At 66.4% G+C, this 86,791-nt stretch carries 65 protein-coding genes and 1 pseudogene; 41 read left to right on the top strand and 25 right to left on the bottom strand.

Annotation, left to right across the window (positions count from 1 at the left end; all coding sequences use genetic code 11):
* The 3 genes from C7401_RS39075 to C7401_RS39065 all read left to right on the top strand — a co-directional run.
* The coding region (locus tag C7401_RS39075) for a 4-hydroxy-2-oxovalerate aldolase family protein (RefSeq protein ID WP_507763444.1) at nt 1-201 on the top strand (201 nt) is incomplete at its 5' end.
* A gap of 95 nt (nt 202-296) precedes the next feature.
* Complete coding sequence (mhpT, locus tag C7401_RS39070) at nt 297-1,544, top strand: 3-(3-hydroxy-phenyl)propionate transporter MhpT (protein WP_112177394.1); 1,248 nt, start codon at nt 297-299, stop codon at nt 1,542-1,544.
* 62 nt (nt 1,545-1,606) lie between these two features.
* Entirely contained in the window at nt 1,607-2,476 is an 870-nt protein-coding gene (locus C7401_RS39065; protein ID WP_112177405.1) for an alpha/beta fold hydrolase, read from the top strand.
* Between the two features lie 86 nt (nt 2,477-2,562).
* Here the strand turns inward: C7401_RS39065 and C7401_RS39060 are convergent, their stop codons facing one another.
* Entirely contained in the window at nt 2,563-3,027 is a 465-nt protein-coding gene (locus C7401_RS39060) for a hypothetical protein (RefSeq protein WP_112177393.1), read from the bottom strand.
* A gap of 441 nt (nt 3,028-3,468) precedes the next feature.
* On the opposite strand from C7401_RS39060, the gene C7401_RS39055 reads away from it, so the two are divergent.
* The 3 genes from C7401_RS39055 to C7401_RS39045 all read left to right on the top strand — a co-directional run bounded on the left by C7401_RS39055 (nt 3,469) and on the right by C7401_RS39045 (nt 7,599).
* A complete protein-coding gene (locus C7401_RS39055; protein WP_112177392.1) occupies nt 3,469-4,827 on the top strand; it encodes an MFS transporter in 1,359 nt (452 codons plus the stop codon).
* Between the two features lie 378 nt (nt 4,828-5,205).
* Entirely contained in the window at nt 5,206-6,054 is an 849-nt protein-coding gene (locus C7401_RS39050) for a glycosyltransferase family protein (RefSeq protein ID WP_112177391.1), read from the top strand.
* Nucleotides 6,055-6,057: 3 nt separating this feature from the next.
* Nucleotides 6,058-7,599: a tetratricopeptide repeat-containing glycosyltransferase family protein gene (locus C7401_RS39045; protein WP_112177390.1), complete on the top strand. Its 1,542-nt coding sequence runs from the start codon at nt 6,058-6,060 to the stop codon at nt 7,597-7,599.
* Nucleotides 7,600-7,642: 43 nt separating this feature from the next.
* On the opposite strand, the gene C7401_RS39040 is transcribed toward C7401_RS39045, so the two are convergent.
* Nucleotides 7,643-8,566, bottom strand: a complete 924-nt coding sequence (locus C7401_RS39040; RefSeq protein WP_112177389.1) for a LysR substrate-binding domain-containing protein — start codon at nt 8,564-8,566, stop codon at nt 7,643-7,645.
* Nucleotides 8,567-8,680: 114 nt separating this feature from the next.
* Here C7401_RS39040 and ydiJ point away from each other — a divergent pair, with 114 nt between their 5' ends.
* Nucleotides 8,681-11,719 carry a D-2-hydroxyglutarate dehydrogenase YdiJ gene (gene ydiJ, locus C7401_RS39035; RefSeq protein ID WP_112177388.1) on the top strand — a complete coding sequence of 1,013 codons (3,039 nt, stop codon included), beginning with the start codon at nt 8,681-8,683 and terminating at the stop codon, nt 11,717-11,719.
* A gap of 19 nt (nt 11,720-11,738) precedes the next feature.
* Here the strand turns inward: ydiJ and C7401_RS39030 are convergent, their stop codons facing one another.
* A complete protein-coding gene (locus C7401_RS39030) occupies nt 11,739-12,665 on the bottom strand; it encodes a LysR family transcriptional regulator (RefSeq protein WP_112177387.1) in 927 nt (308 codons plus the stop codon).
* A gap of 110 nt (nt 12,666-12,775) precedes the next feature.
* On the opposite strand from C7401_RS39030, the gene C7401_RS39025 reads away from it, so the two are divergent.
* Both C7401_RS39025 and C7401_RS39020 read left to right on the top strand, forming a co-directional pair.
* Complete coding sequence (locus C7401_RS39025) at nt 12,776-14,554, top strand: FAD-dependent oxidoreductase (protein WP_112177386.1); 1,779 nt, start codon at nt 12,776-12,778, stop codon at nt 14,552-14,554.
* 329 nt (nt 14,555-14,883) lie between these two features.
* Nucleotides 14,884-16,017 carry a porin gene (locus tag C7401_RS39020; RefSeq protein WP_112177385.1) on the top strand — a complete coding sequence of 378 codons (1,134 nt, stop codon included), beginning with the start codon at nt 14,884-14,886 and terminating at the stop codon, nt 16,015-16,017.
* Nucleotides 16,018-16,021: 4 nt separating this feature from the next.
* Here C7401_RS39020 and C7401_RS39015 read toward each other — a convergent pair whose 3' ends face one another.
* Nucleotides 16,022-17,422, bottom strand: a complete 1,401-nt coding sequence (locus C7401_RS39015) for a GntP family permease (protein WP_112177384.1) — start codon at nt 17,420-17,422, stop codon at nt 16,022-16,024.
* Between the two features lie 208 nt (nt 17,423-17,630).
* Between C7401_RS39015 and C7401_RS39010 the strand changes: the two genes are divergently transcribed.
* Both C7401_RS39010 and C7401_RS39005 read left to right on the top strand, forming a co-directional pair.
* Nucleotides 17,631-18,218: a BON domain-containing protein gene (locus C7401_RS39010; protein WP_112177383.1), complete on the top strand. Its 588-nt coding sequence runs from the start codon at nt 17,631-17,633 to the stop codon at nt 18,216-18,218.
* Between the two features lie 98 nt (nt 18,219-18,316).
* Nucleotides 18,317-18,598 (top strand): hypothetical protein, encoded by a 282-nt coding sequence (locus tag C7401_RS39005; protein WP_181565809.1) that lies wholly within the window; start codon nt 18,317-18,319, stop codon nt 18,596-18,598.
* Nucleotides 18,599-18,629: 31 nt separating this feature from the next.
* Here C7401_RS39005 and C7401_RS39000 read toward each other — a convergent pair whose 3' ends face one another.
* Nucleotides 18,630-19,877: a helix-turn-helix transcriptional regulator gene (locus C7401_RS39000; RefSeq protein ID WP_112177382.1), complete on the bottom strand. Its 1,248-nt coding sequence runs from the start codon at nt 19,875-19,877 to the stop codon at nt 18,630-18,632.
* A 387-nt stretch (nt 19,878-20,264) separates the two neighbouring features.
* Here C7401_RS39000 and C7401_RS38995 point away from each other — a divergent pair, with 387 nt between their 5' ends.
* The 4 genes from C7401_RS38995 to C7401_RS38980 all read left to right on the top strand — a co-directional run bounded on the left by C7401_RS38995 (nt 20,265) and on the right by C7401_RS38980 (nt 25,667).
* Nucleotides 20,265-20,492 (top strand): hypothetical protein, encoded by a 228-nt coding sequence (locus C7401_RS38995; protein ID WP_112177381.1) that lies wholly within the window; start codon nt 20,265-20,267, stop codon nt 20,490-20,492.
* A 105-nt stretch (nt 20,493-20,597) separates the two neighbouring features.
* Nucleotides 20,598-20,891 carry an H-NS histone family protein gene (locus C7401_RS38990; protein ID WP_112177380.1) on the top strand — a complete coding sequence of 98 codons (294 nt, stop codon included), beginning with the start codon at nt 20,598-20,600 and terminating at the stop codon, nt 20,889-20,891.
* A gap of 560 nt (nt 20,892-21,451) precedes the next feature.
* Nucleotides 21,452-23,053, top strand: a complete 1,602-nt coding sequence (locus C7401_RS38985; protein ID WP_112177379.1) for a peptide chain release factor 3 — start codon at nt 21,452-21,454, stop codon at nt 23,051-23,053.
* Between the two features lie 250 nt (nt 23,054-23,303).
* Nucleotides 23,304-25,667 carry a bifunctional acetate--CoA ligase family protein/GNAT family N-acetyltransferase gene (locus tag C7401_RS38980; RefSeq protein ID WP_112177378.1) on the top strand — a complete coding sequence of 788 codons (2,364 nt, stop codon included), beginning with the start codon at nt 23,304-23,306 and terminating at the stop codon, nt 25,665-25,667.
* A 9-nt stretch (nt 25,668-25,676) separates the two neighbouring features.
* Here C7401_RS38980 and C7401_RS38975 read toward each other — a convergent pair whose 3' ends face one another.
* Nucleotides 25,677-26,222, bottom strand: coding sequence for a hypothetical protein (locus tag C7401_RS38975; RefSeq protein WP_112177377.1), 546 nt, complete (start codon nt 26,220-26,222; stop codon nt 25,677-25,679).
* Nucleotides 26,223-26,468: 246 nt separating this feature from the next.
* Between C7401_RS38975 and C7401_RS38970 the strand changes: the two genes are divergently transcribed.
* Entirely contained in the window at nt 26,469-28,451 is a 1,983-nt protein-coding gene (locus tag C7401_RS38970) for an O-linked N-acetylglucosamine transferase, SPINDLY family protein (RefSeq protein WP_181565808.1), read from the top strand.
* A gap of 43 nt (nt 28,452-28,494) precedes the next feature.
* Here the strand turns inward: C7401_RS38970 and C7401_RS38965 are convergent, their stop codons facing one another.
* Entirely contained in the window at nt 28,495-29,301 is an 807-nt protein-coding gene (locus C7401_RS38965) for an IclR family transcriptional regulator (RefSeq protein WP_112177403.1), read from the bottom strand.
* Between the two features lie 279 nt (nt 29,302-29,580).
* Here C7401_RS38965 and C7401_RS38960 point away from each other — a divergent pair, with 279 nt between their 5' ends.
* The 9 genes from C7401_RS38960 (at nt 29,581) to C7401_RS38920 (ending at nt 38,799) form a co-directional block, all read left to right on the top strand.
* The gene (locus C7401_RS38960) at nt 29,581-30,663 is read left to right on the top strand and encodes a sugar ABC transporter substrate-binding protein (RefSeq protein WP_112177402.1); all 1,083 of its coding nucleotides are present in this window, start codon (nt 29,581-29,583) and stop codon (nt 30,661-30,663) included.
* Between the two features lie 20 nt (nt 30,664-30,683).
* Nucleotides 30,684-32,294, top strand: a complete 1,611-nt coding sequence (locus C7401_RS38955; protein ID WP_112177401.1) for a sugar ABC transporter ATP-binding protein — start codon at nt 30,684-30,686, stop codon at nt 32,292-32,294.
* Nucleotides 32,284-33,324 carry an ABC transporter permease gene (locus tag C7401_RS38950; protein WP_112177375.1) on the top strand — a complete coding sequence of 347 codons (1,041 nt, stop codon included), beginning with the start codon at nt 32,284-32,286 and terminating at the stop codon, nt 33,322-33,324. Before C7401_RS38955 ends, C7401_RS38950 begins: the two co-directional genes overlap by 11 nt.
* 19 nt (nt 33,325-33,343) lie before the next feature.
* Entirely contained in the window at nt 33,344-33,676 is a 333-nt protein-coding gene (locus tag C7401_RS38945) for a UxaA family hydrolase (protein WP_112177374.1), read from the top strand.
* A gap of 32 nt (nt 33,677-33,708) precedes the next feature.
* On the top strand, nt 33,709-35,025 hold the full coding sequence (locus C7401_RS38940; protein WP_112177373.1) for a UxaA family hydrolase: 1,317 nt from the start codon (nt 33,709-33,711) through the stop codon (nt 35,023-35,025).
* Between the two features lie 44 nt (nt 35,026-35,069).
* Nucleotides 35,070-36,107, top strand: coding sequence for an aldo/keto reductase (locus C7401_RS38935; RefSeq protein WP_112177372.1), 1,038 nt, complete (start codon nt 35,070-35,072; stop codon nt 36,105-36,107).
* Nucleotides 36,108-36,110: 3 nt separating this feature from the next.
* Nucleotides 36,111-36,968, top strand: coding sequence for an amidohydrolase family protein (locus C7401_RS38930; protein WP_112177371.1), 858 nt, complete (start codon nt 36,111-36,113; stop codon nt 36,966-36,968).
* Nucleotides 36,969-37,125: 157 nt separating this feature from the next.
* On the top strand, nt 37,126-37,869 hold the full coding sequence (locus C7401_RS38925) for an SDR family oxidoreductase (protein WP_112177370.1): 744 nt from the start codon (nt 37,126-37,128) through the stop codon (nt 37,867-37,869).
* Between the two features lie 81 nt (nt 37,870-37,950).
* Entirely contained in the window at nt 37,951-38,799 is an 849-nt protein-coding gene (locus C7401_RS38920) for an ureidoglycolate lyase (RefSeq protein ID WP_112177369.1), read from the top strand.
* A gap of 104 nt (nt 38,800-38,903) precedes the next feature.
* Here C7401_RS38920 and C7401_RS38915 read toward each other — a convergent pair whose 3' ends face one another.
* From C7401_RS38915 to C7401_RS38905, 3 genes are all read right to left on the bottom strand, one after another.
* The gene (locus C7401_RS38915; protein ID WP_181565807.1) at nt 38,904-41,012 is read right to left on the bottom strand and encodes a two-partner secretion domain-containing protein; all 2,109 of its coding nucleotides are present in this window, start codon (nt 41,010-41,012) and stop codon (nt 38,904-38,906) included.
* A gap of 48 nt (nt 41,013-41,060) precedes the next feature.
* Nucleotides 41,061-42,830, bottom strand: a complete 1,770-nt coding sequence (locus C7401_RS38910; RefSeq protein WP_112177367.1) for a ShlB/FhaC/HecB family hemolysin secretion/activation protein — start codon at nt 42,828-42,830, stop codon at nt 41,061-41,063.
* A 151-nt stretch (nt 42,831-42,981) separates the two neighbouring features.
* Nucleotides 42,982-43,425, bottom strand: a complete 444-nt coding sequence (locus C7401_RS38905; protein WP_112177366.1) for a PaaI family thioesterase — start codon at nt 43,423-43,425, stop codon at nt 42,982-42,984.
* 290 nt (nt 43,426-43,715) lie between these two features.
* Between C7401_RS38905 and C7401_RS38900 the strand changes: the two genes are divergently transcribed.
* Nucleotides 43,716-45,278: a methyl-accepting chemotaxis protein gene (locus tag C7401_RS38900; RefSeq protein WP_112177365.1), complete on the top strand. Its 1,563-nt coding sequence runs from the start codon at nt 43,716-43,718 to the stop codon at nt 45,276-45,278.
* Nucleotides 45,279-45,292: 14 nt separating this feature from the next.
* Here C7401_RS38900 and C7401_RS38895 read toward each other — a convergent pair whose 3' ends face one another.
* Nucleotides 45,293-46,405 (bottom strand): AGE family epimerase/isomerase, encoded by a 1,113-nt coding sequence (locus C7401_RS38895; RefSeq protein WP_112177364.1) that lies wholly within the window; start codon nt 46,403-46,405, stop codon nt 45,293-45,295.
* A 323-nt stretch (nt 46,406-46,728) separates the two neighbouring features.
* Here C7401_RS38895 and C7401_RS38890 point away from each other — a divergent pair, with 323 nt between their 5' ends.
* The 6 genes from C7401_RS38890 (at nt 46,729) to C7401_RS38870 (ending at nt 53,134) form a co-directional block, all read left to right on the top strand.
* Nucleotides 46,729-47,634: a hypothetical protein gene (locus C7401_RS38890; protein WP_146758071.1), complete on the top strand. Its 906-nt coding sequence runs from the start codon at nt 46,729-46,731 to the stop codon at nt 47,632-47,634.
* 221 nt (nt 47,635-47,855) lie between these two features.
* A complete protein-coding gene (locus tag C7401_RS45235) occupies nt 47,856-48,011 on the top strand; it encodes a hypothetical protein (protein WP_165842111.1) in 156 nt (51 codons plus the stop codon).
* Between the two features lie 290 nt (nt 48,012-48,301).
* Entirely contained in the window at nt 48,302-48,916 is a 615-nt protein-coding gene (locus C7401_RS38885) for a flavin reductase family protein (protein WP_112177400.1), read from the top strand.
* A gap of 112 nt (nt 48,917-49,028) precedes the next feature.
* Nucleotides 49,029-49,325 carry a hypothetical protein gene (locus C7401_RS38880; protein ID WP_112177362.1) on the top strand — a complete coding sequence of 99 codons (297 nt, stop codon included), beginning with the start codon at nt 49,029-49,031 and terminating at the stop codon, nt 49,323-49,325.
* 163 nt (nt 49,326-49,488) lie between these two features.
* Complete coding sequence (locus C7401_RS38875) at nt 49,489-52,032, top strand: penicillin-binding protein 1A (RefSeq protein WP_258397398.1); 2,544 nt, start codon at nt 49,489-49,491, stop codon at nt 52,030-52,032.
* 217 nt (nt 52,033-52,249) lie between these two features.
* Nucleotides 52,250-53,134 carry a peptidylprolyl isomerase gene (locus C7401_RS38870; RefSeq protein ID WP_181565805.1) on the top strand — a complete coding sequence of 295 codons (885 nt, stop codon included), beginning with the start codon at nt 52,250-52,252 and terminating at the stop codon, nt 53,132-53,134.
* 16 nt (nt 53,135-53,150) lie between these two features.
* Here the strand turns inward: C7401_RS38870 and C7401_RS38865 are convergent, their stop codons facing one another.
* Together C7401_RS38865 and C7401_RS38860 are read right to left on the bottom strand one after the other, a co-directional pair.
* Entirely contained in the window at nt 53,151-55,157 is a 2,007-nt protein-coding gene (locus C7401_RS38865) for a methyl-accepting chemotaxis protein (RefSeq protein WP_112177360.1), read from the bottom strand.
* A gap of 271 nt (nt 55,158-55,428) precedes the next feature.
* Nucleotides 55,429-57,900, bottom strand: coding sequence for a heavy metal translocating P-type ATPase (locus tag C7401_RS38860; RefSeq protein ID WP_112177359.1), 2,472 nt, complete (start codon nt 57,898-57,900; stop codon nt 55,429-55,431).
* A 300-nt stretch (nt 57,901-58,200) separates the two neighbouring features.
* Between C7401_RS38860 and C7401_RS38855 the strand changes: the two genes are divergently transcribed.
* Nucleotides 58,201-59,646: a DUF1254 domain-containing protein gene (locus C7401_RS38855; RefSeq protein ID WP_112177358.1), complete on the top strand. Its 1,446-nt coding sequence runs from the start codon at nt 58,201-58,203 to the stop codon at nt 59,644-59,646.
* Between the two features lie 258 nt (nt 59,647-59,904).
* The gene (locus C7401_RS38850; RefSeq protein ID WP_112177357.1) at nt 59,905-63,693 is read left to right on the top strand and encodes a DUF748 domain-containing protein; all 3,789 of its coding nucleotides are present in this window, start codon (nt 59,905-59,907) and stop codon (nt 63,691-63,693) included.
* Between the two features lie 42 nt (nt 63,694-63,735).
* Here C7401_RS38850 and pdxR read toward each other — a convergent pair whose 3' ends face one another.
* A complete protein-coding gene (pdxR, locus tag C7401_RS38845; RefSeq protein WP_444980879.1) occupies nt 63,736-65,202 on the bottom strand; it encodes a MocR-like pyridoxine biosynthesis transcription factor PdxR in 1,467 nt (488 codons plus the stop codon).
* A gap of 295 nt (nt 65,203-65,497) precedes the next feature.
* On the opposite strand from pdxR, the gene C7401_RS38840 reads away from it, so the two are divergent.
* The 4 genes from C7401_RS38840 (at nt 65,498) to C7401_RS38825 (ending at nt 69,978) form a co-directional block, all read left to right on the top strand.
* A complete protein-coding gene (locus tag C7401_RS38840) occupies nt 65,498-66,592 on the top strand; it encodes an ABC transporter ATP-binding protein (RefSeq protein ID WP_112177355.1) in 1,095 nt (364 codons plus the stop codon).
* Nucleotides 66,593-66,717: 125 nt separating this feature from the next.
* Entirely contained in the window at nt 66,718-67,761 is a 1,044-nt protein-coding gene (locus C7401_RS38835; protein WP_224045504.1) for an ABC transporter substrate-binding protein, read from the top strand.
* An 86-nt stretch (nt 67,762-67,847) separates the two neighbouring features.
* On the top strand, nt 67,848-69,125 hold the full coding sequence (locus C7401_RS38830; protein ID WP_112177397.1) for an ABC transporter permease: 1,278 nt from the start codon (nt 67,848-67,850) through the stop codon (nt 69,123-69,125).
* A gap of 13 nt (nt 69,126-69,138) precedes the next feature.
* Nucleotides 69,139-69,978: an ABC transporter permease gene (locus tag C7401_RS38825; RefSeq protein WP_112177354.1), complete on the top strand. Its 840-nt coding sequence runs from the start codon at nt 69,139-69,141 to the stop codon at nt 69,976-69,978.
* A gap of 46 nt (nt 69,979-70,024) precedes the next feature.
* On the opposite strand, the gene C7401_RS38820 is transcribed toward C7401_RS38825, so the two are convergent.
* From C7401_RS38820 to C7401_RS38795, 6 genes are all read right to left on the bottom strand, one after another.
* Nucleotides 70,025-71,500: an amidase gene (locus tag C7401_RS38820; protein ID WP_112177353.1), complete on the bottom strand. Its 1,476-nt coding sequence runs from the start codon at nt 71,498-71,500 to the stop codon at nt 70,025-70,027.
* A 125-nt stretch (nt 71,501-71,625) separates the two neighbouring features.
* Entirely contained in the window at nt 71,626-73,125 is a 1,500-nt protein-coding gene (locus C7401_RS38815) for an efflux transporter outer membrane subunit (protein ID WP_112177352.1), read from the bottom strand.
* A gap of 16 nt (nt 73,126-73,141) precedes the next feature.
* The gene (locus tag C7401_RS38810) at nt 73,142-74,260 is read right to left on the bottom strand and encodes an ABC transporter permease (protein WP_181565810.1); all 1,119 of its coding nucleotides are present in this window, start codon (nt 74,258-74,260) and stop codon (nt 73,142-73,144) included.
* Nucleotides 74,261-74,280: 20 nt separating this feature from the next.
* Entirely contained in the window at nt 74,281-75,246 is a 966-nt protein-coding gene (locus C7401_RS38805; protein ID WP_112177351.1) for an ABC transporter ATP-binding protein, read from the bottom strand.
* Complete coding sequence (locus tag C7401_RS38800; protein WP_112177350.1) at nt 75,243-76,205, bottom strand: HlyD family secretion protein; 963 nt, start codon at nt 76,203-76,205, stop codon at nt 75,243-75,245. The genes C7401_RS38805 and C7401_RS38800 overlap by 4 nt, the downstream gene beginning before the upstream one ends.
* On the bottom strand, nt 76,202-76,843 hold the full coding sequence (locus C7401_RS38795; protein ID WP_112177349.1) for a TetR/AcrR family transcriptional regulator: 642 nt from the start codon (nt 76,841-76,843) through the stop codon (nt 76,202-76,204). Before C7401_RS38795 ends, C7401_RS38800 begins: the two co-directional genes overlap by 4 nt.
* A 287-nt stretch (nt 76,844-77,130) precedes the next feature.
* On the opposite strand from C7401_RS38795, the gene C7401_RS38790 reads away from it, so the two are divergent.
* Nucleotides 77,131-77,733 (top strand): response regulator transcription factor, encoded by a 603-nt coding sequence (locus tag C7401_RS38790; protein WP_112177348.1) that lies wholly within the window; start codon nt 77,131-77,133, stop codon nt 77,731-77,733.
* A gap of 123 nt (nt 77,734-77,856) precedes the next feature.
* Here C7401_RS38790 and acnA read toward each other — a convergent pair whose 3' ends face one another.
* The 5 genes from acnA to C7401_RS38765 form a co-directional block, all read right to left on the bottom strand.
* A complete protein-coding gene (gene acnA / locus C7401_RS38785; protein WP_112177347.1) occupies nt 77,857-80,574 on the bottom strand; it encodes an aconitate hydratase AcnA in 2,718 nt (905 codons plus the stop codon).
* Between the two features lie 79 nt (nt 80,575-80,653).
* Nucleotides 80,654-82,102: a bifunctional 2-methylcitrate dehydratase/aconitate hydratase gene (locus tag C7401_RS38780; protein WP_112177346.1), complete on the bottom strand. Its 1,449-nt coding sequence runs from the start codon at nt 82,100-82,102 to the stop codon at nt 80,654-80,656.
* 19 nt (nt 82,103-82,121) lie between these two features.
* A complete protein-coding gene (locus C7401_RS38775; protein WP_112177345.1) occupies nt 82,122-82,643 on the bottom strand; it encodes a hypothetical protein in 522 nt (173 codons plus the stop codon).
* A 289-nt stretch (nt 82,644-82,932) separates the two neighbouring features.
* Complete coding sequence (locus C7401_RS38770; protein ID WP_112177344.1) at nt 82,933-83,961, bottom strand: HpcH/HpaI aldolase/citrate lyase family protein; 1,029 nt, start codon at nt 83,959-83,961, stop codon at nt 82,933-82,935.
* A gap of 188 nt (nt 83,962-84,149) precedes the next feature.
* Nucleotides 84,150-85,136 carry a malate dehydrogenase gene (locus tag C7401_RS38765; protein ID WP_112177343.1) on the bottom strand — a complete coding sequence of 329 codons (987 nt, stop codon included), beginning with the start codon at nt 85,134-85,136 and terminating at the stop codon, nt 84,150-84,152.
* A 616-nt stretch (nt 85,137-85,752) separates the two neighbouring features.
* Between C7401_RS38765 and C7401_RS38760 the strand changes: the two genes are divergently transcribed.
* Together C7401_RS38760 and C7401_RS45830 are read left to right on the top strand one after the other, a co-directional pair.
* Nucleotides 85,753-86,559, top strand: coding sequence for a GntR family transcriptional regulator (locus C7401_RS38760; RefSeq protein ID WP_372460585.1), 807 nt, complete (start codon nt 85,753-85,755; stop codon nt 86,557-86,559).
* A 148-nt stretch (nt 86,560-86,707) separates the two neighbouring features.
* Nucleotides 86,708-86,791 (top strand): annotated as a pseudogene (locus C7401_RS45830) (succinate dehydrogenase, cytochrome b556 subunit); the annotation flags it as partial.

Genomic DNA, 86,791 nt, shown 5'->3' with positions numbered 1-86,791 from the left:
CGCGAAACGCTGGCGCTCGGTTATGCGGGCGTGTATTCGAGCTTCCTGCGTCACTCGGAAGTGGCCGCGAAGAAGTATGACCTGAAGACGGTGGATATTCTCGTCGAACTGGGCAAGCGCCGGATGGTGGGCGGCCAGGAAGACATGATCGTCGATGTGGCGCTCGATCTGAAAAAGCGCCAGGAAGCATTGCAGTCCTGATCAAGCGCGCCGCGCATCGCCTTCGGGTGGTGCGCGGCGTTGCCACTTATAGCCGCCGGAAAGAGCGGCTCGCATACATACCTATGGAGACTTTTATGACGTCGCGAAACAGTAGTGCTGGAGGCAGTGCAACGAGCGGCAAGGCAACGATCGCCCTGTGTCTGGCGATTGCGCTGCTCGAAGGGTTGGACCTGCAATCGGCGGGTGTGGCCGGTCCGCGCATGGCGAAGGAGTTTCACCTCGCCGTGCAGCAAATGGGCTGGGCGTTCAGCGCGGGCGCCATCGGCCTGTTGCCGGGCGCGGCACTGGGCGGGCGGCTTGCCGACCGCTTTGGACGCAAGCGCGTGCTCATGTGGTCGGTTGCGCTGTTCGGGCTTTTCTCGCTCGCCACGACGATGGTGTGGAACTTCGAAAGCCTGCTGGTCGCGCGTCTGCTCACGGGCCTCGGTCTCGGTGCCGCCATGCCGAACCTGATCGCGCTGTGCTCGGAGGCCGCGGGTGCGCAGCAGCGCAGCACGGCGGTGGGCGCGATGTACTGCGGCATGCCGTTCGGCGCGGCCGTCGCGGCCGTGATCGGCATGCTCGGCACGGGCGACGCCAGCTGGCGTCATGTGTTTTATGTGGGCGGTCTCGGGCCGATCGTGATGGTGCCGCTGCTCGGCCTGTTCCTGCGCGAGTCGCAGCAGTTCGTGGCGGCGCGGGCATCGAAGGTCGCGAAGGCCGGCACGCCGGGCGTGGCCGAAGCGCTTTGGCATCATGGCCGCGCACGCACGACCTTTGCGCTGTGGATCAGCTATCTCGGCACGCTGGTCGTGCTGTACTTCCTGATGAACTGGCTGCCTTCGATGGTGCTCGCGCGCGGTCTCTCGCGCGTGCAGTCCAACTTCGTGCTGATGATGTTCAACATCGGCGGCGGTGTGGGCGCTATCGCGATTGCCGCGATCATGGATCGCTTCGGCCGTCGCGGCACGGTGATCGGCATGTATGTGGGCATCGTGGCGGCGCTCGCCGTGCTCGCGAGCGCGAGCGGCGCGAACTCCACGGCGGTGGGCGGCCTGCTGTGCGGCTTCTTCATTGTGGGCGGCCAGTCGGTGCTCTACGCACTCGCGGGCCATGCGTACCCCACGGAAGTGCGCGGCACGGGGGTGGGCGCGGCGGTGGCCGTGGGGCGTCTCGGCTCGATTCTCGGGCCGCTCGTGGCGGGTCAGCTTTTCGCGCTCGGCCAGAGCCCCTCGATGCTGGTAGGCGCGAGCATTCCGCTCGTTGTGATCGCGGCGCTCGCCGCGCTCAGCGTAGTGGGCGCGTTCAGGCAGCGCGGCTCGCTCGGCGCGCAGGGCGCATGATATTGACGGGGAGAAGGCGCAGGCCTTCTCCGGCATTTAATTCGTTTTAAGGGATGGTCATCATGACTGGTACGGCACAGGCAATCACGGAAGCTTCGACGAGCAAGTTCGCGCGCGTGAAGGACGGCGAAGTCGAGTTCCAGATTCACTACAACGACGCGGGCGCAGGCGCCGAAACCGTCGTGATGCTGCACGGCTCGGGTCCGGGCGCGAGCGGTTGGGCCAACTTCAACCGCAACGTCGAGCCGCTCGTCGCGGCCGGTTACCGCGTGATCCTGATGGACTGCCCCGGCTGGAGCAAGAGCGATCCGGTCGTCTGCACGAGCTCGCGCTCCGACCTGAACGGCCGGGTGCTCAAGGGCTTGCTCGACGCAATCGGCATCGAGCGCGTGCATATTCTCGGCAACTCGATGGGCGGCCACAGCGCCGTGGCGTTCGCGCTCGCGAACCCGCAACGCGTGGGCAAGCTCGTGCTGATGGGCGGCGGCACCGGCGGCCCGAGCAGCTTCATGCCGATGCCCACCGAAGGCATCAAGCTGCTGCAAGGTCTCTATCGCGATCCGACGATTGAAAACCTCAAGCGCATGATGAACGTGTTCGTGTACGACGCGAGCGCTCTCACTGACGAGCTGATGCAAACGCGCCTTGAAAACATGCTCGCGCGCCGCGACCACCTGGAAAACTTCGTGAAGAGCCTCGCGGCGTTCCCGAAGCAGTTCAGCGACTACGGTCCGCGCCTTGGCGAGATCGCCGCGCCCACGCTCGTGATCTGGGGCCGCGACGACCGCTTCGTGCCGATGGATACCGGCCTGCGCCTGCTGGCAGGCATGCAGAACGCGCAACTGCACGTGTTCAACCGTTGCGGCCACTGGGCGCAATGGGAGCATGCGGAAGCGTTCAACCGCATGGTCATCGATTTCCTGACGCACTAACGCACTAACGCACGGGCGAAGACCAGGCGGCAGCGCGCCGCTTCATGCCACGCACGTCGATGCGGCGCACCGTGAGGTGCGCCGCATTATTTTTTGGCGAGCGAATCGAGGCGCGCGAGCCGTGCCGCGAAGGCGGCTTCGTCACGCGCCTTGAGCCTTTCCAGGTCGGCCAGCACCCGTTCGAATCGCGAGTCTTCGGTTTCGTGCTTGATGGCTTCGATCTTCTCTTTCATCTCCAGAAAGCACTTGATCGCCTTGACCGATTTGTCCGCGCCGGTTTGATCGATCAGGTAGGCGAGCGCTTCCGAAATGCGGCCCAGTTGTCGCCCGTAACTCTCTTCGCTGACGATAGCGCGCTCCGCCGCCGGATTGCTCGAATTGCTCTCGTTGATCACGAGCCCCGTGAACGACCACGGCAGGATCGATTGGTCGAGCGACTGGGGCGCGGCGTCGATCGAGAGCGCTGAACGTAGCGCGGGCATCCAGTAGTTCCACGGTTGCCAGAAATTGGCGGAAAGCGTGGAAGCGGTGGAAGGGGCAGAAGCGGTCATGACGATCTCCTCGGCTGAGCGGCCCGGTCGGCGGGTCGCTGCTTAACGTAAGCAATCTTAAGCAATCGAATGGTGCGTGCGGCATTGGCGATTGCGTCATTGTAGGTTGAGTGCGTGCGAACAAAAAAATAAGGTGTTCGAAATAATTGACGGACGAAGTTCGCAAACCGGTTTCGTGTGACAAATCGGTGACGTGGCAGACCTTGCGCGGCTAACCGCGTGCCCGTGGGGTGCACCCCTAAGGGAAACCCGTATTAACGTAAAGCGAATAGATTCGCTATTGACAAATTATCCGGGGCCAACCTATGATCGGCCCACTGCCTGGAAACTCGCCTTGGCGCGAGCGTTTCAGGCGAACCGCGCAAGGCGCGCAAGACGCCGCGTATCAACGGTCTGCCCGGATCTGCCCGGTGCGCCGGAGTCATGTTTGGAGACAGGCTGATGCCTCAATCGATCGCCCCGGACCGCGGGTCCGAAGCCGCGCGCCCGTACGCCGCGCCCGCCCACACGCTTTCCCCGTCGGATGCCCAGGACGACGCACTCTACAGCAAGGTGTCGGCGCACGTGATTCCGTTCCTGTTCATCTGCTACGTCGTGTCGTTTCTCGACCGCATCAACATCGGTTTCGCGCAGTTGCAGATGAAGCACGATCTCGGCTTCAGCGACGCGATGTACGGCCTCGGCGCCGCCGTGTTCTACGTGGGCTACGTGCTCTGCGAAGTGCCCAGCAACATGCTGCTCGCCCGCTTTGGCGCGCGCCGCACGTTCACGCGCATCATGCTGCTGTGGGGCATTGCTTCCACCTGCATGATGTTCGTCTCGAGCCCCACGCAGTTCTATGCGCTGCGCTTCCTGCTGGGCGTGTTCGAGGCGGGCTTCTTTCCGGGCATCGTGCTCTATCTCACGTACTGGTATCCGGCGCGCCGCCGCGCCGCCGTATTCTCGATCTTCTTCGCGGGCGTGGCGGTGGCGGGCGTATTGGGCGGCCTCATCTCGGGCTGGATCATGCGCGATCTGGCCGGCGTGATGGGGCTGGCCGGCTGGCGCTGGATGTTCGCGATCGAAGGCGTGCCCGCCGTGGTGCTCGGGCTGATGGCGGCCTTCTGGCTCGTGGATGGCCCCGAGAAGGCGAAGTGGCTCAACGACGCGGAAAAGGCCCACCTCATCGCGCAGCGCGACGGCGAGCAGTCGCACGCCCATTCCACGCGTTCGTTCGGCGCGGCGCTGCGCAATCCGCGTGTGTATCTGTTCGCGTTCATCTACTTCTCGCTGACTTGCGCGTCGCTCACGCTGAACTTCTGGATGCCGCTCATGATTCGCGACTTCGGCGTGCATGACGTGTTGTGGATCAGCCTTTACACGGTGATTCCGAATGCGGTGGGCGCGGTGGGCCTCATGTGGATCGCACGCCGCTCGGACCGGCGCGCCGAACGGCGCTGGCACTTCGCGGCCTGCACGATGGGCGGCGGCATTGCATTGGCGCTGCTCACACTGCACCTGGCGAGCTTCGCCGCGATGATGGCGATACTTTCCGTGGCGGCGGTGCTGATCTTCGCCGCGCTGCCGATCTTCTGGGCGGTGCCTTCTGCGTATCTGTCGGGCAAGGCCGCCGCCGCGGGTATCGCGCTCATCAGCAGCATCGGCATTACGAGCGGCATTGTCAGTCCGTGGGTGATCGGCCTCATCAAGACGCATACGGGCAGCATGGACAACGCGCTGTATCTGCTGGCCGCGTTGCTGGTGGCGAGCGGAGCGGCGCTGGTGCTGGGCGTGCCCGCGCCGAAGAAGGCCGCACACTGAGGCCACGCGCCCCGCGAGGCAATGAAAGGCGGAGCGGGGCGCCTGGTGTTTCAATGGACCGGATTGGCGAATGCTGACGGCCCGTCACTTTCGTCATTCGTTTCATCGACCCGATGAGTCGCCGCTCACATAGCTGGCGTCTGCGGTTCGCGACACCAGCGAATCGACACTTCACACTACTCGCCGCGCACGATCCGCGTGCCATGGCGCAGCCCCTGACTTGCTCGGTTTCACCTGCGCGAAGTATTACCTGATCGAGAATTTTTGAGACGCTGGTCTAATTGCGGCAAACGTTGGCTTTGCCGCATAGGACGCGTCATCTGGCGACCGCAAGCTGGCACGAAAAGATCAAGCACTCACAGGGAGCGGGTCCAGATCATGGCAGTGCAGCTAAGAATCCCATTCTTTTCCATCGGCGATCAAGTCTCAGTAACGGCCATTCCCGAGGCTTATTACGCACAAAAAGGCGAGCGCCTGTTTTATTCCGATGAGCGCATGTGGGTGTTCAAACACAATCCTTACATTGATTTCAGGTCTGCGGCGCAGGGCGATACGGAAGTCATGGTGACACCCGATGCGCGTGATGAAAAGCAGGCACGGCGCTACGAGAAGCAATACAACAGCGACACTTTCGGCTCACAAACCGAGTACATATTGCACCAGCTCGGACTCAAAGGCGGGGCATGCCGGCATCCTCGGCTGTACATCCACGAAGAGGTCAATATCGTCCCCCACAAGGTGGTTGTTCATACCACTGGTTCTGACCGCGCCCTGACTGGCGAAGCGCCTATCCGCTATCAGTTTGGCGAGGACGAAGTAAGGGTCATGAGTGACGACGTCATTGCCGCAATCCGCAGAAATTACAGGAACTGGCTAGTCGTGCAAATCGGCGCAAAGAGCGACAAACCGCTTGAAGGGCGAAATGTGATTGATTTGCGCGGCAAGCTGGATTTATGGGAATCGGCTGCGGAAATCGCCACGGCGTCGAGATTCATCGGCGTGAATTCCGGACCCATGCATATTGCCAATTGCTACCCGCGAGTGGCGAAACGCATCGTGCTCATGGAATTCAGTCGTAGCTATCTCGCGCATGAAGGCGACTGGCCATTTCCCTGGCGCGCCGGTTGTACGCGTAACTTTTTGACCGCCTGGCTGGATCCGGAGAACACGTATTTCAACCGGTTTGATGTGGACTGCGGCTCCTCGTTTTCGTATTTGAAAGTGTAAAGCATGAAAGTCGTGTCATCGTCGATCCAGCACGCGCAGTCACTCGCAGACAACGCCAATCGCGCCTACAACGCGGGTCAATATGAAACCGCATTGACGTTCGCCGAGAAGGCCATTGTTGCGAATCCGCGCAACAGCGACGCGTTGCATCTGCGCGGCCTGATCGCACTCGCACTGGGCGCGCCGGCGGACGCACAAGCATGGCTCACGCGCGCCGTGCAGTTGCAGCCCCACCCCGCGTACTGCAACAGCCTGTGCGTCACGCAAACGCGTCTGCGTGACTACGCAGCGGCGGCCGAAATGGCGCGCCTGGGTTTGCGGCGCGCGCGCGAGCGCTTTCCGGCGTCCGACACGACGCTGCTCTGGTACAACCTGGGTGTCGTTCTGCAACTCGACGACCAGCCCGCGGAGGCTGCGCAAAGCTACCGGCAGGCCATCGCGCGTCAGCCAGGTCACGGGGCGGCGCATAACAATCTCGGCACGGTTTCGAAGGACATCGGCGAACTCGCCACGGCCATTGCCCATTTCGAGCGCGCCATCGCGCTCGACGAGCGCAATGTCGAAGCGCGCAGCAACCTTGGGCACGCCCTGCTGGCGGCGGGCCATTATGCGGAGGGCTGGCCGTATTTCGAGCATCGTTGGGCCAGCAACCAGATTGGCGACAGGCCGGCGGAGAAGGGTGCGCCGGTCTTGCCGATTCCGCTTTGGCGAGGCGGCCCGCTCGGCGGCGCGCGGCGCTTGCTCGTGCTGCACGAACAAGGCTTCGGCGACGCGCTGCAATTTTGCCGCTACCTACCTATGGCGCTCGCGCACGGCGCTTGCGTTGGCTACGTGTGTCCGAGGCCGCTGCGGCAACTGCTCGAACAGTCACTCTGCGCGCGCTGGCCCAATCTTGTGCTGCTCGATGACGTGCCATCCGATCTTTCCGGCTGGGACGGATATTGCACGCTGCTTTCGCTGCCGATGCTGCTTGGCACGCGGCTCGACAACATTCCCGCGCCGGTGCCTTACCTGTACGCCGAACCGCAACGCGCGCGCATGTGGGCCGAGCGCCTGGCCGGGCTTGGCAATGACGCGCGGCCGCGGATCGGCGTTGTGTGGGCCGGACACGCGGCGCTGACCGCGGATCGCCGGCGCAGCATCGCGCCGCAAGCGTTTGCGAAACTGCTCGCATGGCACGGGGCGCACTGGGTCAGCCTGCAAAAAGCCGATGCCGCAGCGAAGCCACTGCCGTCGACCGGCCAGGCGCAGGTCGTTGACTGGATGGACGAGGTTGGCGATTTCGCCGATACGGCCGCGTTGATTGACGGGCTCGATCTCGTCATTTCGGTCGATACGTCGGTGGCGCATCTTGCCGCGGCAATGGGCAAGCGTGTATGGCTGCTCAACCGCTTCGCGGGTTGCTGGCGTTGGCTGCGCAACCGTGACGACAGTCCCTGGTATCCCGGCCTGCGCCTTTTCACGCAAACGGAGCGCGGCAACTGGAGCGAAGTGCTCGGCCGCGTGACCGATGCGCTCGAAGCGCTTTATCCGCCCAGGGTCTGACGCGTTCGATCGTTGCGGCGCGCGCGGCGAGCGTTTGCCGGTTTCAGCGCGCGGCGTCGGGGGCGGCAAGCTCCTGTAGCAGCCAGTCGCGAAACGCGATCAGCACGGGGTGGCGCTGCGCGCGCTCCGGATACACCAGATAGTACGAGCGCGAGCTCGCCACGGCTTCGAAGGGGCTCAGCAGCCGCTTTTCCCTGAGTTCGTCTTCCACGAGCATGCGCGGGACGAGCCCCACGCCTATACCCGCCACGACCGCCTGGATCAGATGCGAGGTCAGCTCGAAGCTCGGGCCGGGCCGCAGCGCGTCGTGCGGCAGACCGGAATGCGCGCACCATTCGCGCCATGCGTCGGGAAAGCTGCGCACGCGCAGCAGCGTGAGACCTTCGAGGGCCTTGATCGTCGGGACGGCGCCGCGCTTCGACTTTCGCGCGAACGGCAGCGTGGCGGGGTTTCCCACCAGCACCAGTTCTTCCGCGTAGAGCCGGTGCGCGATCACATCCGGCCAGCGCCCGTCGCCCACCACAATGGCCGCGTCGAGGTCCTGGGTCGCGAAGTCGGCGGCCCCGATGCGCGAATCGAGGTCGATCTGTAGATCGGGATGCGCCTGATAAAAGCGGTGCAGGCGCGGCAACAGCCACTTCGCGCCGAACGTGGGCAAGGTCGCGACGCGCAACTGCGTTTTCGGCGCGTTCGCTGTGAGCGCCTGCAATGTCGCGGTGCGGATCAGCGTGAGCGCCTGTGCAATCTCCGTCATATAGGCGCGGCCGATGTCGGTCGGCACGATGCGCTTGCCCTCGCGCGTGAAAAGTTCCAGGTCGAGCATGGCTTCTAGCGCCTGCACCTGGCGGCTCACGGCGCTTTGCGTGAGCGAGAGCTCTTGCGCGGCCCGCGTGAAGCTCTCATGGCGCGCGGACGCTTCGAATGCGAGCAGCAGCGACATCGACGGCGTCAGCTTACGATAATTCATTCATAAACCTCATGATCAATCCAACAAACATACGTTTGTCCGGCGCCGGTTCGGACGCGACAATGATCGGTCAGATAAGGCACAACACGCCCTGCACGAGACTTCGAGAGCAATATGACCATAGCCAGGCTTCCCATCGGCGCAACCCACGAGCGACCGATCCGTCAATTTTTGCATGAATTGAAGGCGTCGGGTTTCGAGGGCGAGGTGGATACGAGCCACGCCACGCGCACCGTGCTGGCCACCGACAATTCGATCTACCAGCGCTATCCGCGCGCGGCCGTGTTTCCCCGCCATGCGAGGGACGTGCAACGCATCGCGAGCCTGCTCGGGCGCGAGGCATTTCGCGGTGTGGTCGTGACGGCGCGCGGCGGTGGCACGGGCACCAATGGCCAATCGCTCACCGAAGGCATCGTGGTCGACATGTCGCGGCACATGAACCGCATCCTCGACATCGATCCTGTTGCGCGCACGGCGAGGGTCGAAGCGGGTGTCGTCAAGGACCAGCTCAATGCGGCGCTGAAGCCGCACGGTCTTTTCTTCGCGCCGGAGCTCTCCACATCGAATCGCGCGACCATCGGCGGCATGATCAGCACGGACGCGAGCGGGCAGGGCAGTTGCACCTACGGCAAAACGCGCGACCATGTGCTCGCGCTCGAAACAATGCTGTTGGGCGGCGAGTGTTTGTCGAGCGCGCCGGTCGATAGCGCGGCGCTCACATCGCTTTGCGCGCGCAATGACAAGGTGGGCGAGGTGTTGCGCACCGCGCGCGAGATCAGCGAGCGCGAGGCCGACCTCATACGCGAGCGCTTTCCCAATCTGAACCGCTGCTTGACGGGCTACGATCTCGCGCACCTGCGCGAGCGCGACGGCCGGTTCGACATCAACAGCGTGTTGTGCGGCTCGGAAGGCACGCTCGGCCTGATCGTGGAGGCGACGCTGAATGTGCTGCCGGTTCCGAAGCACGCCGCGCTCGTCAATATTCGCTACGAGGGTTTCATGGATGCGCTGCGCGACGCGCAGGCGTTGATGGCCCACCGTCCGCTCTCGATCGAAACGGTCGACTCGACCGTGCTGCGCCTCGCGCGCGAGGACATCGTCTGGCAAAGCGTGGCTGCGTATTTCCCGGACGACGAGGGCGTGGAAGGCGGCGCGAGCGGCATCAACATGGTGGAGTTCAGCGGCGACGATGCGAGCGAAGTGCGCGCACGCGTGGCGGCGTTCACGGAGCATCTGCACTCGGACGCGAGCGTGAAGCGTCTCGGCCACACGATCGCCGATGGCGAAGCGGCGATCAATCGCGTCTACGCCATGCGCAAGCGCGCCGTGGGGCTGCTTGGCAACGTGCGCGGCGCGAGCCGCCCGCAGCCTTTCGTGGAAGACACGGCGGTGCCGCCTGAAAATCTGGCCGACTATATCGCGGAGTTCCGGGCGCTGCTCGACGGTTTCGGGCTGCGCTACGGCATGTTCGGCCACGTGGATGCGGGCGTGCTGCACGTGCGCCCCGCGCTCGACATGCGCAATCCCGCCGAGGCCGCGCTGGTGCGCCCGATTTCCGACGCGGTGACCGCGCTGACGATCAAGTACGGCGGCCTGCTGTGGGGCGAGCATGGCAAGGGCGTGCGCTCCGAGTACGTGCCTGCGTATTTCGGCCCCTTGTATCCGGCGCTGCAACGGCTCAAGGCGGCGTTCGACCCGCACAATCAACTGAACCCCGGCAAGATCGCCACGCCTGCGGGCGCGAGCGCGCCGCTGCTGAAGATCGATGCAACGCCGCTGCGTGGCGAGTGGGATCGCCGCATCGACGAGCGGGTCTGGCAGGCCAACGCCGACGCCGTCCACTGCAACGGCAACGGCGCCTGCTACAACTTCGACCCGGACGACGCCATGTGCCCCTCGTGGAAGGCCACGCGCGAGCGCGTGCTTTCGCCGAAGGGGCGGGCGTCGCTCATGCGCGAATGGTTGCGCATGCAACAGGATGCCGGAACGGATCTTACTGCCGCGCCGGCGGTCGCTGCGTGGCCGGTCCGCGTCGTCAACAGTGTGCGCAAACACCGGGGCGAAGAGGACTTCTCGCACGAAGTCTACGATGCCATGGCGGGTTGTCTCGCGTGCAAGTCCTGTGCGGGACAATGCCCTGTGAAGGTGAGCGTGCCCGAGTTTCGCGCGCGCTTCCTGGCGCTTTATCACACGCGCTACTTGCGGCCCCTGCGCGACTATCTGATCGGTGCGCTCGAATTCACCGTGCCGCGCGTGGCGGCGGTGCCCGCCGCACGCGGTCTTTACAACGCGCTGATGCGCTCGCGCCCGGTGAAGTCGATGCTCGGGCGCGGGTTGGGGATCGTCGACAATCCGCTCTTGAGCACGATTTCCTGGCGCGAGGTCTTGCGCAAATCGGGTGCGGAACTGGCGACAGCGGAACGGCTCGCCGCGCTCAGCGAAGCCGGGCGCGGGCGCAGCGTGATTGTCGTGCAGGATGCATTTACGCGTTACTTCGAAACGCCGGTTTTGGCTGCATTCATGGAACTCGCTGCGCGTCTTGGATTCAAGGTGTTCGTCGCGCCGTATCTTCCGAACGGCAAGCCGCTACATGTTCAAGGATTTCTGCCGCAGTTCCGGCGCGCGGCGAGCCGCAATGCTGCGCAACTCGCTGCGCTCGCCCGTACGGGCGTCCCGCTGGTTGGCGTGGACCCTGCCATGACACTCGTCTACCGTCAGGAGTACCGCAAGGTCGAGGGCATTGCAGCCATGCCCGAGGTGCGATTGCCGCAGGAGTGGCTGCTCGGTGTGCTGCGCGCACGGGAAACGCACAAGCGCGGGGCGGCTACGTTTCGTCTGCTTGCGCATTGCACCGAGCGGACCAATGCGGGCGCCGCGGCGGGACTATGGAAGGACGTATTCGAGGCTGCGGGCCTTGTGCTCACAACGCCCGCCAGTGGTTGCTGCGGCATGTCGGGCACATATGGCCACGAGGCGCGCAATCGCGGGACGTCAGAGACGATATTCGAGCAATCGTGGGCGCGGCATGTCGATGCGCAACCGGGCGGCGACGAATTGCTGGCCACGGGTTATTCGTGCCGTTGCCAGGTGAAGCGCTTGCGCGGGCGGCAATTGCGTCATCCGGTTCAGGCTTTGCTGGATGCGCTGGTCTGATATTCAGGAGTCTGAATCATTACACCAGGCTATCGCCCAACCACTGCGCTCCAAACCACGTGCCCTGCGCCACGATGGACGACAACTGCTCCAGCACGAGCCGCCGGCCTTCCAGCACCGCAGCCGAGTGCGAGCGCGCCGTGTTCTCGCACAACGCCCAGGTGATATACATCCCGCGCACCGGCGCCCACGAAACATCCTGATCCGACATGGCGCTCACGGCGCAGCAGGGCGTGACCGTATGGGCTGAGCCCTCGCGCGCCAGATCGATGGAAAGATGCATCGCGTCGATTTCCACGATGCTCTTGAACGCGTAACCCTGTCTCGCCAGGGCGTGCTCGATTTGCGTGCGAATGACGTTCGGCTTTCCCGGCAGCGCCAGTTTCAGATTGTCCAGATGCGAGAGGGGAACGGGCTTTTCCGGCCTGAGCCTTGCGCGCTTGTTCGACACCAGCACGAGCGGTTCGCGCAGCAAGGCCGTGTGGCGATAGCCGGCGGGAGAGCCCCCCTCGAACGGAATGATCGCGATATCGAGCATGCCCGAGTGCATGACTTCGCGCAGCGCGTGGCTCACGTCTTCGTGAACGCGCAGCGAAACGCCGGGATAGTGCGCGACGAGCGCCTGAACGTACTGCGCCGTGAACAGATGCCGCCAGGAGGGCGGAAAGCCCACGGAAAGCTGACCGGCGGCGCGGCTTCCCACCTGTTCGACGAGTATTTCCAGTTGCCGGAGGACGGGCCGCGCGCGCTCGTAAAGCAGCCGCCCGGCTTCGGTCGGCACGACGCCGCCCTTGGTGCGCGTGAAGAGTTTTACGCCGATCTGATGTTCGAGCAGTGCGATGTGGCGCGAGAGGGCGGGCTGCGAGAGACGCAGGTCCGACGCCGCGCGATTGATGCTGCCAAGGTCGGCCACGCGCAGAAAGTACTCGATGAGTTGGGAGTCCATGGCGCCGATCTTATCCGAAAAGTGGATAACGTCTATATCGAGCCAGCATTGGATGGATAACAATGCGCCCGTTACGATGCCCTGAAACACATTCAGGAGACGGAATCACGATGTCACAACGCAACCCAAACGCAGGCGCCGCGACTTCATTCGACACCGACGTGCTCGTCGTGGGCTCGGGGCCGATGGGCGCGACCACGGCGCTGGCGCTCGCCACTTACGGCGTGAAGGTGCATATGGTGTCGCGCTGGAACTGGCTGGCGGACACGCCGCGCGCGCACATCACCAACCAGCGCGCGATGGAGGTCTATCGCGATCTGCAAATCGAGGAAGAGGCGCATCGCTATGCCACGCCGTGGGAGCTGATGGGCGACTGTCTGTTCACAACGAGCCTGGCGGGCGAAGAACTCGTGCGGCTGCGCTCGTGGGGGACCGGCGACGCCCGCAAGAGCGACTATCTGCAAGGCAGCCCTTGCCCGCTGGTCGACCTGATCCAGCCGAACATCGAACCCATTCTCTTCAAGAACGCCGCCGAGCGCGGCGCCACGTTTGCAACCAATACGGAGTACCAGGCACATGTTCAGGACGAGCAGGGCGTCACGGTCTCGCTGAAAGACCGCCTCACCGGACGCGAATACACGCTGCGCGCGAAGTATCTCGTGGGCGCGGACGGCGCGCGCTCGCAGGTGGCACAAGACATCGGCCTGCCGATTTCAGGGGAGATGGCGCGCGCCGGTACGCTCTACACGCTGTTCAACGCCGATCTCTCGGCCTACGTGGCGCACCGTCCGAGCATCCTGCACTGGATCGTCAGCCCGGACGCGAGTTTCGGGGAAATCGGCCTCGGGCTGCTGCGGGCCGTCAAACCGTGGACGCAATGGATAGCCGGATGGGGCTTCGACATTTCGAAGGGCGATCCGGACCAGAGCGATGAAATGGTGCTGCGCAAGATTCGCGTGCTGGTGGGCGACCCGAAACTCGACGTCGAGATCGTTCGCAAGTCGGTGTGGTACGTGAACCAGGCTTACGCCACCGAGTATTCGAGGGGCCGCGTGTTCTGCGGCGGGGACGCCGTGCATCGGCATCCGCCTTCGAGCGGCCTCGGTCTGAATACCTGTGTTCAGGACGCGTTCAATCTGGCGTGGAAGTTGGCGTTCGTGCTCAAGGGCCACGCGGGTGGGGCTCTTCTGGAATCGTATTCGGACGAGCGCGCACCGGTCGGCAAGCAGATCGTCGAGCGGGCGAACCAATCGCGTCTCGACTATGCGCCGATCCGGCAAGTGTTCAGCGTGGAAGGCGCGGAGAATCCGGTTGCGGCGGGCATTGCCCGTTTCAAGGATCCCGGCGCGGCCGGCGCACAGGCGCGCAAGGATGTTCAGGCCGCGCTCGAACTGAAGAACCGCGAATTCAACGCGCAAGGGGTGGAGATGAACCAGCGCTACGCATCGGCCGCCGTGATGGCCGATGACGACGCGCGCCCCGAGCCGTGGCTGCGCGACCCCGAACTCTACTTGCAGGCGACGACGCGGCCCGGTGCGAAGCTGCCGCACGCATGGCTGATCGACGCGCGTGGCAGGCGCATCTCGACGCTCGACGTCGTGGGGCGCGGGCAATTCACGCTCGTCACCGGGCTTTCGGGCCAGGCGTGGGTCGAGGCGGCGGTACAACTGGCGCGGCCTTATCTGCGCACGGTCGTGATCGGCGAGCGCGAGAACCAGGACCCCTGGTGCGACTGGCAGCGCCTGCGCGAAATCGAAGAAGACGGCGTGCTGCTGGTTCGGCCCGACGGGTATGTGGCGTGGCGCCAACACTCCGGGGCTTCGAGCGTGACGGATGCGCGGCGGCTGCTGGAGCGCGCGCTCTCGCGCGTGCTCAATATAGGCGCCTAGTGGACGCGTAGTGGGTGCACAGGCGACGCGGCACATTACCCATTGTGTGCGCAACAGTCTCTTCCAGAGCGGCCGCTGTTTGTCGTTGCGGCGCGGGTGATACATATACGCCCCGCGCCACACCTTTCAATTCGACAAACGACGTCCGGTAGCCGGGGTGCAAGCTGTCCGCGACGCGCATTACAAGAGACGCCGCAGTCATGCCACGCATTCACTTCTTCAGGCCTGCTAACGAACAAGGGCGCGAGGCCCACGGTTCTTCCGCTACTCCCCGTATTGCTGCGTGCACAGCTGCTCAACGCCACTGGCCGCGCCACGGCTTTGCGCTCATGCTGGCGACGGCGGCGCCGTTTGCGCATGCGCAAAGCTCGGTGCGGCTTTCCGGTCTCGTGGATCTGGGCATTGCCTACGTCAGCGACGCGGGCGGCGCGCAGGGACATGCAAGCGCATGGCAGGCAAAGAACGGCGACATCAACATCAGCCGCTGGACGCTCAGCGGGGAAGAGACGCTCAGCAGCGACACGAAGGCGATCTTCACGCTCACGAACGGTTTTAATGCGCTGACCGGCGCGGCCGCGCAGCAGGGGCGCTTGTTCGGCTTTCAGGCGTTCATGGGTCTTGCGTCGCAGCGCGCGGGGACGGTGACGCTCGGGCGGCAGTTCGATGCGGTCGTGCAATACGTCGAGCCGTTCGCGCTGGGCGGCACCGCGGATGGCGGCACGGCGTTCGCGCATCCCTACGACAACGACAATCTCGACAACTACACCCGCACCAATAATTCGATCAAATACGCGAGCCCCGATATTCACGGCGTGACGTTCGGCGGCACTTACGGGTTTTCAAACAAGGCCGGTGCGTTTGCCGACAACCGCGAATACAGCATGGGCGCGGCGTACCACTATGGCGCGCTGCGCGTGGGCGCGGGGTATTTCCAGTTCAATCACGCCTCGAACGCGGCGGACGCCAATCTCGACGGCGCGGCGCCCGCCGGCGCGCCGTTCAACGCAGACCGCCAACGCACCTACGCGGCGGGCGGCAGCTATCAGTTCGAGAAGGTTCAGGTCGGTCTGGTGCTGAGCGAAACGCGCCTCGACAACGTCACGTCGATCAACAACGTGGCCGACGCCGCGATCGCCCTGCCGCACGACGATGTGCGTTTCACCAACGCGGAAATCAACGCGCGCTACTACTTTTCACCGCGCTGGCATATCGCGGCGTCTTACGTGTTCACCTACGGCCGCTTCGATACGCCGACCGGCGTGCATTATCCGAAGTGGCATCAGATCAATGTGCTGAACGTGTATTCGTTGTCGCCGCGCACGGACCTTTATGGCGAGGTGCTTTATCAGCGTGCCAACCAGCTTGAGGGCACGGGCATTCAAGGCGCGCAGATTTCCAACTTCTCGCGCGCCTCGGGTGCGAACCAGTTCGTTGCGGCAGTGGGGCTTCGCCACCGCTTCTAGGCGCTCAAACGATTCCGGTCGAATAGTAGACGGCGATCACGAAGAAGACGGCCAGCGTCTTGATGACCGTCACCGCGAAGATGTCGCGATACGACTCGCGGTGCGTGAGCCCCGTCACCGCGAGCAGCGTGATGACCGCGCCGTTGTGCGGCAGCGTGTCCATGCCGCCGCTCGCCATCGCCACCACGCGGTGCAGCACTTCGAGCGGAATGTGCGCGGCCTGCGCGCTCTTGATGAAGAGATCGGACATGGCCGCAAGCGCGATGCTCATGCCGCCCGAAGCCGAGCCGGTGATGCCCGCGAGGGCGCTCACCGAAACGGCGGCGTTGACGAGCGGATTCGGAATGCTCTTGAGCGCATCGCTCACCACGATGAAGCCGGGCAGCGCCGCGATCACGCCGCCGAAGCCATATTCCGAGGCGGTATTCATCGAAGCGAGCAGCGCGCCCGCCACGGCCGCCTTCGTGCCGGTCGCGAAGCGGTCCTTCACCCGGCCGAACGCCGTCACGATCACGAGCACGATGCCGAGCAGCAGCGCGCCCTGCACCGACCAGATCGCCACGACCTGCTTGACGGTGGCCGTGACCGGCGCATGAATGCCGGGCAGCACGTCGGGCGCGACGGTCACGGTGTCGCCGTACCAGAGCGGGATCCAGCGCGTGAGGAAGAAGTTCGCCACGCCCACCAGCACGAGCGGCGCGATGGCGAGCGCCGGGTGCGGCAAGTGGTCGGTCTTGACGTGCTCGGGCTCGTTCACGAGCGAAGTGCCGTAGCCTTCGCCTTTCGCCATGGCGCTGCGGCGGCGCCATTCGAGGTACGAAAGGCCGACCACGATGATGAAAACCGAGCCGATCACGCCGAGCGCGGGCGCGGCCCAGGCCGTGGTCTTGAAGAACGTGGTGGGAATGATGTTCTGGATCTGCGGCGTGCCGGGCAGCGAATCCATCGTGAACGAGAACGCGCCGAGCGCGATGGCGCCGGGCATGAGGCGCTTCGGAATGTTGCTCTGGCGATAGAGTTCGGCTGCGAACGGGTACACCGCGAACACCACGACGAAGAGCGACACGCCGCCGTACGTGAGCAGCGCGCACACGGCCACGATCACGGCGTTCGCGCGCGAGCGGCCGATGTAGCGGATCGCGGCATGCACGATCGCCTCGGAAAAGCCCGATAGCTCGATGACCTTGCCGAATACCGCGCCGAGCAGGAACACGGGAAAGTAGAGCTTCACGAAGCCCACCATCTTCTCCATGAAAATGCCGGAGAAAACCGGTGCGACGGCGGCGGGGTCGGTGAAGAGGACCGCGGCGAGCGCGGCAATGGGCGCGAAGAGAATCACGCTGTAGCCGCGGTAGGCGGCGAGCATGAGAAACGCGAGGGCGGCGAGAACGATAACAAACGACATGGAGTCTCCTGCGGATCGATCGTGTTGCGCGGCGAGGCGTGTTGTGAGATCTATGGCTCTCGGCGGCGCTTCCAGTGCGCTTTGATGCGGCTGGCAGCGGCCGTGCTGCGTCGCAGCGATTGTAGCGAAAGGCTGTGTCTCGTTATTGTCAACGTGTCCGCGCGATCCGACCGTTGCGGGAGAGAGGAGGCGGGCGAGGGAGAATACGATGGACGCAAACGGTTCAGCCGGGCGAGGCGCGCGGGCTACGGGAGGCGCGGTGCGGCGTGCGCTTGCGCTCGCTCGCGCAGGCGCTTTCGTGGCCTTCGCCGGCTTTGCAGCGCTTGGCGCGGTAGCGCAGGCTCCGGCCGGGGCGGAACTCAGGAACTGGTACAACGATCCCTTCTTCGCGCTTTCCGGCGCAATACGCGACTGCCCGCTGCCGCTCGGCCCGCTGATGTCGAAAGCCGAAGCCGACGACGACGCCCACTATCGCGTGGAACGCGGCACGACCTGCTGGCTCGCGCACAAATGCACGAAGCCGAATTCGTATCTCTACGATGCCGATATCGCGGCGGCCATTCGTCAACAACTGCAAGGCGACGCCATGCTGGCGGACACGAGCGTCTGGATCACCGTGCAGCGCCGCTTCGTCTACGCGGAGGGGTGCGTGAGCGCGGGTTTCGACAGCGCGGCGCTGGAGCGCAGGCTGGCCGCGATTGCGGACGTCGAGCAGGTGTTCGTGCGCGTGACGCCGGACCCGCGCGGCGCGCTGCCTTACAAAACCCGCGCGAAGCCCCTCGCACCCGCGCCTTGAGCGCGCTCGCGCGGCGCTCGCCGCGATGGCGCGCAGGGGGCTCGCGGCATGGCACAATCGCATCGTCGAAAAACTACAAAGCCCATCGGGGTGCTCCAATGACTCGTCCTGGTTCGTCGTTGTTCCGTTTGCGCAAGTTGCCGTTCGCGGCGGGCGCCTTGGCCCTGGTCGCGGCGCTCGCCGCATGCAGCAGCGGGCCGCCGCTGTTCCTCTCGGACGGCCGTCCGACGATCCAGGTGCAGTGCCCGGCCTCGGGTGACCGCGATTCGTGCGCGCAGCAGGCGCGTGCGCGTTGTGCCGGCGCCGGTTATGACACCGTCGCCACGTCCACCGACAACGGCAATTACACGCTCGTATTCGCCTGCCGCAAGGCCCAGTAAGCGCGGCCTGTCGGCCTGGGCGCCGCGGCGCTCAGCCTTCGGCGGCCGTGCCGATCGCCGTCCCTCTCGCCGGCAGATTCAGCAACAGGCGCAGCAGGTCCGGCTGGCGCCGGGTCGCCGTCTTCTGAAAGATCGATTGCAGTTGCTTGCGCACCGTGTCGTGCTGCACGCCCACGTGCGCCGCGATTTCCTTTTGCGTGAGCCCCTCCGCGAGCAAAAGCGCGATGCGGCATTCGGCCGGCGAGAGATCGAAGGCCGTGGCGAGCACCTGCTCGTCGACGGGCGGCGCCGAGCGCGGGTGATAGAAGGTCAGCGCCGCGAAGGCGCGCAACTCCGAAGCCGAGGCGTCGTCGGCCGTCACGACGTTATAGAACGCGTAGAGCACTTCATGCTGGCTTGCCGCAAGCTTCGCTGACGCCTGCGCGCCGGATTCTGCCGCCGCGTTCAGGTTCGCCACGGAGGCGGCGTCAGCCGTCTCGGGCATGTCCGCGCCAACGATGCGCAACGCGCGATAGCGCGCCGCCGCCGTGCGCGCGCCGCTCGCCCGGTTGCGCAGCCGCGCCTCGCTCACGGCGATGTCCTCCAGCAGCCGCGCGTGGTGGGGCGCGGCGAGCGTGAGCCGCCGAGCGCGCACGCGTACGAGCGTGGTCGACTTCAGGAGCCGCTGCGCCGGCTCGTTACTGTGGAGCACTTCGCCCAGCGCGCTCACCAGCATGGCCGGCGGGCGCGAGCGGTTGGCGAGCGTGTCGGCGTTGAGCGTGAAGCGCCGCGTATAGAGGCGCACCGCGCGCACGAGGTGCGGCGTGAGCCGCTCCAGCAGTTCGCGGCGCTCGCACGGCAGCGGTCCGGTGTCGGCGCCGGCGCTACAGGCGAGCATGACCGTGAGGCCGTGCTGATCGAGGAGCTTGCACAGCGCCACGCAGCGATGGCCCGCTTCGAGCGGGCAGAACGCGAGGCCGCCCGCACGGTCGTCCTGCGCATCGTCGAGTTCCACGCCGCAATGCAACCACTTGCCGGGCGGGAAGGCGCGCAGCCACGCGAGGCGCGCGTCGTCGCGATAGAGCGGGCGAATCCGCTCGAGCGGCTCCGCGCTCGAAAGCGCAAAGCCGTCGCTCCAGGAAAAGAGGTCGCGTTGCCGATCGAAGCCAAACAAATGAACCGACGCCACGTCGATGGTTTCGCGTAATTGCGCGCAAAAATCCTTCCATGCGCAAGAATTATCGATTGTTTCGTAAATGGCATGCAGCAGGCGATCGTATTGTGATTCGTTTGTTTTCACGCCGTTCTCATTGTTCGAGTCGTAGACGGGCTATGCGCGAGCAAAATGCAGGCCGCATAGCGTTCCACAAATGAGGAATATACAGACGCAATAGCGCCCGTTAATCTGCGTTCCGTTATGGATGCGGATACAACCGTCAGCGTGGACGACCGGCGTCCCTGATTCCGTGCGGTAACCAACGGATGATTGGGCGCGCTCATCCTATTCTGCGTCTCACGTAACGAACAAAACGCAAAATCAGTGGCGGCTCACATTGAGTGCGGCCAGCTGGCACAAGGCCAATACGGCTCGATTATCCGCAGCGTGCGGAAAATCGCCGATGCGACGAAAGTGAGTGCGCGCTATTGCGTGCGCGCTCGATAAAATTTGTCATTACCGGGGGCAGCGATGAATCATCACCAACTCGAAAAGGACATCGAGCATCTCGAACACATCATTGCGCGGCTTTCAGGCCGCGATCGTATTCCACTTTCCTATTGGCGCGGCCGGCTCGACACGGTTTCGCACGCCAACCTGGTGCCATCCCAAATGTTGCGCGTAAAGCGGCTGAACGACGCGTTGCGCGCGCTCGAGAGCCGGCTGCAACACGAAGCGCTCCAGCAACGCGGCCGCTAGCGCCAACGTTTGCGGCGGTTTTGTAAAAAAGCGCGCCTTATGACGCGCTCGCGCTCCAAACCGGTCACAATGGCGTTGTTGTGACCGACCTGGAGATGACGTTTCATGCCGAGCTACAAGCAATTGACCGCCCAGTTGGAAAAGCTTCACAAGGAAGTCGCTGTGGCGCGTGAAAAGGAAGTTGCCCAGGCGATTGCCGAGATCAAGGAAATGATCGCGGAATACGACATCACCGCGGAAGAACTCGGTTTCTCCAGCCGCGCCGCAGTCCCCGCGCGCAAGAAGGCGCTGCCGGCCCGCTACGTCAACCCGAAAACCGGCGAAACCTGGAGCGGCCGTGGCCGCGCGCCGGGCTGGCTGGCGGGCAAGAACCGCGAACGCTTCCTCATCAAGGAATAGCGGTTCAAAGGTACGGCGGGCACGTTGCCGGTTGCCTCCCGCAAAAGCTCACCTTGAGCGCTACAAGGCGCGCGCGGGCGGAATGCACGACCGTCAGGGCGTCGCGCGCATCTTTCGGGCAAGTGCCTGTTGCGAAACGAAATTTTCGCGAAAATGGGGCGCGCTTCACGAACCCGGCTGGGCCATGAAAGGCCGCCGCCGCACCTCGCAGCGCCGTTTCCCCGCCGCTTCCCGTAAAAGCTCACCTCAACCGCCGCCCGGCGCCGCTGCGCCAAGGCTCGCGAGCGCCGCATGCGGCGCGCTGCCCGGATTGGCCGCGCGGCCCGCACATCAAACGTTTAGTCGGCGGCCCGAATGCCGTGTATCATTCGGTCCCGGCGCCGTTCTGCGCGGGCATCCCCGGAACATTCCCGATCGCTCGTGCTATTTGTCGCGCGAGCCAGTCCGCGCACTTGCCTCGCATTTGGCGACAGAAGCCGCCCGCAAGCGCCGCCGCGCTCGCCGCAACCACCGCCGCGCGGCCCGGTTGCCCGAATTCATCAGTGATACCCGCCCTATCCATGTCAGTTGCCGAACTCAGACGCCGCCGCACGTTCGCGGTCATTTCTCACCCGGACGCGGGCAAGACAACGCTCACCGAAAAGCTGCTGCTGTTTTCGGGCGCGATCCAGATCGCCGGTACCGTGAAGGGCAAGAAAAGCGGCCGCTTCGCGACCTCCGACTGGATGGAGATCGAAAAGCAGCGCGGCATTTCGGTCGCCAGCTCGGTCATGCAGTTCGAGTACGGCGACGCCGTCATCAACCTGCTCGACACGCCGGGCCACGAGGACTTCTCGGAAGACACCTACCGTGTGCTCACGGCGGTTGACGCGGCCGTGATGGTGATCGACGGCGCGAACGGCGTGGAAGCGCAAACGCTCAAGCTGCTCGAAGTCTGCCGCAGCCGCAAGACGCCCATTCTCACGTTCATCAACAAGCTCGACCGCGAAGTGCGCGAGCCGCTCGACCTGCTCGACGAAATCGAGCAGCACCTGGGCGTGGCCGCCGTGCCGTTCACCTGGCCCATCGGCATGGGCAAGGAGTTCCAGGGCGTGTACGACATCCAGCGCGACCAGGTGCGCGTGTTCCGTGCGGGTCAGGAATCGCTTGGCGGCGCGGTGGAAACGCTGCAACACATCAGCGACGAAGACGGCGAAGCGCGTTTCGGCTATCACTGGAAGCGCACCAAGGAAGAAGTCGAGCTGATCACGGGCGCGACGCCCGCGTTCGACCGCGACGCGTTCCTCGCCGGCGAGCAGTCGCCGGTGTTGTTCGGCTCGGCGATCAACAACTTCGGCGTGAAGGAAATTCTCGACGCGCTGGTCGATCTCGCGCCGCCGCCGTCGCCGCGCATCGCGGTGCAGCGCGCCGTGTCGCCCGACGAGCCGAAGTTCACGGGCGTCGTGTTCAAGGTGCAGGCCAACATGGATCTCGCGCACCGCGACCGCGTGGCATTCATCCGCGTGTGCTCGGGCCACTTCGAGCGCGGCATGCAACTGAAGGTCACGCGCAACAACAAGACCTTCCGCGCCAACAACGTGGTGAGCTTCCTCTCGCAGCGCCGCGAGACCGTGGCCGAGGCGTATCCTGGCGACATCATCGGTATTCCTAACCATGGCACGTTGAGTCTGGGCGACACGCTCACCGAAGGCGAAGACCTGCAATTCACGGGGCTGCCGTTCTTCGCGCCGGAAATCTTCCAGACCATCGAAGTGGTCGACCCCATGCGCGCCAAGCAACTGGGCGAAGCGCTCAAGCAACTGGGCGAAGAGGGCGCGATCCAGGTGTTCCGTCCGCTGCACGGCGGCGCGACGATCCTGGGCGCGGTGGGCCAGCTTCAGTTCGAAGTGGTCTCGCACCGCCTCTCGGCCGAGTACAAGGTGGAAGTGCGCATCATGCCCGCGCGCTATCGCCTGTCGCGCTGGGTGACCTGCGACGACGCCGCCGAGCTGCGCCGCTTCACCGACTCGTACGCCGCACGCATGGCTTACGACGCGTCGAATGCGCCGACCTACCTTGCTTCGCACGTCTCCGAAATCGAGGTCGCGCAAAAGGCCTGGCCGAAGATCGTGTTCAACGAACTGCGCGAACATTCGGGCGCGCCGTTCCGCAAGTCGATGTAACACGCGCGGCGCGCTCGCGCCGCGTTTTCAAACCAGCGAAACTTCTCCTCGCGCATCGTGCGTGACACACGCCCGCCCGCCCGCCCGCAGCGGCGTGCGACGCCATGCCGCCGCCTGCGCGCGCAGGCGCGGCGGGCGAAAAGCGCGCATCGCCTGCGCGCTTGCCCTATCCTCTTCTCGTGACGGTATAAAACGACAAACTGGCGCTTGCCCGTGCGGCGCGCGCCCGTTCGACCAACGAGGAGAGCCTGTGACCGTACGCAATCTCGACGCGGTGTTCCAGCCGAAATCCGTGGCCGTGATCGGCGCTTCGCGGCGACCCGGCAGTATCGGCAGCATGGTGTGGCAGCGGCTCATCGAAGGCGGCTACACGAGTCCGGTGTGGGCCGTGAACCCGCGCCACACGGGCGATTTCGAGGCGTTCGACGGCCGCCCCGTGGTGGCCGACGCGGGAGACCTGCCCGAAGCGCCCGGCGTTGCGATCATCTGCACGCGGCCCGCCACGTGGCCCGCGCTCGTGCATCGCCTGGGCGGCATGGGCACGCGCGCGGCCATCATCGTGGGCGAGGTGCGCGACGAAGCCGACCAGGCCGACCTGCGCCACGCGCTCGCGGCGGCGCGCCCGCACCTGCTGCGCATCGTCGGCCCAGGCAGTCTCGGCGCGCTCACGCCCGCGCTCAATGCGCAACTGGGCGCGGCGGCGTCCATCGCGCGCAAGGGCGGCGTGGCCTGGGTCTCGCAGTCCAACGCGCTCACCAACGCCGTGCTGCGCTGGGCCGGCGCGCGCGGCCTCGGCTTTTCGCACGTGATCGCGCTCGGCGACGAAGCCGACGTCGATGTGGGCGACGTGCTCGACTATCTCGCGAGCGACCCCAGCACGCGCGCCATCCTGCTCGAAGTGGACACGATTCGCGCCGCGCGCAAGTTCATGTCGGCGGCGCGCGCGGCGGCACGCAACAAGCCGGTGCTCGCGCTGAGGAGCGGCCGCGACGATCCGGGCGACGCGCTGTACACGGCGGCGTTCCGGCGCGCGGGCGTCGTGCGCGTCGACACGCTCGACGACCTGCTCGACGAAATCGAAACGCTCGGTCTCGGCCGCGTGGCGGCGAGCGACACGGCCACGCTCATCACGAGCGACCGGGGCGTGGCGACGCTCGCGCGCGACGCCTTCACGAAGGCCGGCGACACGCTCGCGCACTGGAACGACGAAGCGCTCGCCGCGGTGCAGGCTGCGCTGCCGCATGCGCAGGCAGGCAATCCGCTCGTGCTGGGCGACACCGCGAAGCCCGAGCACTTCGGCCTCGCGCTGCAAACGCTCGCTTCACAGCGTTCGAGCGGCACGGCGTTCGTCGTGCACGCGCCCACGCACAGCGCGCCGGTGGAGGAGGTGGCGCGCACGCTCATCGAGCATCAGCGTTTTGCGTATCGCGGCATGCTTGCGTGCTTCTTCGGCGGCGTGGACGAGAAAACCCGCGACGAGCTGCATGCGCACGGCATTCCCGTGCACACCACGCCGCGCCGGCTGGCGCGCGCGTTCGCGCGTCTCGTCGATTACCGGCTGGGCCGCGAGCTGCTCATGCAGACGCCGGAAACGATGCCTGCTCAAGGCCCCGCCGCGATCGAGGCCGCCCAGGGCGAAGCGCGCGCGGCGCTGGCGGCCGGACGCACGGAGCTGGCGGGCGAGGAGGCGGCGCGGCTGCTCGCGCGCTTCGGACTCGTCACCCAGGCGCAGGACGAGCCCGGCGTGAAGCCCGTGGTGGACGTGACGGTGCAGTTTCGCGACGACGACAACTTCGGCCCGGTGTTCCGTTTTTCCGCGCCGTCGCCGGACGAAATTTCGCCGCCACTGCGCGTCTACAGCCTGCCGCCGCTCAACCCCGTGCTGTCGCGCGACATCATCGCGCGCTCGCCCTATGCGCGCAACGTGGCGCCCGAGCCGACGCTCGCGGCGCTCACCGAGCTGTCGCAGTGCGTGTGCGAGGTGCGCGAGATCGTGGGTTTGCGCCTGACGCTGCGCGTGCTGCCCGAGGCGGTCGTGGTCGTGGAGCCGCGGCTTCAGATTGCGGAAAAGCGCAGCCGTTTTGCGATCATGCCGTATCCGCGCCGCCTCGAAGAAACCCTCGACTGGCACGGCGATCGCCTCACGATCCGGCCGATCCGTCCTGAAGACGAGGCGATGCATCGCAAGTTCGTCGAGTCGATGACGCCCGACGATTTGCGCCTGCGTTTCTTTTCGGCGGTGCGCAGCTTCGATCACACGCAGCTCGCGCGCATGACGCAGATCGACTACGACCGCGAGATGGCGCTGATCGCCGTGGTGCAGGGCGAGGACGGCGAGCCGCGCACGCTCGGCGTGGTGCGCGCCGTGGCCGATCCGGACAACGAGACCGCCGAATTCGCGTGCACGGTGCTGTCTACCCTGAAGGGGCGCGGCCTCGGGCGTTTGCTGATGTCGCGCATCATCGCCTACGTGCGCTCGCGCGGCACGCACTGGCTGCTCGGCGAGGCGCTGCGCGAGAATGCGCCGATGATCGGCCTCGCGCGCGCCTGCGGCTTTACCGTCACGCCCACGGAAGACCCGGGCGTGGTCGGTTTTCGCATGCCGCTAGACTGAGCGGGAAGCTCAGGCGGCCAGTTTGGCGAGCGCGTCGTCGATCTGGCCGCGCGTGAGCGCGAGTTCTTCGAGCCAGGCCTCGCCGTATTGCGCGCCGGTTTCCTTTTCGAGGCGCGCGATGGTCGCGGCGCAGCGCGCGGCGTCCTTGGGCGTGGCGATGAACGCCTTGACCGACTGGCCGCCCTGGAACGCGTCGAACAGCGGCGTGCGGATCTCATCGGGCAGCGCGCGCGTGGTCCACTGGTGCGTCTTGCCGTTGAAGGTGAGCGAAGGCGGCAGCACGCGCTCCTTGCGCGTGGCCGGAATCAGGCCGAAATTGCGCGCGGCCTCGGCGATCTGGTCGGCCGTGAACAACTCCTCGGGGGCGATCTCGAACTGCGCGATGGCGGTTTCGACGGTCTTCATCGCGTCGGCGCGGTCGTCGCGCTTTTTCTGCGCGCGCGCGACGATGTCGCGCAGCTCGTCGGCTTCATCGGGCGTGATCGTGAAACTGGCCTGTTTCTGCTGAAGCTCGGAAAAGCGCTGGAATTCTTGATCGGTGAGAAGTTTCGCCATGGGTTTCGAATGCGCGGCCGCCGCTTGCCCGCCGTGGTTCAGCAGGACGAGGCGCACCGGTTTTTTGGGAGGGCCGCCATTCTAACCGTTTTGGCCGGCCGGCTTCCACTTGCGCGCGGCACTTGTAGGAACCGTCCGATTTTCTTGACTGGGGGCGGTCCCTATCATCATCGGATGAACTCATCCCGACCTCTTTCCCCAGCGGGCTCGCGCCGCGAGTCGCGTGCCGACGCGCGCCACGAGTCGATGCTTCAACGTGGCATCGCGCAGTTGAACGACGAAAAATACGCGTTCGCCGAGGCGCTTTTTCGCGAGATCCTCGCGCAAGACCCCAAACATGCCGACGCGCACCATCAACTGGGCGTGACGCTCGCGCGCCAGTCGCAGTTCGCGGCGGCCGAACAATGCCTGCGCGCGTCGCTGGCCGAGCGCGAGAGCGGGCCATGCCGGCGCGACCTCGCCTGGACGCTGCTGTGGCAAGGCCGCGACGGCGAGGCGATCGAAGCCTACCGCGCCGCGATTGGCGCGGGCCTGCGCGAAGCGCGCCTCTTCAACAACCTCGGCAATCTGCTCAAGAAGCGCAATTCGCTGCCGCAGGCCGAGGCTTGCTACCGCGAGGCGATTGCAACCGACGCCTCCTACGCGCTCGCCTACAGCAACCTGGCGATGCTCCAGCAGGACGCGGGCCAGCACGAAGCCGCCGAGGCGAATCTCAAGCAGGCGCTCGCGCTCACCCCGAACTCGCCGCACCTCTGGCAGTGCTACGGCGGCTTGCTGGAGCGCATGAACCGCATGGACGAGGCCGATGAAGCTTACCGCCGCGGCGGCCGCTGGGAGGCCTCGCAGTACGTGCGCCGCCGCGAGGCGCACTGGCAGCAGCTTGGGGAGATCGACGCGGCGGCGCTTTCCATGGTGTCGTCCGGCGCCGCGGACAACCTCACGCCCTGGTGCCTGCTCGGCATTCCGGCGCTCACGCCGGAACTGCATCGCGACGCCGGGCTGCGCTTCGCGCAAAGCCGCTGGCGTGGCGAACTGGCGGCGCCCCCGCTCGTGGCGCGCGGCGCGGGCCTTGCCGCCGCGCTCGCGCGCTTCGAGTCGGGCGAGCGCCTGCGCATCGGTTATCTGTCGGCGGACTTCTACGATCACGCCACGTTGCGCCTGCTGGCGGGCGTGTTCGAACTGCACGACGCGAAGCGCTTCGACGTTCACCTCTATTCGTACGGGCCCGACCCCGACGCCACCGCCCGCGCGCGCTTTGCGCACGTGCCGGGCACGTGGCACGACGTCGGCGCGCTTTCGGATGCGCAGGCCGCCGCGCAAATCGCGCACGACGGCATTCACCTGCTCGTCGACCTGAAAGGCTTTACGACGGGCACGCGGCTCGGCATTACCGCGCTGCGGCCCGCGCCCGCGATCGTGAGCTGGCTGGGCTACCCCGGTTCGCTCGGCCACGCGCGCCTCGCCGACTACCTGATCTCCGACGCCATCGTTACGCCGCCTGGCGCTGCCGCGCAATTCAGCGAGACGCTCGCGCTCATGCCGCACTGCTACCAGCCCCTCGACCATCGCCGCCAGAGCGCGCCGCGGCCTTCGCGCGCGCAAGCCGGGCTGCCGGAGAAGGGCTTCGTCTATTGCAGCTTCAATCAGACGTTCAAGCTGAATGCGCAGATCTCCTCGCTCTGGGCGCGGCTGCTGAAGGCCACGCCGGGTAGCGTGCTGTGGCTGCTCGAACCCGGTTCGGCGCGCGCCAAAGAAAACCTGCGGCAGTTCTTCGAAGCGCAAGGCGTCGATGTTGCGCGCGTGATCTTCGCGCCGCGCGTGACGCAGGAGGCGCATCTCGCGCGGCTGCAACTCGCGGACCTCGCGCTCGACACGCTGCCGGTGGGTTCGCACACCACGGGCAGCGACGCGCTCTGGGCGGGCGTGCCGATGGTGAGCGCGCCGGGCACCCTGTTCGCGGGGCGCGTGGGTGTGAGCTTGCTGCACGTGGTGGGGCTCGACGAGCTGGTTGCGCGCGATCTCGACGCGTACTTCCAGATCGCGCTCGGCTTAGCCACCGACACGGCGTGGCGGGCTCGCGTGCGCGAGAAGCTCTCGCACGCGCGGCGCAGCTCGCCGCTGTTCGATACGGCTGCGTTCACGCGTGACCTGGAGCGGCTTTATCTCGCGATCGTCGGGCGCGAGGTGCATGGCCAGGCTGGCGATCGTACGCCCGTGGCGGTGCAGTAGCGCGCGGTTGCGCCGGGGCATCCAACAGCGCCCGTACTGAGCCTCACGCCGCGCCGTCTTCGCGCAGCATCGACAGGCTCTGCACGATCTCGCCCAGCATGTGCGTCGCCTCGTCGAGCGAGGGCGCGACGTACTCGTCGATACGCCTGAGAAACGGGCAGGTGAGCGCGGCGATCGCCTGACCCGAAGGCCCGAGCACCGGAAACGTCACGTCCGTCACGCCGAAAATCTGCTGACTGTCCTTGCGCGAGAAACCCGTCTTGCGCACCTGCTCGCACGCGGCCTCGAGCGCCGCGTGGTCGATGGTCACTTCGCCCTTCACTTTCGTATGCTCCGCGAGCATGTGCGCGCGCTGCTCCGGCGTTTGCCATGCGAGCAGCGTGCGCCCCGAACTGGTATCGACCAGACCCACGCGGGAGCCCAGCCGCACCGCGATGCCCCACGTGCCCGGACCGTCCACCTGCGCGATCACGAGCAGATTGCCGCGGTCGTACACCGTGAGATGGCAGGACTGCTCCGCGTCGTTGGCGAAGCGCTGCATGAGCGGCAGCGCTTCGGCGATCAGGCGCTCCATGGGCGGGTGCCGGTGCGCGAGCGCGAACAGTTTCAGGCTGAGCGCGTAGCGGTCGCCCGCCTCCGAACGCATCACATATTGGCGCGCCACGAGGCGCTCCAGCATGCGGTAGATCTCGCTCGCGTTGCGCCCCAGCGCCTTCGTGATCTCCGCGCGCGTGAGGCCGCCGCGCTGCTCCGCGAGCAGTTCCAGGATGTCGAGCCCCTTGTCCAGCGCGGGCGCGCGATAGCGGTCGCCGTCGTCTTTCTCGTCGGCTTCGTCGGGCGCGTTGTCCATCGGGCGTTTTTTCGCGTTGTTTTCCATTCGATCGTTCCCAGGGAAATCACGGACCCATGCTGCGCTGCACATTCCTTGACCTTGTGCGGTGCGTATATGAATAATAGGTTCACTGGTGAACATACACCAGCGTCGTCTGGAAAGGGAAGTGGCAGTTGCAACGGGTCGCCGGCGCTTCGTGCATTCCTCGCGGGGCGCGGCGAGCACATGGAATTCAACAACGACAGATGCGGTCGCATGGGCGCCGAAGCGCCCCGTGCGGCCGACCAGGAGACAGACATGGCGTTCGCATCCGGGCTCGTGCTGGCCCGCCGCTCCACCGAAACCCGCCAGGCGCGCGCGGCGCTGCCCCGTGCGGCCATCAAAACCCTTTGTGTAGCCGCGGCGTGCGCTGCCGCGTTCGGCGCACCGGCCGCAGCCAGCGCGGCCGAGGTCGGCAAGGTGGGCCTCGGCCTGCCGCTCCTCACCTCGCCGTTCTGGCAGTCGTACAACAACTATCTCGGCGTGTACGCGAAGCAGGACGGCATCGACGTGCTCGCGCCCGTGAACTCGAACAACGATCCGGCCCAGCAGATCACGGACATGAACAACATGATCAATCTGGGCGCGAAGGGCATTGTGGTCGGCCCGATCGATTCGGCGGCGATCAGCCGCGCGCTCGACAACGCCGCACAGAAGAACGTGAAAGTCGTGGCCGTGGACGTCGCGCCCACGCAGGGCGCCGTGGCGATGGTCGTGCGCGCCGACAACCGCGCGTATGGCGAGAAGGCCTGCAAATACATCGGCGAGCATGTGAAGTCGGGCAAGGTCGTGCAGATCATGGGCGACCTCGCCTCGGTGAACGGGCGCGACCGTTCGGAAGCGTTCCGCGCCTGCCTGAAGAACTATCCGAATCTGTCGCTGCTGGAGATTCCGGCCGGCTGGAAGGGCGATGTGGCGGCGAGCGCGCTGGACAGCCTGCTGACCGCGAACCCGGACGTGAAGGGCATCTACATGCAGGCGGGCGGCGTGTATCTCTCGCCCACGTTGCAAACGCTGCGCCGCAAGCAATTGCTCGTTCCCGTGGGCGACCCCAAGCATATCGTGATCGTCTCGAATGACGGCATTCCGCAGGAGTACGAAGCCATTCGCAAGGGCGAGATCGACGCGACCGTTTCGCAACCTGCCGATCTCTACGCGAAATACGGCCTCTATTACATCAAGGCGGCGCTGGAAGGCAAGACGTTCAAGCCGGGCAAGACCGATCACGACAGCAATATCGTCCAGTTGCAGCCCGGCATTCTCGAAGACCAGTTGCCGGCGCCGCTCGTGACGAAGCAGAACGTCGACGACAAGAACCTGTGGGGTAATACGGTCAAATGAGCGGTCAAATGAGCGGTCACATGAGCCGCCACACGAGCGATCGATCGGGCGATCGGGCCGCAGTGGGCAACGCGCCGCCGCCCGGCGGCGCGGTATTCACGGGCAGCCGCGAGGCGGCCGCGCGGGCGTTGCCGCCGGTCGTGGAGGCGAGCGGCGTGACGAAACGCTTCGGCTCCACGGCGGCGCTCGCCAACGTGAGCCTGCGCGTGATGGCGGGCGAGTCGCATGCGCTCGTGGGCCGCAACGGCGCGGGCAAGTCCACGCTCGTGTCGATCCTCACCGGCCTGCGCAAGCCCGACGAGGGCAGCGTGCGCTTTAACGGCGAGGCCGCGCCCGCGCTCGCCGACCGCGATGCATGGCGCGAGCGCGTGGCCTGTGTGTACCAGCATTCCACGATCATTCGCGACCTCACGGTCGCGGAGAATCTGTTCATCAATCGTCAGCCGAAGCGGCGCGGCGTGATCGACTGGCAAACCATGCGCCGCGACGCGCGCGCGCTGCTCGACCACTGGCGCATCGACGTGCGCGAGGACGCGCGCGCGGGCGACCTGACGGTAGAGGCGCGCCAGCTCGTGGAAATCGCGCGGGCGCTGTCGTACGGCGCGCGCTTCATCATCCTCGACGAACCCACCGCGCAGCTCGACGGCGAGGAAATCAAGCGCCTCTTTCGGCGCATCGACGAATTGCAGCGCGAAGGCGTGACCTTTCTCTTCATCTCGCACCATCTGCAAGAGGTGTACGAGATCTGCCAGACCGTGACGGTGCTGCGCGACGCGCGCCATATCGTGAGCGCGAGCGTGGCCGAATTGCCGCGCGAACGGTTGATCGAGGCGATGACGGGCGAGCGCGGCGGCCTGAATGTCGCGGACGCCGCCGCGCGCGAGCCGCTGCCCGCCGATGCGCCGCTCGCGCTCGAAGTGCGCGGACTCTCGGGCCACGACTACCACGACGTGTCGTTCGCGTTGAAGCGCGGCGAGGTGGTGGGACTCACGGGCGCGACGAGCAGCGGCCGCACGAGCGTGGGCGAGGCGATCGCCGGACTCGCGGCGCAGCAGGCGGGCGAGATTCGCGTGAAGGGTGCACGACTCACGCCCGGCGACGTGCCCGCGGCGCTCGCGAGCGGCGTGGGCTGCGTGCCGAAGGATCGCCATCACGAGGGGCTCGTGCTCACGCAGTCGGTGGCCGAGAACGCGTCGATGACGATTGCGGGCCTGCTCGGGCGCTTCGGCTTCGCGCCGCCCGCGAAGAAGCATCAGGTGGGCAAGCGCATGATCGAGACGCTCGGCATCGTCGCGCAGGGGCCGGAGCATGTGGTGTCCGGGCTCTCGGGCGGCAATCAGCAGAAGGTCGTGATGGCGCGCGCATTGGCAAGCAATCCTGACGTTCTCGTGCTGATCGATCCCACGGCGGGCGTGGACGTGAAATCGAAGGAAGCGCTGCTCTCGGTCGTGGACCGCGTGCGCGAGGAAGGCAAGGCCGTGCTCGTGGTGTCGAGCGAACTCGACGATTTGCGTACCTGTGACCGCGTGCTCGTGATGTTTCGCGGCGAGGTGGTCGCGCAGATGGCGGCAGGCTGGCAGGACCACGAACTGATCGCATCGATTGAAGGAGTCGATCTTCATGAAGAATAGTGTTTCGACGCCCGCATTCGCGGCGGCGCAGGGCGACGCGGCAACGGCCGGGCGCCGCGCGCGGCCGCGCATCGAGCTGGCGCGCCTGCGCGATTTCGCGCTCTTGCCCGCGCTCTTGCTGCTGATCGTGATCGGCGGCTTCGTGAGCCCGAGCTTTCTCACGCGCGCGAATCTCATCAGCGTGCTTGGTGCATCGGCTGCGCTCGCGCTCGTGGTGCTCGCCGAATCGCTCATCGTGCTCACCGGCAAGTTCGATCTCTCGCTCGAATCCACCGTGGGCATTGCGCCGGCGGTCGGCGCGATGCTCGTCATGCCCGCGGCCTCGGCGGGGTTCGGTCTGCAATGGCCCGCGTTCGCGGGGCTCGCGGCCATCGTGGTGGTGGGCGCGCTGATCGGCTTCATCAACGGCTTTCTCGTGGTGCGGCTGCGCCTGAACGCCTTCATCGTGACGCTGGCCATGCTGATCGTGCTGCGCGGCATGCTGGTGGGCGCCACCAAGGGCGGCACGCTGTTCGACATGCCGCCATCGTTCTTCACGCTCGCGACGACCATCGTGCTCGGCCTGCCGCTTTCCGTGTGGCTCGCCGCCGCTGCATTCGCCATCGCCGCGTTCATGCTGCGTTATCACCGCGTGGGGCGTGCGCTCTACGCGATCGGCGGCAATCCCGATGCGGCGCGCGCGGCCGGCATTCGCGTGGAGCGCATCACATGGGGCGTGTTCGTGCTCGGCAGCGTGCTCGCGGCATTGGGCGGTCTGATCGTCACCGGCTACGTGGGCGCGATCAATGCGAACCAGGGCAACGGCATGATCTTCACCGTGTTCGCGGCAGCCGTGATCGGCGGTATTTCACTGGACGGCGGCAAGGGCACGATGTTCGGCGCGCTGTCGGGCGTGCTGCTGCTCGGCGTGGTGCAGAACCTGCTCACGCTCGCCCAGGTGCCGTCGTTCTGGATTCAGGCGATTTACGGCGCGATCATCCTCGGCTCGCTGATGGTGGCGCGGCTCGCGGGCGGCGAGGCCCAGAACTAAGGCGAGCGGAGGACTTTCTGTGAACGGCAACGCACTCCATACCGACGCGCGCCTCATCCTGCTCGCTCCCGAAGACAACTGCCTGATTGCGGCGGCGCGTCTGCCGCAGGGCGAGATCGTGGAGATAGAGGGGGAACGCGTGACGCTGGCAAAGACGATCGAGCTGGGCCACAAGGTGGCGCGGCGCGCACTCGCCGCGCAGGAAAAGGTGCTGCGCTACGGCGCGCGCATTGGCCACGTGAGCGTCCCGGTCGCGCGCGGCGAGCATCTGCACACGCATAACCTCGAAAGCGATTATTTGCCGACCTACACGCACGACGCGGGGCATGAGTTCGTCCCGCACCAGCACTAGATGCGGCGCTTGCCGCGAGCAGGATTCACGATATGAGCGAACCCAACGTCACCCCTACACGCGCTGCCGAGCCGGTGCTGGAAGGCTGGCCGCGCAGCGACGGCCGCAAGGGTATCCGCAATGTGGTTGCGGTGGCCTATCTGGTCGAGTGCGCGCATCACGTGGCGCGTGAGATCGTCGCGCAGTTCCGCGAACCGTTCGACGCCTTCGACGATCCGGATGGGGCAAGCCAGCCGAAAGCGCCGCCCGTTCATCTGATCGGCTTTCCGGGCTGCTTTCCGAACAGCTATGCCGAGAAGATGCTGAAGCAGCTCACCACGCATCCGAACGTCGGCGCGGTGCTGTTCGTCTCGCTCGGCTGCGAGAGCATGAACAAGCACTACCTCGTGGAGCAGGTGCGCGCAAGCGGCCGTCCCGTAGAAGTCCTGACGATTCAGGAAAAGGGCGGCACGCGCAGCACGATCCAGTACGGCGTGGACTGGGTGCGCGCGGCGCGCGCGCAGCTCGCAGCGCAAAAAAAGGTGCCGATGCGCCTGGACGAACTGGTTGTCGGCACGATCTGCGGCGGCTCGGACGGCACCAGCGGCATCACCGCGAACCCGGCCGTGGGCCGCGCGTTCGACCAGTTGATCTCGGCGGGCGCGGCCTGCATCTTCGAGGAAACCGGCGAACTGGTGGGCTGCGAATTCCACATGGAGAGCCGTGCGGCGCGGCCAGAACTGGGCGCGGAGATCGTGGCGTGCGTGGCCAAGGCGGCGCGCTATTACTCGATTCTCGGTCACGGCTCGTTCGCCGTGGGCAATGCCGACGGCGGGCTCACCACGCAGGAAGAAAAATCGCTTGGTGCCTATGCGAAAAGCGGCGCCTCGCCCATCGTCGGCATCGTGAAGCCCGGTGACGTGCCGCCCACGGGCGGGCTCTATCTGCTCGACGTGGTGCCCGACGGCGAGCCGCGTTTCGGCTTTCCGAACATCAGCGACAACGCCGAGATTGCGGAACTGATCGCCTGCGGCGCACACGTGATCCTCTTCACGACCGGACGCGGCTCGGTGGTGGGATCGGCGCTGTCGCCCGTCATCAAGGTGTGCGCGAACCCGCTCACGTACCGCAATCTTTCCGGCGACATGGACGTGGACGCCGGACGCATTCTGGAAGGCCGCGCTACGCTCGACGAAGTGGGCCGTGAAGTATTCGAGCGCACGCTGGCGGTTGCGGGCGGCGAGCGCTCACGGTCGGAGGATCTCGGCCACCAGGAATTCATCCTCACGTACAAGACTTTCGAGCCGGTCGGGCCGGCGTGCCTGCCCGCGAGCGCGCGAGTACCGATTGTCGACATGACGCCGCACTGAACGAAATGGTTGCGCGTGCAACCGGATACGGGAGATTTCACGCGATGGCGCAGGAGCAACATCCCAAGGTGGCGCACCGGCGCCGCATCGGCCGCACGGCGCTCGAAGTTAGCGCATTGGGTCTCGGCACCGCGCCGCTCGGCGGCCTGTATCGCGACCTTACCGAGGAGGAGGCGCAGGCCACCGTCGATGCCGCGTGGCAAGCGGGCGTGCGTTTCTTCGACACCGCGCCGCACTACGGCCACACCAAGGCCGAGCATCGCCTTGGCGCGGCGCTGCGGCGCTATGCGCGCAACGAGTACGTGCTTTCGACCAAGGTGGGTCGCCATTTCGTGCCGCGCACGCACGCCTACGACGGCAGCGAAGGCTGGCAAAACCCGTTGCCCTTCGAGGCGATCTTCGACTACACGCGCGACGGCATCCTGCGGTCGTTCGAGGACAGCCAGCAGCGGCTTGGCCTCGTCGATATCGACATCCTGCTCGTGCACGATATCGGGCGATATACGCACGGCGAGCGCAATGAACATTACTGGCGGCAACTGAGCGAAAGCGGCTTCAAGGCGCTCGACGAACTGCGCTCGGCTGGCGTCGTGAAGGCGATCGGCTTTGGCGTGAACGAACGCGAAGTGATACGCGAGGCGATGCGCGAATTCGACATCGACTGCGCGCTGCTGGCGGGCCGTTATACGTTGCTCGAACAGGCGCCGCTCGACGACTTGCTGCCGGAGTGCGAAAAGAAGGGCGTAAGCATCCTGCTGGGCGGCGCGTTCAATTCGGGCATTCTCGCGCACGGGCTGCTTGGCGAACTCAAGTTCAACTACGGCGATGCGCCTCAAGAGGTGATCGAGCGCGTTGCACGGCTCGATACGATTTGCCGGACCTACGACGCGCCGCTCGCGGCGGCCGCGCTCCAGTTTCCTTACGCGCACCCGGCCGTGGCGACGGTGCTCAACGGCGCGCGCAGCCCGCAGGAGGTGCGCGAGAACGTTGCCTCGTTCGAAACGCCGTTGCCCCGCGAGTTGTGGCTCGCGCTGCGCGACAAGGGCCTCGTCGATCCGCGCGCGCCGTTGCCGCAGGCCTGAGCCATGTCCGACCTCATCGACGCCCACCAGCACTACTGGGACCCCGCGCGCGGCGATTACGGCTGGCTCACGCCTTCGCTGAGCGCGCTCTATCGCGTGTTCGTTCCGGCCGATCTCGCGCCGTTGCGCGCGTCGTGCGGCGTAGCGCGCACGGTGGTCGTGCAGGCCGCGCCCACGGTCGAGGAAACGCGCTGGCTGCTCGAACTCGCGCGCGACGAGCCATCGATTGCGGGCGTGGTGGGCTGGGTGCCGCTCGACGACCCGCATGCGGCTGCCTTGATCGCCGAACTCGCGCGCGAGCCGAAGCTGCGCGGCGTGCGGCCCATGCTCCAGGACTTGCCCGACGACGACTGGATCGCGAGGGCCGACACCGCGCGCGCCGTGGACGCGCTCATCGCGCACGATCTCGCCTTCGATGCGCTGGTTTTCACGCGCCACGAGGCGGCGCTCGCCACGTTCCTCGCGCGACATCCCGCGCTGCGCGTGGTGATCGATCATGGCGCGAAACCGCCCATCGCGGCGGGCGGCGAGCGCGGCTATGCGGCGTGGGCGCGGGCCATCGCGCGCTTCGCGCAGTTCCCGCGAGTGCATTGCAAGCTTTCGGGGCTCGCCACCGAGGCGGCGCCCGGCTGGGACGACGCCACGCTTGCGCCGTGGGTTGCGCATCTGCTCGCGACGTTCGGCCCGCAACGCCTCATGTGGGGCAGCGACTGGCCCGTGCTGAACCTCAACGGCGACTACGAGCGCTGGCACGCCAGCGCCCAGCGGCTCACGAAGGCGCTTTCCTCTGACGAGCGCGCGGCCGTGTTCGGCGGCAACGCGGCGGCTTTCTATCGGCTTGGGGCCGATCCAGCCGGTTAGAAAACGTTCGTCGAACGCCACGAGGCGCGCCTGCGTCGCCATAATGGCCGTTTGCGTCATCCCGACTTCTTCCCGCGATTTCATCGCTCGATCGCGGCATGGTGCGTCTACTGCAATACCGGGTATCGCCGTGCCGCGCTTCCAACCGGAGTGGCAGATGGTACAAAGACTGGCCGGCAAGACGGCCTTGATCACCGCGGCGGGCCAGGGCATTGGCTACGCGGCCGCTGAACTGTTCGCGCGCGAAGGCGCGCGCGTGATCGCCACGGACATCCGTATCGACGCGCTTGCGGCGCTGCCGGTCGAGGCGCGCAAGCTCGACGTGCTCGACGGCGCGGCCATCGCGGCGCTGGCAAAGGAAGTGGGCACGGTCGACGTGCTGTTCAACTGCGCGGGCTTCGTGCACGCGGGCTCGATACTGGAAGCGAGCGAAGAGGACTGGGACTTCGCGTTCAACCTCAATGCGAAGGCGATGTACCGGACCATCCGCGCCTTCCTGCCGGGCATGCTGGAGGCGGGCGGCGGGTCGATCATCAACATGTCGTCGGCGGCGTCGAGCGTGAAGGGCGTGCCCAACCGCTTCGTGTACGGCGCTTCGAAGGCGGCTGTGATAGGGTTGACGAAGGCGGTGGCCTCGGACTTCGTGACGCGCGGCATCCGCTGCAACGCGATTTGCCCGGGCACGGTGGCCTCGCCCTCGCTGGAGGAGCGCATCGCAAGCCAGGCGGCGGCGCAGGGCACGAGCGTTGACGCCGCGCGCGCCGCATTCGTCGCGCGCCAGCCGATGGGGCGCGTGGGCAAGCCGGAGGAAATCGCGGCGCTCGCGCTTTACCTGGCCTCCGACGAATCGGGATTCACGACCGGCCAGGCGCATGTGATCGACGGCGGGTGGTCTAACTAGTTAGACCGCGATAGACCGCAAACTTCGCCCCAGGAATTCTGACCGACTGCATAGCACTCAGACACTCAAGGAACACAGACGATGAAACTGCTTCGCTATGGCCCGAAGGGCCACGAAAAACCAGGCCTGCTCGACGCCGAAGGCCGCATTCGCGCGCTCTCGGGCAACGTGGCCGACATTGCGGGCGACGTGCTTTCCGATGCCGGTCTCGCGCAGTTGCGCACGATCGATCCGGAAACGCTGCCGCTCGTCGAGGGCAATCCGCGCATCGGGCCTTGCGTGGGCCACATCGGCAAGATGGTGTGTATCGGCCTGAACTATGCCGACCACGCGGCCGAGTCGGGCATGCCGGTGCCGAGCGAGCCGGTCGTCTTCAACAAGTGGACGAGCGCCATTGTCGGCCCGAACGACGACATCGACATTCCGCGCGGCTCGAAGAAGACCGACTGGGAAGTGGAACTGGGCGTGGTGATCGGCAAGCACGCGAAGAACGTGAGCGAGGCCGATGCGCTGAACTACGTGGCGGGCTATTGCGTGATCAACGACGTTTCGGAGCGCGAATGGCAGATCGAGCGCGGCGGCCAGTGGGACAAGGGCAAGGGCTTCGACACCTTCGGCCCGACCGGCCCGTGGCTCGTCACGCGCGATGAAGTAGCCGATCCGCAGAATCTCTCCATGTGGCTCGAAGTGGACGGCCACCGCTACCAGAACGGCAGCACGCGCACGATGATTTTCTCGGTCGCGAAGCTCGTTTCGTATCTGTCGCAGTGCATGAGCCTGCAACCGGGCGATGTGATTTCCACCGGCACGCCGCCGGGCGTAGGCATGGGCGTGAAGCCGAACCCCGTGTTTCTGAAGCCGGGGCAGACGGTGCGCCTTGGCATTGAAGGCCTTGGCGAGCAGCAGCAGAAAACCCGCGCCGCCGAGTAAGCGCGCACCGGGTGGAACGTAACGGGCCCCGGCACGCGGTCATGCGTGCCGGGGCCCGTTTGCGTCAGGCGGTCATGTCCGCGTGTGTGGCGCGGACGCGGCGCTTAGCGCATGGCTTGCAGGGTCGTGCCGACCTTAGCGTAGAAATAGCCGTCCGGGCCGAAGAAGCCGGACTGATACTTGTTCGGGTCGTAGTCCTTCATCGCGACGCGCAGGTAACCCGGGCCCGGATCGAATGCGCTCGGGTTGGCGTCCGGTTGCGGCACCGGCGGCACGATGTTGCCGTTGCCGGAGCGTACGCGGATGTCGCCGGAGATCGTGCCGCCCGCGTTCGACAGCGAGCCCACCGTGCCCGTGACGAACGTCTTCGAAACGATCGAGCCACGGTCGTTGACGAGCTTGCCGTTCACGTCGATGGTGGACGGGCCCTGCATAGCGATCGTGCCGGCCGCGTTGTCGAGCGAACTCGCGTTCACGCTCAGCCGGTCGGCCGTCGTGATGTGGCCGTTGCCGTTCAGGATCTCTTGCGCGTTGATCTGCGCGGAACCGCGCGTGGTCGACAGCGTGCCGTTACGGTTGTCGAGACTGCGTGCTTCCAGCGCGGCCAGGTCGCCAGCCTTCAGGCTGCCACGCGTGTTCAGCAGCGTGCCCGACGTGCGAACGCTCGCGCTTTTGGCGACGTCGATCATGCCGTCCGTGTTGTTGAGGCCAGAGCCTGCGCCGATCGTCGCGTTGCCCGCCGACGCGAGCGTGCCCTTCGTGTTGTCCACGTTTTGCGCGTCGATCGACAGCATGTCGCCCGCGCGCATCGTGCCATTCGCGTTGACGACGCGTGCCGCCTGGGCCGCTATGGCGCCCGTGGTCGCAGCGATCTTGCCGTTGCTGTTGTCGAGCGTGCCGCCGCTGAACTGCACGCTGTTCTGCGCGAGGACAGTGCCCTTGGCGTTGGAGAAGGTGTCGTTGGCGCTGATACGCATGTCGCCGGTCGAGTTCAGCGTGCCCGCGTTGTTGACGCGGTTGCCGGTCACGTTCAGCTGCCGGGCGGCGCTGACGGTTGCGCCCTGGTTGCTCACGTTCGCGCCCTGAAGCGTGACCGCGCCGCCCTTGACGCTGCCGCCCGAGAGCGTCAACTGGTTGCCGCCCAGCATGGCTTCGCGCGTGCCCTCCACTGAACCCGCGCTGGTCAGCGAGCTTTGCGCGTTGATGCCCACGCCTTGCGCCGAAATCGCGCCGTCGTTGCGCACGTTCGCGCCGCTGATATTCACGCTGTCACCGGCTTTCACGCGTGCGGGCGAGCCGATCGTCACGTCGCCGTTCGAAGCGATGCTCAGGTTGCCCGTGAGCGACGTGAGCGCGCCGTTGTCGCGCACGCCAACGCCCGCTTCGGTGCCGACCATGCGCACCGCGCCGTCGCCGTACATGCTGCCGAGCGACTGCACGTCGATCGCCACTTCCGGCTTCGCGCCCGTGCCCGCCTGCGCGGTCGCAGTCTTCGACGCGTAGTCGACACGGTTCGCGCCCGCAATCGCATCGATCGACTTGCCGCGCACCTGCGCGTTGACGGTGATCGCACGCGCGATCAGGTCCACGGCGCTCGACGAGCCGTTCAGGCCGTTGCCTGCCACCGAGATCGTGCCTTGCTTGACGTCGATGGCGCCCAGCGAGCCGTCCGCGTTGAGCGTGGGCGTGCCGGTGGCGAGCGTGACGCGCGGCGCGTTCAGGAAGCCGCAGCCCGAGCACGTGATGCCGGCCGGATTGGCGAGCACGACGTTGGCGCCCTGGCCCGCGACTTCCGTGGTGCCGAGCAGTTGCGACGCCTGGCCGCCGGTGACCTGCATGAGCACGAGGTTCGCGCTGCGTCCGCCGAGTGCGGCGTTGGCCTGCACGGCGCCGCCCGTCTGCGTTTGCGCGGCCTTCGTGGCGTTGTTCAGGATCACGCCGCCGGTGCCGACGTTGTACTGCGCGAAGCGGTTGTTCGACACGCCGGCCGCATTTGCCGCGACGATGTTGACGACCTGGGTGCCGTTGCCCGATGTGCCGAGCGAGGGGCGCACGGCTGCGCCCGTGTCCACGGTAATGGGCAGCGTGGCTTGCGCGCTGGCCACGAGCGGCTGCATGCCGAACGCGCACAGCGCGGCGAAGGCGCTCGCGCGAGCTGCGAACCAGAGGGTGCTGCCGGCGTGTTGGGCGTTGTTGCGATATTGCTTTGTCATACTTATTATTTCCTTTACATAACGCAGCATGGATAAAGGCGGAGTCGTTCAGACGACTGCGGTGACCTGAACGAGCAGGGTGGGCGTGCGGTTTGGAAACGCGTTGGGCTTGTAGAGCGGCCAACCGAGCGAGACGTCATAGTTGACGCCGGCCGAGAGGCGGTTCTTCGGCGCAAGCGTGCCTCGCACGCCCACCACGGTTCCCACCAGGGTGTCACCCGTCAGGTACGGCGCGGTCGGTCCGCTCACGCGGCCGGCGTCGAGGCCCACATACAACGCCTGCACGCCGATGGACGTAGGCGCGTACCAGTCGAGTTCGTTCGATACGGTCCAACCGTTTTCCGCTGCGAGCGTCGTTTGCTGGTCGAAGCCGCGCACGGCATAGCGGGTGCCGATCGTGAAGAAGTCGGGCGAGGTGACGCGTGTGCGCGCGTTTTGCCTCGTCCACGTGAATTGATACGAGAACGGCTGATTGGCCACGCGAAACGGCGCGAGCACGGAAACCGAAGCGGTTTCGATCTGCTCGCGGCCATTGAAGCCGTCGTCGTTGAGCACATAGCCGGGCTGGCGCGAGACGCCGGGCAGCGTCGCGCGCCAGCCGAGCGCGGCGTCCACCTGCACGCGGCCGAAGTAGTGGCGGTGCGAGACGCCCAGTTCATAGCCGTAGACGTCGCGGTCCTGCACGTCGACCAGCGTGTCCTGCACGTAGTTGTGATTGATCGCGCGATACAGGCGTGCGCTCAATTCGGTGCGCGACTTCGCGCCGCGTTGCACCATGCGTGAAAGCTTCACGCCCGCGCCTTTTTGCTCGCCCGTGTACTGTACGTCGCCGAACGTGAACGAGCGTGTCTGGAGATAGCTGGTGCGGTACGCGTCGAGCGCGAGCATCGTATAGCCGAGCGGCACGCTGTACGAAGCGCTGGCCTGGGTCGCCCCGAGGCCCGGTGCGCCACGGTTGGCGTTCGTGAGGCCGGAGACCTGCAACTGATCGTACTGATGCAGCGGCGAGTCGATGGTGAGGATTCCGTATATTTCATTCTTGCCGGTTGCGATCTGGCCGGCATTGTCGTAGCCGAGCGCCGCGTGCCAGCGCTTTCCATCGCCGGGAACGAGGACGATGTCCGACTCGCCGGGGTCGGCGCCGGGCAGAATGTCGAAACGTGCGTCGGCCTGGGACGAGAGCCGCCGAATGTTCTCCAGCCCCTGGTCGATGCCGTGCTGATCGAGCAGGTCGCCCCCGCGCAGCGGCAACGCGCGCGCCAGCGTGCCGATCGCTTCGTTATGCTTGCCGTTGCGCGTGTCGTTTTCCGCGTCGCTTGCCGTATCCGTCGCATCGCGGACTTCGCCAACGCGCCCGGCCATCACGTCGAGCCTGAGCGTGCCGGAGGCGAGCGATTGCGCGGGCACGGTCACGCGCGAAGTCACGTAGCCGTCGGCGATCAGCGCATTGGCGGCCGTATCCTGCACGACCTTGAGACCGTCCACACCGACGCATTGGCCCACGACAGGCGCGACCACGCGCTCCAGTGAGCGAAACGGATTATTGGCAAGTTCGACTTTGCCGATCGCGAAGCACGGCGTTTCGGCGGGCAGATGCGCGAGATCCGCCGCGCCCGCATCCTTGCTCGACGCATCCTGATCGAGCGCATTGGCGAGCGCGCCGTTGGTCGACGTGGCTTCGATGCGCTGTTGCTGCAAGCGCTGCGTGTCGGCGCCCGGCAAAGCGTCGACGACGAGGCCTTCGCTTTGCGCGAACGAGGGCAGGCTGTACAGAGCCAGGGTGGCGACGGCGATCGTGGTCTTGCTGGAGGGCGACACTGCGGCGTTCTCGTCGAGTAAACGGCCGCAGCGTAGATTCGTTACAAATCGAAATCAAGCGTAATGATTTTGAAATATGCGGTCTTTCCCTGCATTTATCCTTGTTTCGCAAATTTGCCTGATTTGTGCGCAGTGCTTGCGAGCGTGTCTTTCAGCCCGTCTGCGGTCTCTCTTCCGGCGCGCCCGCTTCCGACATACGGTTGACCGTCCCCTGCGCGATCGCCACCAACCGTTCGTCGCCGTTTTCCATCACGTACACGCTGCACTGGCAGGTGGCCTGGTAGCGCGCCGAGTGCACCACGCGGGCCCGCGCCATGAGCGTGCCCTTGAGCACCGGGCGCAGATAGTTGATCTTGAATTCCGCCGTCACCACCCGCGGCCCGAGTGCGAGCGCGCCGGCGAAGGTCAGCGCATTGTCGGCGAGATAACTGATCACCCCGCCGTGCACGAAACCGTGTTGTTGCCTGAGGTCTTCGCGTACGGGCAGGCGCAGGGTCAGTTCGTCGGCCCCCACGTGCATGAGTTCGGTGCCGAGCAGCACGCTGAACGGCTGCGCGTGCAGCGCGCCGCGTGCACGATCCAAAAGGTCTGTCATCGTCGCGTTCCCTGGGTCTACCCCCGCGTGGTTTCCTAACCACTGTAGGAAGCGCTCCACGGCCTAGTCAAGGTGAATCGAATGAAACCCCGCGCGCATTGTTGCGAGAAATGCGTGAAATGCCAAATGGATCGTTTCTGAAATAACTCATTGCGCATTTTGGGGCTGTTTTTCACGGTTTATTCACGGTTCAGGGCTCAAAACAACGTTTTCGCGGCCGTAAACGCAGAGCGGGCGCGAGCGATCACATGCTTGCGCGCCGCTCATTCACTGCTATCCCAGGTGTCCAATTGTTCAGCAAGATCAAGGTCGCATCCGGCCTGTTATGCGTTCTCGTTGCGTTCTGCGTATTGCAGCTCGTCACCGCAGGACTCGGTTACTGGTCGCTCACGCGCACGCATGACGACGTGGCCGACCTCTCCAAAGTGGCATTGCGCCAGGCGAGCGCCGCCAACGAAACCACCCAGCATCTGATGGACGCCCGCATCAATCTCTCGCGCGCGGGCACGCGCATGGTGCGTGGCGGCACCGTTCCCACCGATATCGTCGACCACGCGCGCGAGCAACTGAGCGCCGCCGACCACGCGTTCGAGACGCTCATGGCCGTGCCGCCGATCAGCGACGAGGACCGCGCGCGCATCGCCGCGCTCGCGCAGCGCTACCAGGTGCTGCGCAAGGCGCTCGGCGAACTCGGCGACGACCTCAACGGCAACAATCTCCAGGCGTTTCTCGACCAGCCCACGCAGTCGTATCAGGACGCTTATCTCGCCGAGCTGCACGCCTTTACGCAGTTCAGCGGCGCGGCGAGCCGGGCCTCGCTCGATTCGATCGATTCGCGTCTCGCGCTGTTCCAGGGCGTGGGCCTCTTCATCCTCGTCGTGCTGATCGCGCTCGCGACGGGCGTGCACATCGCGCTGCGGCGCGGCGTGGTGGCGCCGCTGGAGGAAGCGGGCCGCCATTTCGAGCGCATCGCGCGCGGGCGGCTCGACGAGCGCGTGGCGGCGCGCGGCGACAACGAGATCGGCCGGCTGTTCCAGGGCCTCGCGCTGATGCAGTCGAGTCTCGCGCGCACGGTGCACACGGTGCGCGAGACGGCGGGCTCGATCCACGTGGGCGCCGACGAGATTGCCACGGGCAACGCCGACCTTTCGGCGCGCACCGAATCGCAGGCGGCTTCGCTCGAGCAAACGGCGGCGAGCATGGAGGAACTCACAGGCACGGTGCGCAATACGGCGGAGAACGCGCGCGAAGCGAACACGCTGGCCGAGGCGGCGCTCGACGCGACCGGGCGCGGTGGCGCGGTGGTGGGCGAGGTGGTCGAGCGCATGCGCGGCATCGCGCAAAGCTCGGACAAGATCGCGGAGATCATCGGTGTGATCGACGGCATTGCCTTCCAGACCAATATTCTCGCGTTGAACGCGGCGGTGGAAGCCGCGCGGGCGGGCGAGCAGGGCCGGGGCTTCGCGGTCGTGGCGGGCGAGGTGCGCGGGCTCGCGCAGCGCAGCGCGCAGTCGGCCAAGGAGATCAAGACGCTCATCAGCGAGTCGGTTGCGCAGATTCGCGGCGGCTCGGAACTCGTGGAGCGTGCGGGCGACGCGATGCGCGAGGTGTCGAACTCGATCTCGCGGGCGACGCAGATGATGGCGGGCATCAGCGCGTCGTCGCTGGAGCAGAGCGCCGGCATTGACCAGGTCAATCAGGCCGTCTCGCAGATGGACCAGATGACCCAGCAGAACGCGGCGCTCGTGGAGGAGGCCGCGGCTGCGGCGGCTTCGCTCCATCAGCAAACGCGCCAGCTTTCAGAGGCCGTGGCGGCGTTCGAGATTTCGCCGGCGGTGCTGGCGGCGGGCTGAGCGCCCAGGCTGCCTTAATCCGCCTGGCGAGCTTGGGCGCTCATGCTCTGGTAGGCGGTGAGAAGGTGGTAAGGCGTGGTCGACGGCATGTCTGCGCGCGCCACCTCGCCGTCGGCCGCGCGGCATTCCACCCAGCCTTGCGGCGTGAGAAAGCGCGGCGCGAAGCGCGCGATTTGCGGCGCGAGCGTCGCGCGCACGGCTGCGTCGCCATGCGTGGCGAGCGCGCGCAAGTATTCCGTCTGCGCCCAGATGCGCTGGGTCGCATCGATCACGTGGCCTTGTTCGTCGAGCGCCGCCGCCACGGTTCCACGCTCTGCATCCACGCCGTGCTTTTGCGCGAAAGCGAAGGCGCGCGCGAGCGCTTCATCGAGGCCCGAGTCGCCCAGCCGCGCGCCCGCGCGTGACGCCAGCCAGAACCATTCGAACTGGTGGCCCGGTTCGAGCCGGTTGTCCGCCGCGCCAATCGGCAATTCGGCGATACAGCCCGTGGGCTCGTGCAGGAATGTGCGCGCGAGCGCCTCGGTGAGGCGCGTGACGGCCGTGTCGAACGCGGCGTCGCCGGTGGCGTCGCTTGCGGCGAGCCAGGCTTCGGTGAGGTGCATCAGCGGATTTTGCAGCGGCGCGCCGGTGACGCTCGCGAAGGACGCGTCGAGCGCCGCGTTCAGCAGACCGTCGCGGGCGGCGAAGCGATCGACGATCAGCGACGAGGTCTCGCGCGCGAGGTCGAGCGCCGCGGATTCGCCGAAGCGCTGGCCGTAGGCGGCGCTCGCGAACACCACGAATGCGTGCGTGTAGAGGTCCTTGGTGGTGTCGAGCGGTGCGCCCGTGGCGTCGACGCTATAGAACCATCCACCGTGCGCCCGATCCTGGAAGGTGTGGCGCAATGTTTCGAAGAGCGTGTGGGCGTGGGCCGCCTGGGCGGCGTCGCTTGCCTGGGAGAACACGAAAAGCTGCCGCGCGCACGCCATCGCCCGGTAGCGCGTGACGGGCAGCGGCTGCACGCCGGCCGCGTCGATTGCCTCGTAGGGCAGGCGCAGCGCGGCGTTGAAGCCGGGCCCGAGCCACAGCGGCAGGACGATGCGGTCGAAATGCTCACGCAGGCTCGCTGCGCTCGGGAGTGTGTTCATGGGGCAAGCACGCGGCGGCCGCGTCACAGGGAAGAAATGATGTCGGCGATTGTACGCATTCGCAAAATGCGCGGGCCATTTGGGGGCGCCGGGGATCGGCGGCGGACGGTCTTGCGGCGGTCATCGTCAGTCTCATGATTGATCTTGCGCAAGGCATTGTGGATGGGGCGGGCGGGTTCCCGATGATGCATGCCGGATAAGTCAGACGAGAGCCTCTGTCGGTGTGGTTCGGCATGCGACAATGGGCGCTCGAACCAGAACACGAGGACGTCGCGCAGGGGCCGTGACCGGCTGGCGCGCGACGCGAACCGCATCGTTGACCCATGGCTGATTACGCAGATACCGCATCATTGAGCTCCTCGCGCCCCGAGCGCAGCGCGCCGTCGAAGCGTCGCGCATCGTCCCCTTCGTTCGATCCTTCCGGGTTGCCCGCCGGCGACGACACTGTCAACGCGCAGGCGCCCGGCGCCGAGCCTTCTCTTGATCCGCACGCGCAGCAAGAGCAGCACGACGCCGCGAGTGCGCCCGTAGCCGCCGAGGTGGAGGGCGTAGCCGTGCGTCAGGCCACGCTGAGCGGCTTCGAAACGCCCGAGACCGGGCAAGCCGAACCGGCGTCCGCCGATGACGCCTCCGCTGCAACGGCTACGCGCCGCGCCGCGCGGACAAAGCGAGCGGCTGCACCGTCCGTGGCCGACGCGGAGCCGACCCTGGCGACGGGCGACGCGGACGTCGCGCTGCCAGCCGCAGCGCTCTCCGAGCCGTCGTTCCACGCCGCGGATGACGCGAGCGCCGAAGCGCCCGCGTCCGCAGTGGAGACTCGCCTGGATGCCCTCCAGTCGGCGCTTGCCGACCAGCGCCGCATGGCCGCCGCGTCTTCGCGCCGGCTCAAATGGGTGCTCGTTGCCGCTTCGGCGGCCGTGCTGGCTTCGGTGGGATTTGGGATCGCGCAATCGGTGCGGTTCGACAGCCTCGCAAACGAGTCCCGCGCCGAGCAGGCTCGCCTGGAGCAATTCATCCTGAAGCAGCAGTCGTCGCTCGATGACATCTCGCAGCGGCTCGCCACACTGGCGGCTACACCGGCCGTTGCCGCGGAAACTCCGGCTCCGGCCCGCGCAGCGGTTGCCACGCCTGCACCCGCGCGTCACACAGCGGCGCGTTCCTCCCGCGCTGCTCCGGCTCACCACACCGCAAAAGCCACCCAAAAAACGGGCCAGAAGGCGCCTCGCTAAGTGGTCCACCGGGCCGCTCACCAGGCGACCCGCGCTGTAATCCACCCCCGTATCTGGAAACTCGATGCGTTGTTTTGCTGCAACGCATCGTTTCCGCTCGTCCTTATGCGACGGCGCGTCGCAGTTTTTTTGCTGCGCCGCACTAGCGTCTGACTAGGGAAAACCCTATAATCGTTTCTGTCCTAGGGAAAACCCTGAATGCAGCCAATCTGGGAGTCGCCATGAGCTTTATCCTCGCACTGTTTCAAAAGGTGAGCGACCTCTTCGCGTCGCCGTATCTGCCGATGGATGCAGAGTATTCGTACGAAGCGCGTCACCGCGAAGCGGAACGTGTTCGCCGTTCGCACTACATGCCGTTCGGCATGCCGCGTGACTGATCGAAGCTGAAGCGCTTCGGGTGGCATGAGCCGCCCAACGCGCTTCTCCGGTCGGACCGCCTGATTTCGTCTACAAGGCCGGCTCTCGAAAGAGAGCCGGCCTTGTTGCGTTTGAGGCAGCCCCGGACCGCCCCGGGCCGCCTCGCCCGGCCTCATCTCGCGTCGCCGCCCCGCGCCGGGCACGCCGGCAAGCTCGCGCGGCTCGTGTCATAGTGATGCCCGCATCGACGCGCTGCCTCCATGACACCGGCATGGCACGCGCGCGACCCCGCAACGCAACGCTTCACGACATGTCCGATACCTACTTCTACGACCCGGCCCGCGGCCACGGCCTGCCGCACGACCCGTTCAAGGCGATCGTCGCGCCGCGCATGATCGGCTGGATTTCGAGCCGCTCGAAGGGCGGCGTCCTCAATCTCGCGCCCTACAGCTTTTTTGGCGCATTCGCCACGTTTCCGCCGATCATCGGGTTCTGTAGCGAGGGCCGCAAGGACAGCATCGGCAATATCGAGGAGACCGGCGAATTCGTCTGGAACCTCACGTCGAAGGCGCTGGCCGCGCAGATGAACCGCACGTCCGCGCCCGTCGCCGCCGACGTGGACGAATTCGCGCTCGCGGGCCTCACGGCCGCGCCGGGCCGCAGCGTCGCGGTGCCGCACGTGGCCGAGTCGCCCGCGGCGCTCGAATGCAAGCTGCTCCAGATCGTGCGGCTCAATGCGCTCGACGGCACGCCCATGGACAACTGGCTCGCGCTGGGCCAGGTGGTGGGCGTGCATATCCGCGAGGAGTTCCTCAAAGAAGGCCTGTTCGACACGCACGCCGCCCAGCCCGTGATGCGCGCGGGCTATCGCGCCGACTACGCGCAGATCGGCGAGATGTTCCAGATGGTGCGTCCAGGCGCTTGAGTGCCCGGCGCGGCGCGGCGCGGCGCGGCGTTGCCGCGTGCGGGGCGCGCACCGATAATGGCCCGATGGTGTGGGCCCACAGCTTGGCCCGACCGCGCGAGGGAGGCAATCCATGCAATCTCCAACGGGATCGGTGGTGGCGCTCAGTTCGGCCGCCTCGACGATGTTTTCGATCGGGCTGATCGCCTTGGGGTACTGGGGGCTGCACGAGCCGTCGGCCTGGCGCATCGGCGACCGCGTGGTTGTCGGCGTCGCGCTCGCGGGCTTTGCCTGCCTTGGCAGCGTGCCCTGGCTTGCCACCTCGCCCGCGAAGCCCAACGACGAATCGCGTTTCCTGATGGCGCGCCGCGCCTTTCTTTGCGGCGCGGCGGCGGTGTGGGTGTCGATCGCGCTCTCGCTCGTGCTGTAACGCGCTCATCGAGCGTCCAGGCCGGTTATCAACCGGCGCGAGCCGACGCGGGCTTGCGCTGCCGGCACGGCGGCGCGGTCCGGCGAGTTTGGTACGATGCACGCTTTGCCAGCCGACCCTACCTGCCCGCGTGAAGCGTTACGTGCCGTTGATCCGCGATCGAATCGCGAAGCTCTTTTCCCGCCTGAAGCCCGCCGCCACGCGGCTCGGCGAATTCGCCCGCCCCTACGTCGCGCGCGGCCTTCATCACTTGCGGCATCCCACACGGCGCGGCGTGCTGATGACGGCCGCGGCGCTGCCCGTGATCGTCGTGCTCTACGTGCTCGTGCTGATTCCGTTCACGCCGGGTATTGGCGACATCCGCAAGGCGCGCGTGGACGAACCCGCGCAGATCCTTTCCGCCGACGGCAAGGTGCTCGCCGAGTTCAAGCCCTCGAACCGCGAGTGGGTGCCGCTCGCGCAGATCTCGCCGCACATGGTCGACGCGCTGATCGCCACCGAGGACCACCGTTTCTACGAGCACCACGGCATCGACTTCAAGCGCACGGCGGGCGCGGCGCTGCACACGTTCTCGGGTGCGCGCCAGGGCGGCTCGACCATCACGCAGCAGCTCGCGCGCAACCTCTATCCCGACGAGATCGGCCGCGCGCCCACGCTCACGCGCAAGATCAAGGAAGCGATCACGGCGTTCAAGATCGAGGCGGTGTATAGCAAGCAGCAGATTCTCGAAACCTATCTGAACACGGTGCCGTTCCTCTACAACGCCTACGGCATCGAGATGGCGGCGCGCACCTACTTCGGCGTGTCGGCCGATCAGCTCGACATCCTGCAAGCGGCCACGCTCACCGGCATGTTGAAGGGCAACGCCTATTACAACCCGGTGATCAACCCCGAGCGCGCGCTCGCGCGGCGCAACACCGTGCTCGGCCAGATGGTGAAGTACGGCAAGCTGAGCGACGCGCAGTACGCCACGCTCTCGAAAAAGCCGCTGCGCCTCGACTTCGAGCGTCAGACCGAGCCGCCCGGCCCCGCGCCGCATTTCGCGCTGCAACTGCGCAAGTGGCTGATCGCGTGGGCCGACCGCAACGACTACAACATCTATTCCGACGGACTCGTGGTGCGCACCACGATCGATTCGCGTCTCCAGCAGATGGCGACCGCCGCGCTGCGCCAGCACGCGAACCAGTTGCAGGGCATCACGAACGGCGCGTGGAGCGGGCGCAGCGGCTGCACGGCCGGCAACGATCTGTTCGCGACGTTCATGCGCGAGACGCAGGATTACAAGAGCGCGCGCGACGCGGGCGCGAACGACGCCGACGCGCTCAAGCATCTCGCCGCCGACCGCAACTTCATGCGCAACCTGTGCAAGGACAAGACCGACGTGCAGGCGGGCTTCCTCGCGATCGATCCGCGCGATGGCCAGATCCGGGCGTGGGTGGGCAGCCGTGACTTCACCGACGAGCCGTTCGACCACGTGCAGCAGGCGCGTCGGCAGCCGGGCTCGACGTTCAAGCCGTTCGTATACGGCGCGGCCTATGCGGCGGGCGCGAAGCCGACCGACACCTTCATCGACCAGCCCGTGGAAATTCCGCTCGCGGGCGGCGAAATCTGGAAGCCCACCGACGATGTGCCGCCGAGCAACCGCCCGATGACGCTGCGCGACGCGATTGCGTACTCGCGCAACCGCATCACGGCGCAGCTCATGCAGACCGTGGGCCCGGACAAGGTTGCGCGCCTCGCGCGCGCGATGGGCGTGCGCGACAGCCAGCTCGACCCGGTGCCGTCGCTCGCGCTTGGCACGAGCCCGGTCACGCTCAAGGAGATGGTGTCGGCGTACAGCACGATCGCCAACGACGGCGCGTACCTCGAACCGCGCATGGTCACGACCATCGAGGACCGCAAGGGCAACGTGCTCGCGCAATTCGCCGACGCCTCGCCCGAGCGCGCGCTTTCCGAAACCGCCGACCGTACGCTGCTCGACACCATGCGCGACGTGGTGAACCGCGGCACGGGGGCGGCCATCCGCTCGCGGTTTGGCATCCGCGCCGACGTGGCGGGCAAGACCGGCACGACCCAGGGCAACACCGACGGCTGGTTCATCCTGATGGGGCCGCAGCTTGTGGCGGGCGCCTGGGTGGGCTTCGACGACGGCCGCGTGACGCTCGACGACTACTGGGGGCAGGGCGCACGCAGCGCGTTGCCGATCGTCGGCGACTTTTACCAGCGTGCGTTGCGCGCGCGTCTGGTCGATTCGCGCGCGCGCTTCGACACCGAGGTGACGCCGGGCGCGTTCGAGACCTTCCGCGAGAAGCTGCGCGCGTGGATGGACAAGCTGTTTGGCGCGCGCGAGACGCCGCCGCCGGCCGTGCCGGTGCGGCGTGCGCCGCCGCGTGTGACGGCGCCGGCCGTGACGCCCGCACCGTCGCCGGCTTCGGCGGCGTCGGAGGCTTCGGTGGCGGGCGGAGCAGCGGCTTCGGGGGTGGGTGAGGCGTCGGCGCCTGGCGCGGCGTCGGGCGCGCGCGAGCTGGGCGTGCCGCCGATCATCGGGCCGTCGGGTACGCCGCCGCAAGTCCCGCAGCAGCCCGCCTATCCGGCGCAGGAACCGGCGCTCGCGCCGACCCCGACGCCCGACGTGGCGGAGCCCGACACCTCGGGCGCGAACGCCACTTACACGCCGCCCGTGGCGCAGCCGCAACAGGGACAATGACCGTCGCCGCGCCGTTCTCATCGCGGCGGCGCGGTGCACAGCGGGCTTGCGGTTGACCTGCCGCAAGCTCCCTGTGCGACCCTGTGATTCTTGACATTTCATGACAGCATTGCGCTCGGACATCGGCTAGATTCGCCGGTCAACTCTCGCCGATTGCCTCCACCAGTGTCTCGGCGTCAGTTTTCCGAACACGCTGGAGTCAATCGAAATGTCCGCCATGTCCCCCATGTCTCAATGGATCCGCAGGCTGTGCCTGATTTCCTTCACCTCGGTCGCGGCAAGCACGCTGCTGCCCATGCTCGCGCACGCGGCTGACGCCGCGCCGAAGTCCGCCGCGTTGCCGGCCGGCGCCGCCGCGCTCGTCAACGGCCAGGTCATCTCCGAATCGACGCTCAACGAGGCGGTGCGCAACGTCGTGAGCCGCACCGGCACGGCCGACACGCCGCAACTGCGCGCGGCGATAAAGGACGACCTGATCGGCCGCGAACTGCTGCGTCAGCAGGCGGTGAGCGCCCACTACGACCAGCGCCCCGAGGTCGGCCAGGCCCCCGCCGACCAGAAGACCGACGTCGCGATCCGCTCGTGGATCGTCGACAACGTGCGCGCGCCGGAAGTCACGGAAAGCGCGGTCAAGGCACGCTACGACGCCGTGGTCGCGACGTTCGGCAAGGAAGAGTACAAGCCGCAGATCATCGCCGTGGCCGACGAGGCCAGCGCGAACACGGTGATCCAGGCGCTGAAGGCCGGCCAGCCGGCCGCCGCGCTCGCGCAGCAGTACGGCGTGGGCCCGACCAGGGCGAATGGCGGCGAGATGCCCTGGGTGAGCTTCAAGCTGCCGCTCGCCGAAGGCAACACGCACGGCGTGCCGATGCCGCTTGTGAAGGTCATCACGACCTTGCAGGCGGGCGAAACCGCGCCGCAGCCGATCAATGCGGGCGACGGCTGGCTGGTCGTGCGTCTCGAAGGCAAGCGCCCGATGCAGGTGCCCGCGTTCAATGCGGCGAAGGACGACATTCGCCATCAGCTCCAGGACGAGGGCATGCAGGCCGCGCTTGGGCAGCGCATGGCCGAATTGGCGCGCACCGCGACGATCGTCGAGTGAGCGCCGCGCGGCCCGCTCAGTGCTGGCCGCGCACCTTGAACACCGAAACCAGTTCGGCGAGCGCCGCCGCGTGGTCGCTGAGCGTCGCGGCCGCGCGCTCGGCGTCGCCCACGAGCGCGGCGCTCTGCTGCGTGGCCGCGCCGATCTGCGAAACGGCGATGTTCACCTGTTCGATGCCGCCCGACTGCTCGCGCGAGGCCACGCTGATCTCGCCGATGATCGAGCGCACCTCCTCCACGCGCGCGACGATGCCGTGCATGGTCGTGCTCGCCTCTCCGGCGATGCGATAGCCCGTTTCCACCGTCGCCGACGACTCCGCAATCAGCGCCGAGATTTCCTTGGCCGCCGCCGCGCTGCGCTGCGCGAGGGCGCGCACTTCGCTCGCCACCACCGCGAAACCCTTGCCGTGCTCGCCCGCGCGCGCCGCTTCCACGGCGGCGTTGAGCGCGAGGATATTGGTCTGGAATGCAATACCGTCGATCACGCCGGTAATTTCAGCGATCTTGTGCGATGCGCGGCTGATGTCGTTCATCGTTTCCACTACGCGGCCCACCGCGCGCCCGCCGTCGAGCGCGGCGTCGGCGGCGCTCGTCACCACGGTGTTGGCGCGCGAGGCGTGGTCGGCGTTTTGCTGCACCGTGGAAGTGAGCTGCTCCATGCTCGCCGCTGTTTCCTCCAGGCTGCTCGCCTGGCTCGCGATGCGCGAGGCGATCTCGCCGCTGCCCCGGGCGATGCGCGAAGTGTCGTCGCTCATCTGCGCGGTCGCGGCGCGCACCTGCGCGACGATCTGCGCGAGCCCGACGCCAATGCCGTCGATCGCGTGCGTGAGGCGGCCGATCTCGTCGGCGCCTGCCGCGTCGTGAGCTTGAGCGGCGTTGCCGCTGCCGCTGCCATCGTCCTTGCCGATGCGCACCGTCAGGTCGCCCCCGGCGAGCCGGCCGGCGGCCTGCGCGGCGGCGTCGAGCGGCCGGCTCACGAGGCGCCGCGCCGCGTAGATGGAGAGCGCCGCAAACACCGCGACCAGCGCGAGCCCGATCGCGGCGAACCGGTCGCGCGTGGCGCTCACGTCAGCCATGATCTCGTCGCGCACCGCAACCCCGCCCACGAGCCACTGCCATTGCGGCACGCTCACGAACGAGACGAACTTCGCGCGCGCGTCGTGCTCGCCGAGCGTCGCGTCGGCCGAGGTGTAGTCGAGCGTGCCTTCGCGCGCTTCGAGCATGCGCGACCAGGGCGCGTTGGCGTCGTCGTAGTGCTGGCCCGCGGCGCCGGGGTGAACGATGAAGGTGCCGCGCGAGGGGCCGTCCGAGGCGTCCAGCACGAAGTAATAGCCGCTCTCGCCGATCTTGAGCCTGGCGATCTCGCTCTTGAGCGCGTCGATTTGCGCGCCCACGTCCACGCCCACGAAGAGCGCGCCGATCACGTGGCCGCTCGCGTCGAGAATCGGCTTGTACTGCGTGATGTACTGCTTGCCGAACAACTGGGCGAGGCCGGTATAGGTGCGATTGGCGAGAACGGGCCCGTAGGCGGGGCCCTTGCGGTCGAGCAGCGTGCCGATCGCGCGCGAGCCGTCCTGCTTCTTGAGCGAGGTGGTCACGCGCACGAAGTCGTCGCCGTTGCGCGCGAACACCGTGGCGATCGCGCCGCTGCGCGCAAGGAACTGGTCGGGAATCGAGAAGTCCAGGTTCAGCACGTGGTCGCCGGACTTGAAGGTCGGCGTGGCCTTGCCCGCGATATCGACCGTTTGCGCGGGGTCGAGCGTGAAGTCGCCGGGCAGGAAGCTCGCGAAGAGCGTCATCGCGCGGTCCACTTCGGCGTCGAGCGCGCCGTCGATGAGCGAGATCGACGAGGCGACCGAGCGGTCTTTCTCGGCGATGCGCGCGCGCACCTGGTCGCCGACCTGCGTGGCGGCCGAGTGCGTGAGCGCCAGGGTGAAGACCGCGAAGATGGCCGCGACGAGCACGCACGAGAGCAAAGCGAGACGTACGCCGACACTCGTGCGGCCTGAAAAGCGTGAAAGCATGAAATCGGTTCCAGATGAAAACGGAAAGAGGAACCTGCGCCTTCGCGGCGCTGGCATGACGCATTACGGCGCGCGCGGACGATCCTTTAGGGACGCACGCGAAAACGCCCGCAATGGCGCATGCGGGGCGTAGCGGCAGGTCCGCCGGAGTTCGCACAGTGTGGGATGCTTCGGCGTCCCAGGAAAATGAAAAAGGGCGCAAACCGGAAACCGGTTTGCGCCCTGGGGTGGCGTCGCGCGTGAGGCGAGATTTCGCGCGCGTTTTGTGTCTTTAGCGCCGTGCGCGCCAGGTTCTGAGCAGCAGGGCGTTGGTCACGACGCTCACGCTCGAGAACGCCATGGCCGCGCCCGCGAGCATCGGGTTGAGCAGGCCGAACGCGGCGAGCGGAATCCCGATCAGGTTGTAGATGAACGCCCAGAACAGGTTCTGCTGGATCTTGCGCCAGGTGCGCCGTGAGATATCGACGGCGGCCGCGACGAGCGACGGGTCGCCGCGCATGAGCGTGATGCCGGCGGCGTGCATGGCGACGTCGGTGCCCGTGGCCATGGCGATGCCGATGTCGGCGGCGGCGAGCGCGGGGGCGTCGTTGATGCCGTCGCCGGCCATCGCGACGATGCCGCCGCTTTTCATCTTCAGATCGCGAATGGTGCGCGCCTTGTCGTCGGGCAGCACCTGCGCGTGAACCTCGTCGATGCCGAGCTGCGCGGCCACGGCCGCCGCGCTGCCCGCGTTGTCGCCCGTCACGAGCACGCTGCGGATGCCCAAGGCCTTCAGGCTCGCGATCGCTTCGCGCGCCGTGGGCTTCACCGTGTCGCCGAACGCGAGCAGTGCGAGCACGCCGTCGCCATGCGCGGCGAAGAGCCAGGACACCGTGTTGCCCGCCGCTTCGAGTTGCTGCGCGCGCGCCGCGAGTGCGGGCGGTACCGCGAGCGCCAGTTCGTCGAGCCAGCGGCCGCTGCCGATCGCGAGGAGCCGGCCGTTCACCTCGGCCTCCACGCCGCGCCCCGGCACCGCGCGGGCATGCGCGGCGAGGGGCAGCGCGGCCCCTTGCGCCTGAGCCTCATAGGCCTGCACCACGGCCTTCGCGAGCGGGTGATCGCTTTGCCGCTGCACGGCGGCAGCGAGTGCGAGCGCTTCGCCGCGCGCGAGGCCTTCGGCCGCATCGAACGCGGTGAGCGAGGGCTGGCCGAGCGTGAGCGTGCCGGTCTTGTCGAAAGCGACCACGCTCACGTTGTGCGCCGTTTCCAACGCTTCGGCGTCCTTGATGAGTACGCCGTGGCGCGCCGCCACGCCGGTGCCCGCCATGATGGCGGCGGGCGTGGCGAGGCCGAGCGCGCACGGACAGGCAATCACGAGCACGGCCACGGCGTTGAGAATCGCCGTTTCGGCGCTCGCGCCCGCAAGGAGCCAGCCGCCCAGCGTGACGGCGGCGATCACGAGAATCGCGGGGACGAACACGGCGCTCACGCGGTCCACGAGACGCTGGATCGGCGCCTTTTCGGCCTGCGCGCTCTCCACGAGACGGATGATGCGCGCGAGTGTGGTTTCCGCGCCGATGGCCGTGGTGCGCACCGCGATCGCGCCTTCGCCGTTGATCGAGCCGGCCGTGACGGGATCGTCGGGCGCCTTGGGCACCGGCAGGCTTTCGCCCGTGATGAGCGATTCGTCCACGTGGCTGCGGCCTTCCAGTACCACGCCGTCCACGGGCAGGCGCTCGCCGGGGCGCACGACCACGACGGTGCCCACGCGCACCTGCGCAAGCGGCACTTCGCGCTCCTCTGCATTAACGCCATTTGCTCCGTCAATGCGGATACGCGCGCGGTCCGGGCGCAGCGCGTTGAGGGCGCGGATCGCGTCGGTGGTCTGGCGCTTGGCGCGTGCTTCGAGCCACTTGCCGAAGCGCACGAGCGTGATGACGACGGCCGACGCCTCGAAGTACAGATGCGCCATGTCGCCGGGGTGGGCAAGCATCGCGTAGACGCTCACGCCGAACGCGGCCGACGTGCCGAGCGCGACCAGCAGGTCCATGTTGCCCGCGCCCGCCCGCACGGCCTTCCAGGCCGCGCGATAGAAACGCGCGCCGAACACGAACTGCACGACGGCGGCGAGTGCGAGCTGCGCCGGGGCGGGCAGCATCCAGTCGAAGCCGAGCCAGTGGCCGAACATCGGCAAGACGAGCGGCGCGGTGAGCACGGCCGAGATCAGTACGGCGTGCCATTCGCGGCGCGCCTCGTTGCCGGCGGCGGCGTTTTTCGCGGGGGCGGCGGCGTCTTCTTCGGCGGCGAGCGGCGTCGCTTCGTAACCGGCCTTCTTCACGGCGGCGACGAGCTGGTCCTGCAATGCGCCCGTGAGCGGCGCGCGCAGGTTGACGGTGGCTTGCTCGGTGGCGAGATTCACGCTCACGCCGGCCACGCCGGGCACGCGCGCGAGCGCTTTCTCGACGCGGTTCGCGCACGAGGCGCAGGTCATGCCGCCAATGGCGAGCGAGGCGGTTTCGGTGGCGACGGGCACGGCTTCGTAGCCGGCTTTTTCGACGGCGGCGACGAGCGCGGCGGGGGCGAGGCCGCTGTCGGCTTCGACGGTGGCCTTTTCGGTGGCGAGATTGACCGAGGCGCGCGTGACGCCCGGCACCTTCGCCAGCGCCTTCTCGACACGCATGGCGCACGAGGCGCACGTCATGCCGTGAATTTCGAGTTCGGCCACGCCGGTTTCGGTGCGCTCTGCTACGAGGGGTTCGTTCATGATGGTTATACGAATACCTGCTGTAATCGGTATTAAGCAGTATCTACGTTCCCATCATGGGAAGGTCAAGGGGCGCGGCAATCTGTCCCCTGGCGCGTAGGGGCTTTTATGTCAGGCGACCAGAAAGGAATATTCCACACTGCGGTCTTTTCATGCCCAGGCGCGAGCGCTACGATACCACCCGGCGGCATTGGCTCCATGCTGCGCGCATTTCACCACGGCCCTGGGGGGGCCCGCGCGTCGCGTTGGATGCTGGTCGACGTCACTTCATGGACCGCCTGCATCACATACAACCAACAAATGACAACAATACATCGAGAGTTCTCTTGGTACCGCCGCGGCTGCGCGCTGGCCTGCGTTGCCCTGATCGCCGGATGCGCCTCGGCGCCGGGCGGTGTGGCGCAGAAGAACAATGGCTGGGTGAAGGACGAAGTCTCCGACTCCTACGTATTCGGCTATCCGCTCGTGCTGATGGACGTGTCGCGCGACGCCGCGACCGGCAGCGGCCCCGGCCAGGCCGCGCCTAACACGCTGCGCCATGCGCAAACGCTGCCGCCGGTCGGCGCATCGAGCCCGCCCGAACCCAATCTGGACACGCTGGCTTCCAGCGGCTGGCTCGACGTTTCGCGCGAACCCGTGCTCGTCACGCTGCCCGACACGCACGGCCGCTACATGGACGCGCGCGCGCTCGACATGTGGACGAACGTGGTCTGGTCGACGGGCGCCGCGCCCGCCGGCGAGCATGTCAGCGGTCTGAAAGCGCAAACGATTGCGTTCATTCCGGTCGGCTGGAAGGGCACGCTGCCCGCGCGGGTGAAACGCGTGGAAGTGACCACGCGCTATGTCTGGTTCCTCGCGCGCATCCAGACGCGCGGCGGCGGCGACCTCGCGGCCGTGCGCAAGATGCAGCGCGGCTTGCAGGCAACGCCGCTTTCCGCCTGGGACGATCGCGCGAGCCGCGGGGCCCGGGGGGGGCGCGGCAACGAGCCTGGCGGCGCCACGCAAAGCGGCGATCCGGTCGCGTCGGGCACGCCGTTCGCCCAGGTGGCGGCGCTCGACGCGGGCGGCTTCTTCGACCGGCTTGCCCAGGCGCTGGAAGACAACCCGCCCGCATCGGACGACTCGCACGCGCTCAAGATTCTCGACGACATCGGCGTGCGCGCGGGCGACCCGGCGCAACTGCCATCGGGCGCGAAGGACGCCGCGGTCGTGACGGCGGGTCTCGCCGACGGCCGCACGCGCGTCGCGACGCCGCCGCCCAATCTGCTGGCGGGCAACGGTTGGCTGTGGGTGGGCGCCGACGCGGGCAACTACGGCCCCGACTACGCGCTGCGCGCCTACGCCGCCTACACCTCGCCCGGCCTGCCGACGAGCCGCGACGAAGTGCGCGCGCGCGTGAGCCAGGACAGCGACGGTCATCCGCTCAGCGGCGCGAACCGCTACACCCTCCACTTCACGGCGAAGCAGATGCCGCCGGTGCGCGGCTTCTGGTCGATCACGGCCTACACGGCCGACGGCGCGCTCGATGCCGACGCGCCCGTGCGCGTGGCGTTCGGCGACCGCAGCGGCGCGCGGCGCAACCGCGACGGCTCGCTCGACGTGCACGTGAGCGCCGAGCGTCCGCGCGGCGGGGCGAACTGGGTGCCGGCGCCGCATGGCGACTTCCGCCTCGTGCTGCGCCTCTACGCCGCGAAGCCGCAGGCGACCGACGGCAGCTGGCAGCCGCCCGCCGTCGAGCGGCAGTAACCGCAGGCAGCAACGCGGGCGGCGCGGACGCATCGAGCGTCCCGCCGCCCGCGCGTTTATGCAGCGCGCAACGTTCACGCGCGTCGTTACTTCTTGTTGCGCAATAGCGCCCCCTAAAGCGGCGTTTTACCGCCGTCCGATCTTCTATCGGACCTATACTTCCGGCTGTCGGCATACCCTCTTGCTGGCACACCCGTATTCCTGAGCTCAGACCCACATCCCGCGGCGGGCCTGTTGCCGCATCATCCGCAAGCAAGCATGGCAAGCCTGAACAAAGCGTCGCTGAACTCTTCCTTGCAATCGGTGCGCGCCGTCGCGCGCGCGCCCCGCACCCGGCGCATCCTCACGGGCGTCGTGATCTTTCTCATCGTGTTCGGGCTGCTCGGCTTCTTCGCCGCGCCACCCATCATCCGGCACGTCGCCGAGCAGCAGTTGAGCAAGCAGCTCGACCGGCCCGTCACGATCGGCAGCATTTCGCTCAATCCGTACACGCTGCGGCTGGAAGCGGATCGCCTGCATATCGGCGAGCGCGGCGGCAACGGCGAGTTCTTCGATGTCTCGCGCGCCGTCGTGCAGGCCTCGTGGTCGTCGATCTTCCGCGCCGCGCCCATCGTGGACGAACTGCGGCTCGACTCGCCGCGCGCGACAATCGTGCGGCTCGACGCGCAGCACTTCAACTTCTCCGACCTCATCGAGAAGTTCTCGACGCCCTCGAAGCCGAACAGCAAGCCCACGCCGTTCTCGGTTTCCAACATCCGTATCGAGAACGGGCAGATCACCTTCGACGATCGCCTGCTCAACGAAAAGCACGTGATCGACCGCTGGTCGCTCGGCATTCCGTTCATCGCCACGCTGCCGTCCAAGACCGACATCTTCGTCCAGCCGATGCTGCGCGCGCGCATCGACGGCGCGAGCACGCTCGCCATCGACGGCAGGACCAAGCCGTTCTCGGCCACGCGCGAGTCGGAGGTCGAGCTGCGCCTGAGCGACCTCGACGTGCCGAAACTGCTCACCTACGCGCCCACGAAGCTGCCCGTGACGGTGAAGAGCGGCAAGCTCTCGACCAACCTCAAGCTCGACTTCGTGATGTCGGGCGAGAAGCCGACGCTGCGCGTGTCGGGCACCACCGACCTCGACGACATCGACACCGCCGACAACGCCAACGCGCCGTTTTTCGGCGCGCACAGCCTGCATGTGGCGGCGGCTTCGCTCGAACCGTTTGGCAACGTCTATCGTTTCGACGAGATCCGGCTCGACGCGCCGACCGTCTGGGTCGCGCGCGACAAGCAAGGTGTGCTGAGCGTCGAAAAGCTGATGGGCACGCCGGCGGCGCAAAAGGAAGCAGCCGCCGCCGCGCCGGCTTCGGCGGCAGTGGCCGCTTCCGGCGCATCGGGGGCCGCCGCCGCGCAGGCCGCGCCGGCCGAAGAGAAGCCCGCGCCGCTCGATCTCTCGATCCGCCAGTTCGCGCTCACGAACGGCACGGTGCACGTGCGCGACGATCTTCCCGCGCGGCCGGTGAACTTCGAATTCAGCCAGCTTTCCACCACGCTCACGAACTTCTCGACCACCGCGAAAGCCGGTGCGCCATTCACGTTTGCGACCAACGCGGGCGACGGCGGCACGGCGAAGGCGTCGGGCACGCTCAGCCTCGCCGGCAAGAACGCCCAGGCCAATATCGCGCTTCAGTCCGTGAACCTGCCACAGGCGCAACCGTATATCGACAACCTGAGCGGCGCGCAGATCCTGGACGGCAAGCTGAACCTCACGTCCACGCTCAAGGCCGACTGGGCGCAGCAGCCCGCCGCCGTGCAGGTCGGCGAGAGCACGCTCGGCCTCGAATCGCTCAAGCTCGCGCCGCGCGGCGCGAAGGCGCCTGCCATCACGCTCGCTCAGGGCACGGTGCAGGTGAGCGGCGTCGACCTCGCCGCGCGCAAGGCGCAGATCGCCTCCGTGGACCTGACCGGTCTCGTGCTGAACGCGCAGCGCCAGAAGGACGGCAAGATCGACCTCGCGCAGCTTGCCGCCACGCGCCAGGCCGCGCCCGAGCGCACCGCCATTCGCGCGGCGCAGAAGTCGGTGCAGGAAGGCCCCGAGTGGCGCTACACGATCGACGCGTTCACGCTGAGCAACGGCACGATCAACTTCACGGACAACTCGACGCAGCGGCCGGTGAAGCTCGCCGTCACGCCGTTCGACCTGAAGATCCAGCAGATCAGCGACGACCTGAAACACCCGCTGCCGATCGAGCTGAAGGCGACCGTCAACCGCAAGGGCACGCTCGCGCTGAGCGGCAACGTGAACCCCACGCCGCTCAAGGCACAACTGAAGATCGACGCGAACCGCCTCGACGCCGCCGCGTTCGAGCCGTATTTCGGCAATCAGCTCAATGCGGTGATCGCGAGCGCGCTGCTCAACATGAAAGGGCAACTGGCGGTGGAGCAGGGCAAGGCGCTCAAGGCGAACTACCGCGGCGACGCGGCGCTCGTGGACGTGCGCATGCTCGACAAGGCGACCTCGGGCCCGTTCGCGGGCTGGCGCTCGCTCGCGCTCACGAACCTCAAGGCGAACTACGACGACGCGCGCGGCACCGACGTGGACGCGAGCCGCGTGACCTTCACGGGCTTCTACGGGCGCGTGCTGCTCGATGCGCAGGGCAAGCTCAATCTCAAGGACGTGGTTGCGCATCAAACCGGCGCGGCGCAGTCGCTCACGCAGGACGCGAACGCCGGCAAGGACGGCGGCCGCGAACCCGTGCCGCTCACGCCGCAGGCGGCGAGCGCGCCCGTGCAAACGGCGTCCGCACCGGCGGCGGCATCCGCGCCGCCCACGGTGCAGGCCGCGCAGCCGCCGAAGAACCCCGTGCGCATGCACTTCGGCGAACTCGTGCTGCAAGACGGCCGCGTGAACTACACGGACAACTTCATCAAGCCGAACTACACCGCCGACCTCGTGCAGATCCATGGCACGGTCGGGGCGTTCGGCACCGAGTCGACCACGCCCGCGCCCGTGGATGTGTCGGCCAAGCTCGCGGCGAACGGGCCGCTCTCGATCAAGGGCACGGTGAACCCGCTCATCGAGAAGCCCTCGCTCGACCTCACGGCGAGCGCGCACGACATCGAGCTCACGAACCTCACGCCGTACTCGGCCAAGTACGCGGGCTATCCGATCACGAAGGGCAAGCTCAACGTCGATCTGCACTACCAGCTCGCCAACGACCAGCTCACGGCGAACAACCATATCTTCATCGACCAGCTCACGTTCGGCGACCATGTGCAGAACGACACGGCCACGAAGCTGCCGGTGCGGCTCGCCATCTCGCTGCTCAAGAATCGCAAGGGTGAGATCGACGTGAACATTCCGGTGTCGGGCTCGCTCTCGAACCCCGAGTTCAGCCTGGGCGGTCTGATCTGGAAGGCCGTGCTGAATCTCATCGCGAAGGCGGTGACCGCGCCGTTCACGCTGCTTGCCAACGCGTTCGGCGGCGGCGGCGAGGAACTGGGCTACGTGGAGTTCGCGCCCGGCACGGCCACGCTGAGCGACGCGGACAACAAGAAGCTCGACACCATTGCCAAGGCGCTCGACGACAAGCCTTCGATCAAGATCGACCTGATCGGCCGCGTCGATCCGGCCGTGGACACGCCCGCGCTGCGCGAGCGCTACGTGGACCGCCTCGTGCGTCTGGCGAAGGTGAAGGACACCGTGGGCAACGGCGAAAGCGTGGATACCTCGCAGGTCAAGGTGGATGACAAGGAGTACGCGAAATATCTCACCAAGGCCTATAAGGACGCGGACTTCAAGAAGCCGCACAACATGATCGGCTTCACGAAGACACTGCCCGTGGACGACATGAAGCAGGCGCTGGCCGAGCACGCGCCCGTTGACGACGCCACCTTGCGCAATCTCGCGCAAGAACGCGCGCAAGCGGTGCAGCAGTATTTCGAAGGCAAGGTCGATCCGAGCCGCGTGTTCGTCGTCGCGCCGAAGCTGGACGCGAAGGGTATCGACGACAAGGGCGCGACCACGCGGGTGGATTTCGGCCTGAAATAAGCGGCGATTTCACGGCTCGACTCCCTGGCGGCGCGCTACGGTTCAACCGGCGCGCCGCAGTTTTTGCGGGCTGGCAAACGCGTGTTCTTCGATCACCTGGGCGAGCGTCGCAAACGCCGGCTCGATCTGCTCATGCGGCACGCATGCGTAACCCGTTAGCAATCCTTTGCGATCCTGGCGCCCGCTATAGTAAGCCGCAAGCGGCCGCACGATCACGCCCGCGTCGTACGCGGCGGCGGTGACAGCGCGGTCGTCGGCGCTGTCGGGCAGCCCGAGCACGAAGTGCAGGCCCGCTTCGTCGCCCATGACCGGCAGCGCGTCGCCGAAATGGCGCGTGACCGCGTCGATCAGCAACTGGCGGCGCTCGCCGTACAGCGTGCGCATGCGGCGCACGTGCGAGGTGAGGTAGCCGTCCATGATGAATTCGGCCAGCACGGCCTGCTGCATGAGCTGGCCTTCGCGATACAGCTCCGCCACGCCGGTGCGGAAGGTGGCCGCGAGCCGCTCGGGCACGACCATGTAGCCGATGCGCAGGCCCGGAAACAGCAGCTTGCCGAGGCTTCCCACATAGATCACGCGGTCGGAGTCGTCGAGCCCTTGCAGCGAGGCGAGCGGGCGGCTGCCGTAGCGGAACTCGCTGTCGTAGTCGTCCTCGACGATCCACACCTTGTGCTGGCGCGCGTATTCGAGCAGCGTGCGGCGGCGCGCGAGGCTCATCACCATGCCGAGCGGATACTGGTGCGAAGGCGTCACGAGCGCGATGCGCGGCGGGTCGCGCAGGTCCTGTTCGCGCGGATTGAGCCCTTCGTCATCCACGGGAATGGGCGCGAGCTTCAATCCTGAGGACTGCAACACACTGCGCGCGCCCCAGTAGCAGGGTTCTTCCACCCAGGCGCGGTCGCCCACGTCGGCGAGCAGGCGTACGGCGAGATCGATGGACTGGTGGATGCCGGTCGTGATGATGATCTGGTCGGGTGTGCAGCGCACCGAACGCGCCACGCGCAGATAGTCGGAAAGCGCGCGGCGCAGCGGCCGGTAGCCGCCGCCGGGCGCGTAGGTCAGCAAACCATGATTGGCCGACTTCCATAGCCGCGCCTGCAAGCGGCTCCATGTGCGCGCGGGAAATTCGGCCACGTCCGGCACGCCCGGCATGAACGCCCCCCACTGCTTGGCCGATACGCCCGCTTCGTCGATGAGCCGCTGGCCGCGCGTCGACATGTCGCCGCGCGGGCAGGCGGTGCCTTCTTCGTTATTGCCGCTGTCCGCGCTGTCTTCGCCCCCGGCGTTCGCGCTCTCGGGCGACGCCCTGCTCACGGCGGCCGTGTCCGGGCGCGTGTCGGCCACGTAGGTGCCGCTGCCCGTGGTGGAGATCACGTAGCCCTCGGCGCTCAACTGGTCGTACACGTGCAGCACGGTGTTGCGCGCCACGCCCAGGTCCCCCGCGAGCGTGCGCGAACTGGGCAGCTTGCTGCCGGGCGCGAGCCGGCCGGTCAGGATGGCCTGCTGCATGAGCTGCAAAAGCTGGCGGTAGGCGGGTTCGGCGCTCGCTTTGTCGAGTTGCGCCGCAAGCCATTCGGACAGGATGACCATGGCTGAAGTGGTTCCATCAGGAATAATGAAATGGCTCCATTGAATAGAGCCGTAACCATCTATAGTAATTCGCACGTCAGTTGCGGTTAATGTCTCAGTCAGAATTTATTTAATCGTGACGGAAGGGAACGGGTGGCGCGCAGGCGCTTCGGCCATGGGCCGGGCAGGCGCGAAACCTCTGGAAAAGAGCAAGGAAGAGCAAGGAGACAGGGCGATGAAGAGTTCGGACGTGATCGTCAGCTTTCGCGGCGTGCGCAAGACCTATGACGGCGAAACGCTGGTCGTCAAACAACTTGACCTTGATATTTATCAAGGGGAGTTCTTGACGCTGCTCGGGCCGTCCGGTTCGGGCAAGACCACCTGCCTGATGATGCTCGCCGGTTTCGAGTTTCCCACCGGCGGCGAGATTCGCCTGGAAGGCAAGCTGCTCAACAACGTGCCGCCGCACAAGCGCGACATCGGCATGGTGTTCCAGAACTACGCGCTGTTCCCGCATCTCACGGTCGAGCAAAACGTGGCTTACCCGCTGGGCGTGCGCAAGGTGCCCACCGCCGAGCGCGCCGCGCGCGTGAACGACGCGCTCAAGATGGTGCGCATGGAAGGCTTCGCGAAGCGCTATCCCGCACAGCTTTCGGGTGGGCAGCAGCAGCGTATCGCGCTCGCCCGCGCGCTCGTGTTCCAGCCCAAGCTCGTGCTCATGGACGAGCCGCTCGGCGCGCTCGACAAGCAGTTGCGCGAACATATGCAGTACGAACTGAAGTCATTGCACGAGAAGCTCGGCGTCACGTTCGTCTACGTCACGCACGACCAGGGCGAGGCGCTCACCATGTCGGACCGCGTGGCCGTGTTCGACAAGGGCATCGTGCAGCAGCTCGACAGCGTGGACCGGCTCTATGAGTCGCCGTGCAACGAGTTCGTGGCCAACTTCATCGGCGACAGCAACCGGCTGCGCGGCACCATCGCCGCCGTGGATGGCGAGTACTGCGAAATGCATCTGGCCGACGGCACGCGTCTCAAGGGGCGCAACGTGGCGGGTGCGCAGACCGGCGCGAGCGCGATTGCCTGCATCCGGCCCGAGCGCATGAAGCTCGCGGCGCACGGCTTTAAGCGTGACGGCGCGAACGCGCTGGCGGGCGAGGCGCGCGGCCTCATCTATTTCGGCGACCACGTGCGCATGCGCTGTGGCCTGCCCCATCAGGACGAGTGCTTCGTGAAGGTGCCGCTCGGCACCGAGGCGCTCGACGGCTTCGCGCCCGGTCAGCCGGTCGCGCTGGAGTTCGCGCCGGAGCATCTGCGCGTGTTCGCATGAGGCGTGCGGGCGCGGCGCGCACGGTTGCGCCGTTGCTTCGCAAAGCAGGCGTCTCGACGATCGGGCCACGTCTCTCGTGTCGAAGGGCCCGGCAAGACAAACCACCAAGGAGAAGGGACTACACCATGAAGCAGATCGGCAACATGCGCGTTGCAGCGGTCGCGGCCGCACTCGCACTCTCGTTCGGCGCGGCGCATGCCGCGGAGCTGACCGTCGTGAACTTCGGCGGCGCCAATGGCAACGCGCAGAAAGCGGCGTTCAACGAGCCGTTCCAGACGCAAACGGGCAACAAGATCACCGCGGTCGAGTACAACGGCGAGCAGGCGAAGGTGAAGGCCATGGTCGACGCGAAGCACGTTGACTGGGACGTGGTCGAAGTCGAAACCGGCGACATCGCGCGCGGCTGCGACGAAGGTCTCTATGAAAAGCTCGACTGGGCCAAGCTCGGCAACAAGGGCGATTTCATGAAGGCTGCGCAGCAGCCTTGCGGCGCGGGCTTCTTCGTGTGGTCCACGGCGCTTGCCTATAACGCCGACAAGCTCAAGACCGCGCCCACGAGCTGGGCCGACTTCTGGGACGTGAAGAAATTCCCGGGCAAGCGCGGCATGCGCAAGGGCGCGCAGTACAACATGGAATTCGCGTTGATGGCCGACGGCGTGGCGCCGCAAGACGTCTACAAGGTGCTGTCGACCAAGGCCGGCCAGGACCGCGCGTTCAAGAAGCTCGACGAACTGAAGCCCTATATCCAGTGGTGGGAAGCGGGCGCGCAGCCGCCGCAGTTCCTCGTGGCGGGCGACGTGGTGATGTCCACGGCGTTCAACGGCCGTATCGACGCCGCGCAGCGCGAGGGCAAGAACCTCAAGGTCGTGTGGAACGGCAGCATCTACGACCTCGACTACTGGGCGATTCCGAAGGGCGCGCCGAACAAGGCGCTGGCCGAGCAGTACATCGCCTATACGCTCTCGCCGAAGCCGCAGCAGGCTTACGCGCAGCATATCGCCTACGGCCCGGTGAACTCGAACGCGATCAAGTCGCTCGACGCGAAGACGCTGTCCAATCTGCCGAATTCGCCTGCCAACGGCAAGAACGCGGTGCAGCAGAACCTGACGTTCTGGACCGACCACGGCGACGAGCTGGAGCAGCGTTTCGCTTCGTGGGCCGCGAAGTAAGTGTGATGTAGACGCTCCGGCGCGCAGGCGCTGGAGCGGTTGGCCGCAACACGCGGCCTGGAGGCAGGAGACCAGGTGTGACCACGATGACGACCGTGACCAACGTAGCCGGCGCGGCACGCGAAGAAGCCGCGCGCCTGAAGCGCGAACTGCGCGTGGCGCAAGCGAAGAAGCGCACGATGGCGCTCATGCTGATCGCGCCGCTCGCGATATTTTTGCTGCTGATTTTCGTGGTGCCGATTGCGGCGCTGCTCACGCGCGCGGTGCAGAACCCCGAAGTGGCGACGGCGCTGCCGCATACCATCGCGGCGCTGCGCGACTGGGACCGCAAGAGCGCGCCGCCCGACGTGGCCTACGCCGCACTCGCCCAGGACCTCACCGTCGTGCAGGACGGCGACGCAATGGGCGCGCTGGCGCGCCGCCTGAACGTGGAAATCGCGGGCTTTCGCTCGCTGGTGGCCAAGACCGCGCGCGCCATGCCGCTGGCCGACGACGACGGCAAGCCGCTCACGCTTACGCCCGCGCAAACGCGCGCGAAGATCGTCGATCTCGACGACCGCTGGAGCGACATTGCCTACTGGCAGGCCATTGCGAAGAATAGTTCGCGCTACTCACCGTTCTATCTGCTCGCCTCGCTCGATCATCGCCAGGACGCGTTCGGCCGCATCGTGGCCGCCGACCCCGAACAGCAGATCTACCTCGACGTGTTCGCCCGTACGTTCGTCATCAGCGTGTTCGTCACGGTGTTCGCGCTGCTGCTCGGCTATCCGCTTGCCTACTGGATCTCGACGCTCTCCGAGCGCCGCGCGAATCTCGTGATGATCCTCGTGCTGATTCCGTTCTGGACGTCGATTCTCGTGCGCGTGGCCGCGTGGATCGTCATTCTCCAGGGCGAGGGTCTGGTCAACAAGGCGCTCATGGGCACGGGCCTCATTTCGCATCCGCTCTCGCTGCTGTTCAACCGCGTGGGCGTGTATATCTCGATGACGCACATCCTGCTGCCGTTCATGGTGCTGCCGCTGTACAGCGTGATGAAGTCGATTCCGCCCACCTACCAGCGCGCGGCGGTGTCGCTCGGCAGTCATCCGTTCGCGGCCTTCTGGCGCGTGTACGTGCCGCAGACCTATCCCGGCGTGGGCGCGGGCGTGCTGCTCGTGTTCATTCTCTCGATCGGCTACTACATCACGCCGGCGCTGCTCGGCGGCCCGGCCGACCAGATGGTCAGCTACTACGTGGCGTACTTCACCAACGTATCGATCAACTGGGGCATGGCCTGTTCGCTCGGCGCGCTCCTGCTGGCCGCGACCACGGTACTGTATTTCGTCTACGGGCGCCTCACGCGCACGCAACTGAGCCTCGGCTAAGGGAGGCACGACCATGAAATTCGCCAAGCCTCTTTTTGCACCGCATACCTCGGCCGTCGAACGCGTTTGGTACTTCACGCTGCGCGCGCTCGTCGTGCTCACGTTGCTGTATCTGATCCTGCCGGTGCTCGCGATCGTGCCGCTCTCGTTTTCGTCGAGCACGTTCCTCGTTTATCCGATTCCGGGCTGGTCGCTGCGCTGGTATGAGAATCTCGTCATGTCCGACGAATGGCGCATGGCCGCGAAAAACAGCTTTATCGTGGGGCCGGCCGCGACGCTCGTGGCAACCGTGCTCGGCACGCTCGCGGCCATCGGCATCACCAAGGCCGACTTTCGCGGCAAGGCCGTGCTCATGGCGGTGCTCATCTCGCCGATGATCGTACCCGTGGTCGTGGTGGGCGTGGGCATGTACCTGTTCTTCGCACCGCTCGGTCTCGCCAATACCTACCTGGGCCTGATTCTCGCCCACGCGTCGCTTGGCGTGCCGTTCGTCGTGACCACGGTGGCGGCCACGCTTCAGGGCTTCAACCACAATCTCGTACGTGCGAGTCTTTCGCTCGGCGCGAATCCGGTCACGACGTTTTTCCGCATCACGCTGCCCGTGATTGCGCCGGGCGTGATTTCGGGCGCGCTGTTCGCGTTCGCGACGTCGTTCGACGAAGTGGTCGTGACGCTGTTCCTCGCGGGCGCCGACCAGACCACCTTGCCGCGCCAGATGTTCACGGGCATACGCGAGAACATCAGCCCGACAATCGCTGCGCTCGCAACGATCCTGATTGTGTTCTCCACCTGCCTGCTGCTGGCGCTCGAATGGCTGCGCGGCAGGAATGCGGCGCGCGCCGTGAAGGCGTGATGTGAAAAAAGGCAGCGCCGCGCCGCTGCCTTTCTGCTTTTGCGCGTTACGCTTCGAGGAGCGTCGGCAGGCGGCGCGTGACCCACTGTGTCGCCTGATCGTAGGCGTGGGCGAGTTGCAGCACCGAAAGATCCGCGTTCGGCTTGCCGATTACCTGTAGCCCCATGGGCAGCCCTTGCGCATTGAAGCCCGCAGGCACGCACGCAACGGGCAGGCCAGCGAGACTGCCGCCGATCACGACCTCCATCCAGCGATGATAGGTGTCCATCGTGCGGCCCGCGATCGACTTCGGCCAAGGCTCGCGCGCGTCGAACGGGAAGATCTGCGCGCTGGGCAGCACGAGATAGTCATAGTGCTCGAAGAGCCCGAGCAGCGCGTTGTACCACTGGCTGCGCGTGAGCGTGGCGTTCCAGACATCTTCGCCCGAAAGCTTCAGGCCGCCTTCCACCTCCCATTGCGCCTCGGGCTTGAGCAGCGCGCGCTTTTCCGGGTCGCGGTAGAGCGCGCCGAGCGTGCCCGCGCACGAGAAGTGACGCAGCGTGAGCCAGGTCTGCCACAGTTTTTCCATCGCGAAGTCGGGGCGCGTGGCTTCGACCTTGCAACCAATCGACCCGAAGTCGTTGAGCGCGGTTTCGCAGAGCGCGAGCACACCGTCTTGCATCGGCAGATAGCCGTCGTAGTCGCCGAGCCAGCCGATGCGCGCGCCGCCGAAGTCGCGTTCCAGCGAGCCCGCGAACTGCGCCGGGTCTTCGGCGATGGAGAGCGGCGCACGCGCGTCGTAGCCCGCCTGGGTGGAAAGCAGCATGGCCAGGTCGCGCACCGTGCGGCCCATCGGTCCTGCGTAGCCAAGCTGGCTGAAGAACAGGTCATGCGCGGGCACCGAGGGCACACGCCCTTGCGACGGACGAAAGCCGAACACGTTGTTCCAGCCCGCGGGGTTGCGCAGCGACCCCATCATGTCGCTGCCGTCGGCCACGGGCAACATGCGCAGCGCGAGCGCCACGGCCGTGCCGCCGCTGCTGCCGCCCGCGCTGCGCGTGGAGTCGTACGCATTGAGCGTCGTGCCGAACACCGTGTTGTAGGTGTGGGAGCCAAGGCCGAATTCCGGCGTGTTGGTTTTGCCGATGAAGATCGCGCCTTGCGCACGCATGCGCGCGGCGACCAGTGAGTCTTCCTTCGGCACCTCGTTGCGGAACAACGGCGAGCCTTGCGTGTAGGGGATACCGGCCGCCGCGACGAGATCCTTCGGCGCTTGCGGCATGCCGTGCATCCAGCCGAGATACTCGCCGCGCGCGAGCTGGGCGTCGCGTTCGTCGGCCTCGGCCAGCAGCGTGGCGCGTTCGCGTAGCGAGACGATGGCGTTGGCGGGGGTGTTCACGCGCTCGATATGGTCGAGAAACGCGCTCATCACTTCGCGGCAGGACACCTTGCGCAGGCGTATCCAATCCGAAAGCTGGAGTGCGTCGGCCATCACGAGATCGTTGGGCGACGGGCGGGCGGGGGACGGCGATGCCTGATTCATACGTGTCTCTTGTTTGCGGATGGAGCAGGGGGGAGGATCATTGTCGCCCAGCCGCGCCGCAAGCGAAAGGAAACGAGCGGTTGCCGCCGGGGTGCGCTGGTTGCCGCCTGGTTTCCCTGGTTCCTCTAGTTCCTCTGGTCTGGTCCGTCCATCCGGTCCGCCTCGCCGGGCAGCGTGGCGCCGCCCAGGGACTGATAGAGCGCGGCCGTGTCGGTGAGTCGGTCGGCGTGGGCGCGCGTGCGGTCCAGCATCGTCTGGAGTGCCTGGCGTTGTGTGTCGATCAGCGAGAATTCGCTCACGCCTCCGGCCTGGTAGCGCGACTGCGCAATCGCCGCATTGGCCTGCGCCTCGCGCGCGGCGTCGTCGCGCGCCTGCAATTCGACGGCATCGTTTTGCAGCGCCTGAAGCGAGTCGGCGACCTGCTGCAACGCTTGCAGCACGGTTTGCCGATAGTCCGCGAAAGCCGCCTCATAAGCGGCCTGCGCCGCACGTTTCTTCGCGCGCAATTCGCCGCCGTGAAAGAGCGGCTGCGTGAGGCCGAGACCCACGTTCCAGATGTTCAGCCCGCTCACGATGTCTTCGATATGCGTGCGCTCCGAGCCTATGCCTGCCGAGATCGATATCTGCGGAAAGAGGTTCGCGGTCGCCACGCCCACGTTCGCGCCGGCCTGATGCAGCAGCGCTTCGCTCGCGCGTATGTCGGGCCGCTCGCGCGCCAGCGTGGAGGGCACGGTGAGCGAGACCGTGTCGGGCAGATGCAGCGTGTCGAGCGAAAGCGCGGTGAGCGGCGCCGCGAACTGCGTGTTCGACGGCGCCACGCCCAGCAGGATCGCGAGCTGGTGGTCCGCGGCGTCGCGCTGCGTTTCGAGCGGCGGCAGCGAGGCGCGCGTTTGCGCGAGCAGCGTGCGCTGGCTGCGCACGTCGATTTGCGCCACGCCGCCGGCGGCGAGACGCGCTTGCATGATGGCGAGCTGGCGCGCCTGCGTGTCGGCCAGTTGCCGCGTGAGCGCGATCTGCTGTTGCAGCGACGCGTAGCGTATCGCCGTGGACACCACGTTGGCGGCCACCGAAAGACGCGCGGCCTCCAGTTCGTACGCCTGATAATCGACCTGGGCCAGCGTGGCTTCGAGTGCGCGACGGTTCGCGCCGAACAGATCGAACACATACGACACGCTGACCGAGGCGTTGTAGAGCGTGAACGGCGGCGGGTTCGGCACCTGGGTGATGCCGAACGCGGCAAGATCGACCTTCTGGCGCGTGCCCGAGAGCTTCAAGTCGACCGAGGGGAAATTCGTCGCGCCCGCCTGGGCGTTGTAGTTCTCGCGCGCCTCCACGAGCTTCGCGCGCGCGGCGTCGAGCGTCGGGCTCGCACGCAAGGCTTGATCGACGAGATCGTCGAGCGCGGCGCTGCCGAACTGCGTCCACCATGCGTGCGGCGCGTGTTCCGCGGCGGCAAAGGTCTGCGCGCCGCCGCCGGGACCGGGCGCGGCGGCGGTTGCCGACGGCACGCCTTCGCGCGTCCAGCCGGTGGCGTCGGGCGCGGCGGGCGTGTGGAAGTCGGGGCCCATGGTGCAGCCTGCGAGCATCATTAGCAGCACGAAGGGGGTGGGTGCGTAGCGCTTCATGGTGGAGGATCTCGCGCTAGTCGAGCGTGCGCCGGTAGAAGCGCAAGGCGATCGCCATCACCGCTACCGTGAATACGGCGAGCGGCCACACCGCGGGCCACAGGTCGATCCAGCCGTTGCCCTTGAGCAGAATGCCGCGCACGAGCCGGTTGAAGTACGTGAGCGGCAGCAGGTTGCCGATCCACTGCGCCCAGCGCGGCATGCCGCCGAACGGAAACATGAAGCCCGAGAGCAGCAGGCTCGGCAGGAAGTAGAACATCGTCAACTGCATGGCCTGCAACTGGTTTTGCGCGAGCGACGAGAGCGTGATGCCCACGGTGAGGTTGGCCGCGATGAAAAGCAGCGCCGAGAGGTAGAGCGCGATGAGACTGCCCGCGAACGGCACATGGAAGACGTAGCGCGCGGCGAGCACGATGATGGTCGCCTGGATCAGCCCGATCGCCACATAGGGGACGATCTTGCCCGTCATCACCTCGATGGGCAGCACGGGCGTGGCGAGCAGATTCTCCATCGTGCCGCGTTCGCGTTCGCGCGTGATGGCGAGGCCCGTCATCATCACCATCGTCATCGTGAGGATCACGCCCATCAGGCCCGGCACCACGTTGTACTGCGTGATGCCTTCGGGGTTGTAGAGCCGGTGCACCTGCACGTCGAAGGCGGCGGGCGCGCCGTTCAGGTGCGCAAGCGGCCCGGTCAGGTCTTTCGCCGCCACGGGGCCGATGAGGCCGGGCAGCGCGGCGAGCGCGGTGGTGATGGCGGTGGGGTCGCTCGCGTCGGCCTCGACGAGCAGCGAAGGCCGCTCGCCGCGCAAGAGGCGCCGCGAAAAGTCGGTGGGAATGCTCAGCACGAACTGCACCGTGCCGCGTGCGAGCGCCTGGCGCGCCGTGGCTTCGTCGGGCATCGTTTCGATCACGTCGAAATAGGCCGAATTACGCATGCCCGCAACGAAGCTGCGCGCGAATACGCTGTCCTCGCCCACGACGATGGCCGTGGGCAGATGCTTCGGGTCGGTGTTGATGGCGTAGCCGAACAGCGTGAGCTGGATGATGGGCAGGCCCACGATCATCGCAAACGTGATGCGGTCGCGCTTGAGCTGCAAGAACTCCTTGAGCACGATGCTCCACCAGCGCGCCATGGAAAACGGGAATGACAGCTTCACGGCGTCACTCCGCTTTTGTCTGCATAGTTATCCTGAACATGGCTCATCAGATAGATGAAGACATCTTCCAGGCCGGTGTCGATGCGTTCGGCGCGCAGCGGCTGGCCTTCGACGGCGCGTGCGATCGCTGCGGCGAGCGCCGCATGGTCGCGCCCGCTCGCGTGCAGCGCGGAGCCGAACACGACGGTTTGCTCGACGCCGGGCGCTTCGCGCAATTGCGCCGCGAGCGCCGAAAGCCGCTCGCCATGGATCGCCCAGGTATTGAGATTCTGCTCGGCGATGACTTCGGAGGCCGTGCCCTGCGTGAGCAGCTTGCCGTAGGCGATATACGCGAGCTTGTGGCAGCGCTCGGCCTCATCCATGTAGTGTGTGCTCACGAGCACCGAGATGCCGCGCGCGGCGAGCCGGTGCAACTCTTCCCAGAAGTCGCGCCGCGCGGTGGGGTCGACGCCCGCGGTCGGTTCGTCGAGCAGCAGAAGCTCGGGCTCGTGCAGCATGCAGGCCGCGAGCGCGAGCCGCTGCTTCCAGCCACCCGAAAGCGCGCCCGTGAGCTGGTTTGCGCGGCTCGCGAGGCCGAGTGATTCGAGCGCGTGATCGACGGCTTCGCGGCGGTTCGGCATCTGGTAGATGCGCGCGACGAAGTCGAGATTCTCGCGGATCGTCAGGTCTTCCCAGTACGAGAAGCGCTGCGTCATATAGCCGACGTGACGTTTGATCTGCGCGCTCTCGCGCAGGATGTCGTAGCCGAGGCAGGTGCCCGATCCCGAGTCGGGCGTGAGCAGGCCGCACATGAGGCGGATCGACGTGGTCTTGCCGCTGCCGTTCGGCCCGAGAAAGCCGAATATCTCGCCGCGCGCCACGCGCAGCGTGACATCGTTCACGACGTGCTTGCTGCCGAAACGCTTGTTGAGATTGCGTACGTCGATGGCGTAGTCGCCGTTGCCCGCTCCAGGTGCGCTCATTGCAGCGTCACCTCGACCGGTTGGCCCGGATGCAGCTTCACGGCGTCTTGTTCCGAAGGCCGCGCCTCGATCATGAAAATCAGCTTCGCGCGATTCTCGTTGCTGTAGATGACGGGCGGGGTGTATTCGGCGGCGTTCGAAATCCACGTGATCGTGGCGGGCACGTCGGCGGCGCAGCCGTCGCAACGCACGTTCACCTTGCGGCCGGGGGCGAGCGAGCCGACTATCGTCTCGGGCACGAAGAAGCGCACTTTCACGTTTTGCGGCGGCAGCATCTGCACGACGGGGTTGCCCGCCTGCACCCACTCGCCCACGCGAAACAGCGTGTCGTAGACAAGGCCGCCGCTCGGCGCACTCACGCGCTTCTGGTCGAGCCGCCATTGCGCCTGCGCGAGCGAGGCGCGCGCGGCTTCGGCCTCGGCCGCTTGCGCGGCGATTTGCGCGGTGCGGCCCGGCAGGTTCGCCACGCGCACCTGGTTTTGCAGCTCGCGTACCTGCGCGGCGGTGGATGCGGCCTGGGCGCGCGAGTCGTCGAGCTGCGCCTGCGCGATGCCGCCCGCGCGCAGTTGCGCCTCGTCGCGCGTGAGCTGAAGGGAGGCCTTGCGCGCGTTGGCCTCGGCCTGCGCGAGCTGTGCCTCGGTCACGCGCACTTCGGGCGGGCGCTTGCCGGTTTCCAGGTCGGCGAGCTGTTGCTGCGCGGCCGTGACGCGATGCTGTGCTTCGTCGCGCGCGGCCGTTTCCTCGACCGCTTCGAGCGCGAAGACGGGCACATTGGCGGCCACGGTTTGGCCGCGCTTGACCGCGAGGTCCGTGAGCGTGCCCGACTGCGACGACGCGAGATACACATACTCGCCTTCGGCATAGCCTTGCCAGCGCGCGTTCTCGCTGCGAGAGCATGCCGTGAGCACGAACGCGAGCGCGAACACGAAGGCGTACGCCCGCAGCGTCCGGCGTTTCATGACGTTTCCCCTTTGGCGGTCGTCGCGCGGCGCCCGCGCTTTTCCTGCGCAGCGGGCCGCAATGCCGCGCGCAACAGTGCGCTCACGTGGCGGTGCAGCGCTTCGCGTTCGATCCTGGGAAAGCCGCGCGCGCTTTGCCAGAGCTTCGAAGTCGCGAGCGGCAGCATGACGAGCGCGAGGATCGAGATGAAGAGCAGCGGCGCTTCGAGTTCGGCGTTGACGCGGCCGTCGTGCTGCGCCTCGCCGATGCGTGCGGCAAAGCGTTGCAGTTGTTCGATGGGCAGACGCTTGATCATGCGCTCGCGCAACAGGCCACCTTCGTTGACGATTTCGCGCAGCCAGAGCGGCGGCAGCCAGGGCATGCGCGCGGTGACGTCGAACAGACGCGTGACGAGTTCTTCTACGAGCGCATGCGGGTCGTGCGCGGCGTCGCCCTCCACGCTTTCCCACACGAAGGCGATCAAGCGGGCGATGCGCTCTTCGACCACGGCGTCCAGCAGCTTTTCGCGATTCGTGAAGTAGTAGTGGACCATCGCCGACGTCACACCCGCAGCCGCGGCGATCTGCGCCATGGTGGTCGCTGCGATGCCCTGTTCGCCGAACAGTTGGGTGGCGCAGGCAAGCAACCGCTCGCGCATGTCGAGGTCGGCGTCGGCGCGGCGTCGTCCGCGCGGGCGGGGAGAGGAAGCGACAGGAGCGGAGGGTGGGGAGGGGCGCGTGACCATGGCTCAACTTTAATTCACGCGTTAGTTAAATTCAAACGGCGCGAGCTTTGGGTTAACCCTGAAGCGGTACTGACGGGGTCTGAGCAGAGTCTTAGCGGGGTCGTTTCAGAACTTTCCTATACAAAAACGATGGCGTGTCATTCAGGCTGTGAGATTCCCGCTGAAGGGTCAAACATCCAAACTCCGCCATGGAACAAAAAATGAAACGCATCGTTGTAATCGATGACCATCCGATCGTTCTGAAGATGCTCGCCAACGTGCTGAACACGGAGTACGAACTGGTGGGCGAGTGCGGCGACGGCGAAGAGGGCCTGCGCCTCGTGCAGGAGTTGCAACCCGACCTCGTGATCCTCGACCTCGAACTGCCCCGGCTCGACGGCCTTTCCGTCATCCGCGGGATCCGCGCGAAGCAGCCCGACGCGCGCATTCTCGTGCTCTCGGCCAAGCCCGAGCTGGTCATGGCCAATCACACGCGCGTGGCGGGCGCGAACGGCTATGTGAACAAGAACCGCGGTGTCGAGGAGCTGTGCGGCGTCGTCAAGGCGGTGCTGCTCGGTTACGACTGCTTTCCGGTGGGCAGTTGCGGTGGCGGCCGCGACGTGGCGCTCAACGGGCTCTCGCCGCGCGAAGTCGAAGTGTTGCAGTACCTGGCGCGTGGCATGAGCAACAAGGGCATCGCGGCGCGACTCGGGCTTTCAGATAAAACTGTCAGCACATACAAGACCCGCGTGCTCGACAAGCTCGGCGTGTCGTCGCTCGCCGCGCTGATTGAGTTCGCGACATTGAACAAGCTGATCGAGTAACCCGATTCCAGGCACAGGCGAAAAAAAAGCCCGACTTTCGTCGGGCTCCAAGTGTGACCGCACCCGTTGCCGGGCGCGGCACCTGCAAAAACTGTCTGCTTGCGCTGCCAGTCAAGCTGCCAGTTAGGCGGCCAGCAGCGAACGCAGCACGAACGGCAGAATACCGCCGTGCTTGTAGTAGTCGACTTCGATCGGCGTGTCGATACGCAGCAGCACCTGGACGCGCTCTTCCTTGCCATCCTTGCGGCGGATCACAAGCGTCAGGTCCTGTTGCGGCTTGAAGTCGTCCGTCAGGCCTTCGATGTCGAACGTTTCCTCGCCGGTCAGGCCGAGCGACTGAACGCTGTCCGAGCCCTTGAACTGCAACGGCAGAACGCCCATGCCGACCAGGTTCGAGCGGTGGATACGCTCGAAGCTGCGTGCGACCACGGCCTTCACGCCCAGCAGTTGCGTGCCCTTGGCCGCCCAGTCGCGCGACGAACCCGTGCCGTACTCTTCACCCGCGAACACCATGGTCGGCGTGCCGGCGTCGATGTACTTCATGGCGGCGTCGTAAATCGACAGTTGTTCGCCGCTCGGCTGGTGAATCGTCAGGCCGCCTTCCACGCGCGTGCCGTCGGCCTTCGCCGGGATCATCAGGTTCTTGATCCGCACGTTCGCGAAGGTGCCGCGCATCATCACGTCGTGGTTGCCGCGACGCGAGCCGTAGCTGTTGAAGTCGGCCTTCTGCACGCCGTTTTCCTTCAGCCAACGGCCTGCGGGCGAGTCTTCCTTGATCGAGCCTGCCGGGCTGATGTGGTCGGTCGTGACCGAGTCACCGAAGATGCCCAGTGCGCGCGCGCCCTTGACCTCGGCCACTTCCGACGACGGCGTCATCGAGAAGTGGCTGCCGAAGAACGGCGGCTCGGCGATGTAGGTCGACTTCGGCCAGTCGTAGACCTGACCTTCCTCGCCTTCGATCTTGCTCCACAGGTCGCCCTTCTTCGTGAGCTGGCTGTAGTTCTTCTGGAACGCGTCCGGGTCGAGCGCGTACTTGAGCAGCGCGTTGACTTCGTCGCTCGTCGGCCAGATGTCGCCGAGGTAGATGTCGCGGCCGCCACGGCCCTTGCCGACCGGTTCCGTCATCAGGTCGCGCGTGATGTTGCCCGCGATCGCGTAAGCGACGACCAGCGGCGGCGAGGCCAGGAAGTTCGCGCGGATGTTCGGGTGAATACGCGCTTCGAAGTTACGGTTGCCCGAGAGCACCGCAGCCGCGACGACGTCGTTCTTGACGATCGAATCGTTCAGTTCCGGCGTGAGGTCGCCCGCGTTGCCGATACAGGTCGTGCAGCCATAGGCCGCGAGTTCGAAGCCGAGCTTCGAGAGGTACGGCAGCAAGCCCGTTTTCGTCAGGTATTCCGTGACGATGCGCGAGCCCGGAGCGAGCGACGTCTTGATGTGCGGCGCGACCGTCAGGCCGGCTTCCACGGCCTTCTTTGCGAGCAGACCGGCGGCCAGCAGCACGCTCGGGTTCGACGTGTTCGTGCACGACGTGATCGCGGCGATCAGCACGTCGCCGTTGTGCAGCTTGACCTTTTCGCCCGCCGTGTATTCGGCGGAGAGGTCGGCGGCCTTCTTGTTGAAGCCGTTTTCCGCGACCGGCTTCGAGAACAGGTCCGTGAAGGTCGACTTCACGTTGCCGATTTCGATGCGGTCTTGCGGGCGCTTCGGACCCGCCAGCGACGGCGCAACCGTGCCGAGGTCGAGCGTGAGCGTCTTGGTGTAGTCGATATCGCCGGCCTTCGGCACGCCGAAGAGTTCCTGCGCCTTGAAGTAGTTCGCGAAGGCGTCGATCTCGGCTTGCGTGCGGCCCGTGCCCTTGAAGTAGTCGATCGTCTTTTCGTCGACCGGGAAGAAGCCTATCGTTGCGCCGTATTCCGGCGCCATGTTGCCGATGGTCGCGCGGTCGGGCACGCCGATCGACGCCGTGCCTTCGCCGAAGAACTCGACGAACTTGCCGACGACCTTCTCCTTGCGCAGCATTTCGGTGATGGTCAGCACGAGGTCGGTTGCCGTGCAGCCTTCGCGCAGCTTGCCCTTGAGCTCGACGCCCACCACGTCCGGCGTGAGGAAGTACACCGGCTGGCCGAGCATGCCGGCTTCGGCTTCGATGCCGCCCACGCCCCAGCCCACCACGCCGATGCCGTTGATCATCGTGGTGTGCGAGTCGGTGCCGACGAGCGTGTCCGGGTAGTAGACGGTGTCGCCGCCTTCAGCCTTCTTGTGCACGCCGCGCGCGAGGTATTCCAGGTTCACCTGGTGGACGATGCCGATGCCCGGCGGCACGACCTTGAACGTGTCGAACGCCTGCATGCCCCACTTCATGAACTGGTAGCGCTCGTTGTTGCGCTGGAATTCCAGTTTCATGTTCAGGTCGAGCGCGTCCTTCTGGCGGAAGTAGTCGATCTGCACCGAGTGGTCGACCACGAGGTCCACCGGCACGAGCGGCTCGATGACCTTCGGGTCTTTGCCGACCTGCTTGGCCACGCCGCGCATGGCGGCGATGTCGGCGAGCAGCGGCACGCCGGTGAAGTCTTGCAGCACGACGCGGGCGACGACGAACGGGATTTCGTCGACGCGCGTGGCGCTCGGCTTCCAGTTCGCGAGTTGCTCGATGTGCTCTTCCGCGATCTTCTTGCCGTCGTAGTTACGCAGCACAGACTCGAGCACGAGACGGATCGAGACCGGCAGGCGATTGATCTTCACGCCAAGCTGCTTGCCGAGTTGCGGCAGCGAGTAGAACTTGCCTTTGCCGGAGCCGCTGTCGAATTCCTTTAGCGTTTTGTGGAGGTTGTGGGCCATGGTGTTTTCCTTCGTTTAATCGCGGAAATAACGCTTACTGCACGGTTGCTGCTGTGACTGATACCTGTCTGTTTGCTGCTCAGATGACGTACAAGTCGACGTACTCGTTGACGGGCAAGGCGCACAGCCGCGCCTCGTCCAGCGAGACATCGAGAATCGCCTGCTGCTGCTTCGCGGGGAAGCGGCGCGCGAGGTTGGTGCGGAACTTCTCGATCAACAGCGGGATGCCTTCATCGCGGCGTCGCTTGTGGCCGATCGGGTACTCCACTACGACCTCGTCAAGCATCGTGCCGTCGTTCAGTTCGACGGTCAACGCGTTTGCGATCGAGCGCTTCGCGGGGTCGTGATAATCCTTCGTGAACTGCGGGTCTTCCACGCACACTGTTTTCGCACGCAGCGCGTCGATGCGCGGGTCATGCGCCACGTCGTCTTCGTAATCGGCGGCCGTCAGGCGCCCGAAGATCAGCGGCACGGCGACCATATACTGGATGCAGTGGTCGCGGTCGGCGGGGTTCGCGAGCGGTCCGCTTTTGTCGATGATACGGATTGCCGCTTCGTGCGTGCGGATGGTGATGCGTTTGATGTCCCCGTCCGTCAAGCCGCGTTGCGCGAGCACGCCGTGCAGCGTCATCGCGGCTTCGGCCGCGGTCTGCGCGTGGAATTCGGCGGGGAACGAAATCTTGAACAGCACGTTTTCCATCACGTACGTGCCGTAGGGGCGCTGGAAACGGAACGGCTGTCCCTTGAACGAGACGTCGTAAAAGCCCCACGTTTTCGCCGTGAGCGCCGAGGGATAGCCCATTTCGCCCGTTTTCGCCATGAGCGCGAGGCGCACGGCGCGCGAGGTGGCGTCGCCGGCGGCCCACGACTTGCGCGAGCCCGTATTGGGCGCGTGGCGGTAGGTGCGCAGCGACTGGCCGTCGACCATCGCGAGCGACACGGCGTTGATGAGTTCGTCGCGCGTGAGCCCGAGCATTTGCCCGACCACGGCGGTCGAGGCGAGCTTCACGAGCAGTACATGGTCGAGACCGACCTTGTTGAACGAGTTTTCCAGCGCAATGCAGCCCTGGATCTCGTGCGCCTTCACCATGCCTTCAAGCACGTGCTTCATGGTGAGCGGTGGCTTGCCCTGGGCGACGGCGGTGCGCGAGAGCCAGTCGGCGGTCGCGAGAATGCCGCCCAGGTTGTCCGACGGATGGCCCCATTCGGCGGCGAGCCACGTGTCGTTGAAGTCGAGCCAGCGGATCATCGCGCCAATGTTGAACGCAGCCTGAACCGGGTCGAGCTGAAACTGGGTGCCCGGCACCTTCGCGCCGTGCGGGACGATCGTGCCCGGCACGATCGGTCCGAGCAGCTTGGTGCAGGCGGGGTAGGAGAGCGCCTCGAGTCCGCAGCCGAGGGTATCGATCAGGCAATGCCGGGCCGTGGTCAGCGCGAGCGCGCTGCCAACCCCGTTCAGCACGTAGTCGACGATATCGACCAGTACCTGATCCGGCTGCGGCCTGACGTTGGAGATCGGAGCGGACATCGGGGCGTTCCCGTGGTCCTTACTGACCCGCTGCGCCGCTTGCGCCTTCAGCCGCGCGGTTGGCCGGGTTCAGGGCGTTTGCCTGCGTCGGCGCCATTGCGCCTTGCTGCATGGCAACCGTCTTGCACTCGTCGGCGAGACGCGAGCTGTCCTTGTCGGAGAACAGCATGGCCTTGGTCGGGATCACGACGAGGTCAAGACCGGTGGCGGCGTCGTGGAAGCGGTCGGCGCCCGTGGTCGTGGTCTGGCGCGGCAGGTTGTAGTTCTTGTTCGCCCAGTGAACGGTGACGATCTGGTCACGCGCCATGTCGCCCTTCAGGTCGAATTGCATGCCTTCGGCACAGCTCCAGTGCTCCGAGCCCGCCGGGACCGGATCGACCTTCGCTTCCTTGGCCGGGTTGGCCTTGCGCTTGATGATCTTGTGCTTCGGAGCCGGCTTCTTGGCCGTGGTCGTCGTGCCTTGCGCGGCGGCGTCGGTAGCGGCCAGCATCATCGTCGAGGACAGGGTGCCGATAACAGCGGCGATCAGCAGTTTCTTCATGGAAGTCAAACCTTTATCTCTCTAAATCGGTTGATCAGTGCGCGGCTGCGGATTGCGGCCGCCGGTTGCACTGCGCGCGCCCCGAAAGCACGCAGCGGACGCTATTTTCACCTATTTATCGCCACGGACCGCAATTTCTCCGGTCCGGTGTTGTTTGCGCCATGGTTCGCAAGTAACTGCCTGTAACACCCCTTGTCCGTCATTGCTGCGCGACGCGGCGCGAGGCCCGTTTTGCGGTCGTGGCGGAGTACGTTGAAAACGTTTTCCGCGGCCACGCGCCGCATACGCATCAGGCCCGCTCCCTCACCGGCGCGCCCGCCGTGTCGCCGCCCGCGCCGAACAGCGGCGCCGCCTCGGCCGGTACGGCGCGGCCCGTCGAGCGGGCGCGGCGCAGCACCGACCAGTAGTAGCGGTAGCTCGCGCGGTCGTGCAGCGTGTCGCCATGGCGCGTCGGACCCCATTGCGCATGCTGCGCGGCCAGCAGGATGTCAGTGGCCAGGGTGATTTCTTCGTCGCGCGGGGCGAATGCGGCCACGATCGCGGGAATCTGCGCGGGGTGGATGCTCCACATGCGCGTGTAGCCGAACTCATTGCGCGCGCGGCGCGCGTCGTTCGCCACCACGTCCATGTCGCGCACTTCCGTGCTCACGTTGTGCGAGGGCACGCGGCCGAACGCGTGGCAAGCCGCCGCGATTTCGAGCTTCGCGCGGCGCACGAGCGGGTGATCGAACTGGCCCGGCGAGCGCATTGCCGTGTCGGGAATCGCGCCGTCGTGCGCGGAGACGAAGTCCATCAGGCCGAAGCTCAGCGACTCCACGCCGCGCAGCGCGGCGAGGTCGAACACGCGCGCGAGCGCGCCATGCGTTTCGACCAGCAGTTGCACGGGAATGGGTTTGTCGATGCCGAGTTCGACGCGCGTGGCTTCGATGAACGCCGTCATTTCGGCGGCGTCGCCCACGGCGCGGATCTTCGGCAGCATGATGAAGGCCGGCGCGCGCTTTGCGGCGCGCAAGATCAGGCGCACGTCGTCGCGCCAGTGCGGGTGATGGAAGTCGTGGATGCGCACGCCCACGCGACCGAAGCGGTCGTGCTCGCCGCCGATGAACGACGCCACGAGTTCGGCGTGCTCGGCCTCGCGGCCCACCTGGGCGCCGTCTTCGCAGTCGAGGGTGATGTCGAATACCGGACCGAGCTGTTGCTGGAGCGCAAGCGACTTCAGCATCAGTTTCTCGCTGCCCGCGTAGTGATCGCATGCGGGCAGGATGGCGGGCGGCGCTTCGCCGTCAAACAGCACTTCGGCGGGTGTGATGGCGCGCATCTTCGGCGTCGGCGGTCGGTCGAGTGTTGGAGGGGAAACCGGATTCGAATGCGTCCTGCCGCCGGAAGGCGTCTGGCAAGGCGCATGCGGATCGGGCCGCGCTGGGCGAGTTTCGCCTGGCGGCCCGTGGCGCGGCCCCGCTGGCGGGGCCGCACGCGCATGAAGCGCGTTCCGTTCGTACTGCCCGCTTACTTGCCGAGCAGGTGAGCCACGCCTTCGCGCTCTTCGAGCAGTTCGTTCAGCGTGCCGTCCATCTTTTCACGCGAGAAGGCGTCGATTTCGAGGCCTTCAACGCGCTTGTATTCGCCGTTTTCGCAGGTCACCGGCACGCCGTAGATGATGTCTTCGGGGATGCCGTACGAGCCGTCCGACGGAATGCCCATCGTGACCCACTTGCCGTTCGTGCCGAGGACCCAGTCACGCACGTGGTCGATTGCCGCGTTGGCCGCCGATGCCGCCGACGAGAGGCCGCGTGCTTCGATGATCGCCGCGCCGCGCTTGCCCACGGTCGGGATGAACGTGTTGCGGTTCCATTCGTCGTCGTTGATCAGCGCGGTCAGCGACTGGCCTTCGGCCGTGGCGACGCGGAAGTCGGGGTACATCGTCGGCGAGTGGTTGCCCCACACAGCCAGCTTCTCGATCGAAGCAACCGGCTTGCCCGACTTGGCGGCCAGTTGCGAGAGCGCGCGGTTGTGGTCCAGACGCAGCATGGCCGTGAAGTTCTTCTTCGGCAGGTCCGGAGCCGACTTCATGGCGATGTAGGCGTTCGTGTTGGCCGGGTTGCCGACGACCAGCACCTTCACGTCGCGGCTGGCGACGTCGTTCAGCGCCTTGCCCTGAACCGTGAAGATTTCGGCGTTTGCCGAGAGCAGGTCCTTACGCTCCATGCCCTTCGAGCGCGGACGTGCGCCAACCAGCAGGGCGACGTCGGCGTCCTTGAACGCGACCTTCGGGTCGTCGGTGATGACCACGCCCGCGAGCAGCGGGAATGCGCAGTCGTCCAGTTCCATCACGACGCCTTTGACGGCGGCTTGCGCTTGCGGCAGGTCGAGCAGTTGCAGGATGACGGGCTGATCCTTGCCGAGCAGGTCGCCGTTCGCAATGCGGAACAGCAGGGAGTAAGCGATCTGACCTGCGGCGCCGGTGACGGCAACGCGCTTTGCGGGCTTAGCCATTGAAAATCTCCAGGAAGATGCGTTAGACGCCAGGGTAAAACGCCATTCTATATGCGCGATACACGAAGCGTAGGTGAAACAGGCGATCCTTCTTGCTGGCGTGCGCGCCTTGCCCGGACATCATGGACTGCCGGGCGGTGATGCGAGCCGCCGGCGCGGACCGCCGTGCCGGTAACCTGTGCAACAAGGCAAGAGGTGAACGGGTCGCCCTTCGAGGGGCGCCTGACGCTGGCCGCTTCGCGTGTGCCGACTCCTGCAACAGCTCGCTCGGGCTGGTCCACAGATGCGCGGCGCGCATGGCATGCAGTCAGGCTGCATCTGGCGCGCTGGCCGGGCGGATCGAAACCACTACTGCGTTTACTGCGTAAGGGAACAGCATGGCGCAAGGCGGACTGCGACGCGTGCGCCACGGGGTGGATGCAACCGCCGGCAACCGGCGAAGCCCCTGCATCGCGCCGGTTTCAAGTCCTGAAACCGGCCGGCAACCCGCCCGCAAACCCTTGCTCGAACGGGAGTGTAGGAGCCGTCAGGGTCAAAGTCAACAGTATCTTATGTCTTATATAAGACATATCTATTACAGCCAAAATGCTTGATGCGTGGGGGGCTTTATGTTGAAATGCGCGCCATGAGTGCAAACCCGGCCAGCAACGCGAATCCTCCCGCTCCCGAGAGCGGCGTTCAGGCGTCTGCGCCCGCGGTTCCGCCATCCCCGACATTCAGTCCGCTGTACCAGCAGATCAAGGGGCTCATTACGCAGAGCCTCGAGTCCGGCGAATGGAAGCCCGGTGAAATCATCCCCAGCGAAGTCGAACTGGCCGCCCGTTACAAGGTGAGCCAGGGGACCGTACGCAAGGCGATCGACGAACTGGCTGCCGACAACCTGCTGGTGCGCCGCCAGGGCAAGGGCACCTTTGTTGCAACGCACAACGAAGAGCGCGCCCAGTTTCGCTTTCTGAGATTACTCGCCGATGACGGCGCTGAACACCCGCACGTGAGCCGGCTGCTCGAATGCCGCCGTCTGCGCGCCTCGGCCGAGATCGCGCGCCAGCTCGACCTGAAGCCCTCCGACCCGGTGGTGTTGATCCGGCGTCTGCTTCAGTTCGACGGCGAGAGCACCGTGCTCGACGAGATCTGGCTGCCCGGCGGCATTTTCCGCGGTCTCACGAGCGAGCGCCTTGCCGAGTACAAGGGTCCGCTCTACGCGATGTTCGAGACGGAGTTCGGCACGCGCATGATCCGCGCGACCGAGAAGATCCGCGCCGTGGCCGCCGAGCCCACGGTGGCCGATCTTCTCAAGGTGCCCGCAGGTTTTCCATTGCTATCCGTCGAGCGCGTGTCCTATACCTATGGAGACCGGCCCGTCGAAGTGCGTCGTGGATGGTATGTCACAACCGGGTACTACTATCAGAATGATTTGAGTTGACGGGCGGCCGCGCGAACGACGCGGCGTCCTTCCCCATGTGCCTTTGCTTGCGCGTGCACCAGCCGTCCCCGTCGTGGATTTCGCTGCAGCGCGATATAAAAAGGCGCTAAAATTGCGAATTAGTGTTACTACATAGTAGGGGTCTAGCATGGCAGAAGCCACAAAAAAACCGAGGCCGGAATACCGGAACATCGGGCTTGGGCAGATATTGTTCGCGTACCGCCTGCCTCTG

It is taken from the genome of Paraburkholderia unamae, from assembly GCF_003268775.1.
Taxonomy (GTDB): Bacteria; Pseudomonadota; Gammaproteobacteria; order Burkholderiales; family Burkholderiaceae; genus Paraburkholderia; species Paraburkholderia unamae.
The sequence above is the reverse complement of the archived record's forward strand: the minus strand, read 5'-3'. Positions and strand labels throughout refer to the sequence as shown.

What these genes read in the sequence shown, in the direction of transcription:
- ydiJ (WP_112177388.1), top strand. Translation starts at nt 8,681, where the DNA reads ATGACCATAGCCAGGCTTCCCATCGGCGCAACCCACGAGCGACCGATC.
- C7401_RS38940 (WP_112177373.1), top strand. Translation starts at nt 33,709, where the DNA reads ATGAGCGAACCCAACGTCACCCCTACACGCGCTGCCGAGCCGGTGCTG.
- C7401_RS39010 (WP_112177383.1), top strand. Translation starts at nt 17,631, where the DNA reads ATGGACGCAAACGGTTCAGCCGGGCGAGGCGCGCGGGCTACGGGAGGC.
- C7401_RS38950 (WP_112177375.1), top strand. Translation starts at nt 32,284, where the DNA reads ATGAAGAATAGTGTTTCGACGCCCGCATTCGCGGCGGCGCAGGGCGAC.
- C7401_RS38960 (WP_112177402.1), top strand. Translation starts at nt 29,581, where the DNA reads ATGGCGTTCGCATCCGGGCTCGTGCTGGCCCGCCGCTCCACCGAAACC.
- C7401_RS38840 (WP_112177355.1), top strand. Translation starts at nt 65,498, where the DNA reads ATGAAGAGTTCGGACGTGATCGTCAGCTTTCGCGGCGTGCGCAAGACC.
- C7401_RS38890 (WP_146758071.1), top strand. Translation starts at nt 46,729, where the DNA reads ATGGCTGATTACGCAGATACCGCATCATTGAGCTCCTCGCGCCCCGAG.
- C7401_RS38915 (WP_181565807.1), bottom strand. Translation starts at nt 41,012, where the DNA reads ATGACAAAGCAATATCGCAACAACGCCCAACACGCCGGCAGCACCCTC.
- C7401_RS39065 (WP_112177405.1), top strand. Translation starts at nt 1,607, where the DNA reads ATGACTGGTACGGCACAGGCAATCACGGAAGCTTCGACGAGCAAGTTC.
- C7401_RS39045 (WP_112177390.1), top strand. Translation starts at nt 6,058, where the DNA reads ATGAAAGTCGTGTCATCGTCGATCCAGCACGCGCAGTCACTCGCAGAC.
- C7401_RS38920 (WP_112177369.1), top strand. Translation starts at nt 37,951, where the DNA reads ATGAAACTGCTTCGCTATGGCCCGAAGGGCCACGAAAAACCAGGCCTG.
- C7401_RS38820 (WP_112177353.1), bottom strand. Translation starts at nt 71,500, where the DNA reads ATGAATCAGGCATCGCCGTCCCCCGCCCGCCCGTCGCCCAACGATCTC.
- C7401_RS38780 (WP_112177346.1), bottom strand. Translation starts at nt 82,102, where the DNA reads ATGTCCGCTCCGATCTCCAACGTCAGGCCGCAGCCGGATCAGGTACTG.
- C7401_RS38905 (WP_112177366.1), bottom strand. Translation starts at nt 43,425, where the DNA reads ATGACAGACCTTTTGGATCGTGCACGCGGCGCGCTGCACGCGCAGCCG.
- C7401_RS39015 (WP_112177384.1), bottom strand. Translation starts at nt 17,422, where the DNA reads ATGTCGTTTGTTATCGTTCTCGCCGCCCTCGCGTTTCTCATGCTCGCC.
- C7401_RS39005 (WP_181565809.1), top strand. Translation starts at nt 18,317, where the DNA reads ATGACTCGTCCTGGTTCGTCGTTGTTCCGTTTGCGCAAGTTGCCGTTC.
- C7401_RS38995 (WP_112177381.1), top strand. Translation starts at nt 20,265, where the DNA reads ATGAATCATCACCAACTCGAAAAGGACATCGAGCATCTCGAACACATC.
- C7401_RS38865 (WP_112177360.1), bottom strand. Translation starts at nt 55,157, where the DNA reads ATGCTTTCACGCTTTTCAGGCCGCACGAGTGTCGGCGTACGTCTCGCT.
- C7401_RS38885 (WP_112177400.1), top strand. Translation starts at nt 48,302, where the DNA reads ATGTCCGATACCTACTTCTACGACCCGGCCCGCGGCCACGGCCTGCCG.
- C7401_RS38800 (WP_112177350.1), bottom strand. Translation starts at nt 76,205, where the DNA reads ATGAAACGCCGGACGCTGCGGGCGTACGCCTTCGTGTTCGCGCTCGCG.
- C7401_RS45235 (WP_165842111.1), top strand. Translation starts at nt 47,856, where the DNA reads ATGAGCTTTATCCTCGCACTGTTTCAAAAGGTGAGCGACCTCTTCGCG.
- C7401_RS39055 (WP_112177392.1), top strand. Translation starts at nt 3,469, where the DNA reads ATGCCTCAATCGATCGCCCCGGACCGCGGGTCCGAAGCCGCGCGCCCG.
- C7401_RS38760 (WP_372460585.1), top strand. Translation starts at nt 85,753, where the DNA reads ATGCGCGCCATGAGTGCAAACCCGGCCAGCAACGCGAATCCTCCCGCT.
- C7401_RS38850 (WP_112177357.1), top strand. Translation starts at nt 59,905, where the DNA reads ATGGCAAGCCTGAACAAAGCGTCGCTGAACTCTTCCTTGCAATCGGTG.
- C7401_RS38880 (WP_112177362.1), top strand. Translation starts at nt 49,029, where the DNA reads ATGCAATCTCCAACGGGATCGGTGGTGGCGCTCAGTTCGGCCGCCTCG.
- C7401_RS39030 (WP_112177387.1), bottom strand. Translation starts at nt 12,665, where the DNA reads ATGGACTCCCAACTCATCGAGTACTTTCTGCGCGTGGCCGACCTTGGC.
- C7401_RS39060 (WP_112177393.1), bottom strand. Translation starts at nt 3,027, where the DNA reads ATGACCGCTTCTGCCCCTTCCACCGCTTCCACGCTTTCCGCCAATTTC.
- C7401_RS38990 (WP_112177380.1), top strand. Translation starts at nt 20,598, where the DNA reads ATGCCGAGCTACAAGCAATTGACCGCCCAGTTGGAAAAGCTTCACAAG.
- C7401_RS39050 (WP_112177391.1), top strand. Translation starts at nt 5,206, where the DNA reads ATGGCAGTGCAGCTAAGAATCCCATTCTTTTCCATCGGCGATCAAGTC.
- C7401_RS38970 (WP_181565808.1), top strand. Translation starts at nt 26,469, where the DNA reads ATGCTTCAACGTGGCATCGCGCAGTTGAACGACGAAAAATACGCGTTC.
- C7401_RS38930 (WP_112177371.1), top strand. Translation starts at nt 36,111, where the DNA reads ATGTCCGACCTCATCGACGCCCACCAGCACTACTGGGACCCCGCGCGC.
- C7401_RS38855 (WP_112177358.1), top strand. Translation starts at nt 58,201, where the DNA reads ATGACAACAATACATCGAGAGTTCTCTTGGTACCGCCGCGGCTGCGCG.
- C7401_RS38835 (WP_224045504.1), top strand. Translation starts at nt 66,718, where the DNA reads ATGAAGCAGATCGGCAACATGCGCGTTGCAGCGGTCGCGGCCGCACTC.
- C7401_RS38775 (WP_112177345.1), bottom strand. Translation starts at nt 82,643, where the DNA reads ATGAAGAAACTGCTGATCGCCGCTGTTATCGGCACCCTGTCCTCGACG.
- C7401_RS38790 (WP_112177348.1), top strand. Translation starts at nt 77,131, where the DNA reads ATGAAACGCATCGTTGTAATCGATGACCATCCGATCGTTCTGAAGATG.
- C7401_RS38830 (WP_112177397.1), top strand. Translation starts at nt 67,848, where the DNA reads ATGACGACCGTGACCAACGTAGCCGGCGCGGCACGCGAAGAAGCCGCG.
- pdxR (WP_444980879.1), bottom strand. Translation starts at nt 65,202, where the DNA reads ATGCAGCAGGCCATCCTGACCGGCCGGCTCGCGCCCGGCAGCAAGCTG.
- C7401_RS38770 (WP_112177344.1), bottom strand. Translation starts at nt 83,961, where the DNA reads ATGCGCGCCATCACACCCGCCGAAGTGCTGTTTGACGGCGAAGCGCCG.
- C7401_RS39020 (WP_112177385.1), top strand. Translation starts at nt 14,884, where the DNA reads ATGCTGGCGACGGCGGCGCCGTTTGCGCATGCGCAAAGCTCGGTGCGG.
- C7401_RS38955 (WP_112177401.1), top strand. Translation starts at nt 30,684, where the DNA reads ATGAGCCGCCACACGAGCGATCGATCGGGCGATCGGGCCGCAGTGGGC.
- C7401_RS38805 (WP_112177351.1), bottom strand. Translation starts at nt 75,246, where the DNA reads ATGAGCGCACCTGGAGCGGGCAACGGCGACTACGCCATCGACGTACGC.
- C7401_RS38870 (WP_181565805.1), top strand. Translation starts at nt 52,250, where the DNA reads ATGTCCCCCATGTCTCAATGGATCCGCAGGCTGTGCCTGATTTCCTTC.
- C7401_RS38975 (WP_112177377.1), bottom strand. Translation starts at nt 26,222, where the DNA reads ATGGCGAAACTTCTCACCGATCAAGAATTCCAGCGCTTTTCCGAGCTT.
- C7401_RS38810 (WP_181565810.1), bottom strand. Translation starts at nt 74,260, where the DNA reads ATGGCGCGCTGGTGGAGCATCGTGCTCAAGGAGTTCTTGCAGCTCAAG.
- acnA (WP_112177347.1), bottom strand. Translation starts at nt 80,574, where the DNA reads ATGGCCCACAACCTCCACAAAACGCTAAAGGAATTCGACAGCGGCTCC.
- C7401_RS38815 (WP_112177352.1), bottom strand. Translation starts at nt 73,125, where the DNA reads ATGAAGCGCTACGCACCCACCCCCTTCGTGCTGCTAATGATGCTCGCA.
- mhpT (WP_112177394.1), top strand. Translation starts at nt 297, where the DNA reads ATGACGTCGCGAAACAGTAGTGCTGGAGGCAGTGCAACGAGCGGCAAG.
- C7401_RS38860 (WP_112177359.1), bottom strand. Translation starts at nt 57,900, where the DNA reads ATGAACGAACCCCTCGTAGCAGAGCGCACCGAAACCGGCGTGGCCGAA.
- C7401_RS38985 (WP_112177379.1), top strand. Translation starts at nt 21,452, where the DNA reads ATGTCAGTTGCCGAACTCAGACGCCGCCGCACGTTCGCGGTCATTTCT.
- C7401_RS39025 (WP_112177386.1), top strand. Translation starts at nt 12,776, where the DNA reads ATGTCACAACGCAACCCAAACGCAGGCGCCGCGACTTCATTCGACACC.
- C7401_RS38935 (WP_112177372.1), top strand. Translation starts at nt 35,070, where the DNA reads ATGGCGCAGGAGCAACATCCCAAGGTGGCGCACCGGCGCCGCATCGGC.
- C7401_RS39040 (WP_112177389.1), bottom strand. Translation starts at nt 8,566, where the DNA reads ATGAATTATCGTAAGCTGACGCCGTCGATGTCGCTGCTGCTCGCATTC.
- C7401_RS38925 (WP_112177370.1), top strand. Translation starts at nt 37,126, where the DNA reads ATGGTACAAAGACTGGCCGGCAAGACGGCCTTGATCACCGCGGCGGGC.
- C7401_RS38795 (WP_112177349.1), bottom strand. Translation starts at nt 76,843, where the DNA reads ATGCGCGAGCGGTTGCTTGCCTGCGCCACCCAACTGTTCGGCGAACAG.
- C7401_RS38825 (WP_112177354.1), top strand. Translation starts at nt 69,139, where the DNA reads ATGAAATTCGCCAAGCCTCTTTTTGCACCGCATACCTCGGCCGTCGAA.
- C7401_RS38765 (WP_112177343.1), bottom strand. Translation starts at nt 85,136, where the DNA reads ATGGCTAAGCCCGCAAAGCGCGTTGCCGTCACCGGCGCCGCAGGTCAG.
- C7401_RS38965 (WP_112177403.1), bottom strand. Translation starts at nt 29,301, where the DNA reads ATGGACAACGCGCCCGACGAAGCCGACGAGAAAGACGACGGCGACCGC.
- C7401_RS38895 (WP_112177364.1), bottom strand. Translation starts at nt 46,405, where the DNA reads ATGAACACACTCCCGAGCGCAGCGAGCCTGCGTGAGCATTTCGACCGC.